This window comes from Streptomyces lydicamycinicus, from assembly GCF_000829715.2.
In the GTDB taxonomy this organism is placed as follows: Bacteria; Actinomycetota; Actinomycetes; order Streptomycetales; family Streptomycetaceae; genus Streptomyces; species Streptomyces lydicamycinicus.
The window spans coordinates 57,672-172,282 of the sequence record NZ_BBNO01000007.1; the positions used below are offsets into that span (position 1 = coordinate 57,672).

General features: G+C 71.0%; 101 protein-coding genes and 1 pseudogene (2 of these 102 cut by a window edge). 44 read left to right on the forward strand and 58 right to left on the reverse strand.

The window, feature by feature from the left end:
- A protein-coding gene (locus TU31_RS22785) for a DUF6193 family natural product biosynthesis protein (protein ID WP_245698640.1) crosses the window boundary here: on the forward strand, window positions 1-292 show its 3' portion. Its footprint begins 86 nt before the window's first position; the window shows 292 of its 378 coding nt (coding positions 87-378); its start codon lies beyond the left edge, outside the window; the stop codon is at window positions 290-292.
- A gap of 497 nt (window positions 293-789) precedes the next feature.
- On the opposite strand, the gene TU31_RS22790 is transcribed toward TU31_RS22785, so the two are convergent.
- Window positions 790-1,530 carry a dienelactone hydrolase family protein gene (locus TU31_RS22790; protein WP_042157772.1) on the reverse strand — a complete coding sequence of 247 codons (741 nt, stop codon included), beginning with the start codon at window positions 1,528-1,530 and terminating at the stop codon, window positions 790-792.
- Between the two features lie 431 nt (window positions 1,531-1,961).
- Between TU31_RS22790 and TU31_RS22795 the strand changes: the two genes are divergently transcribed.
- Window positions 1,962-3,275, forward strand: coding sequence for a cytochrome P450 (locus tag TU31_RS22795; RefSeq protein WP_042157774.1), 1,314 nt, complete (start codon window positions 1,962-1,964; stop codon window positions 3,273-3,275).
- Between the two features lie 214 nt (window positions 3,276-3,489).
- Here the strand turns inward: TU31_RS22795 and TU31_RS22800 are convergent, their stop codons facing one another.
- Together TU31_RS22800 and TU31_RS22805 are read right to left on the reverse strand one after the other, a co-directional pair.
- Window positions 3,490-4,470: a DNA-3-methyladenine glycosylase family protein gene (locus tag TU31_RS22800; RefSeq protein ID WP_042157776.1), complete on the reverse strand. Its 981-nt coding sequence runs from the start codon at window positions 4,468-4,470 to the stop codon at window positions 3,490-3,492.
- A 2-nt stretch (window positions 4,471-4,472) separates the two neighbouring features.
- Complete coding sequence (locus tag TU31_RS22805) at window positions 4,473-4,844, reverse strand: VOC family protein (RefSeq protein WP_042157778.1); 372 nt, start codon at window positions 4,842-4,844, stop codon at window positions 4,473-4,475.
- Window positions 4,845-4,923: 79 nt separating this feature from the next.
- Here TU31_RS22805 and TU31_RS22810 point away from each other — a divergent pair, with 79 nt between their 5' ends.
- The 4 genes from TU31_RS22810 to TU31_RS40300 all read left to right on the forward strand — a co-directional run bounded on the left by TU31_RS22810 (window position 4,924) and on the right by TU31_RS40300 (window position 6,638).
- Window positions 4,924-5,385: a MarR family winged helix-turn-helix transcriptional regulator gene (locus TU31_RS22810; RefSeq protein ID WP_042157779.1), complete on the forward strand. Its 462-nt coding sequence runs from the start codon at window positions 4,924-4,926 to the stop codon at window positions 5,383-5,385.
- A 128-nt stretch (window positions 5,386-5,513) separates the two neighbouring features.
- A complete protein-coding gene (locus tag TU31_RS22815; protein ID WP_107070733.1) occupies window positions 5,514-6,128 on the forward strand; it encodes a nucleotide-binding protein in 615 nt (204 codons plus the stop codon).
- Complete coding sequence (locus tag TU31_RS38745; RefSeq protein WP_158894602.1) at window positions 6,125-6,415, forward strand: hypothetical protein; 291 nt, start codon at window positions 6,125-6,127, stop codon at window positions 6,413-6,415. The genes TU31_RS22815 and TU31_RS38745 overlap by 4 nt, the downstream gene beginning before the upstream one ends.
- A gap of 94 nt (window positions 6,416-6,509) precedes the next feature.
- On the forward strand, window positions 6,510-6,638 hold the full coding sequence (locus TU31_RS40300; protein WP_275451850.1) for a hypothetical protein: 129 nt from the start codon (window positions 6,510-6,512) through the stop codon (window positions 6,636-6,638).
- Here the strand turns inward: TU31_RS40300 and TU31_RS37035 are convergent.
- From TU31_RS37035 to TU31_RS22825, 3 genes and pseudogenes are all read right to left on the reverse strand, one after another.
- A pseudogene (locus TU31_RS37035) lies at window positions 6,628-6,798 on the reverse strand (IS5/IS1182 family transposase); the annotation flags it as partial. The gene TU31_RS40300 and the pseudogene TU31_RS37035 sit on opposite strands and share 11 nt — an antisense overlap.
- A 136-nt stretch (window positions 6,799-6,934) precedes the next feature.
- On the reverse strand, window positions 6,935-7,690 hold the full coding sequence (locus TU31_RS22820; protein ID WP_042157783.1) for an AfsR/SARP family transcriptional regulator: 756 nt from the start codon (window positions 7,688-7,690) through the stop codon (window positions 6,935-6,937).
- Between the two features lie 263 nt (window positions 7,691-7,953).
- Entirely contained in the window at window positions 7,954-9,579 is a 1,626-nt protein-coding gene (locus TU31_RS22825; protein ID WP_078885908.1) for an MDR family MFS transporter, read from the reverse strand.
- Window positions 9,580-9,783: 204 nt separating this feature from the next.
- Between TU31_RS22825 and TU31_RS22830 the strand changes: the two genes are divergently transcribed.
- The 6 genes from TU31_RS22830 (at window position 9,784) to TU31_RS22855 (ending at window position 16,625) form a co-directional block, all read left to right on the forward strand.
- Complete coding sequence (locus TU31_RS22830) at window positions 9,784-10,233, forward strand: MarR family winged helix-turn-helix transcriptional regulator (RefSeq protein WP_042157787.1); 450 nt, start codon at window positions 9,784-9,786, stop codon at window positions 10,231-10,233.
- 274 nt (window positions 10,234-10,507) lie between these two features.
- The gene (locus TU31_RS22835; protein WP_042157789.1) at window positions 10,508-11,785 is read left to right on the forward strand and encodes a beta-ketoacyl-[acyl-carrier-protein] synthase family protein; all 1,278 of its coding nucleotides are present in this window, start codon (window positions 10,508-10,510) and stop codon (window positions 11,783-11,785) included.
- Window positions 11,782-13,062, forward strand: coding sequence for a ketosynthase chain-length factor (locus tag TU31_RS22840; RefSeq protein WP_078885909.1), 1,281 nt, complete (start codon window positions 11,782-11,784; stop codon window positions 13,060-13,062). Before TU31_RS22835 ends, TU31_RS22840 begins: the two co-directional genes overlap by 4 nt.
- Before the next feature lie 124 nt (window positions 13,063-13,186).
- Window positions 13,187-13,474: an acyl carrier protein gene (locus TU31_RS22845; RefSeq protein ID WP_042157791.1), complete on the forward strand. Its 288-nt coding sequence runs from the start codon at window positions 13,187-13,189 to the stop codon at window positions 13,472-13,474.
- Window positions 13,475-13,485: 11 nt separating this feature from the next.
- Window positions 13,486-15,336, forward strand: a complete 1,851-nt coding sequence (asnB, locus tag TU31_RS22850; RefSeq protein ID WP_042157794.1) for an asparagine synthase (glutamine-hydrolyzing) — start codon at window positions 13,486-13,488, stop codon at window positions 15,334-15,336.
- Window positions 15,333-16,625: an FAD-dependent monooxygenase gene (locus TU31_RS22855; RefSeq protein ID WP_245698641.1), complete on the forward strand. Its 1,293-nt coding sequence runs from the start codon at window positions 15,333-15,335 to the stop codon at window positions 16,623-16,625. The genes asnB and TU31_RS22855 overlap by 4 nt, the downstream gene beginning before the upstream one ends.
- Before the next feature lie 116 nt (window positions 16,626-16,741).
- Here the strand turns inward: TU31_RS22855 and TU31_RS22860 are convergent, their stop codons facing one another.
- The 4 genes from TU31_RS22860 to TU31_RS22875 all read right to left on the reverse strand — a co-directional run bounded on the left by TU31_RS22860 (window position 16,742) and on the right by TU31_RS22875 (window position 20,322).
- Window positions 16,742-17,797 (reverse strand): methyltransferase, encoded by a 1,056-nt coding sequence (locus TU31_RS22860; protein WP_042157797.1) that lies wholly within the window; start codon window positions 17,795-17,797, stop codon window positions 16,742-16,744.
- A 70-nt stretch (window positions 17,798-17,867) separates the two neighbouring features.
- A complete protein-coding gene (locus tag TU31_RS22865) occupies window positions 17,868-18,152 on the reverse strand; it encodes an antibiotic biosynthesis monooxygenase family protein (protein ID WP_042157798.1) in 285 nt (94 codons plus the stop codon).
- Window positions 18,153-18,202: 50 nt separating this feature from the next.
- Window positions 18,203-19,861 (reverse strand): class I adenylate-forming enzyme family protein, encoded by a 1,659-nt coding sequence (locus tag TU31_RS22870; protein WP_245698643.1) that lies wholly within the window; start codon window positions 19,859-19,861, stop codon window positions 18,203-18,205.
- Complete coding sequence (locus tag TU31_RS22875; protein WP_042157799.1) at window positions 19,858-20,322, reverse strand: nuclear transport factor 2 family protein; 465 nt, start codon at window positions 20,320-20,322, stop codon at window positions 19,858-19,860. The genes TU31_RS22870 and TU31_RS22875 overlap by 4 nt, the downstream gene beginning before the upstream one ends.
- A gap of 214 nt (window positions 20,323-20,536) precedes the next feature.
- Here TU31_RS22875 and fabG point away from each other — a divergent pair, with 214 nt between their 5' ends.
- From fabG to TU31_RS22900, 5 genes are all read left to right on the forward strand, one after another.
- Window positions 20,537-21,328, forward strand: a complete 792-nt coding sequence (fabG, locus tag TU31_RS22880) for a 3-oxoacyl-ACP reductase FabG (RefSeq protein WP_042157801.1) — start codon at window positions 20,537-20,539, stop codon at window positions 21,326-21,328.
- 59 nt (window positions 21,329-21,387) lie between these two features.
- A complete protein-coding gene (locus TU31_RS22885; RefSeq protein WP_042157803.1) occupies window positions 21,388-22,341 on the forward strand; it encodes an aromatase/cyclase in 954 nt (317 codons plus the stop codon).
- Window positions 22,331-24,154 carry an FAD-dependent monooxygenase gene (locus TU31_RS22890; protein WP_078885910.1) on the forward strand — a complete coding sequence of 608 codons (1,824 nt, stop codon included), beginning with the start codon at window positions 22,331-22,333 and terminating at the stop codon, window positions 24,152-24,154. The genes TU31_RS22885 and TU31_RS22890 overlap by 11 nt, the downstream gene beginning before the upstream one ends.
- Window positions 24,155-24,195: 41 nt before the next feature.
- Window positions 24,196-25,002 carry an SDR family oxidoreductase gene (locus TU31_RS22895; protein WP_078885961.1) on the forward strand — a complete coding sequence of 269 codons (807 nt, stop codon included), beginning with the start codon at window positions 24,196-24,198 and terminating at the stop codon, window positions 25,000-25,002.
- Between the two features lie 87 nt (window positions 25,003-25,089).
- Window positions 25,090-25,872: a cyclase family protein gene (locus TU31_RS22900; protein WP_042157812.1), complete on the forward strand. Its 783-nt coding sequence runs from the start codon at window positions 25,090-25,092 to the stop codon at window positions 25,870-25,872.
- A gap of 95 nt (window positions 25,873-25,967) precedes the next feature.
- Here TU31_RS22900 and TU31_RS22905 read toward each other — a convergent pair whose 3' ends face one another.
- The 3 genes from TU31_RS22905 to TU31_RS22915 are packed head-to-tail and all read right to left on the reverse strand — an operon-like array spanning window position 25,968 to window position 28,533.
- On the reverse strand, window positions 25,968-27,029 hold the full coding sequence (locus tag TU31_RS22905) for an acyltransferase domain-containing protein (RefSeq protein ID WP_042157814.1): 1,062 nt from the start codon (window positions 27,027-27,029) through the stop codon (window positions 25,968-25,970).
- Entirely contained in the window at window positions 27,026-28,108 is a 1,083-nt protein-coding gene (dapC, locus tag TU31_RS22910) for a succinyldiaminopimelate transaminase (RefSeq protein ID WP_042157816.1), read from the reverse strand. The genes TU31_RS22905 and dapC overlap by 4 nt, the downstream gene beginning before the upstream one ends.
- Window positions 28,105-28,533: a PPOX class F420-dependent oxidoreductase gene (locus tag TU31_RS22915; protein ID WP_042157818.1), complete on the reverse strand. Its 429-nt coding sequence runs from the start codon at window positions 28,531-28,533 to the stop codon at window positions 28,105-28,107. The genes dapC and TU31_RS22915 overlap by 4 nt, the downstream gene beginning before the upstream one ends.
- Before the next feature lie 186 nt (window positions 28,534-28,719).
- Between TU31_RS22915 and TU31_RS22920 the strand changes: the two genes are divergently transcribed.
- The 3 genes from TU31_RS22920 (at window position 28,720) to otr(A) (ending at window position 33,575) form a co-directional block, all read left to right on the forward strand.
- Window positions 28,720-30,234: an FAD-dependent monooxygenase gene (locus tag TU31_RS22920; RefSeq protein ID WP_052719013.1), complete on the forward strand. Its 1,515-nt coding sequence runs from the start codon at window positions 28,720-28,722 to the stop codon at window positions 30,232-30,234.
- A gap of 61 nt (window positions 30,235-30,295) precedes the next feature.
- Window positions 30,296-31,339 (forward strand): methyltransferase, encoded by a 1,044-nt coding sequence (locus tag TU31_RS22925; RefSeq protein WP_042157822.1) that lies wholly within the window; start codon window positions 30,296-30,298, stop codon window positions 31,337-31,339.
- Window positions 31,340-31,580: 241 nt separating this feature from the next.
- Window positions 31,581-33,575, forward strand: a complete 1,995-nt coding sequence (otr(A), locus tag TU31_RS22930; protein WP_042157825.1) for a tetracycline resistance ribosomal protection protein Otr(A) — start codon at window positions 31,581-31,583, stop codon at window positions 33,573-33,575.
- Window positions 33,576-33,667: 92 nt separating this feature from the next.
- On the opposite strand, the gene TU31_RS22935 is transcribed toward otr(A), so the two are convergent.
- Window positions 33,668-34,441, reverse strand: coding sequence for a LuxR C-terminal-related transcriptional regulator (locus TU31_RS22935; RefSeq protein ID WP_158894605.1), 774 nt, complete (start codon window positions 34,439-34,441; stop codon window positions 33,668-33,670).
- A gap of 1,051 nt (window positions 34,442-35,492) precedes the next feature.
- On the opposite strand from TU31_RS22935, the gene katG reads away from it, so the two are divergent.
- Complete coding sequence (gene katG, locus TU31_RS22940) at window positions 35,493-37,682, forward strand: catalase/peroxidase HPI (protein WP_042157827.1); 2,190 nt, start codon at window positions 35,493-35,495, stop codon at window positions 37,680-37,682.
- 830 nt (window positions 37,683-38,512) lie between these two features.
- Here the strand turns inward: katG and TU31_RS22950 are convergent.
- Window positions 38,513-38,965 carry a winged helix-turn-helix transcriptional regulator gene (locus TU31_RS22950; protein ID WP_042157831.1) on the reverse strand — a complete coding sequence of 151 codons (453 nt, stop codon included), beginning with the start codon at window positions 38,963-38,965 and terminating at the stop codon, window positions 38,513-38,515.
- Window positions 38,966-39,059: 94 nt separating this feature from the next.
- On the opposite strand from TU31_RS22950, the gene TU31_RS22955 reads away from it, so the two are divergent.
- A complete protein-coding gene (locus tag TU31_RS22955; protein ID WP_181018646.1) occupies window positions 39,060-40,328 on the forward strand; it encodes an MFS transporter in 1,269 nt (422 codons plus the stop codon).
- Window positions 40,329-40,426: 98 nt separating this feature from the next.
- Here the strand turns inward: TU31_RS22955 and TU31_RS22960 are convergent, their stop codons facing one another.
- Entirely contained in the window at window positions 40,427-41,059 is a 633-nt protein-coding gene (locus TU31_RS22960; protein WP_042157833.1) for an SRPBCC family protein, read from the reverse strand.
- A 240-nt stretch (window positions 41,060-41,299) separates the two neighbouring features.
- Entirely contained in the window at window positions 41,300-41,665 is a 366-nt protein-coding gene (locus tag TU31_RS22965; RefSeq protein WP_042157836.1) for a hypothetical protein, read from the reverse strand.
- A 183-nt stretch (window positions 41,666-41,848) separates the two neighbouring features.
- On the opposite strand from TU31_RS22965, the gene TU31_RS22970 reads away from it, so the two are divergent.
- Window positions 41,849-42,520, forward strand: a complete 672-nt coding sequence (locus TU31_RS22970) for a TetR/AcrR family transcriptional regulator (protein ID WP_245698645.1) — start codon at window positions 41,849-41,851, stop codon at window positions 42,518-42,520.
- A 78-nt stretch (window positions 42,521-42,598) separates the two neighbouring features.
- On the opposite strand, the gene TU31_RS22975 is transcribed toward TU31_RS22970, so the two are convergent.
- Together TU31_RS22975 and TU31_RS22980 are read right to left on the reverse strand one after the other, a co-directional pair.
- Entirely contained in the window at window positions 42,599-43,948 is a 1,350-nt protein-coding gene (locus TU31_RS22975) for a M20 metallopeptidase family protein (protein WP_045867332.1), read from the reverse strand.
- Between the two features lie 288 nt (window positions 43,949-44,236).
- Complete coding sequence (locus TU31_RS22980) at window positions 44,237-44,617, reverse strand: VOC family protein (RefSeq protein WP_042157838.1); 381 nt, start codon at window positions 44,615-44,617, stop codon at window positions 44,237-44,239.
- Between the two features lie 224 nt (window positions 44,618-44,841).
- Here TU31_RS22980 and TU31_RS38095 point away from each other — a divergent pair, with 224 nt between their 5' ends.
- Complete coding sequence (locus tag TU31_RS38095; protein ID WP_158894608.1) at window positions 44,842-45,819, forward strand: hypothetical protein; 978 nt, start codon at window positions 44,842-44,844, stop codon at window positions 45,817-45,819.
- Window positions 45,816-46,508, forward strand: coding sequence for a tetratricopeptide repeat protein (locus tag TU31_RS40305; RefSeq protein WP_042157843.1), 693 nt, complete (start codon window positions 45,816-45,818; stop codon window positions 46,506-46,508). Before TU31_RS38095 ends, TU31_RS40305 begins: the two co-directional genes overlap by 4 nt.
- Window positions 46,509-46,667: 159 nt before the next feature.
- Here TU31_RS40305 and TU31_RS22995 read toward each other — a convergent pair whose 3' ends face one another.
- The 7 genes from TU31_RS22995 to TU31_RS23025 all read right to left on the reverse strand — a co-directional run bounded on the left by TU31_RS22995 (window position 46,668) and on the right by TU31_RS23025 (window position 56,060).
- The gene (locus tag TU31_RS22995; protein WP_042157845.1) at window positions 46,668-48,662 is read right to left on the reverse strand and encodes a collagenase; all 1,995 of its coding nucleotides are present in this window, start codon (window positions 48,660-48,662) and stop codon (window positions 46,668-46,670) included.
- 208 nt (window positions 48,663-48,870) lie between these two features.
- Window positions 48,871-49,833: a LysR family transcriptional regulator gene (locus tag TU31_RS23000; protein ID WP_042157846.1), complete on the reverse strand. Its 963-nt coding sequence runs from the start codon at window positions 49,831-49,833 to the stop codon at window positions 48,871-48,873.
- 277 nt (window positions 49,834-50,110) lie between these two features.
- On the reverse strand, window positions 50,111-51,775 hold the full coding sequence (locus tag TU31_RS23005; protein ID WP_042157848.1) for a PKD domain-containing protein: 1,665 nt from the start codon (window positions 51,773-51,775) through the stop codon (window positions 50,111-50,113).
- A 313-nt stretch (window positions 51,776-52,088) separates the two neighbouring features.
- On the reverse strand, window positions 52,089-52,703 hold the full coding sequence (locus TU31_RS23010) for a GTP-binding protein (protein ID WP_042157853.1): 615 nt from the start codon (window positions 52,701-52,703) through the stop codon (window positions 52,089-52,091).
- Entirely contained in the window at window positions 52,651-53,136 is a 486-nt protein-coding gene (locus TU31_RS23015) for a DUF742 domain-containing protein (RefSeq protein ID WP_078885913.1), read from the reverse strand. The genes TU31_RS23010 and TU31_RS23015 overlap by 53 nt, the downstream gene beginning before the upstream one ends.
- Window positions 53,137-53,182: 46 nt before the next feature.
- Window positions 53,183-53,614 (reverse strand): roadblock/LC7 domain-containing protein, encoded by a 432-nt coding sequence (locus TU31_RS23020; RefSeq protein WP_006601854.1) that lies wholly within the window; start codon window positions 53,612-53,614, stop codon window positions 53,183-53,185.
- A 25-nt stretch (window positions 53,615-53,639) separates the two neighbouring features.
- Window positions 53,640-56,060 (reverse strand): sensor histidine kinase, encoded by a 2,421-nt coding sequence (locus TU31_RS23025; protein WP_181018665.1) that lies wholly within the window; start codon window positions 56,058-56,060, stop codon window positions 53,640-53,642.
- A 495-nt stretch (window positions 56,061-56,555) separates the two neighbouring features.
- Here TU31_RS23025 and TU31_RS23030 point away from each other — a divergent pair, with 495 nt between their 5' ends.
- Entirely contained in the window at window positions 56,556-57,698 is a 1,143-nt protein-coding gene (locus TU31_RS23030; RefSeq protein WP_042157856.1) for a substrate-binding domain-containing protein, read from the forward strand.
- A gap of 57 nt (window positions 57,699-57,755) precedes the next feature.
- Here the strand turns inward: TU31_RS23030 and TU31_RS23035 are convergent, their stop codons facing one another.
- The gene (locus TU31_RS23035) at window positions 57,756-58,427 is read right to left on the reverse strand and encodes a DUF4142 domain-containing protein (protein WP_078885914.1); all 672 of its coding nucleotides are present in this window, start codon (window positions 58,425-58,427) and stop codon (window positions 57,756-57,758) included.
- Between the two features lie 262 nt (window positions 58,428-58,689).
- Between TU31_RS23035 and TU31_RS23040 the strand changes: the two genes are divergently transcribed.
- The 7 genes from TU31_RS23040 (at window position 58,690) to TU31_RS23070 (ending at window position 63,910) form a co-directional block, all read left to right on the forward strand.
- Window positions 58,690-59,184, forward strand: a complete 495-nt coding sequence (locus TU31_RS23040) for a MarR family winged helix-turn-helix transcriptional regulator (RefSeq protein ID WP_042157859.1) — start codon at window positions 58,690-58,692, stop codon at window positions 59,182-59,184.
- A gap of 215 nt (window positions 59,185-59,399) precedes the next feature.
- Complete coding sequence (locus TU31_RS23045) at window positions 59,400-59,744, forward strand: effector-associated constant component EACC1 (protein WP_042157862.1); 345 nt, start codon at window positions 59,400-59,402, stop codon at window positions 59,742-59,744.
- Window positions 59,745-59,748: 4 nt separating this feature from the next.
- On the forward strand, window positions 59,749-60,759 hold the full coding sequence (locus TU31_RS23050; protein ID WP_158894609.1) for a caspase family protein: 1,011 nt from the start codon (window positions 59,749-59,751) through the stop codon (window positions 60,757-60,759).
- On the forward strand, window positions 60,743-61,882 hold the full coding sequence (locus tag TU31_RS37045; protein ID WP_107070734.1) for a trypco2 family protein: 1,140 nt from the start codon (window positions 60,743-60,745) through the stop codon (window positions 61,880-61,882). Before TU31_RS23050 ends, TU31_RS37045 begins: the two co-directional genes overlap by 17 nt.
- Window positions 61,883-61,992: 110 nt before the next feature.
- Entirely contained in the window at window positions 61,993-62,610 is a 618-nt protein-coding gene (locus tag TU31_RS23060) for an MBL fold metallo-hydrolase (RefSeq protein WP_042157867.1), read from the forward strand.
- Between the two features lie 171 nt (window positions 62,611-62,781).
- Window positions 62,782-63,555: a DUF72 domain-containing protein gene (locus TU31_RS23065; protein ID WP_042157870.1), complete on the forward strand. Its 774-nt coding sequence runs from the start codon at window positions 62,782-62,784 to the stop codon at window positions 63,553-63,555.
- A gap of 70 nt (window positions 63,556-63,625) precedes the next feature.
- On the forward strand, window positions 63,626-63,910 hold the full coding sequence (locus TU31_RS23070) for an acylphosphatase (protein ID WP_181018647.1): 285 nt from the start codon (window positions 63,626-63,628) through the stop codon (window positions 63,908-63,910).
- A 70-nt stretch (window positions 63,911-63,980) separates the two neighbouring features.
- Here the strand turns inward: TU31_RS23070 and TU31_RS23075 are convergent, their stop codons facing one another.
- The 9 genes from TU31_RS23075 to TU31_RS23110 all read right to left on the reverse strand — a co-directional run bounded on the left by TU31_RS23075 (window position 63,981) and on the right by TU31_RS23110 (window position 76,028).
- Complete coding sequence (locus TU31_RS23075) at window positions 63,981-65,384, reverse strand: lanthionine synthetase C family protein (protein ID WP_052719017.1); 1,404 nt, start codon at window positions 65,382-65,384, stop codon at window positions 63,981-63,983.
- Entirely contained in the window at window positions 65,381-68,491 is a 3,111-nt protein-coding gene (locus TU31_RS23080; RefSeq protein ID WP_158894612.1) for a lantibiotic dehydratase, read from the reverse strand. Before TU31_RS23080 ends, TU31_RS23075 begins: the two co-directional genes overlap by 4 nt.
- A gap of 130 nt (window positions 68,492-68,621) precedes the next feature.
- Window positions 68,622-68,765 carry a hypothetical protein gene (locus TU31_RS38750; protein WP_158894616.1) on the reverse strand — a complete coding sequence of 48 codons (144 nt, stop codon included), beginning with the start codon at window positions 68,763-68,765 and terminating at the stop codon, window positions 68,622-68,624.
- 196 nt (window positions 68,766-68,961) lie between these two features.
- Window positions 68,962-70,110 carry a UDP-N-acetylmuramate dehydrogenase gene (locus TU31_RS23085; RefSeq protein WP_275451852.1) on the reverse strand — a complete coding sequence of 383 codons (1,149 nt, stop codon included), beginning with the start codon at window positions 70,108-70,110 and terminating at the stop codon, window positions 68,962-68,964.
- Window positions 70,111-70,182: 72 nt separating this feature from the next.
- Window positions 70,183-71,490, reverse strand: coding sequence for an NsdA family TPR-like regulatory protein (locus TU31_RS23090; protein WP_042157875.1), 1,308 nt, complete (start codon window positions 71,488-71,490; stop codon window positions 70,183-70,185).
- Between the two features lie 276 nt (window positions 71,491-71,766).
- Window positions 71,767-73,053, reverse strand: coding sequence for an MFS transporter (locus TU31_RS23095; RefSeq protein WP_042157877.1), 1,287 nt, complete (start codon window positions 73,051-73,053; stop codon window positions 71,767-71,769).
- Between the two features lie 214 nt (window positions 73,054-73,267).
- The gene (locus TU31_RS23100; protein WP_042157878.1) at window positions 73,268-74,266 is read right to left on the reverse strand and encodes a 2-hydroxyacid dehydrogenase; all 999 of its coding nucleotides are present in this window, start codon (window positions 74,264-74,266) and stop codon (window positions 73,268-73,270) included.
- A complete protein-coding gene (locus TU31_RS23105; RefSeq protein WP_042157880.1) occupies window positions 74,263-75,432 on the reverse strand; it encodes a lactate 2-monooxygenase in 1,170 nt (389 codons plus the stop codon). The genes TU31_RS23100 and TU31_RS23105 overlap by 4 nt, the downstream gene beginning before the upstream one ends.
- A gap of 134 nt (window positions 75,433-75,566) precedes the next feature.
- Entirely contained in the window at window positions 75,567-76,028 is a 462-nt protein-coding gene (locus TU31_RS23110) for a MarR family winged helix-turn-helix transcriptional regulator (protein ID WP_042157882.1), read from the reverse strand.
- 94 nt (window positions 76,029-76,122) lie between these two features.
- Here TU31_RS23110 and TU31_RS23115 point away from each other — a divergent pair, with 94 nt between their 5' ends.
- Window positions 76,123-76,971 carry an SDR family oxidoreductase gene (locus TU31_RS23115; RefSeq protein ID WP_042157884.1) on the forward strand — a complete coding sequence of 283 codons (849 nt, stop codon included), beginning with the start codon at window positions 76,123-76,125 and terminating at the stop codon, window positions 76,969-76,971.
- Window positions 76,972-77,098: 127 nt separating this feature from the next.
- Here TU31_RS23115 and TU31_RS23120 read toward each other — a convergent pair whose 3' ends face one another.
- A complete protein-coding gene (locus TU31_RS23120; RefSeq protein ID WP_042157885.1) occupies window positions 77,099-77,986 on the reverse strand; it encodes a phenylalanine 4-monooxygenase in 888 nt (295 codons plus the stop codon).
- A gap of 799 nt (window positions 77,987-78,785) precedes the next feature.
- On the opposite strand from TU31_RS23120, the gene TU31_RS23125 reads away from it, so the two are divergent.
- The gene (locus TU31_RS23125) at window positions 78,786-79,865 is read left to right on the forward strand and encodes a sugar ABC transporter substrate-binding protein (protein ID WP_042157888.1); all 1,080 of its coding nucleotides are present in this window, start codon (window positions 78,786-78,788) and stop codon (window positions 79,863-79,865) included.
- A gap of 268 nt (window positions 79,866-80,133) precedes the next feature.
- On the opposite strand, the gene TU31_RS23130 is transcribed toward TU31_RS23125, so the two are convergent.
- The gene (locus tag TU31_RS23130) at window positions 80,134-80,610 is read right to left on the reverse strand and encodes an Lrp/AsnC family transcriptional regulator (protein ID WP_042157892.1); all 477 of its coding nucleotides are present in this window, start codon (window positions 80,608-80,610) and stop codon (window positions 80,134-80,136) included.
- 229 nt (window positions 80,611-80,839) lie between these two features.
- Here TU31_RS23130 and TU31_RS23135 point away from each other — a divergent pair, with 229 nt between their 5' ends.
- Window positions 80,840-82,348, forward strand: a complete 1,509-nt coding sequence (locus tag TU31_RS23135) for an FUSC family protein (RefSeq protein WP_042157895.1) — start codon at window positions 80,840-80,842, stop codon at window positions 82,346-82,348.
- 177 nt (window positions 82,349-82,525) lie between these two features.
- Entirely contained in the window at window positions 82,526-83,575 is a 1,050-nt protein-coding gene (locus tag TU31_RS23140) for a lactonase family protein (RefSeq protein WP_042157897.1), read from the forward strand.
- Window positions 83,576-83,591: 16 nt separating this feature from the next.
- On the opposite strand, the gene TU31_RS23145 is transcribed toward TU31_RS23140, so the two are convergent.
- The 7 genes from TU31_RS23145 to TU31_RS23175 form a co-directional block, all read right to left on the reverse strand.
- Entirely contained in the window at window positions 83,592-83,933 is a 342-nt protein-coding gene (locus TU31_RS23145) for a nuclear transport factor 2 family protein (protein ID WP_042157900.1), read from the reverse strand.
- 325 nt (window positions 83,934-84,258) lie between these two features.
- Window positions 84,259-85,215 carry a sirohydrochlorin chelatase gene (locus TU31_RS23150; RefSeq protein ID WP_370682754.1) on the reverse strand — a complete coding sequence of 319 codons (957 nt, stop codon included), beginning with the start codon at window positions 85,213-85,215 and terminating at the stop codon, window positions 84,259-84,261.
- Window positions 85,216-85,299: 84 nt separating this feature from the next.
- Window positions 85,300-86,328, reverse strand: a complete 1,029-nt coding sequence (locus tag TU31_RS23155; protein ID WP_042157906.1) for an N-acetylglucosamine kinase — start codon at window positions 86,326-86,328, stop codon at window positions 85,300-85,302.
- On the reverse strand, window positions 86,321-87,406 hold the full coding sequence (locus TU31_RS23160; protein WP_042157911.1) for an LURP-one-related family protein: 1,086 nt from the start codon (window positions 87,404-87,406) through the stop codon (window positions 86,321-86,323). The genes TU31_RS23155 and TU31_RS23160 overlap by 8 nt, the downstream gene beginning before the upstream one ends.
- Before the next feature lie 23 nt (window positions 87,407-87,429).
- Entirely contained in the window at window positions 87,430-88,107 is a 678-nt protein-coding gene (locus tag TU31_RS23165) for a uracil-DNA glycosylase (RefSeq protein ID WP_042157913.1), read from the reverse strand.
- 146 nt (window positions 88,108-88,253) lie between these two features.
- On the reverse strand, window positions 88,254-89,339 hold the full coding sequence (locus TU31_RS23170; RefSeq protein ID WP_042157915.1) for a WD40/YVTN/BNR-like repeat-containing protein: 1,086 nt from the start codon (window positions 89,337-89,339) through the stop codon (window positions 88,254-88,256).
- Window positions 89,340-89,485: 146 nt separating this feature from the next.
- Window positions 89,486-90,592, reverse strand: a complete 1,107-nt coding sequence (locus TU31_RS23175; RefSeq protein WP_042157917.1) for an NADH:flavin oxidoreductase/NADH oxidase — start codon at window positions 90,590-90,592, stop codon at window positions 89,486-89,488.
- A 165-nt stretch (window positions 90,593-90,757) separates the two neighbouring features.
- On the opposite strand from TU31_RS23175, the gene TU31_RS23180 reads away from it, so the two are divergent.
- Entirely contained in the window at window positions 90,758-91,129 is a 372-nt protein-coding gene (locus TU31_RS23180) for an ArsR/SmtB family transcription factor (protein ID WP_042157918.1), read from the forward strand.
- Window positions 91,130-91,223: 94 nt separating this feature from the next.
- Here TU31_RS23180 and TU31_RS23185 read toward each other — a convergent pair whose 3' ends face one another.
- Window positions 91,224-92,621 carry an FAD-dependent oxidoreductase gene (locus tag TU31_RS23185; protein WP_181018648.1) on the reverse strand — a complete coding sequence of 466 codons (1,398 nt, stop codon included), beginning with the start codon at window positions 92,619-92,621 and terminating at the stop codon, window positions 91,224-91,226.
- A 193-nt stretch (window positions 92,622-92,814) separates the two neighbouring features.
- Here TU31_RS23185 and TU31_RS39400 point away from each other — a divergent pair, with 193 nt between their 5' ends.
- The gene (locus tag TU31_RS39400; protein ID WP_042157922.1) at window positions 92,815-93,930 is read left to right on the forward strand and encodes a DUF6214 family protein; all 1,116 of its coding nucleotides are present in this window, start codon (window positions 92,815-92,817) and stop codon (window positions 93,928-93,930) included.
- Window positions 93,931-94,118: 188 nt separating this feature from the next.
- On the opposite strand, the gene TU31_RS23195 is transcribed toward TU31_RS39400, so the two are convergent.
- Both TU31_RS23195 and TU31_RS23200 read right to left on the reverse strand, forming a co-directional pair.
- Window positions 94,119-94,775, reverse strand: coding sequence for a TetR/AcrR family transcriptional regulator (locus TU31_RS23195; RefSeq protein ID WP_042157925.1), 657 nt, complete (start codon window positions 94,773-94,775; stop codon window positions 94,119-94,121).
- Between the two features lie 443 nt (window positions 94,776-95,218).
- Complete coding sequence (locus TU31_RS23200; RefSeq protein WP_042157928.1) at window positions 95,219-95,824, reverse strand: TetR/AcrR family transcriptional regulator; 606 nt, start codon at window positions 95,822-95,824, stop codon at window positions 95,219-95,221.
- A 139-nt stretch (window positions 95,825-95,963) separates the two neighbouring features.
- Here TU31_RS23200 and TU31_RS23205 point away from each other — a divergent pair, with 139 nt between their 5' ends.
- Both TU31_RS23205 and TU31_RS23210 read left to right on the forward strand, forming a co-directional pair.
- A complete protein-coding gene (locus TU31_RS23205) occupies window positions 95,964-96,872 on the forward strand; it encodes an NADP-dependent oxidoreductase (protein WP_042157930.1) in 909 nt (302 codons plus the stop codon).
- 65 nt (window positions 96,873-96,937) lie between these two features.
- Window positions 96,938-97,891 carry an NAD(P)-dependent alcohol dehydrogenase gene (locus TU31_RS23210; RefSeq protein WP_042157933.1) on the forward strand — a complete coding sequence of 318 codons (954 nt, stop codon included), beginning with the start codon at window positions 96,938-96,940 and terminating at the stop codon, window positions 97,889-97,891.
- Window positions 97,892-98,083: 192 nt separating this feature from the next.
- Here the strand turns inward: TU31_RS23210 and TU31_RS23215 are convergent, their stop codons facing one another.
- Window positions 98,084-98,947, reverse strand: coding sequence for a DUF4190 domain-containing protein (locus TU31_RS23215; protein ID WP_042157935.1), 864 nt, complete (start codon window positions 98,945-98,947; stop codon window positions 98,084-98,086).
- 183 nt (window positions 98,948-99,130) lie between these two features.
- Here TU31_RS23215 and TU31_RS23220 point away from each other — a divergent pair, with 183 nt between their 5' ends.
- Entirely contained in the window at window positions 99,131-99,739 is a 609-nt protein-coding gene (locus TU31_RS23220) for a GOLPH3/VPS74 family protein (protein ID WP_042157937.1), read from the forward strand.
- 45 nt (window positions 99,740-99,784) lie between these two features.
- Here the strand turns inward: TU31_RS23220 and TU31_RS23225 are convergent, their stop codons facing one another.
- A complete protein-coding gene (locus TU31_RS23225) occupies window positions 99,785-101,197 on the reverse strand; it encodes an amino acid permease (RefSeq protein WP_042157939.1) in 1,413 nt (470 codons plus the stop codon).
- Window positions 101,198-101,532: 335 nt separating this feature from the next.
- Here TU31_RS23225 and TU31_RS23230 point away from each other — a divergent pair, with 335 nt between their 5' ends.
- Window positions 101,533-104,250, forward strand: coding sequence for a type 1 periplasmic-binding domain-containing protein (locus tag TU31_RS23230; protein ID WP_245698647.1), 2,718 nt, complete (start codon window positions 101,533-101,535; stop codon window positions 104,248-104,250).
- Between the two features lie 2 nt (window positions 104,251-104,252).
- Here TU31_RS23230 and putP read toward each other — a convergent pair whose 3' ends face one another.
- Complete coding sequence (gene putP / locus TU31_RS23235; protein ID WP_245698649.1) at window positions 104,253-105,755, reverse strand: sodium/proline symporter PutP; 1,503 nt, start codon at window positions 105,753-105,755, stop codon at window positions 104,253-104,255.
- Between the two features lie 342 nt (window positions 105,756-106,097).
- On the reverse strand, window positions 106,098-106,733 hold the full coding sequence (locus TU31_RS23240) for a class I SAM-dependent methyltransferase (RefSeq protein WP_042157944.1): 636 nt from the start codon (window positions 106,731-106,733) through the stop codon (window positions 106,098-106,100).
- Between the two features lie 255 nt (window positions 106,734-106,988).
- On the opposite strand from TU31_RS23240, the gene TU31_RS23245 reads away from it, so the two are divergent.
- Window positions 106,989-107,405, forward strand: coding sequence for an Asp23/Gls24 family envelope stress response protein (locus TU31_RS23245; RefSeq protein WP_042157947.1), 417 nt, complete (start codon window positions 106,989-106,991; stop codon window positions 107,403-107,405).
- Window positions 107,406-107,445: 40 nt separating this feature from the next.
- Here the strand turns inward: TU31_RS23245 and TU31_RS23250 are convergent, their stop codons facing one another.
- The 6 genes from TU31_RS23250 to fdh form a co-directional block, all read right to left on the reverse strand.
- Window positions 107,446-108,456, reverse strand: a complete 1,011-nt coding sequence (locus TU31_RS23250; RefSeq protein WP_370682755.1) for an SMP-30/gluconolactonase/LRE family protein — start codon at window positions 108,454-108,456, stop codon at window positions 107,446-107,448.
- A 2-nt stretch (window positions 108,457-108,458) separates the two neighbouring features.
- Window positions 108,459-109,103, reverse strand: coding sequence for a hypothetical protein (locus TU31_RS23255; protein ID WP_042157950.1), 645 nt, complete (start codon window positions 109,101-109,103; stop codon window positions 108,459-108,461).
- A gap of 130 nt (window positions 109,104-109,233) precedes the next feature.
- A complete protein-coding gene (locus TU31_RS23260; RefSeq protein ID WP_042157953.1) occupies window positions 109,234-110,529 on the reverse strand; it encodes an NAD(P)/FAD-dependent oxidoreductase in 1,296 nt (431 codons plus the stop codon).
- 165 nt (window positions 110,530-110,694) lie between these two features.
- Window positions 110,695-111,660, reverse strand: a complete 966-nt coding sequence (gene nrfD, locus TU31_RS23265) for an NrfD/PsrC family molybdoenzyme membrane anchor subunit (protein WP_181018649.1) — start codon at window positions 111,658-111,660, stop codon at window positions 110,695-110,697.
- Window positions 111,657-112,574, reverse strand: coding sequence for a 4Fe-4S dicluster domain-containing protein (locus tag TU31_RS23270; RefSeq protein ID WP_042157957.1), 918 nt, complete (start codon window positions 112,572-112,574; stop codon window positions 111,657-111,659). Before TU31_RS23270 ends, nrfD begins: the two co-directional genes overlap by 4 nt.
- On the reverse strand, window positions 112,571-114,611 hold the 3' portion of the coding sequence (fdh, locus tag TU31_RS23275; protein ID WP_042157959.1) for a formate dehydrogenase. Its footprint extends 1,229 nt past the window's final position; only the last 2,041 of its 3,270 coding nucleotides appear in the window; the start codon falls outside the window, past its right edge; the stop codon is at window positions 112,571-112,573. Before fdh ends, TU31_RS23270 begins: the two co-directional genes overlap by 4 nt.

The window sequence follows — 114,611 nt, forward strand, 5'->3', positions numbered from 1 at the left end:
ACGCGCCGCCTACGCCGAGCCCCGACTACGGCAGCTGTTCCCCTGGGTCGGCATGGGCGAGCTGCACTTCAGCCGGTGCACAGAGCTGCGTTGGACCTGGGACGTGCCGTTCATCGCCCCGATGATGGGCGGAGGCTTCTTCGTCGGCGGGCCCTCGCGGTCCCAGAGCGTCGGCCCCGCCCCGACCGCGGAGGCTGCCATCGCGATGGTGGTCGAACGACTCCCGCCGGGCTGCGGTCGAGCCTTCGTCGGCACGCCAGAAGAACTGGCGGAAAAGGAACAGGCGGAGTAGTGAGAGCGGATGCTCCTGTAGACGTCAAGCCGTAGGAGCTAGGTGTGCTGTTTCGACAGTGGTGACGCGGCTGGCTGGGTGTGGCCGCTGATTCCGGTGTGGGTCGGTGGTAGTTGTACCAGTCCAGCCAGTCAGGAAATGCGGCTTGGCGGTCGACGTTTGCTCGACCATGCGGGCCTCCTCGATCTCTCCCGAGCGGTCCTCGACTCCGCCCAAGTCCGCGCTGAAGAGGGGGCGAACTCACAGGTCCGAGGTCCGAGGTCCGAGGTCCGAGGATCGGGGGTAAGCCAGGCATCCAAGATGCATGTCCTGTCGGACACGAACGGGCCGAACGCCGCCCCGACCGGCCGGTACCGCCGACGGCCGGTACCGCCGCGATCGGGGCGGTTGTGCATCTGCCGGCCACGGCCATCGAGGAGGGCCAGGGCCTGTCCTTGATGAGTGGCGTGCCGGCCGGCACCGCCTACGTCTACTGGCCTGGCGGCGCCGGCCGGCGGCTAGCGCAGATGCCGGGCGAAGAACCGGGCCGCGGCGTCCCCCGCGAACTGCGGGACGCCGCTGTGCCCGCCCATGTTGGCGTGCAGCGTCTTTTCCTTGGAGCCGAAGGCATCGAACAGGTCCAGGGCCGCCTGCCGGTCGTTCCCTTCGTCGTCCCACTGCAGCAGGACGTGCAGCGGGATGGTGACCCGTCGGGCCTCCTCGAACATGGCGGCGGGCACGAGACTCCCGGCGAACAGAACGGCGGCCGAGATGCGCGGCTCGACCACCGCGAGCCGGATGCCGATGGAGATCACTCCCCCCGAGTACCCGACCGGGCCGCCGATCTCGGGCAGTGACAGGAGGGCGTCCAGGGCGGCCTGCCATTCCGGGACCGACTTTTCGACGAGCGGGAGGACGAGGGCGTCGATGATCTCGTCGTCGACCGGCTCGCCGGCCTCCATGGCCCGGCGCAGGTTGGCGCGGGCCTGCTCGGCGGCGACCCAACGGGGCCGGTCACCGCTCCCGGGGAGCTCGATGGTGGCCGCGGCGAAGCCGTCCGCCGCGGCGTGCCGGGCCCGCCCCGCCAGCCGGGGGTACATCGTGCGCAGTCCGAGCGGAGGGTGGCCGAGCAGGATCAGCGGCGCCGGTGCGGATGCGGATGCAGATGCGGGCGTCCACAGGGTGCCAGGGATCTCGCCGAGGGTGAATTCGCGTTCGAGGACGCCGTCGTCGAGGTGCTGTTCAGAAGTGAAGTGCATGGTCGTGCCTTTCGGGAGTGCGCTTGAACGGCGCTCCCGGACGACCTATCGCCCGACCGTGACCCCGGAGGGGAGCACCCATGTCGATACTGCGTTCACGGGTACCACCTCCTCGTTCTCTCGCACGGCTTTCCGGAAGGTAGCAGTGGTCGCCGTGGGCCCGCCAACGGGTTTTTGCAGCGGTTCTGTGGCCGGATACCGCCTCACCACATAGGCCACGGCCTTCATCAGGAACTCCTTAGGAACTCCTTTTGGTGGGCTTCTGAACGCTGAAAGAACCCTGATTGCGGAGGGCAGTGCGGGCATGAACCCGCCGTGGGGTAGGGAAGCGGGGACGGGGGGAAAAACTGGCTGATGCAAGGGCGAGTTGAGGCCCCTCGGAACAGACGCGATCGAGGGCAGGACTTGGACTTGGGACAGGAGCCACTGTTATGCGTATCCCCGGACCCGAGCACCAGGAGGACGGCGGGCTGAGCGCCATTGCGGCCGCGGGCGGGCTGCATCGGTACCAGTTACGTCTGCACGAGGCGCACGGACCCGTCGTGCGCTTCCAACTGCCGGGCGCGGACACGGCCGTGTCGGTCGCCGATCCCGTGCTTCTGGAGGCCACGGCGCACCTCGACACGCGGCCCGAGGAGCTGTTCGCGTTCCTGGACCCGCTGTGCGAGGCCGGCAACCTGCAAGTGCTACCCGCCGACGAGCACACCCCCTGGCGCCGACTACTGCTCTCGGTGCTCGCCGGACGGCCGGCTCACGAGCGCCACTTCGCGCGCTTCACCGAGCTGGCGCGGGAGCTCGCGGACCGCTGGGCGGGGCAGGCCGACGGTGAACCCGTCGAGCTGCAACAGGAGTTGACCGCGCTGTCGCTCCGTATGATCTGCGGGTTCGCGCTCGGCGGCGCGGAAACCGACACGGACCGTGTCGTCGCCGCGTTCGAGGACGTGCTCACCGAGCACCTCGGGCGGCTCTACCAGGTGCCGCGGGCCGACCCGCGCTCGGCCGAGCGAGCGGAGGTGGCCCTTGCATATCTGCGGGAGACGGTCGACCGCGTAGTGGCGGCGCACCGCCCGGACGGCCGCACCGACCGCAGCGACCTGATCGGGGCGCTCGTCGAAGCCGGTCAGAGTCCGGCGAGGATCCGGGACACCGTGATGGTGACGCTGCTCGCCGCCCACCACACCACCGGCGTCGCCGTCTCGTGGACGCTGCACCTGCTGGGCCGCCATCCCGAAGCGGCCGATCGCGTCGCGGCCGAACTGGACCAGGTGTTGGGCGAGCGCGCCACGCCCGATTACGGTGATCTGCGGCGGCTCACGTATCTGGACATGGTGCTCAAGGAGTCGATGCGCCTGTTCCCGCCCGGCCCGTACGGCGCACGCGAGACGACCGAGGACCTGGTTCTGGGCCCGTACGAGATCCCGGCCGGGACGACGGTGTTCTATCCGTTCTGGGCGGTGCACCTGAACCCTGAGCACTGGCCCGAGCCGGAGCGGTTCGACCCCGAGCGGTTCACGCCGCAGGAGGTGGCCAAGCGGCCGCGGCTCGCGTACGTCCCCTTCGGGATCGGGCCACGCAGCTGTGAGGGCGCCGCTTTGGCCACGGTCGAGGCCCAGCTCGTCCTGGCCGTCCTCCTCAAGCGCCTGCGCTTTCGGCCCGCGCCGGGGCACGAAGTGACGCCGGTGGAACGGTTCGTGCTGTGGGCGCGGGACGGGATCCGGATGAGGGTGCGGCCACGGGGTCTCTAGAGCCCGTCCGATGGGTGTCCAGGTCGGAAAGGTCGCGGGGTCCGGTGCACTGCGTTCTCTCCTACGTCTTAGGGGCGCGGGGGCACCCCATCGCTCTCTCCGTCTCGGCTCTTCCTTCGTTCCACGGATGCCGAGCTACCTCGCAAGGCGCCGGAGTGGGCGCGGTAGCGGAGAGGTGCCCAAGTGTGTTGTCCCGGCACATTGGTGACGGGTGTCATGACGATGGCGGGGAGCCGTGGCACACGGGGCCCGGCGGGGACGTGTCCTGGGCGCGGGCGCGGAGCAGGAAGGCGACCCAGCTGCGGTAGGGCTTCCACCGATCGGCGATCTTGGCCAATTGGGTGACGTCGTCGTCGGTGGTCGGGGCACCGAGTCCGTATGCGGTGGCGACGGCCTTGTGGACGCGTGGTTCGTGGCGGGGAAAGACGTCGGGGTGTCCTGCTCCCCGGATGAGGATGAGTTCGGCGGAGAAGGGGCCGATGCCGGGCAGGGTGCGCAGTTCGGCGAGGGCGTGGTCGGCGGGCAGGGCGCGCAGGTGGGGTGCGTCGAGTGTCCCGTCGAGGGCTGCTTCGGCCAGCGCGTGCAGTCGCTGGATCTTGATGTCGGTGAGGCCGGGCACGTGGGTGAGGGTGCGCAGGGCCGCGGGGGTGGGGAATGCGTGCAGGGTCTGGCCTGCGATGTGGACGCGGTGTCCGTGCTGGTGGGCGATGCGGGCCTTGATGGCGGCTGCCTGGGTCATGCGGATGCGGTTGCCGATGATTGCCCAGGTGGCGGCTTCGTAGGGGGAGTGGAAGCACACCGGGCGCAGCCCAGGGTGGTCCGCCGCGAGCCCGGCCACCACGGGGTCCGTGGCAAGGCCGGGGAATCCGGTGGCGTCGACGTCGAGCGAGAGGATGCGGGCGAGTTGGGCCCGCACGGCCTGTTTGGCCGCTGCCTCTGCGGTCACCGCCGTCGCCGGGTACGGGGTGCCGGGATGCACGGTGAACTCGGCCCGGACCGTTCCCGTGCCGCCGTCTGCCCTCACCTCCTGCCGGACGGCGGCCGCGACGACCGAGACGCCGTCGTCGGCGGGGAAGGCCAGGCGGAGGATTCCGTCCGCCGCGTGGTGGTAGCTCGCGGGGCCGAAGCCCTCCAGGAACCGGATGCCGGAGGCGAGCGAGAAGGGCCCGGCCGGGGTGAGGGTGACGGCGGGCACGGTCAGCCTCCGTGCGCGGTGAGGGTGTAGCCCTCGGGGCCCTCGAAGGAGAACATCGGCCCGAAGGGGCTGTCCGCGATCGGGGTGAGGATCTTGATCCCGGCAGCGGTGAGCTGGTCGTGGAGCTGATGGGCGTCGGAGGTCTGGAACCAGAGCACCGCGCCGAGTCCGGGCCGTGCGGTGTCGGCGAGGTCGACGCCCGGCAGGAGCTCGCGGACGGCGAAGGGGGTCGGCTTGGTGTCGAAGACGACCGCGTGGGGTGGCGAGACCTCGGCCCGACGCAGGCCGAGGTGCTGCTCGCAGAAGTCCGCTGCCGCGTTCAGGTCGCGCACTTGCAGGGCGACGAAGTCGGGGCCGTCGATGGTGACAGTCATGGGTCTCCTCGAACTCAATGTCAGGACTTTGACATAGCTGAGGCTAAGGCGATCGTGTCGCGTATGTCAAAATGCTGACATGCTGGAGAACGTGTCGGCCGAACCGTCCCACCCCACGAAAGACGTCACTCAACACGTGGGGTACGTGCTCAAACGCACCCAGGCCGCCCTTCGTGGGGCCATGGACAAGGTCCTGCGCGAGCACGGCCTGACCGTGCCGCAGTACGCCACCCTCGAACTCCTGGCCCTGCATCCCGGCATGTCCAACGCCGACCTCGCCCGCGCGACCTTCGTCACCCGGCAATCCGGAAACGTCGTCCTGCGGGGCCTGCAGGAAGAGGGGCTGATCACCCGCCCCGCCACCGCCGACCACGGCCGCGCCCGGCCCGCCCATCTCACCGAGGAAGGCAACGCGCGCCTGGCCGCCGTCCAGGCCGCCGTCTACGCCATCGAACAGCGCATGGTCGAAGCGATCCCGGCGCAGCGCCTGGCAGTGCTCCTCGCCGACCTCGACCGCATGGCGGCAGCACTGGAGGAATGACCCCACTCCCGGGTGTCCGACGTTTCTCGCTGCTTGCGGGTGAACCACGGAACCACGCCGCCGTGCCGACCGAAACTGGGCGATCGCGCCCGTTATTGTCCTTTCTTGTGCCTCTGAGTTGTGCGTTTGTGAACCTCAAGCCCGGCGTCGGAAAGACGACGAGTGCCGTGTGGCTGGCCCATGCGCTTTACGAGTTGGGTATGTCGCCGCTGCTGGTCGACGGTGACCCAGCCGCTTCCGCGCTGCGCTGGAGCGAGCTGGCCGGTGGCTTTCCGTTTCCGGTGATCGCCCTGCCGGTGGGGGACGTCCACCGGCGCGTGAACGACTTCCTCGGCGACCGGCAGGCCGTCGTGCTCGATGCGCCCCAGCTGGAGGACCATCCCCGCATTACCCGCAGCATCATGAGGTACGCCGGCGAGTGGATCGTGCCCGTGACCCCCGCCCCCATCGAACTGGACCGGATGGCACCCATTCTCGGTGAGATGGCGGACGTGCAGTCCCTGCGTGCCGAGCCGGCCCGCACCGCGGTCCTGCTCAATCGCACCAACCGTCCCGATGCCACGCGCACCGGGCCCGATGCGGACGCTCGCGAGGCACTCACCGAGCGGGGTTTCGAGGTGCTGGACACCCATATCGCGCGGCTCGACCTGTACGCCCAGTCATTTGGGAACCCGGTGCAGGCCAAGGGGTCGGCGTACATGGACTTCGCGGAGGAACTGATCAAGCGTCAGGATGAGGCATGAGTCAGCGCAAGGAGAGCTACCGCGCGGCATTGCGGCGCGGGCCGGATGTCTCGGCACCTCGGTCCACCAAGGTCACCAGGTTGCAGAGCAGATACATCCGGGTGACCGTCGAGGTCGATCCCGACCTGCGAGGCGATCTGACGCGATGGGTGGGATGGCCGGTCTCCTCGGTGGTGTTCGTCGGCGCTACCGTCCTGCGTACTCTGGCCGCCACCGCCGGCTGGGTCTCTCGGCCCGGAGATCAGGCTTCGTCCGCCCCGCGCGAGGTACCGGATTCGGGTCGCTGACCTGCCGGCTCGCACGGCAGGGGCTGCCTGGAGCTGCCGGAGCGCAGCCTGGTTCAATCCGGCGAATGGCCTGGTGGAGGTCACCGTTGCCTGCGTGGTTGCCGAAGGCCACGGCCTGCCGGAGGACGACGAGGCCGTCGCGGTCTCCACCTCGCCGCACGGCGTCGCCGCGTCCGATGGCCGCGAGGAGTTCACGGTGAGGCGCGACCAACTCATCCACTGAGCGCGAGGTTGTGGAGCCGTGCGACGCCGAGCAGCGCGTGGTGCACGCCGGTTCCGTGCAGACGGCAGTCACGCAGGATCTTCCGGTTCTCCATCCATGAGAAGGTGTGCTCCACTCCGGCCCGGGCCCTGCGGCGGACGGCGTTGTCGGCTTCCTGCTCGGGTGCGCGGGGCTCTTGTCATATCCGGCTCCCGGTGGGCGTGCCTCAGTGGTCTCGCCCGCTGCGCCCCGTGTCAGCCGCTTCGCCGGGAGTGGGATCAGGGGCTGGTGTGGCCTGTGAGTCCATGTGCGTCCGATCAGGGCGAGGACCTGAGCACCTCCTGCTGTGCATGCTGGAGATCGTGCGAGGGGTCCAGACCGAGTTCGTCGCGCAGCAGGGTGCGGACCTTTTGGTAGGCGTGCAGGGCATCGACCCGGCGCCCGGCCTTGTTCAGGGCGAGGACGAGCTGGGCGTGGAGCCACTCGTTGAACGGGTATTCCATCACCAGCGATCGCAGATCGGTGATCAGATCGCGGTAGCGCTCCAGGTTCATGGCGGCCCGTACGTACAGCTCCTGGGTGGAGACGCGTTTCTCCTCCAGGTTGCTGACATAGTCCTGGAGCACGCGCCCGCAGGGGACGTCGGCGAGCGGGGCGCCGCGCCATACCTGGAGCGCCGCCTTCGCCCAGCGCGCCGTGCCCTCGGCGTCGCCGACCGCGGTGCAGGCGTGGGCGCGGTCAGCCAACTGCTCGAAGACGCGGATGTCCAGGGAATCCTCGGGGACGCTGAGCACATAGCCGGGCGGGGTGGTGACGATGAAGCGTTCGCCGAGTTCCTCGCCGAGCTCGACGACGAAATCCTTGCGCAGTTGGTAGATATACGTCTGGGCCGTGGTGACGGCGGTGCGTGGGGCGTGGTCGCCCCACAGTTCGTCGATGATGGACTCCAGCCTGACGATCTGGTTCGTCCGCATCACCAGCAGCGCGAGAACCTGCTTTACCTTGGGAGCACTTGGTGTGTAAACGAGTCGGTCGTTGACTACTTCGATGGGGCCGAGCGCCTTGAATTCCATCGCCTCTCATACCTCCGGTGAACTGCCGTGGCCATACGGTCGGCCAAACCAGTCAGACGCTAACCGGGGGCGGGAGAGGGGCCAAGGAAAGGGCACGGAAGTGATTTACCACGTGCGGAAGGCGGAAGGCACACTGATCCCTTGGAGGCAGTTTCCGCTACTCCTCGTGCCCTCCCACCGTCGTTGCTCCCGCTCTCATCTCCGTAATGAAGGTGACGAGAGCGGGAGTTGAGGGCCGGCGGACTTGATGCGGAATCCCGTTCTCACACGTCCTGGCCCTGCGGGCTGCCGCCATCCGCCGCTGTCGCACCCTGGTCACTCACCTGCGCGGCGGACGCGTCCTGCGTCCCGTCCTCCAGCTCCCGCAGGAACCACGTCAGGACGAACCCGGCCAGCAGCACCGCGCCGCTGACGAGGTACATGGCGTGGAAGCCGTGCGCGAAGGACTCCATGACGGGGTGCGCCAGCCGGGAGTCAATTCCTTGCAGGAACGAGGTGTCGTTCAGATCGATCTTCGAGGTGCTGTTCGCCCCGACCACCTGGAGGAAGTGGTGATTCGTGGGGTTGTCGGCCACCGCCGGGTCGGAGGCCAGCCGCGAGAAGCCGGGGCTGTGCCACAGTTCGGTCAGGCGCGCGATGGCCACCCCGAACATCACCGAGAACAGGACCGCGATTCCGGTCGATCCGCCGATCTGGCGGCACAGACCTGAGGCGGCGTTGGCCACGCCCAGCTCGCTCTTGGGCGCCGAGTTCTGCATGGCGAGGGTGATGACGGTCTGGGACAGCCCGATGCCCATGCCCAGCCACAAGACGATCAGGGTGATGCCCCACATCGGGGTGGAGACGCCGGACGTGGACAGCGTCAGCAACGCGCCCGCCATGGAGCCCAGGCCCACGATCGCCTGCTTCTTGAACTTGCCTGACGCGGAGATGAGTTTCCCGGAGACGACCTGGGAGGCGATGGTGCCCACCATGAACGGGATCACGACGAGCCCCGCCTCGGTGGGGGTGCGGCCCTGCGCCATCTGCAGGAAGAGCGGCAGGGTCGTGACCGTACCGAAAATGCCCACGCCGATGGTGAAGTTGATCGTCGAGCACAGGGCGATGCCGCCGCGCCTGAAGAGCCGCAGCGGCAGTACGGCCTCCGCGCCCCGGCGCAGCTCGACCGGGATGAACAGCGCGAGACCGGCCACCCCCAGTGCGAACATCACCAGCGAGACGGGGGAGGTCCAGCCCCAGGCCCGGCCCTGTTCGGCCACGATCAGCAGCGGTACCAGGAACAGCGCCAGCGCCACTGCGCCCAGTGCGTCGATGCGGTGTTCGCGCCGTTCGTGCGGCAGGTCGAGCGCGCGGCGCACCGTGATCAAGGCCAGCGCGCCCAGCGGCACATTGAGCAGGAAGACCCAGCGCCAGCCGTCGAGGCCGAGCACGTCCCCGGCCTCCGCGAAGGCGCCGCCGGCCAGCGGGCCGACGATGCTCGCCGCGACCCAGGCCATCTGTAGATACGCGAAGTAGCGCCCGCGCTCGCGCACCGGGGCGAGGTCGGCCACCACGGCGGTCGGCAGCGACATCAGCCCGCCGCCGCCCAGTCCCTGCACCGCACGGAATAGTGCCAGCGTCACCATCGAGTCGGCCATGCCGCACAGCAGCGAGCCCACGACGAAGACGACGATGGCGATGAGGTACATGGGCTTGCGCCCGTAGATGTCGGAGAGCTTTCCGTAGAAGGGCATCGCCAGCACCGAGGCGATCAGATACGCCGTGGTGGCCCATGCCTGCTCGGTCTGGCCGTGCAGCTGGTCCGCGATGGTGCGCATCGCGGTGGCGATGACGGTCTGGTCCAGCGCCGCGAGAAACACCGCCAGCAGCAGCCCCGACATGGCCGTCATGATCTGCCGGTGTGTAAACCCACCGCCGTCGGTGCCCGTCGCGACGGGAGTGGCGCGCGGATTCGTGGATGGCACGGTTCCTCACTTTCCGGGGCGGTGAGCTTCGGGGCCGACGGGCTCGTGTGGCGTGCCGAGAGTAGCCAGGAACCGAGCTTTTCGACAAGCTCTTGTCGTTCTCTGGTTGCCGGGACATACGCTGAGGCCATGGATGCGTCAACGCCGGAAGCGGACACCCTGGTCGAGGTGACCGCCGAGGTCTTCGCGGTCAACGGTCGGCTGCTGCGTGCGGGAGACCAGCTCTCCGCCCACGCCGGACTCACATCGGCCCGCTGGCAGGTGGCCGGTCTGCTGCTGGACGGCCCCTCCACCGTCGCCCGGCTCGCCCGCGAGCGCGGGCTGCGCCGCCAGGCAGTCCAGCAGACCGTCGACCGGCTGCGGGCCGAAGGCGTCGTGACGACCTGCCCCAACCCCCAGGACCAACGCAGCCCCCTGGTCGAGCTGACCGATCGGGGCCGAAGGGCGCTGGACGACCTGCGGCCCCTGGAGCGGCAGTGGCTCCAGGACCTCACCTCGGGCATCACCCACGACGATCTGCGCACCACGGTGCTTGTCCTGCGCCGGCTGCGCGAGAAGCTGGACGCCCAGTTGGATTAGGGCGCTTCTTCCGCCTCGCCGGCCTCGGAGCAACAGGCAAGCCCACCCGCGCCCACACGGCGCCCCGTGAACAACCCTGCGCGTCCCTACGCACCGGCGCCGCACCGGCGCTCCTGGTCCCGTGGCCGACGCCCGCGATTGCGAGAGCACGCCTCCCGGCCCCGCACGCTGCCCCAACCCGCCTCCACCCCGGCTTGAACACCGCGGGTCACGCTGGCATCGACGCGCCCTCGCCGCCCCGCGGCCCGGGCGCGACGACGGCTAAGGAGACGCAGTGTCCAACACGCATGACGCCAGACGCGTCGTGATCACGGGTATCGGCGTGGTGGCCCCGGGCGACGTGGGCACCAAGCCGTTCTGGGAACTACTCACGGCGGGGCGGACCGCCACCCGCACCATCTCGTCCTTTGACGCCTCACCGTTCCGCTCCCAGGTGGCGGCCGAGTGCAACTTCGATCCGGTGGCGGAGGGGCTGAGCCGGCGCCAGATCCGGGCCTGGGACCGCACCACCCAGTTCGCGTACGTGGCCGCCCGGGAGGCACTGGCGGACAGCGGGGTTTCCGATGAGACGGACCCGCTGCGCACCGGCGTGATGGTGGGCACCGCCTGCGGGATGACCATGAGCCTGGACCGCGAGTACGCAGTGGTCAGCGATGAGGGGAAGCTGTGGGAGGTGGACCCCGCCCACGGGGTCCCGTACTTGTACGACTACTTCCTGCCTTCCTCCATGACCAGGGAGATCGCCTGGCTGGCCGAGGCCGAGGGCCCGGCGGGGGTGGTCTCCGCGGGCTGCACTTCGGGGATCGATGTGGTCACCCACGCCGCGGACCTGATCCGCGACGGGGCGGCGGAGGTGATGGTCGCCGGGGCCTCGGACGCGGCGATCTCCCCGATCACCGTGGCCTGCTTCGACGCGATCAAGGCCACCACTCCACGCAACGACGAGCCGGAGACGGCCTCCCGCCCTTTCGACCGCACCCGTGACGGGTTCGTCCTCGGCGAGGGGGCCGCCTTCTTCGTCCTGGAGGAGCTCGGCCATGCACGCCGCCGTGGGGCCCGGGCCTACGCGGAGATCGCTGGGTACGCCGCGCGCTGTAACGCGTACAGCATGACGGGCCTGCGCCCGGACGGTAAGGAGATGGCCGACGCCATCCGCGCGGCCCTGGACCGGGCGCGGAGGGACCCGAAGGACATCGACTACATCAACGCGCATGGCTCGGCGACGAAACAGAACGACCTCCACGAGACCGCGGCGTTCAAGCGGAGCTTGGGCGAGCACGCCTATGCCACCCCGGTCAGCTCGATCAAGTCGATGATCGGGCACTCGCTGGGGGCGATCTGTGCGCTGGAGGTCGCAGCCAGCGCGCTGACCATCGAGCACGCGGTGATTCCGCCCACCGCCAACCTCCACGAGCCCGATCCCGATCTGGACCTGGACTATGTGCCGCTGGTGGCCAGGCAGGCGCAGGTGAACACGGTGCTGTCGGTGGCCAGCGGCTTCGGCGGGTTCCAGAGCGCGATCGTGCTCACCGACCCGGGGAGCGCGCAGTGAACGGCCGCACCGCACCCGCCCCGGCGGTGTCCCCTACGTCGGCCGCCCGTACGACCGCGACACCTCGGGTCGTGGTCACGGGGCTCGGCGTCATCGCTCCCAACGGCACGGGCACCGAGGAATATTGGCGCGCGACGCTGCGCGGCGAGAGCGGGATCGGTCGGGTCACCCGGTTCGACCCGTCCCGGTACGCCGCCACGCTCGCCGGTGAGGTCAAGGGCTTTGTGCCCAGGGAGCGGCTGCCCAACAGGCTGCTGCCCCAGACCGACCCCATGACCCGGCTGGCGCTGGTGGCTGCCGAGGAGGCGTTGGCCGACTCGGGCGTGGATGCGGGGCAGCTGTCCACGTACGCGGCCGGGGTGGTCACCGCCGCGTCCGGAGGCGGCTTCGAATTCGGCCAGCGGGAGCTCCAGGCGCTGTGGAGCAAAGGCGGTGACCACGTCAGCGCCTACCAGTCGTTCGCGTGGTTCTACCCCGTCAACTCCGGCCAGATATCGATCCGTCACGGGATGCGCGGTCCCGGTGGCGCGCTCGTGGCCGAGCAGGCCGGTGGCCTGGACGCGGTGGCCAAGGCCCGCCGGCATGTACGCGACGGCACGGCGTTGATGGTCGCCGGGGGAGTGGACGGGGCGCTGTGCCCCTGGGGCTGGCTGTGTCAGACCCGCTCGGGAGGACTGTCCCCGCAGACCGATCCGCAACGCGCCTACCTGCCCTTCTCCACCGAGGCCAGTGGCTATGTGCCCGGCGAGGGCGGGGCACTGCTGGTTCTGGAGGACGCCCGCTCCGCCGCTGAGCGCGGTGCGGTCCACGTCTACGGGCAGATCGCCGGGTACGCCGCCACCTTCGACCCCCGCCCCGACTCCGGGCGCCCACCCGGACTGCGCCGCGCCATCCAACTGGCGCTCGCCGACGCCGAGGTGACCGCGGACGCCATCGACGTGGTCTTCGCCGACGCCATGGGGCTGCCCGGGCCGGACGCGGTGGAGGCCGAGGTGCTGGCCGCGGAGTTCGGACCGCGGGGCGTACCGGTGACCGCGCCCAAGACCATGACCGGGCGGCTGCTGGCGGGCGGCGCGTCGCTGGATCTGGCAAGCGCGCTGCTGTCGCTGCGCGACCAGGTGATCCCGCCCACGGTGAACGTGCCCGACCAGGCGGCACCGGAGGCGCTGGACCTGGTGACCGAGGGACCGCGTGCGGCGGGGCTGGACTGTGCCCTGGTGCTGGCCCGCGGATACGGCGGGTTCAACTCGGCCATGGTGGTCCGCCGCGCGGCGTGACCGCACGGCCGCTCCCACCCCTCGCCCCGGTAGGACCGGAGCCTTCGTCACCACAAGCATGACCACGCCTGACGGCACGACCACGCCTGACGGCATGACCACGACCGACGGAAGGAACAAATCCATGACCCTCCTGACCCTTGACGCCCTGTTGGTCCTGCTGCGCGAGTGCGCGGGCGAGGACGAGTCCGTCGACCTGGACGGCGATGTCCTCGATACCCCTTTCGACAGCCTCGGCTATGACTCACTGGCCCTGCTGAACACCGTCGGCCGCATCGAGCGCGAATACGGCGTCAGCCTCGGCGACGACGCGGTGGGCAGCGCCGGAACCCCGCACGCGCTGATCGAGTTGACCAACGCGGCGCTCGCCGATGCCCGGCGGCACGTGCCCGGCGCCGCTCGGGACAAGTGAGGGGCCGTCCCATGTGTGGAGTCACGGGCTGGGTCGATTTCGAACGGGACCTGTCGTCCGAGCACGCCACGGCCGGGGCCATGACCCGGACCCTGGCCTGCCGCGGCCCGGACGACGAGGGGGTGTGGCTGGGCGGGCACGCGGCGCTCGGCCACCGCAGGTTGGCGGTGATCGATCCGGAGCACGGCCGACAGCCGATGCACACCACCGCGGGCGACGGTTCGGGGGTGGTCATCACCTTCAGCGGAGAGATCTACAATTTCCGTGAGCTGCGGGCCGAGTTGATCGCGTACGGACATCGGTTCCGCACCCGCTGCGACACCGAGGTGGTGTTGCGGGGCTATGTCCAGTGGGGCCGGGGCCTGGCCGAACGGCTCAACGGCATGTACGCCTTCGCCGTCTGGGACCAAGCGCGCGAGGAACTGCTGCTGGTGCGCGACCGGATGGGCGTCAAACCGCTCTACTACTACCCCACCGCGCACGGTGTGCTCTTCGGCTCCGAGCCCAAGGCCGTCCTCGCCCATCCGTCGGTGCCCCGCCGGGTGACGGCGGAGGGCCTGTGCGAGGTGCTGGACATGGTCAAGACACCGGGGCGGACGGTCTTCTCCGGGATGTACGAGGTGCGGCCCGGCGAGCTGGTCGTCGTCGGGCGCAGCGGCCTCACCCGGCGGACGTACTGGCGGCTCCAGGCCCACGAGCACACCGACGACCTGGACACCACCATCGCCACGGTTCGCGATCTGCTGTCGGACACGGTCACCCGCCAACTGGTCTCCGACGTCCCGCTGTGCACGCTGCTGTCGGGCGGCCTGGACTCCTCGGCGGTGACCGCACTCGCTGCGAGCGAGCTCGGCGCGGCGGGGAGGGGGCCGGTACGGACCTTCTCGGTCGACTTCACCGGCGCCGGCACCGGCTTCGAGCCGGACGCCGTACGCCGGGCCACGGACGCGCCCTTCGTACGGGAGATGGTGCGGCACGTGGGCGCCGACCACACGGAAGTCCTCCTGGAAAGCGGCGGGTTGTCCGCCCCCGCGGTACGCGATGCGGTGCTGACGGCCACCGATGCGCCACCCGCCTACTGGGGTGACATGTGGCCCTCGCTCTACCTCTTCTTCCAGCAGGTGCGCCGGCACTGCACGGTGGCGCTGTCCGGGGAGGCGGCGGACGAACTCTTCGGGGGCTACCAGTGGTTCCACCGCAGAGCCGCGGTCCAGGCCGAGACCTTCCCCTGGCTGACCCCCGGTTCGGCCCGCTACTTCGGCGGCCGGGGCCTGTTCGACCGGAAGCTGCTGGACAAGCTGGACCTGCCGGGCTACCAGCGGGACCGGTACGCGCAGGCCCGCGCGGAGGTCCCGGTGCTGCCCGGAGAGAGCGAGCCGGAGCGCGCGCTGCGCCGGGTGTCGTACCTGAACCTGACCCGCTTCGTGCAGACCCTCCTGGACCGCAAGGACCGGATGAGCATGGCCACCGGACTGGAGGTGCGGGTGCCGTTCTGCGACCACCGCCTGGTGGAATACGTCTTCAACGTGCCGTGGGAGATGAAGACTTTCGACGGCAGGGAGAAGAGCCTGCTGCGGGCGGCGGTGACCGATCTGCTGCCGCAGTCCGTCCTCACCCGGGTCAAGACGCCCTACCCCGCCACCCAGGACCCGGCGTACGAGCGGGTGCTGCGGCGGGAGCTGTCCGCCGTGCTGGCGGACGGGGACGCCCCGGTGCGGGAGCTGATGGATCTGGAAAAGGCCCGGGAGGTGCTGCGGCGTCCGGTGGGCGGCGTCAGCCGCCCCTACGATCGCGGCAGTCTGGAGATGGCGCTGTGGATGAACACCTGGTTGACCGCGCACGACATCCGGCTGGAGTTGTGAGCGCTGACGCGGTGGGTCCCGATGCCGCGGCCCTCCGCGCCGGGTGCTCCGCCGAGGTGGAAGTGGACGTGTGCGTCGTCGGCGGCGGCCCGGCCGGGCTGACCCTGGCGCTGCTGATGTTGCGCTCGGGCGCGCGCGTCGCGCTCGTCGAGCGCAGCAACACGCTGGAGCGTGCCTACCGCGGGGAGATCCTCCAACCCGGCGGTCAGCAGCTGCTGGCCGCGCTCGGCGTCCTCGACGGGGCCCGTGCACGCGGGTGCCACGAACATGACGGTTTCCGGCTGGAGGAGCACGGCAGGATCCTGATCGAGGGGGACTACCGCCGGCTGCCGGGGCCGTTCAACTGCCTGCTCAGCCTCCCCCAGCGGCATCTGCTGGCCGAACTGCTGCTCCGCTGCCGGGCCCATCCGGCTTTCGTCTGTCTGACCGGCAGCAAGGTGAACGGGCTGGTGGAGGAGGCGGGCGTGGTCCGCGGGGTGGTCTGCTCCGGTGCGGGGGGCGAGCCGGGCGGGCGGGTGGTACGGGCACAGTGCGTGGTGGGGGCGGACGGGCGGTACTCCACCGTCCGCCGCCTCGCCGGGATCCCCTACGACCGGGTGGACCTCTTCGACCAGGACGTGCTCTGGTTCAAGCTCACCGCCGGCGCCACCCGTACGGTGCGGATCCTCCGCGCCGGGGGCAGCCCCGTCCTCGCGTACACCTCCTTCCCCGACCGGGTGCAGCTGGGCTGGACCCTGCCGCACCGCGGCTACCGGAAGCTGGCGTCGCGCGGTTTTGAGTACGTCAAGGACCGCATCCGCGCCTCGGTGCCGCAGTACGCGGAAGCCGTGGAGGAGCAGATCGGCGGCTTCAAGGACCTGTCCCTGCTCGATGTGTTCGCCGGCAGCGCCCGGCAGTGGGCGCGCGACGGGCTGCTGCTGATCGGGGACAGCGCGCATACCCACAGCCCGATCGGCGCCCAGGGCATCAACCTGGCCATCCAGGACGCGGTAGCGGCCCACCCCGTGCTCTGCGAGGGGTTGCGTCGGCGCGATCTGAGCGCTCGTTTCCTGACCCCGCTGGTCGTCCGGCGGCAGCGGGAGACCGGAAAAATGACGAAGCTTCAGCTGATGCAGAGCCGGATGATGCTTTCCACCGGCCGTCTCTCCGGCATCGTACGGCCCAAGGCCGCGATGCTGGTCTCGCGTACGCCCCCCTACCGCTCGGTGCTGCGGCGCATCGCCTACGGCGACCGCGGCGTGGAGGTTCGGCACGACCTCTTCCGCGACACCGAAACCGCTCCCGCCTGATCCCGTCCGTCCCTCGTGTCTCCGCGGGGAGGCGAGGCACCGGGGAAGCCCCCGGCCGCAGGTTCTGCGGCCGGGGGCTTCTGGTGTGTGAGGCGGTGGGCGGTGGGCAGGCGGCGTTACGCCGGGACCCTGCTCTCGAACAGGTGCAGGTACGAGTTGACCGGCCGGACGGACTCCAGCCGCAGGCCCGCCTCCTTGATCAGGGAGCTGAGCCCGTCCTTGGTGTGCTTGCGGCCGCCCACGTTGAGCAGCAACATCAGGTCCATGGCGGTGGTGAAACGGGCCTCGGGGCTGCCGTCGACAAGGTTCTCCATGACCACGACCCGGGCCCCGGCCGGGGCCGCCGCGGCGACGTTCCGCAGCGTGCGCACCGTGCTCTCGTCGTCCCACTCCAGGATGTTCTTCAACAGGTACAGATCGGCGCCCTCGGGGGCCGTACTACGACAGTCGCCCGGCACCAGCCGCGCCCGGCCGGCGAGCGAACCGCCCTCGCGCAGCCGGGGGTCGGCGTCGGCGACCACGGCGGGTAGGTCGAAGAGGGTGCCGCGGAGGCCGGGGTGCTTCTCCAGCAACGTGGCCAGCACCATGCCCTGGCCGCCCGCGATGTCCACGATCTCGCGCGCGTCGCCGATGGTGAGCACCTCGGTGATGGCCCGTGCGGACAAGACGCTGGACTGGGTCATGGCCTTGTCGAAGACCACCGCGGACTCCCGGGCCTCCGCGGTGTGCAGCCAGGCGAAGAACTCGCTGTCGTACAGCCCGGCGAAGACTTCCTTCCCGGTGCGCACCGCCTCCTCCAGGTGCGGCCACAGCTCCCAGGACCATGGTTCGGTGGCCCACAGGGCGGAGTAGCGCAGGCTGCGCGGCGCGTCCTCGCGCAGCAGCCGCGAGGTGTCGGTGTGCTGGAACCGCCCGTCGGGCAGCTCGGCGAAGATGCCGTGCGCGGCCAGGGCGCGCAGCAGCCGGGCCAAGGCTTGGGCATCGGCGCCGACGGCGTCGGCGAGGGCCGGCGCGCCGGTGGGCTCGTCGCCGAGGGCGTCGGCCACGCCCAGGCGGGCCGCGGCGCGGACGGCCGCGGCACAGGCGGCGCTCAGGGCGAGCTCGCGCAGGTGCCTCACGGCCGGGGGGAGCACCGTGCCGGGAGTGCCGGACGTACGGGCTGTGCTGGTCACGGATGAATCCCTTTCGTTGGTACGGGAGCGGGCGTGGGTCCGGTCTGCGGGCCAGTGGCTCGCGGGCCGACTAGTGGACGGTGAGCAGCGTGTACGGAGCCGGGTCGGCGGTCGCGAGCTGCTGCACGTGTCGTACGGCGGCGAGGAACTCCTCGGTGCGGGCGGCGCGCTGGTGAGCGGCGGCGTCCTCCCACTCGGCCAGCTCCACGTACACCTTGGGGTCCTTGCCGGAGCGGTAGAGGCGATGGGAGTGGAAGCCCGGCTGGCGGGTCATATGAGCCGTGATGTCCGCCAGTCGCTTCTCGAACTCCGCGGTGTCGCCGTCGACGGTGAACCGGTTGATGAAGGTGAACACGCGTCTTCCTCTCGTGCGGTGGGGTGTGGGGCTGCGGTGGGGCGCCGCGGTCAGTCCGGGGCATGCCGGGTGAGGGTGGCGTCCCGCAGTTCACGACGCTGGATCTTGCCGGTGGGTGAGCGTGGGATGCGTTCGACCACGTCGAGGTACCGGATGTGCTGGTAGTAGGGGAGCTGGTCGTTGACGAAGCGGGTGACGGCGGTGGGGTCGGCACCGGAGCCCTTGAGGACCACCAGCGCGTGCGCCACGGCCCCGCTGTACTCGTCCGGGTGGTCGAAGACCGCGCAATCGGCGACGTCCGGGCTGCGGAGCAGGACGTGCTCGATCTCCAGCGGCGACACCAGCCAGTTGTCGCACTTGAAGACGTCCTTGACGCGGTCGACGACGAACAGCCGCCCGTCCGCGTCCGCGTAGCCGATATCCCCGGTGGAGAACCAGCCGCCGGGCTCCACGGCCTCCTCCGGAGGGCGGGACAGGTATCCCTTCATCAACTGCGGTCCCGTGACCTGGATTTCACCGCGTTCCCCGACCGGAAGCACGGCTCGGGTGTCCAGGTCGACGATCCGGCACCAGGTACCGGGGACGGGCGGCCCCGAGGAGCCGGTGACCGGGTGGTCCAGGCTGTCGAAGTGCGTGGACGGTGAGGTCTCAGCGAGCCCGTACCCCTGAACGACCGGCACCCGGAAGTGCCCGCCCAGGAGGTCGGCAGTACGGGCGGGCAATGCGGAGCCTCCGGAAAGCACCGCCTTCAGCGTGGGCACGGACAGGCCGGCCAGGCGCGGGTGCGCGGCCAGGCGGGAGAGCCGGACCGGCAGGCTGTAGAAGTGCGTTGCCCCGTGCCGGGCCGCCGTCCGCACCGCCTGCTCACCGTCGTCCCCAGGGCACAGGACGTGGGTCGCCGCGACGGTGACCGCGATGTTGAGGTGCATCAGGTGGAAGGACGGGAGGTTGTTCAGCAGGATCGAGTGTTCGGTCAGCCGGTGGGCGTGGGCCGTCTGGGCCGCGTTCACCGTCAGATTCCGGTGCGTGAGCTGCACGGTCTTCGGGGCGCCCGTGGTGCCGCTGGTGAACTGGAGATTGGCCACCGCCCCGGCGTCGGACGCGGCCGGCGGTGCCACGGGCGCGGCCCGGTCGACCAGTTCGTCGAGCGCGGGAATCCGCCGCGTCGTCTCCTCGTACTCCGCCTCCCGATGGGTGAGCACCACGGTGCGCAGGGCGGGCAGTGCGGGACGGACCGCCTGGATGCGCGCGTACATGGCGGGCGGCACGATCACTGCCCGGGCGCCTGAGGACGTCAGGACGTGCGCCAGGCGCTCCTCGCGCAGCAGCGGATTGAACATGGCGCTGACCAGCCCCGCCCGGGCGGCTCCGAAGTACGCCAGCGCAAAGGGCAGGTCGAGCGCCGCGGCGATCCCGACCACTGCGCCGGGGCCGGGCTCGCCGATCAGAGTCCGCAGCGCGGCGGCGCACCGGGTCACCCGCTCGTCCAGAGCGGCGTAGGTCAGCGCTCCCGACGGGCCGCTCAGTGCGAGCCGGCCGGGGGCACGTCGGGCGGCCCGTCGCAGCAGATCGTCGATCCGTGGGCCGCCCACGAGGTGGTCGATGGTCTCCAGAGGGGCGCCGGTCGCGGTGCTGTCGCCCTCGCCGGCCGGCCGCGGATTCCCCGCCCGGCCGTGCTCCGGGTCGGTCTCCTCCATGGCGTACGTCACCGCAGGTCGTCCCGGCGGACCTCGCGGCGGCGGACGCGCAGCCGGCCCTCCTCCCGCACCAGCACGTCGTCACAGGTGGTGCTCAGGTGCACGGAAGCCTGACCGTCGCGCGGGGTGCTGAGGATCAGGGCGTACGTACGGGCGTGAATAGTGCCGTCGGCCTGTTTGTCGGCCTCCAGCATGCCCAGCCAGTGGCGGCGCTGGAGCCCCTGCTCGGCCAGCTGTGCGGCGGCCTTGCGGGCGCCGCCGGCGATGGCGGCGCGGCCGACGGACGGCTCCGGGTGGGCGTTGGCCGTGAACACCCCGTCCTCGGTGAAGGTCGCTGCCCACTCCTCCATCATGCCTTGGTCCAGGAACCGCATCTGGCGGCCGTAGAAGTGCTGGATCTCCTGATAGAGCGCGTCGTCGACGGGGAGGACGGGCGATGCGGAGCCCGACGGGGGCCGCTTCGACGGTGACATGGGATCTCCTCTCCGGCGGCCGCGCGGTGGGCGGCCACCCGCCGTGAGCGTGACAGCACCGCTTCGACCCGTCTTAGAGCGGCGAACCGGCGAGCCGACGACCGTGGTCGGCCCGGCCACGGCCCCAACCGCGGTCGGTTCCGCCTCGAACCCTCGCTTGCACGCTGGTGGTGCGCCGTACCCCGGACACACCTCACACCACCGGAGGAGCCCCATGAGCAGCACCGCCACACCCCCCGCCACGGCCCTGGTCACCGGCGGCACCAGCGGCATCGGCCTGGCCGTGGCCGAGACCCTTGCCGCCCGCGGGCTGCGGGTGTTCCTCTGCGCCCGCAGTCGCGACACCGTGGAGACGGTGGTCAAGGACCTGCGGGCCCGGGGGTACGAGGTGGACGGCTGCGAGGGGGACGTCCGCTCGCGCGAGTCGGTGAGCCGGGTGGTTCGCGCGGCCGTCGACAGCTTCGGCCCGGTGGGCGTCCTGGTGAACAACGTGGGCCGCAACGGCGGCGGAACCACCTCCCGGATCACCGACGAGCTGTGGTACGACGTGATCGACACGAACCTCAACAGCACCTTCCTGGTCACCCGCGAGGTCCTGACCACAGGAGGCATGGAGGAGGCCGGGTGGGGGCGGATCATCAACATCGCCTCCACCGGCGGCAAGCAGGGTGTGCCGCTGGGCGCGCCCTACTCGGCGTCCAAGGGCGGGATGATCGGCTTCACCAAAGCCCTGGCCAAGGAACTGGCAACCTGCGGGATCACCGTCAACGCGGTGTGCCCGGGATATGTGGAGACCCCGATGGCCGCCCGCGTCCGGCAGGCGTATGCCACCACCTGGCAGACCACTGAGGACGAGGTCCTCGCCCGCTTCAACGCCAAGATCCCGCTGGGCCGCTACTCCACCCCCGGGGAAGTGGCCGGGCTGGTGGGCTATCTGGTGGGTGACGAGGCCGCCTCCATCACCGCGCAGGCCCTCAACGTCTGTGGCGGACTGGGCAGTTACTGAACCCCACCGCACGCCTTCCGCCGTGCCATGAGCCCTCACAGTCATGAGAAGGGAAGCCCATGCCCGCGCCCCGCATCCACCACACCGTCCATGAAACGGCCGTCGAGGCCCCGGCCGACCGGGTGTACGCGCTCGTCCGCGACGCCGCGTCCTGGCCGCAGCGCTTCACCCCCACCGTCCACGTCCGGCGCGAGGAACTCGGCCCCCGCGATGAGCGGCTGCACCTCTGGGCCACCGCCAACGACGAGGTCAAACACTGGACGTCGCATCGCACCCTGGACCCGGTCCGGCGGCGGGTGATCTTCCGCCAGGAGGTCTGCTCCCCTCCCGTCGCCGCGATGGGCGGGGAGTGGGTCATCGAGGACCGGCCCGGCGGCACCAGCACACTGACGCTGCACCATGACTTCGCCGCGGTGGACGACCTTCCCGGGAACGTGGAGTGGATTACCTCAGCCACCGACCGCAACAGCACCACCGAGCTCCAGAACATCAAGGCCCTGGCGGAGGGGTGGCGGGAGCCGGACGAGCTGCTGTTCTCCTTCGAGGACCACGAGACGGTGCACGCCCCGGCTGACACGGTGTACGGCTTCCTGCGTGACGCCGACCAGTGGCCCCACCGCCTCCCCCATGTCGCGCGTATGGAACTGGCCGAACCCTCGGACGGCATCCAGCAGATGACCATGGTGACCCGCGCGGGCAACGGCTCGGAGCACACCACCGCATCGGTACGGGTCTGCTTCCCCGCCGAGCGGACCATCGTCTACAAGCAGGTGACCACCCCGCCGCTGATGACCCTGCACACCGGCCGGTGGACGGTGGCGGACACCGGTGACGGGCTGCGGGTCACGTCGCAGCACACCATCCGGCTCAACGCGGCGGCCATCCCCGCCGTCGTCGGCGAGGGCGCGACGCCGGCCGAGGCACGGACGTACGTCCGCGAGGCGGTCGGCGGAAACAGCGCCGCCACGCTCGCCCTCGCCAAGGAATTCGCGGAGGCGCGGCATGCCGACTGAGCCGCGGCGGCCTGCCCGCCGGGCACCGCGCCGGTCCACGGCGGGCGGCCGCAGCGAGGTGCTGATCGCCGGTGCCGGCCCGGTCGGCCTCACCCTCGCCCATGAACTGGCCCGCAGACGGGTGCGGGTGCGGGTGGTGGACCGGGCGTCGGGCCCGGCGACGACCAGCCGTGCACTGGCCGTCCATCCGCGCACACTGGAGATCGCCCACCAGATGGGGCTGGCCGATGCGCTGCTGGCGCGCGGGCAGCGTGTCACACACTTCACGCTGCATCTGCGCGGCCGCGAGCTGATCTGCTTCGACACCAACTACACGCGCCTGCACACCTGCTATCCCTTCTCCCTGATGCTGGATCAGGTGCGTACGGAGGAGGTCCTCAGGAGCCGACTGGCAGAACTGGGGGTGACCATCGAGTGGGGGGTGGAGCTGGCGGACTGCCGGCCGGACGGGGAGCGGGTGATCGCCCGGCTGCGGCGTGGCAGCACCGCCCCCGGTCGGGCGGCAGCGGGCGAGGAGGGTACCCGGACGACCGTCGAAGAAGAGGTCGAGGTGCCTTGGCTGGTGGGCGCGGACGGCTCGCGCAGCACCGTGCGCGACCGGCTTGGGCTGCGCCTGGTCGGCGATGCCACCCGGACCTGGCTGAACGCGGACGTGGTGCTGGACGCGGACCTGCCGCGCGACAGCAACCATCTGCTGCATACCGGCTCCGGCACCGTCCTGCTCGTCCCCTTCCCGGACCCGGGCAAATGGCGGGTGGTGGACACCGAGGAGACGGACGCGGCGGGCGACACGGAGGCGGTGCGCCGGCGACTGGGGGAGAAGATCTCCGCTGCGCTCGGCCGCCCGGTCACGGTCGGGGAGCCGACCTGGATCTCGGTCTTCCGAGTACAGCAGCGCATGATCACCGCCATGCGCTCGGGCCGCTGCTTCGTGGCCGGGGATGCGGCGCATGTCCACAGCCCTGCCTCTGGCCAGGGCATGAACACCGGGATGCAGGACGCCTACAACCTGGCGTGGAAGCTGGCCGACGTCGTCCGTGGCCATGCCCACGAGACCCTGCTCGATTCCTACGCCGCCGAGCGCCTCCCGGTGGGCGGCAGGCTGCTCTCGTCGACCCGGAAGGCGACCGCGCTCGTGGCGCTGCGCAACGCGGCCGCTCCCGTGCTCATGCCGGTGGGGCTCACCGCCCTCAAAGCGCTGCGACCGGTCAAGCGGCGGGTCGAGCACCGGATCATGGCGGGCCTCTCCGGTCTCGCGCTGCACTACGGGGACGGACCGCTCAGCCCCGCCCCGGCCCCGGGCGCGGACCGTGGTGTGCAGCCGGGGCACCGCGTGGGGTGTACGGCGCGGGACGAAGCGGACCATCCGGGGTGGCGGGCGCTCCGCGCGGCGCTGACCGATCCCCGCTGGACCCTGCTGCTGTTCCCGACGGCCCCGGATGCCTCCGGCCGCGCCCCCGCCCGGCACAAGGCCCCCGACCAGCACACCGTCGACCGGGCTGCAGGGGAGCGTCTGGAGCGGCATTTCGGCCGGGCCGTATCCGTGCACCGCGTCCGTCCGGGCACCGGGGGACAGGACGAGCCGGACGTCCTGCCCGATCCGGACGGCGCTCTGCGGCGCGGCCTCGGCGTTCCCCCCGGCGGCTGGGCACTGATCCGGCCGGACGGCTACCTCGCGGCAAAGGCGCCGTTCGCCACCGCCGAGGCCATGGAGGAGATGTTGCGCGGCCTCCATCTGATCCCCGAGCAGACAGCAGCGCAGTCACCACGGCACGAGGACGGCGGCGTACGACAGGACGCGCGGGCCGAATGAGGCCGTGCGACGTGGACAAAACCGATGACGGAGGCACTTCCATGACAGTGGATACGACAGCAGAGGCGACAGCACACCCGGCGGACCACTCCGGTGGACCGTGCCGCACCCTCAGCGACTCCGTGGCCCTGGTCACCGGGGCCACCGGTGGCCTCGGCCGCGCCATCGCCGACAAGCTCGTCGCCGCGGGCTGCGAGGTATTGCTCAATTACGCCCACGACAGCCGCGCCGCACTCGACGTGGAGCGGCGACTCGTCAAGGCGGGGGGCACGGTGCGCCTGGTGCGGGCGGACATCGGCACGCCCGCCGGCGTGGTGCGGCTCCTCGACGACATCCGCCGCACCCACGGGCGGCTGGACGTCCTGGTGCACAGCGCCGCCTCCTTCCACCCGGCCCCCACCGCCGCCCCGCACGTCGGACGGTCGCTGCGCGACGGTGCCGTGGCACTCGGACCGCTGCTGTACGGCGCCAGTCGCCTCGGGGAGTTGATGACACCGGGTAAGGGCCGGATAGTGGCGGTCTCCAGTACGGGGGCACATCGTGTGGTGCCCGGTTACGCGGGTGCGGGCATGGCCAAGGCCGCGCTGGAGACCCTGGTGCGCTATCTCGCGGTGGAGCTGGCCGAGCGGGGCGTCGCCGTCAACGCGGTGGCGGCAGACAAGCTGGCTGACCCCGGCGCGGACGCCCTGCCCGCCGACGTGCGGGAGCGGTTGGAGCGACGGACCGCGACCGGGCGCCTGGCATTCCCTGAAGAGGTGGCCGACGTGGTGGCGCTGCTGTGCCGCCCGGAGGCGGGCGGACTGCACGGGCAGGTCCTCACCGTGGACGGTGGAGCGGCTCTGCGCTGACCGGCTTGCGCCCGTATCCGTCACCACCCCCGCTGGTGAACGACCGGCGGATGACGTCGTGTTGACACGAGAGAACAGAGGCCAGTGATGCGCATTGTCGATCTGTCGTCGACCGTGGACGCGAACCAGTGGGAGATCGACCCGGTGGAACACCAGGTCCTCTCTCCCGCCGAGGGCGGCCGCCACATGGCCGAGGGAATGCGGCGCGACTACGGCATCGAGTTCGACCCGGCCGAGCTGCCCGACGGCGAACTGCTCTCCCTGGACACCCTGAAGCTGACCACCCACACCGGGACCCACGTCGACGCCCCGTCGCACTACGGGTCCAAGGCCCGCTACGGCGTTCCCCGCCACATCGACCGGATGCCGCTGGACTGGTTTCTGCGGCCCGGCCTCAAGCTGGACCTCACCGACGCACCGACCGGGGTCATCGGCGCCGGCCGACTGCGGCGCGCGCTCGACGAGGCCGGCCGCGACCCGCGCCCCCTGGACATCGTGCTGCTGCACACCGGAGCCGACCAACGTGCGGGCACGCCCGCGTACTTCAGCGAGTTCGCGGGGCTCGACGCCCAGGCCACCCATCTGCTGCTGGACTTCGGGGTGAAGGTCATCGGCACCGACGCCTTCAGCCTGGACGCCCCCTTCGGGCACATGCTCACCGAGTACCGGCGCACCGGCGACGGCGGGGTGCTGTGGCCGGCCCACTTCGTGGGCAGGGAGCGCGAATACTGCCAGATCGAACGGCTGAGCAATCTCGGCGCGCTGCCCGGCCCGACCGGGTTCCTGGTCTCGTGCTTCCCGGTGAAGATCGCGGGCGCGGGTGCGGGCTGGACCCGCGCGGCGGCGCTCATCGATGACGAGGACGGGTGACGACCGCGCCGCAGGACGAAGTGCTGAGGGGCGCCCGCGATCGTGCGGGGCGCCCCTCATTTCCGTACCTCACGTCGGTACCGGTGCGTGCACACCTACAACGGCACCGGGTACCCCTCGTCCCGCAGTTCCTCCCGCGCGGCCTCGAGGCAGGCTCGTTCGTCCTCCGGCACGCCCTGGCCCTTCGGCGCCAAGGCGATCACCCGGCTGCGTCCGCGCCGTACGGCGGGGTGGCGCCGGGCCACACTCGACAGCCCCCGGCCGGGCCCGGCCTCGACCACCACGTGGTCCCCTGAGGTCAGCAGCGCGTCCAGGGCCGGCCAGAACCGCACCGTATCGACGGGCTGTGCGGCCCAGAACGCGGGATTCGCGCACTGGGCCGCCGTCAGCGGTGCCGCTGTGTAACACGAGTACACCGGTACCTTGGGCTCGCGCCGCGCCACCGACGCCAGCAGGCGCTCGGCGCCCTGGGCGTACGGGGCGATCACCGGGCTGTGGAAGGGACTCAGCGCGGGGACGCGCCGGGCTGCCAGGCCGTCGGCGCACAGCCGTTGGCCCACCGCCCGCAGCGCGTTCTCCGGCCCGGCAAGCACCGTCTGCTGCGGCGCGTTGACGGCACCGACCACCACACCGTCGCCCAGATAGGGCTCCAGCCTGTCGGGGGCCGCCGCCACCGCGAGGAGTCCGCCCGGTGGTGCCTGCGCCAGCCGTACCACCCGGTCCAGCACCACTCGGGCGGCGTCCCGCACCGTGAACACCTCCGCGAGGGAGGCCGCGGCCAGCTCGCCGATGCTGTGGCCGAGCAGCGCGGCAGGCCGGATGCCCCAGCTCTCGACCAGGCGTCCGAACGCGAAGTCCAGTGCGAACAGCAGGGGTTGGGAGCGCAGGACGTGGTCCATCGGCAGTCCGTGGCCCAGCGCGCGCCGGCCGCCCGGTGCGGTGCCGGTCCCGGTGAGCCAGTCGTCCCGTATGCGTCCGCCCTCCCCGCCCATCGCGTCCAGCACCTCGTCAACCGCGTCCGCGAAGGCCGGTTCCGCCGCGTACAGACCGGCGGCCATGCCGGGGTGCTGCGAGCCCTGGCCGGGCAGCAGCAGCGCCACTGGCCGCGGACCGGCAGCGGGGTACGCGGCGGGGCGTGCCGCAGCGGGGGTGCTCATCGCAGGCGGGCGGCGGCAGCGGTGATCCGCTCGTCGCTCGCCGTGATCGCGATGCGGACATGGCGCTCCCCGGCCTGACCGTAGAAGACGCCGGGGGCGACGAGGATGCCGTGCTCGGAGAGTTCCTTCACCGTCGCCCAGCACGACTCTCCACGGGTCGCCCACAGGAAGAGACCCGCCGCCGAGTGCTCAATGGTGAAACCGGCCGCGAGCAGCGCCGCGCGCAGGGTCTGCCGACGGCGCGCGTACCGCGCCCGCTGCTCCTCGACGTGTGCGTCGTCCGCGAACGCGGCGCGCATGGCGCCCTGTACGGGAGCGGGGACGACATGCCCGGCGTGCTTGCGGATCCCGAGCAGCCGCCGTATGAGGGCCGGGTCCCCGGAGCAGATCCCGGCCCGGTAGCCGGCGAGGTTGGAGCGCTTGGACAGCGAGTGCACCGTCAGCAGCCCCTCGTGGCTGCCCCCGCACACCCGCGGGTCCAGGAGAGAGCAGGGCCGGCCGTCCCAGCCGTACTCGATGTAACACTCGTCGTTGACGAGCACGGTGCCGTGTTCCCTGGCCCAGGCGACCAGCGCGCGCAGCTCGTCGGGAGAGTGCACCCTTCCCTCCGGATTGGAGGGTGAGTTGAGCCAGACCACCGCCGGGCGCTCCGTCGCGGGCAGGTCCGGCGGCCAGGCCACGGGGCGGGAGGTGGCTCCGGCGAGCCGGGCGCTCACATCGAAGGTGGGGAAGGCCAGTTCGGGGAAGGCCACCGTGTCGCCGGGGGTGACGCCGAGCATGGTGGGCAGCCAGGCGATCAGTTCCTTGGTGCCGACCGCGGGCAGCACGGCCGTGGGGTCCACGCTGACCCCCAGACGGCGGCGCAGCCAGCCGGCGGCTGCCTCGCGCAGGGCGTCGGTGCCCTCGGTCGGGGGGTAACCCGGGGCGTCGGAGGCCACGGCGAGGGCGTCCCGTACCGGGCGTGGCGTGGGGTCGACGGGCTCGCCCAGGGCGAGATTGACGATGCCGCCGGGGTGTTCGGCCGCCCGGCGCTTGTGCGGCAGGATGACGTCCCACGGGAATTCGGGCATGTCCCTCATCGCTGTGCCTCCTCTTCGATGGTGACCCGGCGGGAGTGCACACCGGTGGCGAGGCTGCCCTCGATGCCCCAACTGATGATCCGCATCGGGCGGATCACGATCATCTCCTCGTCGCACTGCGCACGGCGGGCCTTTCCTCCGGTGGCCAGCGCCCGTGCTCGCCCGTGGATGATCACGGCCCGTACGACTTCCGGATCGCGGCAGGGAATGTCGTCCACGACGAAGGAAACCTTGTCGTTGGCCAGCACGTTGCGGTACTTCCGGCTGCGGCCCATGTTTCTTCCGGTGATCTCGATAACACCGTCGTCCTCATCGAAGAGGAACGAAACGGGGACATTGTGCGGTTCTCCGTACGCGCCGACCGTGGCGAGCCGACCGTAACCCTGTGACCGCAAATAGGCGATTTCCTTCGGGGTGAACGGCATATCGCATCCTTCGATGTTCGTAGGGTCGCGGACACGCTACGAAGTCACCTTCGAGAGCCCTTCGAGTACGAGGGGCAGGCGGGAGTCCGACGACATGGCCAAGGCCCCGGATTACGGCTGGACGGCGGCTCTAAGCCACGGGGCCAGCATGCATCGCGGAAAGCAAATCCCTGCATGAGGAGGGCCGTGGTGGACTACGACGTGGTGGTGGCAGGCGCCGGACCGACCGGTCTGATGCTCGCCTGTGAGCTGCAACTGGCCGGGGTGCGAACCCTGGTGCTGGAACGCCTCGCACAACCGGTGGATTTCTCCAAGGCGTTGGGCGTCCACGCGCGCACCGTGGAACTGCTGGAGATGCGCGGGCTGGCCGCGGAGTTTCTGCGGGACGCCCCGAAGCTGCGCGGCGGCAACTTCGCCAGCCTCGGTGTACCGCTGCGGTTCGAGTCCTTCGACACCCTGCATCCCTACGCCCTGTTCGTTCCCCAGGTCCGTACCGAGCAGCTGCTGACCGAGCGCGCCCTGCACCTGGGCGCACAGCTGCGCCGGGGCCACGCCCTGACCGGCCTGACGCAGGACGAGCACGGCGTGACCGTCACTGTCGAGGGGCCCGACGGGCCGTACGAGGTCAGTGCCGCGTACTTGGTGGGGTGTGACGGGGGCGGAAGCACCGTCCGCAAGCTGCTGGGTATCGACTTCCCCGGCCAGGAGCCCCATATGTTCGCGGTGATTGCGGACGCCCGGTTCCGCGATGAGCTGCCGCATGGCGAGGGCATGGGGCCCATGCGGCCATACGGCGTGATGCGGCACGATATCCGCGCCTGGTTCGCGGCCTTCCCGCTGGAGCCCGGCATCTTCCGGGCAACGGTCGCCTTCTTCGACCGCCCCTACGCCGACCGGCGCGCCGCCGTGACCGAGGACGACGTACGAGCCGCGCTGACCGAGGTGGCCGGCAGCGACTTCGGGATGCACGACGTGCGATGGCTCTCCCGGCTCACCGACACCTCGCGGCAGGCCACCCGCTACCGGGACGGACGGGTGCTGCTGGCCGGTGACGCCGGCCACATCCACCTCCCCGCCGGGGGGCAGGGTCTCAACCTCGGTTTCCAGGACGCCGTCAACCTCGGCTGGAAGCTGGGCGCGACCCTCGCCGGCACGGCCCCGGAGGGGCTGTTGGACACCTACGAGTCCGAGCGGCGCCCCGTCGCGGCGGGCGTGCTGCGCAACACCCGCGCCCAAGCCGTCCTCATCGATCCCGACCCGCGGTTCGAGGGGCTGCGGGAGCTGATGATCGAGTTGTTGCACGTACCGGAGACCAACCGCTATCTGGCCGGCCTGATTTCGGCGCTGGACGTGCGCTACGACCTCCCCGGCGAGCATCCGCTGACCGGTCGACGGGTTCCGGACCTGCTGTTGGACACCGGCGAGGGCAGCCGCAGGCTCAGCTCCTTCTTCCATGAGGCCCGGGGGGTGCTGCTCACCCTGCCGCCGGACCGCGGCCAGGCCGACGCGGCCGCCGGCTGGAAGGACCGGGTCGCTCTCGTCCCGGTGAACGCCGTCAGGGCGCCCGGCGCCCCGTCCGCCGAATTCACCGCGCTGCTCATCCGTCCCGACGGGTACGTCTGCTGGGCCGGTACGCCCGGTGGCGGAGTCGACGGCCTGACCGAGGCGTTGCACGCCTGGTTCGGCGCACCGACGCCGTAACGCCGCCGTATCCCTCGCAGCACGCTCGTCCCCCAGTGATCACCTCAGGCCAAGGAGCCCCATGCCCCTCCCACCGCTTGCCTCGGTCGAGCAGGCCCGCTCGCTTCTCCAGCTCAACACCGCCTACCACCAAGCCAAGCTCCTGCACACGGCAGTGGAGCTGGGCCTGTTCGAGATGCTCGCCGGCGGCCCGTCGACCGTGGACGAGGTCCGCCGGAAGCTGTCCCTGGCCCACCCGCTGGCGACGGATTTCCTCGATGCCCTGGTCGCCGTGGGGCTGCTGGAGGCGGACGACGGCCCCCCACGCAGTTACCGTAATTCCGCGACGGCGACCGCGTTCCTGGTGCCCGGTGCCCCCGAGTACCTCGGCGGAAGCGTCCTTCAGCACGCCCGCAAGCACTACCACGTGTGGGCCGGGCTCACCACGGCGCTGCGCGAGGGCGAGGCGGGCTCGGGGGCGGAGGCACATGGCCCGGAGGCGTATCCCGAGCACTACGCGGACCTCGAACGCGCCCGTCAGATCATGGCGCATTTCGACACCTTCACCACCTTCACCGCCGACGAGCTCGCGCGCCGCGTCGACTGGGGCCCGTACCACTCCTTCGTCGACATCGGCGGCGCGCGCGGAAACCTGGCGACCCGCCTGGCACTGGCCCACCCGCACCTGTCGGGCACGGTCTTCGACCTACCGGCGCTGGCGCCGCTGTGTGAGGAGTTGACGGCCGACCGCGGCCTGGACGGGCGGGTCCGCTTCCAGGGAGGCGACTTCCGCACCGATCCGCTGCCCGCGGCCGACGCGGTGGTCATCGGGCACGTGTTGCCCGATTGGCCCTTCCCGCAGCGGCGTGCGCTGCTGCGTCGGATCCACGGCGCGTTGCGCCCGGGTGGCGCCCTGGTGATCTACGACCTGATGACCGACCCCGCGTCCGAGAGCGCCCACGACATCCTCCAGCGCCTCAACCACGGGCTGATCCGTGGGGACAGCTCCTCCTCCAGCGTGGCGCAGTACCGGGCGTCCGTGGAGGAGGCCGGATTCACGATCCGGCAGGCGGAGCGCATCGACAATCTCCTCGGCGACTGGCTGATTGTCGCCGTCAAGCCCTGACCTGCGACAAGGCATTTGTTACCGTGACCGCGCCTGCCGGGACGCACGTCCCGGCGGGCGCGGTCACGGGGCCCGCCAAGCGGCGCTCGGGGCCCGTACGACGGCTGGGGGCATCGACTGCACCAGCCGGACCAGCAGCTACAGCGGCGAACGGAGAAGGTCGAAGCGATGCGGCAGGCAACCACCCACCCCACCAAGGAAGAGGACCGCATGACGACATTCAGGACATCAAAGAGTCTCTATGAACAAGAAGCTGAACCTGGGAATCCTCGCGCACGTTGACGCGGGAAAGACTTCCCTCACCGAGCGGCTGCTGCACCACACCGGCGCGATCGAGGAGTTCGGGAGTGTGGACGCCGGGACCACACAGACCGACTCCATGGAGCTGGAGCGGCGCCGTGGCATCACCATCCGGTCCGCCGTGGCTACCTTCGTCACCGACGGACTGAAGGTCAACCTCATCGATACTCCCGGCCACTCCGACTTCATCGCGGAGGTGGAGCGGGCACTCGGCGTGCTCGACGGCGTCGTGCTGGTCGTCTCGGCCGTGGAGGGAGTGCAGCCGCAGACCCGCATCCTGATGCGGACGCTGCGGCGGCTGCGGATTCCCACCCTGGTCTTCGTCAACAAGATCGACCGTCGCGGCGCGCGCTACGGCGGCGTTCTGGAGGAGATCGCGAAGCGGCTCACGCCGTCCGCGGTGGCGGTGTCCGCCGTAACGGACATCGGGACCCCCGCCGCGCGGGCGATCCCGCGCCGTCCCGACGACCCGGCGTTCGCCACCGAACTCGGCGAGTTGCTGTCCCTTCACAATGACGCGTTCCTCACCTCTTATCTGGACCTGGACGGCGGAGCGCGGCTGACCGACAAGGAGTACGCCGAGGAACTGGCCCGGCAGACCGCGGACGGCCAGGTGTACCCGGTGTTCTTCGGCTCGGCACTGAAGGGCGAGGGGCTGGTCGAACTGCTGAGCGGCATCCGGGAGTTCCTGCCCGCGGTGCACGACGGCGAGGACGAGGCCCCCCTGCTCGGCACTGTCTTCAAGGTCGAGCGCGGCCCACGGGGGGAGTCCATCGCCTACCTACGGCTGCGATCGGGCTCGCTGGCCACCCGCGACCATGTCACGCTGCACCGCACCGACCACGCGGGTCAGGTGACCGAGCACCCCGGCAAGATCACCTCGCTGCGGGTCTACGAGCACGGCTCCGCCACCGTCGAGGCCCGGGCGGCGGCCGGGGACATCGCCAAGGTCTGGGGGCTGAAGGACGTCCGGATCGGCGACCAGGCCGGCTACCGCGAAGAGCCGCCGCCGCGGAACTTCTTCGCCCCGCCCAACCTTGAGACGGTGGTCGGGCCCGAGTGCCCGGAGGATTCGGGCCGGCTGCACGCCGCCCTGCGGATGCTGAGCGAGCAAGACCCGTCCATCGAGCTGCGGCAGGACGAGGAGAGCGCGCACGGGACGGTGCTCCGCCTGTACGGGGAGGTGCAGAAGGACATCATCCACACCACGCTCGCCGAGTCCTTCGGCGTCCGGGCCGTCTTCAAGGAGTCCCGGACCGTCTGCATCGAAAAGCCTGTCGGAGTCGGTGAGGCGCTGGAGGAGTGGGATCTGCGCAAGCTCAACTACTTCTGGGCGACGGTGGGACTGCGGGTGGAGCCCGGCAAGGAGGGCAGCGGCATCGACTTCCGCCTTGCGGTCGAACGAGGCTCGCTGCCGGGAGCGTTCCACAAGGCGATCGAGGAGACGGTGCACACCACCCTGCGGCACGGGCTGCACGGCTGGCAGGTCACCGACGTCGTCGTCACCTTGAACCGCTCCGGCTTCGCCAGTCCGGTCAGCGCGGCGGACGACTTCCGCAAGGTGACGCCCCTGGTCCTGATGAGCGCGCTCAAGCAGGCGGGGACGCAGGTGTATGAGCCGGTCAGCGCCTTCGAGCTGGAGATCCCGGCCGCCGTGCTGAGCACTGTCCTGGCGAATCTGGCGGCGCTGGGTGCCACTCCTGAAGTCCCCCTGGCCCGGGGGGACGCGTTCCTGCTGGAGGGCACCCTGCCCGCCGGCCGCGTCCATGAGCTCGGTCGGCGTATCCCCTCACTCACCAACGGGGAAGGCGTTTTCCTGTCCCAGCTGCACGGTCACAGGCCGGTCAGCGGCAGTTTCCCCGTACGGCCCCGGCCTGCGGGACCCGATCCGCTGGACCGGGACGAGTACATCCTGCACGCAGTCAAGCGCCTGTGAGCGCCTGTCGTACCTGCTGATGTGCGGCGGGCCGTTCTTCCCTGAGCCCCGGGAGAGGGACAGGGAAGAAACGGCCCGCTACCTTCCCTGCGTCAGGAACCCACTGTCACCCGCAGTGCTGCTCGGTGCGGGACCACGTACTCGTGCCCGTTCGCGCGCATCCTTCCGCGTACGTTCCCCTGCCCGGCGCCATCGCCCTTCCCCTTCATCCGCCCCATGCCGTTCCGGCTCGCGGAGAATCCGAGAACGAGCATCGACTTCGCCTTGTTGACCGCATCGATACGGGAAACGGCCCCCAGCTTGTCGAAGATATTCCGTAGATGGCGTTTCACGGTGGCCTCAGTGATGTCCAGCCGACTGGCTATCTGGCCATTACTGAGCCCCTGCGCCACATTCTCCATGATCTGCAGCTCTCGCGAGGAAAGGTGCACCTCAACGTCCTGCCGCGCAGCCGCGAGACTTTCCTTCGGAACGGATAACAATATCTGGTCGGGATGACTGCTGACGCTGCGGATAGCGGATATTACTTCTTCCCGGGTGAGGCTTTTGGTTAAGAATCCGCTCACATGCAGCCGCAGGGCGTGCTTGATGAGTTCGGGGTGATGGAAAGACGTCAGGACGATGCAGTGCGACTCCGGTGACACCCTCCGCAATGCGGCGACCCGAGTGATGATCTCGTGCGGCTCGGCACCGTCCAGCAGGACGACTTCGGGGCGCGTCTCGGCTGCCACGTGTACGGCGCCTTCGTCATTGGGAACGCCGCCGATGATCTCGATGTCGGGCTGGGCCGCCAGCACGTCGCAGAGTGCCTCCCTGAGCAGGGTCTGGTTCTCGACCACAAGGACAGTAATGACGTTGTTGCCCATATTTATCGCTCCCATGTGTACCGTGTAGTCCCGCGCCGGCATCCCGGCTCATTGTTCCCCCGCCGCGAATTCCCCTCGGGATTTACCCGGAATGCGAGAGTGAGGGGGTAGGTGGCTGAATTGTCGACGTGCGATCAGGGTTGGAAGCAATGTAAATGAAAAGAGATAAATTAATCGACGGAAAACTCACTGGGGCCTCTCTCTGGGAGGGAGGTTGCGCATGGGTTATCCTCACCAGTAAAACCCGGGCCACAATGGAGATCAAGCGCGCCTGATTAAACAATTGGTCAATCAACATTAAAGATTTCGCAAATATCGACACTTTTATTATGGGCGGGAAAGGTTGCCTTGTGCGTCCATTGCTTTCGGTCCGACTGGTGTGCTCGGCTCGAATTCTCTGCGACCCGGACACCGAGGCGCCTTGAGTGCGCCTGGAGTCCAACCCGAGGCGACGGCTCTGGCTGCATTTCGGTACCGCGGCGCGTCGACCCGCGCAGTATGAGCAAGGTGTCCGGGTAAGGGGACGGGACGAGATTCCCACCGGTGTGGGCCCCGCCCCCGCCTCGAACCCGTTGCTGATCTGACGGAGTGTCTGCAACACCATCGCCTCGCCCGGAAAGCGCTGACGCCCAGAGCGGCGAACACCCCGCGGACGTCTCGTTCGATCTCATCGCGGATGCCCGACGGCGCCGGGCCCTTGGCCATCCGGGTCGTCCATGGCCTGGTATTCACCGGAGCGCGACGGCGTCCCCTCCGGACTTTGAGTGCGTGTTACGCAGAGTGCTCAGCGTGTTCTCGTAACGGTGCGGCCTGTGGTGCGCGACCATACGGACGCCGACACAGGATCGGTCATCGGCGCCGTGCATGAGAGTGGGTTCTCGCCGGCCGCGGTAGCCCCCGTTGACTGCCGCGGGTCTGGTCAGGCGATGCCGGCCGGCGGGCGCCGTGGCGCGCTGTGAGCGCGGTCGCAGTGTTCGACACCACGAGACAAACCAACGTCAAGAGCAAGCAGCCAGCAGAAGGAAACACCGAGACAGGAAGAAGGACGGACGTGTCCGGCAGCGAAAGCGAGAACCCAGTAATCCCCTCCCCGGCCCCCACGCCGACCCGGCCCAGGACGAACCGGGACTGGTGGCCGAATCAGCTGGACCTTCAGATTCTCCATCAGCACTCGTCCCGGTCCAATCCGATGGACGAGGACTTCACCTACGCAGAGGAGTTCTCGACCCTCGACGTCGACGCGCTGAAGCGCGACGTATTCGAGGTGATGAAGACGTCGCAGGACTGGTGGCCTGCCGACTACGGCCACTACGGGCCGCTCTTCATCCGGATGAGTTGGCATGCCGCGGGAACGTATCGCATCGCGGACGGCCGGGGCGGTGGCGGCGCCGGCGCTCAGCGCTTCGCCCCCCTCAACAGCTGGCCGGACAACGCGAGCCTCGACAAGGCACGCCGTTTGCTCTGGCCGGTCAAGCAGAAGTACGGCCGCAAAATCTCCTGGGCCGACCTTCTGGTCTTCGCCGGCAACTGTGCCATGGAATCGATGGGGTTCAAGACGTTCGGGTTCGGCTTCGGACGAGAGGACATCTGGGAACCCGAGGAAATCTTCTGGGGGCCCGAGGACACCTGGCTCGGAGACGAGCGCTACACCGGCGACAGGGAACTCACCGGCCCCTTCGGTGCCGTGCAGATGGGTCTGATCTACGTCAATCCGGAGGGGCCCAACGGCAACCCGGACCCGATGGCTGCCGCCAGGGACATCCGCGAGACATTCGGGCGCATGGCGATGAACGACGAGGAGACGGTGGCGCTCATCGTCGGCGGACACACGTTCGGCAAGTGCCATGGTGCGGTCGATCCCTCGTACATCGGCCCGGAGCCCGAGGCGTGTCCCCTTGAGCAGCAGGGCCTCGGCTGGAGGAACACGTACGGCAGCGGCAAGGGCGCCGACGCGCTCACCAGTGGGCTCGAGGGCGCATGGACCTCCGAGCCGACGAAGTGGGACAACGAGTACCTGGACAACCTGTTCCGGTACGACTGGGAGCTGACGACGAGCCCCGCCGGTGCGAACCAGTGGACTCCCAAGGATGCCGCGGCCCAGAACACGGTGCCGGATGCTCATGACCCGTCGAAGCGGCACGCTCCCATGATGCTGACGACGGACCTCGGGCTGAAGGTGGACCCGGTCTACGGACCGATCGCGAAGAGCTTCCACGAGAACCCGGACAAGCTCGCGGTGGCGTTCGCCAAGGCGTGGTACAAGCTGCTGCACCGCGACATGGGACCCATCTCGCGCTACCTCGGCCCGTGGATTCCCGAGCCGCAGCTCTGGCAGGACCCCGTCCCCGAGGTCGATCACGAACTGGTCGCGGCCGACGACATCGCTGCCCTCAAGGACAGGATCCTCGCCTCGGGACTGTCCGTCTCCCAGCTGGTCACCACCGCTTGGGCGTCGGCGTCGAGCTTCCGCGGCACCGACAAGCGTGGCGGGGCCAACGGGGCACGGATCCGCCTCGCACCGCAAAAGGGCTGGGAGGTCAACGACCTGCCCGAGGTGGCCGAGGTGTTGCAGACCCTCGAAGGGATCCGGCAGGACTTCAACGGCTCACAGGCCGGCGGAAGGAAAGTGTCCCTCGCGGACCTGATCGTCCTGGGCGGATGCGCGGCCGTCGAGAAGGCTGCGAAGAACGCCGGGTACGACATCACCGTCCCGTTCGCACCTGGACGCACGGACGCCTCGCAGGAGCAGACCGACGTGGAGGCGTTCGCCGTGCTCGAACCCAAGGCGGACGGGTTCCGCAACTACCTCCGGGCGGGAGAGAAGCTGTCACCGGAGACGCTCCTGCTGGACCGCGCCAGCCTGTTGACGCTGACGGCTCCCGAGATGACGGTGCTGATGGGCGGTATGCGGGCCCTGAACGCCGGCTTCGCGGGATGCCCCCATGGCGTCTTCACACAGCGTCCGGAGACATTGACCAATGACTTCTTCGCCAACCTGCTCGACATGGGCACGGAGTGGAAGGCGTCAACATCGTCTGAGGACGTATTCGAAGGCCGGGATCGCGTCACGGGCGAGGTCAAGTGGACCGCCACCGCCGTAGACCTCATCTTCGGTTCACACTCGCAGCTCCGAGCCGTCTCGGAGGTCTACGCGTCCCGGGACGCGGGAGAGAAGTTCGTGCGTGACTTCGTGGCGGCCTGGGACAAGGTAATGAACCTCGACCGGTTCGACCTCGCCTGAGCCCGACGTCCCGGTCGGCCACTCACCGGCCGGCCGGGATATCCCGGGCCCGGCCAGGGCGGACCGGACCGGCGCGCTGCGGCAACGTCCCTGACCAGCCTTGTATCCCTTGCTCGTCAGGTGAGGCGAAGGAAGGCTGGGGACGATGTTCGGGCGAAGGAAATTCCTCATGGCCGGTGCCATGGGGGGCGCGGCCATGCTTCCACTGGGTGTTCTGGGAGCGCACAGGTATGCGTCGTCGTCTCACGGGACAGGGTCTGCGGACGATGCCCCAGTGACGTCAACTCCTCCGCTGGAGAAGTACGTTGACCGCTGCCCACGCCGTTGACGGCCGTCCCGGATCCTTCCGTCTATCCGGGTGCCGACTACTACGAGATCACGATGCGGCAGGGCTCGTGGCGCTTCCACCGGGATCTCAAGCCGGCAACCGTATGGGGTTAGTGGGCCAAGAACCCGCACGATCCTCGCAAGGCGATCGGCATGGGCCTTCTCGGGCCGACCATCAGCGTGACCGCGGACCACCCGAAGCGATCTGCGCCTACACCAACCACGAGCGTTCGTCCATGCTCTCGATGACCTGATGCGGCCGTGGACGATCGTCGGCAGTGGGGGCCAGAGCGGCGGCCTCGGCGCTGGCAGCCAGACCGGCGGCCAAGGCCACGGCGACCACGGGGGCGCCAACCACGGCGGCGGCCAGGGCCACTGACGGGATCGAGCCTTCTTGGCGACCCCCCTCTACGTCACGGCTCTCGTCAGTCGACCTCATGGCCCAAGACGATGCCAAGCGGCTACAGCGAGCGTCGTTCGCGCTCTGCGCGTGAACGCCCGGATCACTGGCCGGCGACCTTGTGGACGGTGGTGTCGTCGGGGTTGAGCCGTCGCCCGTCCGCGGACAGTACTTCCAGTGGGCGGAGGCGGTGTCCCTGTTGGCGGTCGACCAGCTGTGAGTGCGGTTCGCCGGGGGTGAAGAAGTTCTCTTCGCCCCACTGCCGCAGTGCCACGATGACGGGGAAGAGTGCCTTGCCCTTCGGAGTCAGTACGTACTCGCGGTAGGCGCTGCCGTCCGAGGCGGGGACGGATTCGAGGACGCCGCCGGCGACCAGGGTGCGCAGGCGCGCGGTGAGGATGTTCTTCGCTACGCCGAGGCTGCGCTGGAACTCCCCGAAGCGCCGGCTTCCGTCGAAGGCGTCCCGCACGATCAGCAGGGACCACCAGTCGCCGATCGCGTCCACCGACCGGGCGACGGGACATTCGCTGTCGTCGAAGCGCGTCCTGGTCACCATGGCGTCCCTCACTCTCTCGACGGTTGCAACATGCTACCAAAATGCTTACCGTCGCCATTGGTAGCAAGATGAAACCAGATATGGGGGAGTGCTGATGCCCGGCAACGGTCAGGCTGTGACGCGACGGACCGAGGCCCGCAGTGGGGAGGGTCCCGCGCCCGTCCTGTCCCGTGGCGTCGTCATGCTGTTCGCCGTCGCCTGCGGGGCCGCGGTGGCCAACGTCTACTTCTCCCAGCCGCTCCTGGTGACGATGGGTCACGACCTCGCCATGAGCCCGGCACTGGTCGGCAGCGTGGTCACCCTCACGCATGTCGGATACGGGCTGGGACTCTTCTTCCTCGTGCCGCTGGGCGACGTGGCCGACCGCAGACGGCTCGTCGTGGCCCAGTTGCTGCTCCTGGTGGTGGCGCTGGCCGTGGTAGCCGCGGCCCACACGGCGGCGATCCTGCTCATGGGCATGGCCGCGACGGGGCTTCTCGCGGTCGTGACGCAGACGCTGGTGGCCTTCGCGGCAGCACTGGCCCCTCCCGCCGGGCGCGGACGGGTCGTCGGTCTGGTCACCAGCGGCGTGGTCGTCGGAATCCTGCTCGCCCGCACCGCATCCGGCCTCATGGCCGATCTCGCGGGCTGGCGCTCCGTCTACCTCGCCTCGGCGTCGCTCACCGCTCTGCTCGCCCTGGTCCTGTACCGAGCGCTGCCGCGCCGGTGTGACGCTCCGCCGACAACCCTGCGCTACGGACAGCTCCTGCGCTCCACGATCACCCTGTTCGCCCGGGAACGACTGCTGCGGCTCCGGGCCCTGTTCGGTCTGCTGATCTTCGCTGCCTTCAGCACTCTGTGGAGCAGCGTCGCGTTGCCGCTCAGCGAGGCCCCGTACTTCCTGCCCCACAGTGCGATCGGGGCGCTGGGGCTGATCGGTGTCGCGGGCGCCCTGGCCGCGACGGTGGCCGGCCGCCTGAGCGACCGCGGACTCTCCCGGCGGACCACCGGCATCGCTCTGGCACTGCTCGCCGCCTCATGGCTGCCCTTGGCCTTCACCCGCAGCTCGCTCTGGGCCCTGGTGGTCGGGGTGATCCTGCTCGACCTCGCCGTGCAGGCGGTCCATGTCACCAACCAGACCCTGATCTACGCGCTGTACCCGGACGCGGGCAGTCGGCTGATCGGTGGATACATGGTCTTCTACTCGATCGGCAGCGCCACCGGCGCCCTCGCCGCCACCTCCCTCTACACGGTGGCCGGCTGGGGCGCCGTATGCGCTCTGGGTGCCGGGTTCAGTGGCGTCGGGCTCGTGCTGTGGGTGTTCACACGACACCGCACCCCGGGCCCCGCTACCACCAAGGTGCCTTCTTCCGGCGAGGGTTGAGGGTTCTCGCTGAACGTGAGTGACGGGTGCGCGCCGCTGGGTGGAGGACTGTGCGTCTCTTCGGGGGTGGCGCCGCGGAACCGGTCCTGGTGCGTGGTTCAGTGCGGCCGATGGGGGGCTTCGGCGGCGGTTTTGAGGTCGCGGAGCCAGGCTTCGAGGCCCTGGCGGAGGAGCTTGGTCGCGGTGGGGACGTCGGCTTCGACCTCGGCGCCGGTGTGGGTCTCTTCGGTGCTCACGCGGATGCCGCCCTTGACCCTGGTGAAGTTCCACACGTGCACGCCGTCGATGCGCAGACCTTCGCCGACCGCGGGGCCGGTCCAGCGGATGCAGGAGTGGTGTTTGAGCTGTTGGACGGTCGAGGTGATGTCGAGGCCGGTGGCGGGAGTCGCGGGGTTGGGAGGTATCGGAGTGGTCCACCGGAACGCCGAACCCTTGCGGAACGGGCCGTGGTCGAGGCGTTTCATGGTGGTGATGGCGTCCTGCCAGTACGGCCAGCGCTCCACGTCGGTCTGAAGTTTCCAAATGGTGCGCAGCGGGGCGTGGATCACGGTCTCGGTCCGGTGGCGGACGCGGGCCTGGGGGTCGACGCCTTCGCCGCGGCAGGTGAGGGGCCTGTTGGGATGAGAGGTGGTGGCTTCGGCCGGGGCGGTGGCGGAGCCGAGGACGCCGATGGCCACGAGCGGCACGGTGAACAGGGCAGTGCGGATACGGGTGTTGGGGATGTCGGACATGGGGTCTCTCCCTTGTCAGTCGGTGGGTGGCGTTTTTGTCGGTTGGTGGGCGGGCGTTGTTGTCGGTGGCGAAGCGCGTGTGAGGTCGGTGGGCGTCGGTCGTCGGGTGGGTGGGGTGCGCCGGGCGGGCGCGTCATAGTTGCGGACGTTGCTTGTGGCGTTGGTGCCCGGCGGGTTCGGCGTGGTCCGTGGCGTCGGTGACGGGGGCGAGCGGGAGTGGGGCGCCCGCCCGGAGGTGTGTCAGTGCGCGGGAAGGAACCGCGTCCGCGACCGGTGGAGGGTGGCGATGACTGCGGCGGACGTGGCGACGATCAGCGCGGCGAACACGGGGTGCATGTCTTTGGGCAGGCTCTGCGCTCCGTCGGGCCGGGCCAGCCATACGACGAGTGGGACGGCGTATGCGACGGCGAGCAGGGTGGTGGCCCAGCGCACCGCCCGGTCGCGAACGGAACGGTGAGCGCCGACCAACACGATCATGACCGGGAGGCCGGCGATCAAGGCGAACTGCCCGATCACCATGACGAGGACGGCCCAGGAGGCGACGGTCACCGGCAGCGGAGCATGCCGGCCTGTGTGGGGCTGAGGTGACTCGGCTGTGGTGGCCATGGGGTTCCCCTCGTTCGGTGGCGTGCACGTGGCGCAGCGGTACTGTGCATCCCGCACGCAGCTAGGGCTTCTTGGGTTCGTTAGAAGTTATAACCCAAGTTGATGTGAGGGGGCAATAGATGCGTGATAGCCTCTAACTCAATCTGGAGGGTTTAGTCAGCCGGTTGGGGAAGGTGACAGGTCGTGGCGAAGGCGGATGCGGACGTGGAGACGGACACGAGGACCCCGCGGGAGCGCTACCGCGCCCAGGTGCGCGCAGAGATCAAGGAACGCGCCTGGGAGCAGATCGCCACGGCCGGCGCGTCAGCCCTCTCCCTCAACGCCATCGCCAAACAGCTGGGCATGAGCGGACCCGCGCTCTACCGCTACTTCGCCAGCCGCGACGAGCTGATCACCGAACTCATCCGCGAGGCGTACCGGAGCCTCGCCGAGTCCCTCCGCGCGTCCTCCACCACCGGCGCCGACCTGGCCGGACTCGCCCACGCCCTGCGCGGCTGGGCGCTGGAGGACCCCCAGCGGTATTTCCTCATCTACGGCACTCCCGTCCCCGGCTACCACGCGCCCGAGGACATCACCGGCATCGCCTCCGAGATCATGAGGACTCTGCTCGACGCGTGCACGGCGCTCGCTCCGGACGCCCCCGCGGCTCCGTTCAGTGCCCACCTCGAAGACCACCGGGACTGGGCCGGCGACCACCCCGCCCCGGCCGCGGCCCTCCACCGTGCCCTGGCCTTCTGGACCCGGCTCCACGGCGTTCTGTCCCTGGAACTCGCCGGCCACTTCACCGACATGGGCTTCGACCCCGCCCTGTTCTTCGCAGCCGAACTGGACGACCTGTTGGCCGGCCGAGTGTGACGTCGCGGTGCAACGGCTGCTCCGAGCTCAGCCATCCTGCCCCACGCCTCCGGCTCGGCCCGTAACCGCCGGGCAGACCTAACCGCCGGACCCGCCGGACCCGCCGGACCCGCCGGACCCGCCGGACCCGCCGGACTCGCTAGACCCGCTGGACGCGCCATGCGCCCGATGGGCCCGCTCCGCGATCCAGCCTGCCATCGCCCGTACGCCGACGCTGATGGCGCGCTCGTCCGGGGCGAAGTCGGGGTAGTGCGGGTAGCTGGTGGTGAGGGGGGCGCCGGGGGCGCGGACGCCGAGGAAGGTGAACGTGCCGGGGACGCGGTCCAGGTAGAGGGCGAAGTCCTCGCCGCTGAAGGGAGGGAAGGCGGCATGGAGCTCGGTAACCGCGTCCCGGCCGAGTGTGCGCCGCAGGTGGTGGGCGAGCACGCGGGCGTCGCGTTCCGGGCAGACCATGGCCGGGAACGGCTCGGTGGGGAAGCTCAGCCCGGCCCCCGGGTATGACGTGGCCAGGCGGTGGATGTCCTGGCGTACCTCCAGGTACCGCTCCGGAGGCCAACAGCGGTAGGACACCGTCACCTTGGCCTCCTGCGCTCGGGCCCGAACCGCCACGAACTCGGCCAGCGGCCCGTGGGGAGTCTGGGCGTCGGCGACGATCCGCTCAAGGTCCGCGGGAGTCTGCGGCAGCGCCACCGTTGCGAGCGCGCCGATCTCGGCGGCCATTCGCCGCGCGGCATCGGGCGCGTCCGGCCCGGAGACGGTCACCTCCGCCTTGTCCTGCCCCGGCATCCCGAAGCCCGGGGTCACCGCGAACCGGCCGACGGGGAACGGCCCGCAGTGCAGCGCGTGGATCTCCGCCACGCGGGTGCGCTCCAGCACGCCTGTGCCGATCAGCGCACGGGCCCCCGACAGGCTCTCCTCGGCAGGCTGGAAGAGGAACACCACTGTTCCCGCCAGGTGCCGGCGCAGCCGTGCCAGGACCTGTGCGACGCCGAGGGCAACCGTGGTGTGGACGTCATGCCCGCAGAGATGGGCCGGAGCCGGACCGCCCCCCACGATGTCCTTGGGCGGCACCGCATCCATGTCCGCCCGATACGCGACGGTCCGGCCCGGACGTGCGCCCCGCAGGACGGCGACGACGCCGTGGCCGCCCACCCCCGTGGTGACGGCCAGCCCGGCCGCCCGCAGCTTCCGGGCCACCACACCGGCGGTGCGCTGCTCCTGCCCCGGCCCCTCCGGATGCCGGTGGAGGTCCCGCCGCAGTTCGATCAGCCCCCGCTTCAGGCGCGCCACCTCGGCGTCCACCGCCCCTTGCGCCACCGGCTGCCCCCGCCCGACGGCGACGGCCCTCCCCGACGCTCCCCACATGGCTCCCGCACCGGTACCCGCCGCGCCGGCCAGTAACGTACGGCGCGCGAGAGCGCGCTCCATGGAACGGTCCACTGTTCCCCCTTCGTGACCCTTCGTGATCCTTCGGGTGGCCTTCCGGAGTGCCTGACGGGCTGTCGGTTCTCGGCGCTGTGTGCCGGGGCCATCGCCGCCGGGCAAGCGGAAAACCCGAAGGCGACACGATCGCCGCACGCACCTGCGGTTGCCCATCCGGCGGTCCACCGCTCGGGGGTGGGGGTAACCCCAGCTCGGTGGCGCCCATGCAGATCCGTCGGACGCCCCGTCGGGCGACCCGCCAGACCACCCGCCAGACGACCCGTCGGACAGGCTCTAGGCGTCGTGTGGGTACCAGCGGAGTTCGACGGTGTTGCCGTCCGGGTCGCTGACGTACAGGGACTGGCCCTCACCACGGGCGCCGAAGCGCGGGCCGGGGCCGTCGACCACGGTGAACTCGCCCGAGTCGATGACCTCCTGCCAGTCGAGGGGCTCGACGACCAGGCAGAGGTGGTCGACATTGGAACCCTCGCGGGGCCCCTGGACGAGGTCGATGATGGTCTCCGGGCTCACGCGCACAGAGGGGAAGGACACCGCGCCCGCGCGCCAGTCGTCCACCCGAACGGGCTCCAGACCGAGCGGCCCGCAGTAGAAGGCGAGCGATCGCTCGATGTCGGCGACGTTCAGAACGAGGTGGTCGAAGCCCGTGACGCGCATGGCAGTTCCTCTGGAGACGCGCGGGCCCCTGGCAGGGCCCGTCGGATGCTGGTGCAAGGAACGTATAACCCGCGTCAGCGGGCGCGCGATCGGCCGTTGGTCCTGGTCCGCCGGTCCTGGTCCGCTTGGCGGAGGGGCAGGAGGCGCAGTGGTCCTTGGCGGGCGGTTCAGGGGGCTGGCTGTCCGTCCGCCGGGTGGAGAAGATGGCAGTCCGACAGACAGCTGTGCTGCGCCATCTCCAGCCATCGGAGGCGGAATTGCTGTGGCGATCGATGCGTCCGTGGGTGGTGTTGGTCGGTGCGTCCGGAGGGGGCACCGCGGCAGCCGTGATGGGTGCCGCGTGGCTACCGTCCTGGGGTGCGGCGATGCTGGCGGCATCCGGTGCCGCACTGGCGGGAGTGTTCACCGCCGATGCGCAGAGGGCCATTTCGGAGCGGCGGCTGGCAAGGCGGCGAGTCGACGGCGTCGGCCCTGCCCTCCCGGGACGGGCTGAACGGTGCGTGGTCGGGGAACTGAACGACCCGATGGCGCTCGGCATCCACCCGGCGGCCCCACACGGTGCGTCGTCCCCGTCCGACAGACTGCCGCAGTTCGTGCGGCGGGACTGCTTCCCTGCCTTGCTCGACAGGCTACGACTCGGTGGGCTGGTGCTGATCGTCGGTGAGTCGACCGCGGGAAAATCCCGGTTGGCCTACGAGGCGATGCGCGCGGCACTGCCCGATCACGAGGCGTTCGTCGTGAAGCCGGGCCATGACCTCCGAGCCGTGGCGGCCGGGGCTGCGAAGGTTCGTCGGTGTGTGCTGTGGTTCGACGAATTCGACCAGTTCCTCGGTGTGGGCGGGCTGACGACCGACCTGGTGGGGGCCATGCTCGACGGCGCGAACCGGCACGTTGTCCTGCTCGCCTCCATGCGCAGCAAGGAGTACGACCGGTACGGGGCCCGGCAGCGCGAGGTCACCGATGCGGCGACCTGGCGCTCGGGTCGCGAGGTGCTCCTCATGGCTGCTGAGCCCCTTCGGCTGGAGCGGTTGTGGACGCCGGCCGAGGTGGCACGCGCCAGGTCGGCGGCGGCCGACCCGCGGGTGGCCCGGGCGGCTCGCGGCACCGGCAACCGTTTCGGTGTGGCCGAGTTGCTGGCCGCGGGGCCGGAGCTCGTGAACGACTGGCGGCATGCGTGGCAGCCGGGAACGCACTCACCTTGAACACGTGGCATGACATCGCCCGCTATGTGGCGGAGGCGGGCCATCCCCAGGAGGCGGTCGACGTGCTGTTACGGGTGGTCGGCGACCGGACGCGGTTGCTGGGGCCCCGGCATGAACAGACCCTCGCCGCCCGGAGTGGGCGGGCCCGGTTCGCGAGCGAAGCCGGTGACCACGAGGCCGCGGTCCACCAGTTTCACGAGGTGCTGCCGGTCATGGAGGAGGCGCTCGGCCCCCAGCACCTGGAGGTGTGGCTCACCCGGCAGGATCTCGCCCGGGCTCTGGGGCGCGCGGGTCGCCCCGCGGAAGCCCTCGCGCTGACCCGCCGGGTACACACCGCCCTCGTCGAGGCATTGGGCACCGCCCACCCCTGGGCCCTGAGCAGCCGTTACGAGGAGGCCGTGCTGACCGGCCGGACCGGCCGTGCTGCGGATGCCGTTGAGCTGCTCCGTGCCGTCTTGGTGGATCAGCAACGGGTCCTCGGACTGCACTCACGTACGCTGAGCACCCGTCACCAGCTCGGCAGATTCCTGGCGTTGGACGGCCATCTTGAGGAGGGACTCCGCGTCCTGGACGAGGTGATCGCCGACCAGAGCAGGTTCCACGGCCCCGACCACCCCCGGACCCTCGCCTCCTGCCGCGAGCGTGCCGGCGTCCGTGAGGCACTCGCAGAGCGGACCAATGGGGCGTGACCGCGGTGCAAGGACAGGCTGGTCGGGTCAGTCGGCAGGCCGGGTGGCAGTAGGGACGCCGGGCTGCACGGGCGGCGTGCGGGCGCGAGCCGGATTCGCTCGCGCCTCGGCCCCGGGGTCAGTAACCACCGGGGCCGAAGCTCTCGCTCACAGGGACGGTCAGGCCCGAGGCCTGGGTGCTGAAGGTGTGGACTTCGTGGTCGGCTTGATGGTGCAGGCGCCCGAGGCGCAGGTGGTGAGCCAGGAGTCGAAGTCGGCGTCGTAGCGGGTGCCGATGTCGGTGTTGTAGACGGCGTAGCCGCCGGCGTAGTCGCCGGTGCGGAAGTGTTCGAGCATGGTGGCGATGTCCTGGGGGTGCTTCTCGAACATGTAGCGGACCGCGAGGTAGCCCCAGGGGTAGGTGCGGGTCACGTCGCTGTTGTCGTAGGTGCTCTGGAAGAGCGTGCTGAGCTTGTAGGTGTGTTTGCCGGCCTCGGAGACCGCTTCGGTGTTGGTGATCTTGCGGTAGCTGTACGAGATGTACTCGCCGAGGCCCTCGATCCACCAGATGTCCGGGACGGACGTCTGCTGGCCGAAGTCGCCCTTCATGTCGTCACGGGCGTCGAGGTAGTGCGTGTACTCGTGGTTGAGGTTCCAGATCCGGGCCGGGAAGCCGTTGTCGTCGCTCCTCTGGTACATGATCGACATGGGCTTGTTGTCGGGTTTGGTGGGGTCCCCGATCATGGTGATGCCGCCGTTGTTGGTGTCGACGCCGAAGATGGCCCCGGCATAGGTCTGGTAGTCCTTGCGGCTGCCGAATACGACGAGGTCGATGGTCGATTCGTACTGGCCGGGGATCGGGCCGTTGTTCTTCACCAGGTTCTGGACGTACGGGCCCTGGGCCAGGACGCTGGCGCAGGTGGCGTCGAGTTCCTCGGGGGTGAGGGACTGCGCTTTGACGGTGTGGGTCGCGTCGCAGCTGTGGGTGGTCGGCAGGGCCGCCTTGGTCAGCTGGCCGGACAGGTCGCAGACGCCGAAGTACGAGCAGTTGGCCTGGTCGTAGGCGTCGGCCTGGGAAGCGACGGTGACCCACAGGGGCGCGGTCGGACCGGAGATCTTCGAGGCGTCCAGCAGGCCCTTCATGAGCGGCCGGACCTTCTCCTGGAGGGCCGCGTGCTCGACGTACCGGGCGACGTTCATCCCGGCGTTGGAGTCGAGGTAGGAGTTGTCGGTGCCCAGCATGTCCAGGTGGTCGAGCGCGAAGGCGCTGAGGGTGTCGATGATGCTCGGATCGGCCGTGACCGCCTTGACGTACTCGGGGTTCCAGTTCCCGCGCCAGAGCGGGGTGTAGACGTCGTTGACGGCGGCCAGCATGCTGGGGATGTCGTCGTAGGAGCTGTTGTACCCGCTCAGCACCTGCTTGTAGGTGGTCAGGTAGCGGGCCTGCTCATTGGCGCTGTCCGAAAGGATGATGACCTCGCCCAGGACGTCGCCGTTGTCCGAAGTGACCTCCTTGGTGTGCGAGTTGGCGAAGAACGCGTCCAGGCCGCCCCGGGAGGCCGTCGCCAGGGTCGGGCCGTAGTCGCCGACGTCGTCCGCGTGGTTGGACTGCACGTAGTAGCCCGCGCGCAGAAACAGCACGAGCTGCCACACATGCTCCGAGTTGTTACCGGGATACGTCGTCGCCCCGCCCTGGAAGGCGTTGGCCACGGTGACCATCTGGTCCTCGCGGAAGACGTTGTACGCGTCCTTGCCGGTGACGCTGAACAGGGTGTTGACGCAGTCCGTGGTCGAGGACTCGATGAAGGTGACCAGTTCGGGGCCGGTCCGGCTGCCGAAGTCGGACGGGCTGCACGCCGCCGCGGCGCCGTGGTCCGTGCCCTTCCGGTCACCCGCCGCAGTCGAAGAAGTGGGGGGATTCTTCGCGCTGAGCGGGGGCAGTTGGGCGACGCCGCGCGGCCGTTCCTGAAGCGCGGACCTCTCGTTCGCGCCAACCCTCGGGCCGGTCGGTGGTACGGGGTGGGACGCGGACCGGGACGCGGGGACGGGGCGGTCGGCAGCCGGAGAGTGTGGCGGTGGCGCGGCCAGTGCCGGTGAGACCAGCAGACCGGCCGTGGCGAGGCAGGCGGCCAGGCCGCCGGCCGCACATCTGGGCAGGGGGAAGCGGTAGCGCATCCATGCTCCTTCGTGGACAGATGCGCCTCGGGATCGAGCTGAGGCGTGAGTGGCACTGTCTCAGCGCGCACGGGCCGCGACAATAAGGTGTGACATAGCACCTGGGATGGGTCCGTCATAACATCCGGAGGGGAGGGCTTGATGGCCGTGCACTTCCAACTCCCGTACTTTTACGGTCCGTTGACCGTTCGTCCGGGGGAACCAAGCCCTACGGCCTGGTCACGCTCCAGGTTCGGGAGGCCCAGGTCCGGAAGTGGGGGGACTGGGCGATGAGTGCCCGGTAGGCCGCGGCGGCGGAGCCGAAGAGGGTGTCGGCCACCTCGTCGGCAACGCTCTCGCGGCGCCATGCCAGCACATAGCGGCACCACAGGGGAGTGCCGGCCAGCGGTTTGACGAGGACATCGGGGATCGGCCGGAGCGTGGCCTGCACGATGGAGACGCCGATGCCTTCGGCGATCATGTTCTGCAACTGCTGTTGGTCGCCCAGGAATTCGTGGACGGCCGCCGGGGTGAATCCGGCCGCCCGGCATGCCGCGTAGAACACTCCCGGCCAGCCGGCCCCGTCGTCCGGGGTCAGAAACCACGCGTCGTCGGCCAGGTCGGCGAGCGTCACCTCGGGAGCGTGCCGGAGCCGGTGGCCGGCCGGCAGGGCGACGAAGGACGGTTCGGTGACGATCCCGCGGTGTGTCACGGTCGCCGAGTGCCGTAGTTCCCGTCCGGGGTAGTCCGCGGCGATCGCGGCGTCCACCTCGCCGTGTTCCAGGAGTTCGACGATCTCCGAGGAGGGATAGACGCTGCTCACGGTGAGAGTCAGATCGGGCAGTTGGTTGCGGAGCCGGATGAGCATGCCGGCCAGGACCGGCGAGTTGGTCGCGGCCAGGCGGAGCGGGCGGCGGCCGGTTGTCGCACCGTCCGGGGCGGGCCGGCGGCCGATCGCCGCCGCGCGGGCCAGCACGTCACGGGCCTGTGCCAGGACCTCCGTGCCATACCGTGTCAGTTCCACACCCGAGGTGTTCCGCACGAACAGCGGATGGCCGAAGTGCTGCTCGATCCGCCGGAGTTGGGTACTCATGGCCGGTTGCGAGTACCCCAGGTCCGAGGCGGCCCGGCCCACGCTCCCGGCGTCGGCGATCGCACACAGCACTCTCAGGTGCCGAAGCTCCAACTCCATGCCCGCACTCCTCCCGTCCGCGCGCTGCTGTCCGGACCCGCGCCACCACGGGGCGGCACCGGGCGCGCGGCCTCGTCCGACTGTTCGACGTGGAAGTCCACCTCATCGTTCTCCGGCCGCTCGCGCCAGAGCCGGGAGCGTCTTCGCGACGACGGAGACCTGAAAGCGGACCTGGTGCGGGCGCGCCAAGGGGCGGCCCGCGTCTGCGAGCCGCCCCTTGGACGGTGTCTTCCCTTTGTGGTGCGTCCGTTCGTGAGGTGTCGGACCCCGGGGTGCGTCAGTCGGTGGTGAGCGCCCGTGGGGTCTCGACCAGGACCTTTTTCCCGTCCCGGTCGGTGATCACGAGCCGTGGCAGCCAGGGCCCCTGGTGGTCGTAGGAGTGGGTGACGGTGGCCTCGTCCGTCTCCCGCTGGGTGCCGTCGCCGAAGTACCAGTGGTAGCGGTATCCGGTGGCGGGCGTCTTGCCGTCCACCGTCACCGACAGGGGCACCTCACTGCCGACGCGCGCGTGCTCAGGGGCCTTCAGCTCGGCCCGGGGGCCCTGCCGCGGGAGGTGGAACCACTCGCGCAGGTTCGGGTTGAGGAGGAAGGATTCGGCGTACTGCCGGGCGCCCTCGATGTCGGGGTGGCCGACGGCCGCGCTCAGGCACTGCACCGGAGTGGCGCTGAGCTCGGGGCAGGCCCGCGTGCGCAGCGGGAACGCCGGGTCGGTCACCGGGGTGCTCCAGACCTTGGAGTCCGGGGTGAGTACGGCATTGTCCACGGTGAAGAGTCCGTCGGCCGCCGTCGCGTACGGGCCGTCCGAGGACGCCTTGTTGGCGGCCGTCGCGGCCTGACGGTAGGCGGCATTGGCCAGTTGGGTGTACTGCTCGTAGCGCTCGGACACACGGCCGAGGGCACCCTTGCAGGAGATCAGCCGCGACGCGGTGATGCCCGGTGCCGAGCAGCGCTTCAGCGGGATCGGGGAACTGCTGCGGCTCAGCGCGTAGTAGAAGTCGGCCACGAGCACCTTCGGGTGCCCCGGCAGCGAGTGGGCCTTCTCGATGGCCGCCTGCATACCGCGTCCGCCGTAGCCGACCTTCGCGCCGCTGAAGTAGGGCACGTCCTTCGCCGGGTTCTCCGGGGCCGCGCCGACGCCGGAGCACTCGCGCTTCACCGCCTCGGGCAGGTTCTCCGAGCCGGGGGTGATACCGACGCCGATGCCGAAGAAGGGGTCGAGGTCGTTGATGCACCCGTTGATCACGACCAGATCGAGGCCGTAGCCGCCTGCCCGTGCCTGTGCGCCCGCCTTCTCCAACTGGCAGAACACATCTGGCATTTGCTGGGTGACCTCGCCGAACTCCATCTCCCCGTCGCCGTCCGGGTCCTGCTTCTCCGTGCTGCGCAGACAGGCCGCGTCCTTGTTGCCCGCGGGCAGCTCGGGTGCGTCGAGCACCGCGCCGGAGATCGAGTAGTCCAGCTGCTGATGGCCCCGGCCGGTCTCCCGGCCGAGCAGCTGACCGGTCAGATAGGGGAACTTCTGGTCGTGGTCCAGGCCCTGCCCCCAGACCACGGAGTCACCGACGGAGGCCACCCGCACCGGGTCGCATCCGCGGCGTATGGTGTCCCGCCAGACCTTGCCGTAGCGGCCGGGCTTCTCGTCCTCGGAGGAGGCGGCGGTACGGGCGTCGATCTGCAACGCGGTCTCGGTTGCGGGCACCTGGTCGAAGGGGATGTCGAACTTCGCCGTGCCGACGTTGGCGGTCATGGCGAGACGCCCGCCGGCCAGCTGCTTCGCACCCGCGCGTACCCGCCACTCCACGGTCGCTCCGGCCTTCGCCGCGGCGGGGTCGTAGACCTGTACCCGGCCGTGCACGGCGCCGCTGCACACCGGATTCGGCGTCAGGTCCACGTCGAGGACGAGGGGGAACGCCGATCCCGGCAGGGCACCGGCCTGTGCCACGGCGGGGTGTCCGCCGAGGAGCTGGCCGAGGAGCGCGGCGACCGCGCCGACCGCTGCGAAACGCCTTGCCGCCCGTGAGCGAGGGGCCCGAGGGTCCACCCCCGGCCCGCTCGGGCCCGCGCCGGTGCCCGTCCGCTGTCGCACAGCCCGCCACGACCACCCTAATGTCACGCCAACACCCCTGTTTTCGCTGTCATTTCGGTGCGTGCGGAATCAGCAGGATTCCGCATCGCTAGGGATCATGACAGTCGGGAGGGCGGCATGGTCTGCGGGCGGGGTCCCGTACCGAGTGAAACTGATCACTTACCGGTAGTTACGGGGCCACGGTGTTTTCCGCGCGGGACAGGGCGACTTGGAGCACGACCAGCAGGGCGTCCCGGACCGAGCCCGTGTTGCGGGCGTCGAAGACGACCAGCGGGACGTGGTCGGAGACGTCCAGCGCCCAGCGCACCTCATCGAGGTCGTGGTGGACTTCGCCGTCGAACGCGTTGACGGCGACGGCGAAGGGGATGCCCTTGTGCTCGAAGTAGTCGACCGCGGCGTAACAGTCGTCCAGGCGGCGGGTGTCCACGATCACCAGACCGCCGAGCGCGCCCTCGACCACGTCGTCCCACATGAACCCGAAGCGGTCCTGGCCCGGCGTGCCGAACAGATAGAGCTTCAGCGTCGGGTCGATGGTGATGCAGCCGAAGTCCATGGCGACCGTGGTGGTGGTCTTGCCGGGGGTGTGGGTGAGATCGTCCACGCCGGCCGCGACCTCGGTGATGGCGGCCTCCGTGGTCAGCGGCCGGATCTCGGAGATCGCGCCGACGGCCGTGGTCTTGCCGACGCCGAAGCCGCCGGCGATGACCAGCTTGACCGGTACCGGCGGCTGTTCAACCGCTGTCACGGAGTGTGTCCCGTGAGTCGGGGACGGCACGGAGACCATCAATCACCCTTCGCAGTACGGAAATGTCCTGGGTTGTGCCGGCGTCCGGGACGTGGACCGCCAGATGTCCGGCGGCGCGCAGGTCCTCCGCCAGCACTCGGACCACGTTCAGGTGGAGGTGCAGCCGCGCGGCCAGTTCCGCCACCGACTGCGGCCGTCGGCAGGCGGCCACGATGTCGTGTTGTTCGAAGGCGAGCGACCCCAGGGCGGAGAGCCCGGACGAGGTCGCCACGACCTGCGTCTCGACCGGGAGCGGTGGGCCGGTGCCGCCCCCCGCCACCCGGCCGGCGGTCAGCAGGAACGGCCGGATCGCGGGAGCCCGGCCGGCCGGCTCCGACGGGCCCGGGGCGTTGCCGTCCCCCGAGCCCTCGGCAGCGCTTGAGAAGGGGGCACCCCCGTCCTCGTCCGGTCCTGGTTCACCGGCGGCCATCATGATCCTCTTCTCGGCACCTGTATCCCGCCTCCGCGGAGTGGAACGGTCAGCGGGCTGGTGTGGCGCCGGCGTTCTTCTTGAGCTCCAGCACCAGCTGGGGGGTGAGCGCGCTCCCGGCCCGGTTGGCGAAGAGGGTCATCTCGTAGGCGATGTTGCCCAGCTTCGCCTCCTTCGAGGTCACCACGCCGAGGACGGCACCGCAGCCGATGGCCGACACCAGGACATGGCCACCCTCCAAGTCGATGATGACCTTGTTGAGGCCGCCCAGGCCGTAGTTGCCGGACGCGCCGGCGGCCAGACTCGTGACACCCGACACGATGGCCGCGAGCCGCTCGGAGTCGGCCTGCTCACGCAGTTGGGAGACCGCGATCAGCAGTCCGTCGGAGGACACCGCGATGGCGTCGACCACACCGGCGGTCTGAGTGGCGAACCGGTCGAGCAGCCAGGTGAAGTCGGCCGCCGCAGCGGTCAGATCCATGGGTTCCGCACGCTCGGAACCGCTCTTACCTGTCGGCGTGTTCACTGCCCGACTCCTTCCGGGTTTGCTGGTGTGGCGAGGGGGATGAATCCCCCGGGGGCGGAGCGCTCTCCTGCTCCGCCCGTCGTACGGCGGCTTCGAATTCGTCGAGTTCCGATCGGACCGCGTCGGCGTCGACCGGTGTGCGCACGTCCTGGGCCGCTCGGTCGGGCGGCGGGGCGGTCATGGTGAGCGTCGCGCCCCGTACCCGCCGTCGCAGCGGGCGGGGGGAGTCCGCCGGCCGTGGCCCGGACGCGGAGCCGGACCGGTCCTCGTCCGTACGCCGCGGGAGGCGCCGGGGGAGCTCGCCGTGCTGCGACCGGGCGGTGGAACCAGGTTCGGGCAGGACGGCGAGGGGAGTGGCCGGGGCCGGCTCGGGCTCGGGGGCGGTGGACTCGGGCTCGGGGTCCGCCGGGGGCGCCGATGCGGCCCGGTCCCCGGTCACCTCCGCTGCCGGGGACGGGGCGCCGGCGGGCTGGACGGTCAGCAGCAGCGCGGCAGGCAGCCAGACGGTGCTGGTGACGCCGCCGCCCGGGGTACGGCTCAGGGTGACCCGGATGCCCGAGCGGCGGGCGAGGCTGCCGACCACGAACAGGCCGAGGACCTTGGTCGGTACGAGGTCGAGCCGCTCCCGGCGGATCAGCCGGGAGTTCTCCTCGTCGAGCCGTTCCGCGCTCATGCCGAGGCCGTGGTCGATGATCTCGATCAGGGCACCGCCGTCCGCGGTGATGTCGGTGCCGGGCCGGACGACCACCTCGACGGGGGTGGCGGACGGGGAGAACGAGACCGCGTTCTCCAGAAGTTCGGCGAGCAGCAGCGTGAGGTCGTCGACGATGTCGGGTCCGACGGTGACCTCGGTCTCGGACCGCAGGGACACCCGCTGGTAGCCCTCGATCTGGCCGAGCCCCGCCCGGATGACGTTGACCAGAGTGGTCGGCCGGGCCTCCACCTCGGTGTCCCGGATTCCGGCGAGCAGCATCAGACTGTCGGCGTTGCGCTGGAGGCGTACGGCGATGTGGTCGATGCGGTACATCCGCTCCAGGACGTCCGGGTCGGTCTCCTCGCGTTCCACGGCGTCGATCAGCATCAGCTGGCGTGAGGTGAGGTTGCTGACCCGGCGTCCGACGTTGCCGAACATCTCGGCGACGTTGCGGCGGCTGAGCACCTGCCGCTCCAGCAGCGCCGCGGCGGTGACCTGCACCTGGTTGAACGCCTCGGCCAGGTGGCCGATCTCGTCACGGACCGGGACGGGGATCGGCCGCGGCCGCAGCGGGGCGCGCTCCGTCGAATCGTCGTCCTCGACCCTGGCGAGTTCCTCGCCGGCCACGTCGACGACCTGCTCGGCGGCGCCGGTCAGGGCCGTCAGGGGACGTACCACCGAGCGTCGGACCAGCACGGAGAAGGTGAGCCAGGAGGTGAAGCCGAGCAGCGCGAGGCCGAGCATCGCCAGTGCGTTGCGCAGGGCGCTCACGGAGAGGCTGTCGGCCTCGTCGGCGATCTGCTCGATCAGCGACCGGGTGATGTCGAGACGGGCCCCGGCCTGCCGGGTGCCGGCGGCCATCGCCTTGCGCAGCTGCTGCGGGCTCTGGCCCTGCAGGGAGCCGGGGTCGATCTGGAGCTCCGCGAACTGGGCCTCGATGCCGTTCTCCTCGGCATCGCGCTCGATCCCGCCCAGGCGCAGCATCTGGTCCGGGGTGGCGATCCGGCCGAAGCGTTCCGTCTGTTCGTCGAAGAGCTTGTGGGCGCCGACCGCGCGGGTGTACTCGGTGAGCGCGTTGGCGTCCCGGGTCTGGGCGGAGAACACCCCGCTCTCGAAGGCCGCATGGGCGGCGTCGGCGCGCAGCACCGTGTCGAGAAGGTGGGTGACCGAGGACGACGAGGAGCCGATGAAGCGGTCCAGGCCGATGCCGTCGATCAGGTAGCCGACCGCGGCGGCGTACGCGGGGTCGATGCCGGCCGCCGGGACCGAGCCCCGCTCGGCCTTGTCGCGCAGCACCGCGAGGCCCCGGATGTAGGTGAGGGCCCGCGCCTCGTCCTTGGGCAGGTCCGGTCCGAACGCGGACTGGACGGCGGTGACCTGTTCATCGGTCGCCTGCTGCGCCCGGCGGTAGGCGGCGGTGGACGGCAGGGCGGCACCGGGCCGGACCGACTCCTGTTCCACGGACAGCAGCAGCGCCTGCCGGTGTTCGGCCTGGATGTCGTTGATCAGCCTGGCGACCTGCTCGCTGTCCCGCACCAGCTCCGCGGTCCGGTCGGCGTCCAGGGCCTTGTCCGTCTGCGTGGTGACGCCGATGCCCAGCAGCACGCCGACGACCGCGACCGGGGCGATCACCAGCACATTGAGCTTCCGCCGGAACGGCCATCGGTCCAGGAGCGCGCTCGTCTGCGGACGGAACCACGGCCTCATCGGTGAACGCCGGGACCGGTCCGGTTCGTGTGACGGGTCCACTGTGTCCACAGACACCCAGGCCTCCTTACGACGTTCTCCTGAGCGGTGACCGAGGTGTTGTTGTTGCCGACCGCCGACGACGGGGGACAGCGACGCTTGCGGATTTCGTTCCGAACGCGAACGAAAAGATTGCGCCACATGCCCGACCGGCCGTGAACACTACCGCTTGTGCACGGGCATGCAACACATGACGACCAATGGCCAGGTGGTATTCAATTCTTTGTCATGTTTGGCCCGTTGCCTCCTCTGCGGAGCGCAGTGCCGTTGGATGGGCCGATTGGCCGGATTTCGCGGGAAGCGGGGCGCGCGGAGCGGCTCGTTCCGCACCGGGGACTTGTGGCGGACGGGCGCGCCGTACGTTCCCGAAGGCGGCTGCTGTGCCGAGCACCGCCACCCGTAACCTGTCTCCCCCCACCCGAACCCGTATCCTCATTCCGCCCTGCGAGGAGACCCGTGCACCCCACCCGCAAGGCGGCCGTGACCGCCGCCGCACTCCTGGTCATGGCCACCTCCGCCGGCTGTGAACCCGGCGCCGGCGCCACCGCGTCCCACCGGGACTCCGCCGCCGAGCCCGGATGCCCCACCGTCCTGTCGAAGGCCAAGCAGGCGGTCAAGAAGGCCGAAGAGGTCAACGCCCCCTGGCGGGGCCCCACCACCGGGCCCAAGGCCGTCCACGGCAAGTCCGTCGTCTACATAGCCCAGACCCTGACCAACCCCGGCGTCGCCGGCGTCGCCCAAGGTGTCCAGGAAGCCGCCAAGATCGTCGGATGGCACGCCCGCACCCTCAACGGCCAGGGCACGCCGGACGGCCTGCGGGCCGCCTTCAAGCAGGCACTCCGCCTCAAGCCGGATGGCATCGTCATCAGTGGTTTTGACCCCGGGATCGCCCCGGCAGAGGTCAAGAAGGCGAATTCTGCGGGAATTCCGTTGATCGGCTGGCACGCCGCCCCGGCCCCCGGCCCCAGCAAGGACCCGAAGCTCTTCAGCAACGTCACCTCCCGGGTCGAGGATGTCGCGAAGATCAGCGCTGACTGGATCATCGCCCGGTCCAACGGGCGCGCGGGCGTCGTCCTGTTCACCGACGCCTCGGTGCCGTTCGCGAAGCGCAAGTCCGATCTGATCAAGAAGGAACTCGCCACCTGCTCCGGCACCAAGCTGCTGAGCTACACCAACATGCCCATTCCCGAGGTCAACCGCCGGTCCATCAAGGAAGTCCGCTCCCTGCTGTCCCGTTTCGGCCGCAAGTGGACCTACTCCGCCGCCATCAACGACCTGTACTTCCAGCATGCCGCGCCCGCGCTGCGCGCCGCGGGCAAGGACGGCGCCGGCGCCCCGTTCAACATCGGTGCCGGTGACGGCGATCCGTCGGCGTTCCAGCGCGTCAACGGCAAGCAGTTCCAGGCCGCCACCGTGCCCGAGCCGCTCTCCGAACAGGGCTGGCAGATCGTCGACGAGTTCAACCGCGCCTTCACCGGCGCCCCGGACAGCGGGTACGTCGCCCCCGTCCACATCGCCACGGCTACCAACAGCGGCGGCGCACTGTCCTGGGACTCCGAGGGCTACCGCCAGGCCTACCGCAAGATCTGGGGCGACTGACCCTCCCCGGCAGGCCCGCGGCCTCCCGGACCGCGCCCATGTCCCGTCGGCGGATGGTCACTTGGGAATGGTCGAGGCGACATCGTCGAGGGTCGCCTCGGTGACCAGGCCGGTGTCCTCCAGCACGTCCATGTGGTCCTGGACGGTGTTGTTGGTCTGGGTGGCCAGCCGCCGGATCAGTGTGTTCTTGGTGGTGGCGCGCACCTCGCCGATGGTGATGAAGATCTTGCCGTGCGAAGCGCGCAGCAGGTCCACGAAGAGCTGGTCGAACGCCTTGCCCCGGGCGTCCTTCAACTGGTCCACCCAGCCCTGTTGTTCGGCGCTGGCCTCGTCGGGGATGGGCACGCTCAGCGCCTCGGAGTCCTCACGGGCCAGCTGGTCGAGTTTGCTGTGTCCCTCCAGCAGGTGCATTCCGGCGCGCTTGATGGCCTCGCTCGATGCGTGCGTCTGGGCGAGCCGGCCCGCCGGCATCTCCCACAGCCCGGCTTGCCGGACCTTGGTGAGGAAGGTCTTGTCCAGGGCGCTGAGGGGGCCCGCATTGCCGCCCTGCGGCCCGGCCGGGGCCGCGTTCGCGGCGGGCAGATGGGCCGAGTGTGACTCGTCGGCGGAGCTGTTTCTCTGCGCGAGCCACACGGATACGCTCGCGACGACCGCGAGAAGAGCGACCGCGGCGGCTATCAGGCGGCCACGGCTCGCGGTGGGCTGGGATTTCCGTGCATGAGATTTCATGGTGCCTCCTGATTGCGCGCGAGGGTCGCCGGAGCGCTGTCGCCCATGGGGCTGTTGGGGCACGGCCACGCTAACGTTTGCATTGAGCAAAGAAGTCGATTCAGCGACGATGCGCAAAACCCCGGGGCGGCCGGTGACGATGAGCTAGCATGCCGCCCCTCGTGCGCGCGGGGCCCAGGCCCGGGCCTCGCGACGTCGAAGCCCATGAAGGAACACAGCCGGCGTGCCGACGCCGAGAGATGCCGGGCGGTAGAAAGGGGAGATGGCGGAGCGCATGGCCCCCACGAGGGGCAGGGATGATGTGGATGCGGTGACCCAGGCGGTACTCACGGCGTCGAGGCTGCTGGTCGCGGTGTCCGCGCGGTCACTCGGCGAGGTGGAGGAGCGGGTGACGCTGCCGCAGTTGCGGATGCTGGTGGTGCTCTCCACACGAGGTGCCACCAAGCTCGTGACCCTCGCCGAGCTCCTCCAGGTCGCCCCGTCGACCGCGATGCGCATGGTGGACCGGCTCATCACGGCGGGGCTGGCGCTCCGTCAGGCCAACCCCGACAACCGGCGCGAGACCCTGCTCCGGCTCACCGACGAGGGGCGGCGCACGGTCGAGGAGGTCACCGCCCGTCGTCGCGCCGAGATCAGCGCCATCGTCGAACGCCTCGCCCCCGCGCAGCGGGCCTCGCTCATCGAGGCACTCACGGCTTTCAACGAAGCGGGGGGCGAGCCACCCGTGGACGCGGCGGAGGCACACCCGCTGGGATGAGGTGCTGTCACGGTCAGGACGGCAGTTGTCCCTCTGCGGGACGGCAGTCGCGGCGGGGCCGCTGTGGCGACACCGAGGACGGCAACGGGTGGTCCGTGCGGGGGTGTTGGGAGCGGCGCGCCTGAGGGGCGGTCGCGGTGTGGGCAAAGTGCCGTCCGGGCGCACCGCCGGGCTCTATGCTCGGACCACATTCGCTCGCGGACCGGAGGCTCGCTGTGCAGATCACGATTCGGTGTGAAGGTGCGGACTCCGCAGGGGAGTTGGCCGCGAGCCTCCACCAATGGCTGCTCGACGAACCGGATGCCCGTCGGCACGCCGAGGTGCGGCTGGTCGGTGCCGCGCCGGTCGAGGGTGAACTGGGATTCGTGCTCGATCTGGTGCAGCTGGTCGTCAGCTCCGGCTTCAGCGCGGGGTCCCTGGGCTACACCGTCGCCCAGTGGAAGAAGATGAACGCCCCGCAGCTGGCGATGAGTTTCGAGCGGAACGGCCGGACCGTGACGGTGAGCGGCACGGACGCCGAGGAGATCGCCCGCGCCATCCGGCAGCTTGACGAAGAGTGAAGCATTGGCCCGATTGCCGCGGTTCGACGCTTCGTATGCCTTGCTGATCGGGGTGTCGGAGTACCAGGACCACGAGTTTCCCGAGGTGCCGGCCGCGATCCACAATCTGGCGGGGCTGCGCAGTGTGCTCGCACCGTCCGACGGCGGAGGCTTTCCCCGCGAGAAGTGCCGCATGGTCTCCAACCCGCGGACGGGTGAGGGGATGCGGGTCGCCATCAAGCGGGCGGCCGAGTCCGCCACCGACGTACTGCTGCTCTACTACGTCGGCCATGGCTGGAAAGTCGACGGCGACCTCTATCTGGCCTCCCAGTCGTCGAGTCCTGATTCGATCGAAACCACGGGGCTCGCGTACAAGACGGTCCGCCGGCTGGTCCGGAGCTCCCCGGCCGCGATCCGGATCATCGTCCTGGACTGCTGCTTCAGCGGGGTCGCCACGGGACTGCTGAGCGGTACGGGCGACCTTCGCCTCAGGGAGCCCGAGGTCGAGATCCTCCTCGACGAGGAGCTGCCCGACGACCATGCCGACGGTGTTTGCGTCATCGCCTCCAGCGGCCCCAACCAGCCGTCCCAGGACTCGGACGGGGCGGATCACACGGCCTTCACGGGGCATTTCCTCGCCACCCTGAAGGCCGCCACACAGGCCGGTGAAGTGCGTGATCTGGAGACGGTGTTCGACGGGACAAAGGCGGCGATGGTGTCCGCGGAGCTGCGGCATGCGCCGTTGATCGCTTCGATGGGAGGGGCCCGCCGGCTGGCGCTGGTGAAGAGCCTGACGGCCGTCGATCCCGTGCCCGTTCCCGTTCCCGTCGTGGTGCCGGAGGCCGCGGTCGTCCGCCCTCCGACGGCGGCGGACGAGGCCGTGGCCGCGGCGGCGGTCGCGCCGGGCGACGGGCCGGCCAAACTCATGAGCTGGCACACCCCGGTGGGCAGCGCGGACATCTTCGATTCCGCGCTGGCACTGACGCTGCTGCAACAAGCCATGGCAATGGGGGGTGACGATGAGCACGCCGGATAGGAAGCGGAGCGGGGAGCTCGACCGGCTCCGCGTCCAGGCGGAGGAAGACTTCCGGACCTATGGCCCACAGCTTGCGGACCGGCTCCTGACCGCTTGTCAGCGGCTTCGGGCCACCGGTGAAGGAGAGGAAGCCCTCCTCATCGCGCAGGAAGCGGTGGGGATTCACCGGGAACTCCTCGACCGCTACCACTGCGTCGGCACCGGGCTGGCGCACGCGCTGCTTCAGCTGGGGCTCTGCCTGGCCGAGCTCGGGGCGGCCGAGGAGGCGGTCGATGTGCTCCAGGAGTGCATCGCGCTCAGCGACGTCCTGCCGGCACCTCTGCGGCCGCCCGCGCTGCGGCTGCGCTGCAACGCGCTCGAATGCCTCGCGCTGATCCTCGGTTCGTCGGACCGCACGGCGGAGGCCGTCGCCGCCTCGCACCTGGCCATCACCGGCTACCGGGAGCTGTACGAGGAAGACCCGAGCGTCGCGCCGGAGCTGGCTCGTGGTCTGCACAACCTCGCCACCCTGCTGGCCTCCGGCGCCGAGTGGGAGCAGGCCCTGGTCCCCCTGGAAGAGTCCCTCGCGATGTATGAGCAGCTCTCCGCAGGGGGCAAGACGGCGCTGGCGGCGGAGCGGAGCCGGGCCCAGCAGTTGCACGCCGTATTGGCGGGAGGAGAGGGGGACGCCGGGGAGGTCGCGGGCGAAGCGCTGTCCGCCTATCACCTGGCGGCGGAGGCCGATGCGTACTCGGCCACCTCGGGACTGGCCGGCATCCCGGCGCATGTAGAGATCAGTCGTGTTGAACCCGCCGACCACGTCGCACAGCCACACAGAGAGCAGCGGAGCATGGACTTGAACCGGATTGACCTCACCGAAGCGGTGCAGGCCGTACGCGATGATCTGCGTGCGGCCACCGAATCGTTCGACGGCGGTGACCTCCAGTTCGACATGGGACCGATCGAGCTGGAATTCACCGTCGAGCTGGAGCGCGACCCCCGGGCACGATCGGGTGTCCGCACCTGGGTGGTGACGGACGCCGGCACGGGGAGGGTGTCGGCCCCCGCCAGGCACCGGCTCACGCTCACCCTGACACCGCGACAGGTCGCCTACCGGAGCGTCGATGTCGCGAACAGGATGTAAAAGGAGGCCGATCCGGGCCAACTTCGGCCGCTCGGCGACTCCTTGGAGCCCTGCCGCACGGCCGCTGCGGTGGGTCGACGCCCGTACCCCGGACGCGTACTCTCCCCAGGATGCGCCTCACCAAGTACACCCACTCCTGTGTCCGGTTGGAGCGTCCGGGCGGCGGGGCACTGGTCATCGACCCCGGTGTCTGGAGCGAGGCGCGGGCGCTGCACGGTGCCGACGCGATCCTGGTGACGCACGAACATGCCGACCATGTCGATGTGCTGCGGCTCAAGGGGATCGGCGCACCGGTCTACGCACCCAGGGGCGCGGACTTCGGCGGCCTCCTGGACGTCATCGAGGTGGAGCCGGACGAGGAGTTCAGCGCGGCGGGCTTCCACATCACGGCGCACGGCGGCCGGCATGCCCGGATCTACGGTGACCTCCCCGACTGCGCCAACCTCGGCTATCTGATCGACGAGCGCCTCTACCACCCCGGCGACTCGCTCCATGTGCCCGAAAAGCCGGTGGAGACGCTGTTCGTGCCCGTGCAGGCGTCGTGGCTGCGTACGTCCGAGGCCATCGACTTCGTCCGGGCGGTCAAGCCGGAGCGGGCCTACGGCATCCATGACGCGCAGATCAACGAACGGGGGCTGCACAGCGTCAACGGCTGGCTCGACGAGGAGGCGGGCGGGTGTTACCGCTGGGTGCCGCCGGGCGCCTCGTTACCTTGCTCGGAGCGGTGAGCGCCCGCTCGGGACGCCGCGAGCCCCGCCCGCCGGGCCCGGCTCCGGGCGGGTGACGGGCGGACGACGGGACTGTGCGGACCCGCCTGAGGGCAGGACGCCCGCGAGATGCCCGGTGACTGATGTCCGCCGACTGATATGCCGTGCCCCTGACCGGGCAGGCATGCGGATATGACCGTCCTCGTCGGAACCTCCGGCTGGCAGTACAAGGACTGGCGCGAGGTCCTCTACCCGCGGGAGCGGCCGCAGCGACTGTGGCTGGAGGAGTACGCCCGGCACTTCGCCACCGTCGAGAGCAACGCCGCCTTCTACCGGCTGCCGGAGGAGAAGACCTTCGCGGACTGGCGGGACCGGACCCCCGACGGGTTCGTGATGGCCGTGAAGGCAAGCCGCTATCTGACCCACATCAAGCGGCTGCGCGAGCCGCAGGAACCGGTCGGGCGGCTGATGTCGCGGGCCGCCGCCCTCGGCCCCCGGCTCGGGCCCGTGCTGCTCCAGTTGCCGCCCACACTGAAGGCGGACGCCGGCCTGCTGGACGACTGTCTCAGCTGCTTTCCTGCCGGTACCCGGGTCGCCGTCGAGCCCCGCCACCCGTCGTGGTGGACCGCGGAGGTCCGTACGGTGCTGGAGCGGCGGGGTGCCGCGCTGTGCTGGGCGGACCGCGGTTCCCGGCCCGTGACGCCCCTGTGGCGGACCACCGACTGGGGGTATCTGCGCTTCCACGAGGGCCGCGCGGAACCCTGGCCGCGCTACGGCAGGCAGGCGCTCACCACCTGGGCACGGCGGATCGCCGACACCTGGCCGGACCGGGCCGACGTCTACACCTACTTCAACAACGATCCGGGCGGGGCGGCCGTCCGCGACGCCACCACCTTCGCCCGTGCCGTCACGGCCCGCGGTCGCACCGTGAGCCGTGCGCCGTCCGGGCGTGGCGCCGCCCGGTGACCGTGGGGCCGGGATATATCTGCGCTCGGACGGCCGGGCCGGGCGAACGAGGTGACGAGGTGAGACACGGATGATCCGCAGACGGGTGGTGGTCTCCGGAGATGTGCACGGCGTGTTCTTCCGCGACAGCTGCCGGCGCACGGCTGACGGGCTGGGGGTGGCCGGCTGGGTGCGCAACCTCCCGGACGGGACGGTGGAGGCCGTGTGCGAGGGCGAGCCCGAGCGCGTGCGGCGGCTCGTGGACTGGGCGCACGAGGGTCCGCCCCTGGCCACCGTCGACGCGGTCTCCGTACGGGAAGAGGAACCGGAGGGGCTGACGGGCTTCGAGATCCGGCCGACACCCGCAGGATTCTGACCGGCCGGGGCACCCGGGCCCGCTTGTCACGGGCCGACGCCCCAGCCCCTCCGCACGACGGGCGGCCGGGTCACCCCATCAGGAACGCCGCGTCCCAGCCGTTCACCTCAGCTACGACGACTCCACGGCGGGCGTCGGCGTACTCGGCCAGGACGAGTGCGATCCCGGCGGCGCCGTCCAGCAGCCCGGGGTGGTGCACCCGGTACGGTGCGGACCCCGACGCGGGGGAGGGCGGCACCACCTGGCGGTAGCCGAAGGGGGTTCGGGGATCGCACTCCGCCACGAGCTCCCGGGCCAGACCGTCCGCCCTCGCCCACCACTCCGTGCGTCCTGTGGCGACGGCCATCCGGCTGACGGTGTGCAGGACGCCCGCCCGGCCATGACAGAAGCCCGGGTCGGTGGACACCGCGGCATCGAGCGGGCGGCGCACCAGGCCACTGACCGCGTCCTCCGCCAAGGCCGTCAGCCGGCGGTCACCGAGTGCCCGCCCGGCCAGATACAGCGACCAGGCGATCCCGGCTGTCCCGTAACACCACCCCGGCCGGCTCCTCGCCCCCACCTCCCGGGGCGGTCGGCGCTCCTGGGACGGGTGGGCAGGCTCTCCGGCGTCCTCCGCAGGGGCGACGCGACCGGGCCACCGCATGCCCAGGTCGTCGGTGTGCCCCACGCTGACCACCCAGTCGGCCATACGGCGGAGGGCGTCCGCCATCCCCGGCACCCGGTGTCCGGACCGGTGAGCCAGCGACATCAGGGCCAGGGGCCCGCAAATCCCGTGCGCGACACCGACGTTGAAGTCACCCCTCGGGTACTCCTCGCGGTCACGGGGGAGGAGATAGCGGTCGGGGGCGCACCACCACCCCGGCACGTGGCTTCCGTCGGCCGCCGGGGGCCGCACCGGATGCGTCATCTGGACCAGGTAGGCGAGGACGTCGTGGAGTACCTGCGCGCACCGCTCGTCGCCGTGGTCGGCCGCCAGCAGGAGGCCGCGGCCCTCGCCCGCCAGGCCCGAGATCACGTCGTAGTCGTCGGCCGCCAGCCCCGGACCGTCTGCCTGCCGCCGGGCCTCCAACCGGGCGACATGGGCCTGGACATATGCGGCGTGCACCTCGGCGCAGCGCGCCAGCAGCCGGGTGTAGCCGCCGTGCGCGTCGGCGTGCAGCCGTGCCGGCAGCAGCAGATCGCCGACCGTGGCCGGACCGGCGCCGGTGGTTGCCGCGACGGCCGCCGCGAGATGGGCGTGCCCGATCGCCGCGTACCGGGCGTCGTTCCGGGCGCACCTGGTGTGCAGCAGTGCGATGCCCGGGTGCCCCATCAGCAGCGACGCGGGCTGCCAGGCGGGCTGCGACAGTTCCGGCGGCAGCGCGGCGAGCGCCTGGTGCGCCGTACGGGCCACCTGCTCCGGCGAGCTCAGCAGATCGGCGACGCGGTACGCGAGGTCCGACGCGGCATCGCACAGCGCGTGGGGTGCGGTCATCGGTTGTTCCGCCGCCGTCCGAGCCACAGCGCCAGCGCCTCACGGGCCGTCACCTGCGCCGTCCGCTCCAGCTCGGGACGGGGGCCGAGCAGCCGGTTGCAGTGCATATGGGCCAGGCTCAGCGCGATCCGTGCCGTCCGGTCGCGGTCCGTCGCACCGGCGGACAGCACCTCGCGCAGACCGGCCAGCGCCGGGCCGCGGGTGCTCCACCCCACGCCCCAGCCGTCCGCCGCGGCCGGCGGCCCGGGCCGGGCGTGCGCGTCCAGCAGCGCGGCGACCTGCTGCTTCCGGGACCGCGGGACCTCTCCCCGGCGCTCCAGCACCGACGGGCCGCTGAGCCAGTCGAGCGCCTCGTCCGGGGTCCCGAGGCGGGTGAGGATGTCGAGGATGCCCAGCGCGGCCGGCAGCGTGGGATCGCCCAACTGGTCGGGGGCCATGGCCAGCAGCGTGACGACGGACTCGCTGTCGGCGTGGAAGACGCGCTCGGCGTGCCCGAGGGCGGCCGGTCCGCCGTACCGCTCGACTTCGGGCTCGTAGGTGTCCAGGCCCACCGTCCCGAGGAGCCCCGCCGCCGCCCGCTCCCGCGCCCAGGAGTGCAGCGCGGGCAGCAGCACCGGCCACAGCGACTCTGGCGTGCCGTGGAAGCGCAGCCGGATGTGCGGTGCCGGGTCCTCGTAACGGAGGAAGAACCAGTGGTCGGCGCCCGCGCTGCGCAGCAGTTCGGGGTCGGTGAGCGCGCCGAGATGACGGGCCAGCACCTCCGGCTGGCGGGCCGGGGGCACATAGAGCTTCGCGTAGAGCCACTCGCCGCCGGGCAGATGGGTGCGCGCGCCACGGCCGCCGTCCGGGCCGTCCAACAGGAGCGGGACCGGCGCCGTGGCAGGGCGGGCCTGCCGGGTACCGGGCGCGGCTCCCCGGCCGTCGGGCCGGGCAAAGACGGGAAAGACGAACTCGGCGGCATGGGGGCCCTCAGCGCTCCGGAACCACTGCCGCTCCGCCCGGCCTCCGCACTGCTCCACCAGCGTCAGACCGGCCGCCCGCCGCACCTCGTCCCGCAAGACCGGGAGATGCAGCGGGTCGTCGAGGTCGACCGCGACGCGGTGATCGCCCCTGGCGAGCAGCACCCGCCGAGGCACATCCCAGCGCCGCCGCCACCGCCCGACCTGCTCTCCCCACTCCTCATCCCCTTGGTCGGCTGCCGCGCGCAGGGCCCGGTCCGGCAGCCAGCGCGCCGGGGAGAGCACGGTCCGGCCGTGGCGCACCCGCGGCAGCGCGGGAGCCGAGGCCCAGCGTCCCCAGCTCCACGGTGCGCAGAAGGACCGGCCCTCCTGCCCGAGCTCCAGCAGGAACCGTGCCACGTACGGAAGATGGCCGTTGGCCGGGTTGAGCATCGAGTACGAGAGCGGGCGCACCCTGCGGCCGGTCGTGCCGTCGACGAGCCGGAGGCCGTCCCTGTCCGCGTGGACCGCGAGGTTCTCCAGGCGCAGATCGTGCGCCGTCTCCGCCGCGGCGGGGCCGGCACCCAGGGGGATGCGATGGGAGAGCCACTGCGGAACGGCGGAGACATTGGCGGAACGCGCCACCCTGGGCCGGTAGGCGAGACAGGCCGGGATCTCGTCGTCCGGTGCGCTCCGCTCCGCGTGCAGCGCCAGGTCCTGAATCAGAGTGCCCGAGGGGCCGAATAGCGGCGCGAATCGGCTGAACATCGCCCCCGCCAGCGGCGACACCGCCTGCGGCGCGAGCACCAGACGGAAGTCCCCGGCGCACAGGGCCTCCCAGTCCGGTGCCACCAGCTCGGCGCCCACCTCCATGCTCAGCGGGGCCGGCCCGCGCTCCGCCGGTTCCAGGGCGCGCACGGTCTCCTCGTCCAGCACCACTTCCCGTACGCCACTCCGCGCCGCGTCCATCAGCAGCTCGCCGAGGACCCGGTCGCGCTCCCCGGACTCGGGGGAGGGCACGGCCCCGGGCTGGCGGTAGGCGCGGGGCAGCCCCAACCCGCGGGCTTCGTCGAGCAGTTCCAGGACCGGCACCGCACGGTCGGTGCCGTACTTTTCGAGGAAGGCCAGGTGGTAGTCGCGCAGATGCGGAGTGCCGCGGTGCACGGGGGAGGTCCGCCACAGCACCGTCGCGGCCTGTGCCGCTTCCCGGGCCACCTCGGACGGCAGGGTCAGCCGTAGGTCCAGGGACAGGTCGGTCTGGAGGACATCGGGAGCAGGATCCAGCGCCCGCATCCGTGCGGAGACCGCGGTCAGCCGGGCCCGCCGGCTGCCCGGAGACGTGGCGTCGAGGGTGCTCAACTCCGCCTGAATTGCGCACAGTTCGCGAGCCGTGGGGTGGTCGACACCGTGCAACCGGTCGCGTACGTGGTCGAGGGGGGCGGTGCAGTCGGGCGGCGGCGTCAGGTCGGTCAGCAGGAAGTGGCCGCGTACGAGCTGGGTGATGCTGCCCTCGACCGCGCCTTCGGGCGCATGCGGGAAGACGCGCCGGCCCTCTTCCACCAGCCGGGGAAACGGCGTGGTCCGCGCCGCGGCCGCCAGCAGGACCTGGACCACCCGGGTGTGGCGCACTGAACCCGCCAACTGCCGCTCACCAGTGGGGTCGTGGTGGTCGACGAGCACCAGCCGGCCGTCCCGTACGGTGTGCAGGTTGTTGGCCGTGAGTCGCGAGCGCTCCAGTACGGCGGGGACATCGCGCAGCGTCTCCAGTACGCCGTCCAGCCAGGCCGCGTCCGGCCGGGTCACGGTGCGTCCGGCCCCGAGCGGTTCCCGGGCGGGTGCCGGTCCGAATCCGGCGAGACCGACCCCGGCGAACAAGCCGAACGGGGTGGGGCGATGGGACATCCGTGAGCGGTATTTCGTCAGCGACAGCGCGATGCGGCGCAGTGACTTGAGTCGGAGCGGTTCCCCGGCGACGGCGCGGTCCACCTCCTCCGCGAGGCTCGCGCTGGCCAGGCTCAGGGCCGTCATGAGCCGTGGTTCGGCGGCGAGTTCCGCTATCCGACGGTGCAGCCGGGCTTCTTCGTCCGTGACTTCACCGGACGGCAGGGACGCGGAGGCCGGGGGGTCGTCCGAGGGCAGTGGGAGGGCCGCGGCCCGTACCAGAGCCACCTTCCCGCACTCGAATCTCACATCACCCGTACCACTCACGCCTGTCCCCGCCCTGTTCCCTGACACCGCTTGACCCGACGACGGTGTGGGTGCCGCGGGAGCGATGTCCCGCGGCACCCACACCGGTGTGTCAGCCGCAGTGCCAGGTGGTGGGCCGGCAGACCTGCGTCATGAGCTTCGAGTCCTGCGCCTTCACGGCGGTCGTGGCCGACTCCATGATCTCCATGTCCAGGTCGAGGTCGAATTCGTCCAGGTTGATGGTGACGTTCTCCATGGTCCCCTCCAAAGAAAGATAATTTAATTCCGGAGTAATCCCGGTTGTTGCGGAAATACTTCGCAACCGCCGGGGTATTTCATCCGAGGCCGCGATCTTCGTCAAGAGCGTTTAGAACCCGCGATAGGGGGCAATTCCCCTGCTCCGGGCCGGTGTTCACGGTGTCGTCTGCCTCCGCGACGCCCCTCGGTCCCCGTCAGAGGAAGTCGAGTTCGGAGGTGAGCCGGACCCCCGTGCGGCGCAGCACTTCCTGTTGTACGAGCTCGATCGCCCGGGTGAAACCGGCGGCGGTCGCCCCCTCGTCGGCGACGAGTGTGTAATGCAGCGAGGAAATGCGGACGCCCGTGACGATCGGGGTGCTCAGTTCGAAACCGGCCTGCCGGATGAGCCAGCTCGCACTCACCCGCGTCGAGCCGTCGGGGAAGTGGTTCACCGGGGCGTTGCGTGCCCGCAGGCCGTCGGCCTGGGCGGGGGTGATCTCGGGGCTGAGGAACACACTGCCGACCGATCTGTCGTCGGTGCCACTACAGCCCAGCACCATGCCCTTGCTCCGCCGGACCGCGAGCACCGCCTGGGTCACCTCGTTCAGGGGCACCCGGCTCCCGAGCGGGACATCGAGTGCGGCGGCCACCGTCCGATACGTCACCGGCGCGCTCAGCTCGGACGGGCGCAGCGCGAAGACCAGATTCAGCAGGGTCCACCGGCGGGAGTGTTTGAAGACACTGGTGCGGTGGCCCAGCCCGCAGGCCGCGGCGTCCAGTGTGACCATGCGGCCCAACTCCCAGTCCCACGCGGTCACTTCCACCAGGCAGTCGGCGGTCTCCTGACCGTAGGCGCCGACGTTCTGGACCGGGGTGGCGCCGGTGGTCCCGGGGATCCCCACCAGCATCTCCATGCCCGTGAGGCCCTCGGCGACGGTGGTGTCGACCAGGTCACCGAGCAGGTGTCCGGCCTGCACCTCGACCAGCACCCGCCCCTCGTCGGTACGGCCGGTCATCCGGACGCCCTTGGTACTCATCCGCAGCACCGCGCCCTCACAGCCGGCGTCGCTGACCACCACATTGCTTCCTTCGCCGAGACAGACCGGCCGGCCGGGGGAAGCGTCGGCCAGCGCGACGAACTCGGGGAAGTCCGCGGGGTCGAACAGCTCGAAGAGGACCGCCGCCGGTCCTCCGAGCCCCAGCGTCGTCATCGGGGCAAGCGGTACCTCGTGCGTGACTCGCATATGTTCCTGTTTCTCCTGGATGCCGTTCCGTGTCGAGGGGTCGTGCCGTGGGAGGGGGCGCGGGGGTGAGGACCGGCCCTCAGTGGGTGACGAGCAGGACGCCGTCCCGCGCCGTCGCACGACGAGCGGGGGCCGGGGCCCTGCTGACGGTCCCGGAACGGCACGGCAGCCGACGGGAGCTCGTGGCCATTCTCAGCACACCGCCCGCGCCCGGCCCGCCGCCAGCAGATCGTCGGCCCGTTGCACGATGTCGCGCGCCACCGCACTGTCGTACCGCACGAACCGCCTCCGCAGCGCCATCAGCCGCGCGTGGGCGCGCTGCGAGCTGACGTGCTCGGCCAGGGCCAGCGCGTCGGTGGCGGCCGCCACCGCGCCGTCGAGCTCGCAGCGCGCCAGTCGCGCCTCGGCCAGCGAGGCACTGTGCAGCAGCAGATTGCGGGGCTGGCTGCCCTGGAGCATGTCGATCCCGCGCGTGAGATACGACTCCGCCCGCTTGGGGCGCCCCAACTCCAGCCAGGCCCGGCCGGCATCGGCCACCATGACCGCGGGGGTGAGCCAGTACGCCCAGAGCGGCTCGGCCGAGGGCCGGCCCGCCCGGCTGAGCTCGGCCGCGTCGTCCAGGGCCCGTTGACAGGCCGCCTCGTCGCCGAGACTGGCATGGGCCCGTGCCTCGCGGGTGGCCAGCAGCGCGTGGCCGATGCCCATGTCCTCCTGTGCCGACCCCTTGCGGGCGATACGGATCAGCCGCAGCGCCTCCTCCGCCCGGCCGGCCCATCCGGCCCGGTAGCTCATACAGGAGATGATGTACGCGGCGAGCGGCCGGTCACCGGCGGCCCGTGCGGCGCCCAGGGCGGCCAGGAAGCGGGAGTTGCTCAGCTCGTCCTGGCCCTGGTCCGCCGTCAGCCAGGCGGTGAGCTGGCCGAGTTCGGCGATGATGCGGTGCAGTTGCCGTCCGGTCGACGCGTCGTAGGAGTACTTGGCGGCCAGCCTTTCCGCCCACTGGAGGTCCTGGAGCGCCCAGTCCAGCACGAGCCCGCTGCTGCCGCTGTCGTCCAGCTGGCGCAGCTGCTGGATTCTGGCGGTCAGCATCTCGATCGCGACCCCGGGAATCTCCTCGCCGCGCAGCCGCGACGGGGGCGGCAGCGCATCGTCGTCCACCAGCCAGTCCACCGACGCGGTGAGCGGATCGAGGGCGGCAGGCCGCTGCACGGGCGCGGCGGGGCGCGGCTGAGCGGCGCTCCGCCGTTGCGGCGGGACCGCGGAGGCGAAGTGCCCGGGCCACAGCGCCTCGACCGTGATCGGCTCACCGAGGTGGTCGGACAGGATCGTCGCGATGATGTACGGCAGCCGGCGCCGGGGGCAGGCGCCCTTCAGCCAGTTGTACGGAGCTTTGCTGCTGATGGTGCCGTTGCCGCACCGCCGGTTGATCTCACGGGCCAGCCGCTCCGGTGGCCAGGACAAGCGGGCCAGGCAGGTCGCTAATACAGAGGTGTCGTTCATCGGCGGAGCACCTCGGCCGCGGTGGCGCTCGATGCCGCGGGAGGGGTGGCCGGGACCGTCGGCTCCGGCGACCGCCGGGGGTGTTCCGGAGTCAGGCCGGACCGGACCGGAATCGGGCCGACGATGTGCATAGCCGCTTTCCACGCCCCCCTGCCGACAATTGCCCAGCCATAGTAGGGATTCCCTGGGGTGGGAGGCCGAATCTGTGATGACCGACACAGCTACTGCACACAGTATGCAAGTACAGGATTAAAGCATGAGGTGCCCACCCGGGCCTCAGACCCGGTGCAGCTCCCGGACCGGGCCCGTGTCCCGTACCGATGCCGGGCGCAGCGCCCTCCAGTAGAGCGTGACCCCGACCGCCAGCACGCCGACCGCGAACAGGAAGGGCGTGTCGAACGACCCGCTCACCTGCGCCAGCCAGCCGGTGAGCAGCACACCGCCCGCGGTGGCCGCCGTATTGAGAAAGTTCATCAGCCCGCTGACCGCACCGACCGCGCCCGGCGGTGCGAGCAGTCCGGGCAGCCCCCAGGCGACCGGCGCGGCGATGGCCAGCCCCGCCAGGGAGACGGACATCCAGCAGACCGCGAGGGCGGGTGATCCGGCGCCGCCCGCGGCGCCGATCGTGCCACCGAGCGCGAGCCCGCAGGTCAGCACGGTTCTGCGGACCACCCACGGGTCGCGGCCCCGGCGGATCAGCCGGTCCACCAGCCAGCCGCCCACGGCGAGTTCGGCCACCGTCGCCACCGCCCACGGAACCATCGAATAGAAGCCGGACTGCAACAGCCGCACATGGAACTCCCGCTGAAGGAACTCCGGCATCCAGGTCAGCACGATATTGATGGTGTAGCCGTAGCAGGCGAAACCGCAGGCGACGACCCAGACCCTGCCGGAACGCAGGGCCGCGCGGAACTGCCGCAGCCCGCCCCGGTCGGTGTCCCGCGCCCCGCCCCGGAGGATGAACTCCCGCTCGGCCGGCCCCAGGGAGCGGTACTCGGACGGGTCCCGGTAGCCCCACCACCACACGGCGGTGAACAGCACACTGACCGCGGCGCTGAACAGGAACCCGGCCCGCCAGCCCCACTCGCTCATCACGAACGCCAGCACCGGGAAAGCCACCATGTTGGCCAGCTTGGTGGCCCCGTCGAACAGGGCCGTCGCCATCCCGCGCTCACTGACCGGGAACCACGCCGCGGTCGCCTTGGAGGCGCCGACCATCGACGGACCCTCGGCCACCCCGAGCAGCAGCCGCGCCAGGATGATCGGCCCGACCCCGCCGGCCACCGCGGTCAGCAGGCCCGCGACGGCCCACAGCGCGGACGCGATCCGGGTGAGCCGCGAGACCCCCAGGAGGTCCACGAGCATGCCGGCGGGTAACTGCACCAGGCAGTACGACCACGTGAACGCCGAGAGCACCACCCCGAGTTGCTGAAGGTCCAGCCCGAACTCGTCGGCGATCGAGGAGCTAGCCACCGATATCGCCGTACGGTCAAGGAAGTTGACGACGATACCGCCGGCGAGCAGTCCGCCGATCGCCCAACGGGTACGTCCACGGGGTTCCACGAGCGTGCGCCAGCCTTTCCTGGTGGGGCCTCGGAGCCGATGCCGGGCGGACGCTACTCCAGTCGCCGGGGCGGCAGCCGTCGGGCGTGTCGAGAAATGGCGGTGGCACGCCAGGAACGCGCCACCGCACCGCCCGCTCAGGTGTGCGAGCCCGCTGACCGGCACCCCGAACAATGGCTGAAATTCAGGACGGAGCGCACCCGGCGCCCCGCCGTCACGACACGACGTCCCGCAGCGGCTTGCCCTCCAGATGGCCGACGACGTTCTGCACCGCGGCCAGGGCGATGCGGACCAGGGTCTCCCGGGTGACGCCCGCGACGTGCGGGGAGAGCACCACATTCGGGGCCTTGAGCAGGCGCAGCGCCGCCGTGGGCGGTTCCGGGTCGAAGACGTCGAGCCCGGCCCCGGCGAGGGTGCCCGCCTCCAGGGCGTCGGCGAGGGCGTCCTGGTCGATGAGGGCGCCGCGTGCGGTGTTGATGACGAAGGCGGTGGGCTTGAGCAGGGCGAGGCGTTCGGCGTCGAGGAGGTGGTGGGTCCGGTCGGTGAGCGGGGCGTGCAGGGTGACGTAGTCGGAGGTGCGGAGCAGTGTGTCGAGGTCCATGTGACGGGCGCCGCCGAGCCGGGCCTCGGTCTCCGGTCCGGCAGGCCGCGGTCCCGTGTAGACGATGGTCATGTCGAACGCGACGGCGCGGCGGGCCACTTCCTCGCCGATGTGGCCGAGGCCGATGATGCCGAGGGTCTTGCCGGAGAGTTCGGTCAGTGACTGCTGAAGGCGCGGCAGCGCCCAGTCGGCCTCGACCAGGGCCGTGTGGGCCGGGACCAGCTGCTTGGCGAGGGCGAGCATCAGGGCGAAGGTCTGCTCCGCCACATTCTGCTTCTCCGCGCCGCTGGAGCCGATGTTGCAGACCGGGACGCCCCGCTCGCGGGCCGCGTCCAGGTCGACGTAGTCGAAGCCGTGGCTGGCGCACTGGACGAGCTCCAGATGCGGTGCGGCGGCGAGATGGCCCGCGGTGACCGGACTCAGCCCGGTGATCAGCAGGTGTGCTGCGCGCAGCGCCGCCGGATCCTCGTCGGCCGACTCGACGACGGTGACCCGGGCCCGGCCGGGGAACAGGCCGGCCAGCGCGGCCCCGGTGGCCCGGCCGCCGACATGCGGCGAGACGACGGCGAGAACGTTCTTCACGGGCTGCGGGTCCGAGTGCGGCGCGGTCATACGGATTCCTCGATGAGGTCGTCGGCGGTCAGGGTGGCGGGGCTGGCGTGCCCGGACAGTGCGAGGGTGAGATCGAACTCGGCGAGCAGACAGCGCAGGACGTGCTCCACGCCCGCCTGGCCGTCGAGGCCGAGACCGTAGGCGTAAGGCCGCCCCACCAGCACCGACTTCGCGCCCAGGGCGAGCGCCTTGACGATGTCGTCGCCGGTGCGGATACCGCTGTCGAAGAGGACGGTGAGCCGCCCGGCGGCCGCCTCGACGACCCGGGGCAGCGCGTCGGCGGCGGCGACGGAGCCCGCCACCTGGCGGCCGCCGTGGTTGGAGACGACCACTCCGTCCACCCCGGCCTCGGCGGCCCGCAGCGCGTCATCCGGGTGCAGGATGCCCTTCAGCACGATCGGGCCGTCCCAGTTCTCCCGCAGGAACGCCAGGTCCGGCCAGGTTTTGGCGGGGTCGGCGAACATCCCCACGAAGTGCCGGACCGCCGCGTCGGGGTCCTCGTGGACCGACTTGGCGAGCCCCGCCCGGAACGCGGGGTCGCTGAAGTAGTTGGCGGTGCCCACGCCGTGCAGGAACGGCAGATACGCCTGGTCGAGATCGCGCGGCCGCCACGCGAGGAGCGGGGTGTCGAGCGTGACGAACAGTGCGGTGTAGCCGGCCGCCTTCGCCCGGTGCAGAAAGCTCCTGGTGACCTCGCGGTCCTTCGCCCAGTACAGCTGGAACCACCGCTCCCCGTCACCCATCGCCTCGGCGACCTGCTCCATGGGCGTGCTGGAGGCGGAGGAGAGGATGTACGGCAGGCCCTGCGCCGCGGCGGCCCGCGCGGCGGCGGACTCCGCGTCCGGGTGCATGATCGACAGCACCCCGACCGGCGCGAGCGCGAGCGGCGCGGGCAGCGCGCGGCCGCACACCTCCACGGACAGATCACGTTCCTGCACATCGCGGAGCATCCGCGGGACGATCCGCCGGCGGTCCAGTGCGGCCCGGTTGGCGACGGCGGTGCTGCCGGTGCCCGCGCTGCCCGCCACATAACCGACCGGGCCGGGTCCGAGCCGCTGCTCGGCGAGCCGCTCCAGCCGGGTCAGATCGGTCGGCAGCCGCGGGACGACGCCCGTCATGCCCTGAAGGTAGATCTCGTACTGGAAGTCCGCCCAGTGCTTCGCCATCCGTACGTCCCGCCTCTCGTCGCCGATCGTTGCGTGCTCCCCGGAGATCCTGGCGACAGTGACAGGTCCCGTCCACCGCGCAGCGCACAACACGCGGGACCGGGAACTGCCGGCCGGCCCACGAATTCCCCGTATCAGCCCTCCTTGTTGGCCTTGAGCTTCCGCCACACCGTGCTCAGTGCTTCGAGGTCCTGCTGGTCGAGGAGGTCGGTGAAGACCGGGGTCAGGCAGGCGCGCCGGGTGGCGTCGGCCGCCTCGAAGAGCTGGTGGCCTTCGGGGGTGAGGGAGACCTCGACGGAGCGGGCGTCGCGGGCCGACGGGGTGCGGGTGACCAGGCCGCGGCTCTGGAGGGCGTCGACGACGCGGGAGACCTGGCTGCGGCTGAGCATGGTGCTGTTGCCGAGCACCGAGGCCGGGACCGGATCCGGGCTGGAGGCGAGCCAGAGCATCACCTCGAACCAGGAGACCGGCAGGTCATGAGCCTTGCTCAGGGCGCGGTCCACGCGTTCGGTGAGCACGGTTCCGGCCCAGACCAGCCCGTAGAAGGCGTGATCGGCCACGGGCATCTCGGCCTGGGTGAGCTTCCTTTTCGCCATGCGGCCAGGCTACCGGTTGCGTGTGTGCACACATAATGCTTAAGGTGTGTGTACACGCACCTAATCAAGCCTCGTACGGCCCGAAAGGTTCCCCATGTCTTCCCCCTCGTCCAAGGTTGTTCTGATCACCGGCACGTCCTCCGGCATCGGGCTGGCCGCCGCGGTGGCCGCGGCGCAGGCCGGCTGGCGGGTGGTGGCGACGCTGCGCGACACCGGCCGCTCCGGTGCGCTGCGCAAGGCGGCCGAGGAAGCGGGCGTGGAGCTCGATGTCCGGCAGCTGGACGTCACCGACGAGCGCTCCGTCGCCGCCGCGGTCGACGGGGTGATCGCCGATCACGGCCGCCTCGACGCCGTGATCAACAACGCGGGTGCCGGGCACCTCGGCACCCTCGAAAACGAGAGCGTCGCCGAGGTGCGCGCCGTGATGGAGGTGAACTTCTTCGGCGTGCTCCATGTCTCGAAGGCGGCACTGCCGCACCTGCGGGCCACCGGCGGCCGTCTGATCACCGTCACCAGCGTCGGCGGGGTCATCGGACAGCCCTTCAACGAGGCGTACTGCGCGGCCAAGTTCGCCGTCGAGGGCTACATGGAGAGCCTGGCGCCGGTGGCGGCCCGGCTCGGTGTGGCCGTGTCCGTGGTCGAGCCCGGGGCCGTGGCGACCGAGTTCGTGAACAACATCGGGGTCGACCTGGCGGCCGAGGTCGCCGCCGCGGGCCCGTACGCGGACGCGTTGCAGGCGTACCTTGACCGCACCGTCGCGCAGTTCCTCAACGGCGCGCAGACTCCCGCCGAGGCCGCCGGGGCCGTGCTGGAGGCGCTCACCGCGGACCGGCCCGCGTTCCGCCTCCAGACGTCGGACTGGGCGCGGGAGTTCACCGGCACCAAGCTCACCGACCTGGACGGCTCGGCGGTGCTCGGCCTCACGGGTGGCTGGGTCGGCTGATCCGGCAGGCGGGACCCGCGTGCACGCCAGGTGCCGGGCGGGGGCGGGGGCGTGCGTCTGACGTATGCGGCATCCGGCCCGGCCGGGCCGCTCATGCGCGGTGGCGACGGCCGGTGGTACCCGGTGGCTACGCCCGGTCGCGGGAGAGCGCCGGGACGCCCAGCCGGCTCGCGCTCTCGTCGTCGAAGTCCGCGCAGAAGGCGCCGAGGACGTCTTCGAGATGTTCCAGGGAGCGGGCGGTGTAGAGGACGGGCTGGTAGCCGGAGATGCGGTACGGGGTCGCGGCCGCGGCGCGCAGGTCCAGGGGGCGGACCGTCCGCCCGTCGTGAGCGCCGATCTCGCCGTAGGACGACAGGAGGGCGGCGCCGAGGGCCTTGGGGGTGCCCGCCTCGGTGATCAGCCCGTATTCGAGGGTGAACCAGTAGACCCGGCTGAGGATGTCGAGGGCCTCAGCGGTTTCGGTCCGGTTGGCGGCCTGGCCGATGAGCCGGTACAGCCGGGCGAGGCGCGCGCACGACAGATGGACGCCATGCCCGAAGACGTCGTGCAGCACGTCCGGTTCGGGCGCGTACAGCGGAACGGCGGGGTGGCGGACGAACTGCACGGCATGGAAGTAGCCGTGCTCCATCGCCCCCAGGAACCGCTCATTGGGCACCACCCCGCCGGCCAGTGTGAAGGCGAATCCGGTGCGGGCGGTGAGGGCGGCGCTGACCTCCGTGTGCTGGGGGATCCGGTCGGCGCGGATGCCCGCGTCCTCACCCGCGTCCAGAACCGCACGGCAGGCGTGGGCGTGGTGTGCCGGGCCGAGCGCCTGGTGAACCGCCCGCCAGGTGCGGTGCTCGTCCTCGGTGTAGTCGACGGCCGGGTAGGGCGCCCCCACCCGATGGCCTTCGGCCCGTGCGGCCAGCGCATCACGACGGCGCCGGTAGGCCGGGTCGCTGCGGCCGGGGTGCTGGTTCGCGAGCCCCAGCCGGCCGTCGGCGGAGATGGGGGTGTACTGCCACGCCGTGCTCATGTCCGTCACCTTGCTCTGCCCCCAGGTGCATCCGGCGCCGTCCGCCGCCCACCGGCGTCTGCGGGGATCGGCGGTCGCCCTCACTTTCCTCAGGATCTCATCGAACGGGCCGGATGGCCGGGTGGCGGGCGGCCGGCGAGGGGCAGGGGGTGGGCCGCTCGATAACCGTCGCCGCTGGCGCTTGCGCTCGCCCGCGAAGGGGTAATCCATCGCAGAAATCAGCCTGACGGGGTTCCCGGGGAATTCCCTTTATTGCCGCTGTATTTGATGGTGGCGCGGGAGCGGTGATAATGCGGCGAGGTTTCTCGCCACCGGGGCGGCGGTGGCCGGCGCGGCGGCTGTCCTGGTCCGGGCGACCGGTGCCGCAGCGGCTCTGTGACCCGCCGGAAAGCTGTGTCCCGCATCTATTTTCCCGCTCTCCGGGTGGCCCGGTGGGCGGGGCGAATGGTGGCGGTCGTGGCACCCGTGCGCTCGCGGTCCGGCGTGGTCGTGCAACTCCGTGCGGATATGCCCTGGTTGACGGGCCGGCCGGCGGGGGAGTGAGTGGTGTTACCGCGCGTTACACTTCTGGATTCGCGGCCGAGTGACCGGCCGGTAAAGGGAACGTTCCGGAGTGATACGGAACGAATTGAACTTTTCGGTACTGTCCGGAACGCCCGCCGGGTGACGGCGGTTCAGAGAGTCAACTCACAACTCGCTTTCATATCGTTGTGACTTTGATTCTTGACGGTAGGGCCGGAGGTGGCGTTCACTTCAGCCGTTCTGGGCCGGTCAGGCGGCCCCTTTGGAGGTACCGGAAATGAATGCAATAATGCGGCGTGCCCTCACGGGCGCAGTGGCGATTTCGCTGGCAGCACCCTTGGCGGCCTGCGGAAGCGACCAACAGGATGCCGGTGCCGGCAAGGACTCCATAGGGTTGCTGCTCCCGGAGAACAAAGCGGCCCGCTATGAGAAGTTCGACCGCCGTATCATTTCATCGCGCGTTGCCTCTCTTTGCCTCGAATGCGAGGTCGATTACCACAATGCCGAGCAGCAGGTCGACACCCAGAAGAGACAGTTCGACGCGCTGGTGAAGAAGGGCGTCAAGGTCATCATTCTCGACCCGGTCGACGCCGCGGCGGCCAAGAACTGGGTGGACTCGGCCGCCAAGAAGGGCGTCAAGGTCATCGCATACGACCGGCTCGCCGAGGGCGATGTCGCGGCCTATGTCTCCTACGACAACGAGAAGATCGGCCGGCTCCAGGGGCAGGGGATCCTTGCCGCCCTCGGTTCCCAGGCGGCCGCTTCCGATGTCGTCATGATGAACGGATCGCCGACCGACCCGAATGCGCCGGCCTACAAGAAGGGCGCCCACGAGGTCCTCGACGACAAGGTGAATAAGATCGTCTTCGAGAAGGACATCCCCGACTGGTCCGCGGCGGCGGCCAAGAAGGAGATGACCGATGTCATCAACGCCCAGGGCGCGGAGGGCTTCGACGCGGTCTACTCGGCCAATGACGGTATGGCGGGCGGCATCGCCGCGGCGCTCAAGTCGGCCGGTATCAAGAATGTGCCGGTCGGCGGCCAGGACGCCGAACTCCCCGCGCTACAGCGGGTGGTAGCCGGAACCCAGTACTTCACCATTTACAAGGAAGTCCGGCCGGAGGCCGAAACCGCCGCCGAAATCGCCTTCCGTCTGCTGCGCGGCAAGAGCATCAAGTCCCTGACGACGACCACCGCCGACAGCAAGAGCAAGTCCGGTATCCCCGCCCGGCTGTTCAAGGCGCAGATCGTCACCAAGAAGAATATGAAGAACACCGTGGTGCGCGACGGCGCCGTGCGGACCGACCTGCTCTGCGAGGGCTTCACCACCGCCTGCAAGTCCGTCGGCCTGGAGTGACGGCTCCTCACTGAGCGCCCCTTCGGGCAAGAAGTGCCTGACGGTGGCCGGGTGTTGATGCGCCGGCCACCGTCAGGGGCGCGGCGCTCATCCCCCACCCGGCGGGCGCGGGCGCGCCGCCGCGACGGCCGCCACCGGCCCGCCGCCCCGTCATCCCTCAACCGCCGCCGCTCCTCATCGCCGGAGCCGGCCGTACGCGGCCTGTGCCGTGCACCCCTGTCGGCCGCCCCTGAGCAGCAGCCCGGCCCCCGCGAACGTCCGGGTCGGCTCAGCGCGGCCCGGCGCCGCCCACCGCCTCGACCAGCGGCAGCATCCGGTGCGGCACCCGCTCCCGCAGCGCCATCTCCGTACGGGTGCGGACCACGCCCGGCAGGCTGATCAGCCGCTGGATCACATCCTCCAGATGCGCCGCGTCCCGTGCCACCACCCGGGTCAGCAGATCCCCGCCGCCGGTCGTCGAGAACGCCTCGATGATCTGCGGCACCTCAGCCAGCGCGTCGGCCACCTCCTCCAGATGCCCCTGCGTGACCTCGATGTGGACGAAGGCGAGGACGGGGTGCCCGAGTGCGGCGGGGGACAGCCGGGGGGTGTAGGCGGTGATCACCCCGTCCCGTTCGAGGCGGTCGAGACGCGCCTGCACGGTGCCCCGGGCGATGCCCAGGAGCCGTGCGTACTCCCGGACGCTGGTGCGCGGCTGCTCCAGCAGCAGCCGCAGGATCTTGGCGTCCAGGGCGTCCACGGCCATGTCAACGATCTCCTCACGAGTGGCTGAAAAGGAGTCGTCACCCTCGGTCACGCTCCTGCCCATTGGCCCGCTTCTGGTGGCCAGAGAGGCCCTGAGACTGTACCAATGGCCCAGCATTCACGGCCTCTGTTGAGCAACCTGCCGACTTGATGCTGTGATGGCCCTGTCGATGGCGCTGCGGACTTCCGCGGCGCCTTTTTCATGCGGGCTTGTCGAAGGGGCGAAAGCTGTGCTGAAGAGGGTGTTCGTGGCTCCGGATCCGGGCCTGCTGCGGCTGCGCAGCGCCACCCGGGCCGTCCTCGGCATCGGCCTGGCGGTCACGGTGTGCGCGCTTACCGGCCACTCGCTCGTCGCGACCATCACCGGCGGGCTGGCCGCACTGCTCGCCCTCTTCACGGTCACCGACGCCACGGTCCGCGGCCAGCTGATCACCACCGCGCTGCTGCCCGCGGTCGGCTTCCCGGTGCTCGCCGTCGCGGCGCTGCTGCACGATCACCCGGTGGGCCGGGACGCGGTCTTCGTCGCCGTCGTGGGCGCCGGGGTCTACGCCCGCCGCTGGGGGCCGCGCGGCCATGCCCTGGGCGTGTTCGCGTTCATGACCTTCTTCGCGACGCAGTTCCTGCACACGGTGCCGGACCAGCTGCCCGAGCTGTACACCGCGGTCACCCTCGCGCTGCTCGCCGCCGCCACCGTCCGCTTCGCCGTGTGGTGCTACGAGCTCCGGCTGCCCCCGGTGGCCGTGCCCGCCCCGCCGAGCGCCCGGGGGCTGGCCCGGACGACCACCCGCCAGGCGATCCAGGCGACCGCCGGCAGCGCCTTCGCCCTCCTCGTCGGCCAGCTGCTCTCCGAGCAGCGGTGGTACTGGGCCGTCGGCGCCACCTGGTGGATCTTCGTGAACACCACCTCGCGCGGCGAGACCCTGGTCCGCGGCTTCCGCCGGGCCCTCGGCACGGTGCTCGGCATCGCTCTCGGTCTCGTCGTCGCCGTCCCATTGCACGGCGCGCTCGTCCCCACGGTCGCCCTCGTCGCGGTCAGCGTCTTCGGCATCTTCTACACGGCCGCGGTCTCCTACACCTGGATGATGCTCGCGGTGACGCTGATGGCCGGGCTGCTGTACGGGCTCCTGGGGGTGCTGGACCCCGCGCTGCTCACGCTGCGCCTCGCCGAGACCGGCGTGGGGGCGCTCGGCGCGGCGCTGGCCGTGCTCTTCGTGCTGCCCGTCACCACCCACGCCACCACCGACGCCTGGATCCAGCGCGCCCTGCGCTGCGTCCACCGGTGCACCGCCGAGGCCGCCGCCCGCCTCGCCGGCTCCACGACGGCCGACCCCGCCCCGCACGTCGCCGAGCTCGCGCCGCTGCTGAGCCGGGTACGGCTCTCGCTCGCCCCGCTGGTGCACCCCCTCAGCCCGCTGCGCGCCCGTAAGGAACGGGCCCGTCAGGTGCTCGCACTGCTCGACGACTGCGCCCGTGAGGTCCGCGGGCTGGCCTCCATCGCCGCCGACCCGGAGGCCTCCCACGACGCCCGGCTCACCGCCGCCTGCCAGCGCGTGGAAGCCGCCGTCGAGGCCCTCACCGCACCGCGCAGCACCCGCCACCCGGTGGCCGCCGTCGTCGCGCTGTCGCAGCCGCCCGCGGCGGAACCCGCGCTCGTCCATCTGCACGGTCTGGAGCGGGCGCTGGCCGAACTCTCCGCGCCGCTGCGCAGCTCCCCGCGCTCCGAGCTGGTCGACGCCTGACCCGCGGCCCGGCCCCGCGCCCGGACGGTCCGCGCCCTTCGCGGCGTCCTGAGCGCCCTCCGGAGTGCGCACGGTCCGGGGCCGGCGGCGGGAACCGGCCATCGCCCGGGACGCCGCGCCCGTGCCTGTTAGCGTCGTCGCAGCACCTCAACGGGCAGGCGGACGAGAGGCGGACCAGTGGGGACGAGCGTCAACGGCCGGCGGGCGTACATCGGATCGTTCACCACGGCCGGCGGTCTCGGCATCACCACCGCGGCCGTCGACCCGGAGTCCGGCGCCCTCACTCCGCTGCACTCCACCGACGTCGTCCCCAACCCCTCCTACCTGGCGCCGAGCCCCGACGGCCGGTACCTCTACGCGGTCAGCGAGACCCCGGACGGCGCCGCGGCCGCCTTCGCCCTCACCCCACGGGGGCCCGAGCTGCTCGCCCCCGCCGTCCCCGTGGACGGCGCCGACCCCACCCACCTCACCCTGGCCGACGGCCGGCTCGTCACCGCCAACTACAGCTCCGGCAGCGTCAGTACGCTCCGCGTACGGGCCGATGGCACCCTCACCGGCCCCGCCACCGTGCTCACCCACCAGGGCAGCGGCCCGCGGACCGACCGCCAGGAGGGCCCGCACGCCCATGCCGTGCTCCCCGACCCCGGCGGCCGTTGGCTGCTCAGCGTCGACCTGGGTACCGACTCGGTGCGCAGCTGCGCCCTCGGCTCCGGCGACGGGGCGCTGACCGTACACACCGAGGCGGGCCTGCGGCCCGGCAGCGGCCCGCGGCATCTCGCCTTCCACCCGCGCGGCGACCGTGCCTATGTCGTCAATGAACTCGATCCCACGGTGACGGTCTGCCGCTGGGACGCCGACGGGGGCGTGCTGACGCCGCTGGGGGAGACCGGCCTCCTCCCGGACGGGGCCGCCACGGAGGGCACCTTCCCCTCCGAACTGGTCATCTCCGGGGACGGCCGGTTCGCCTGGACCGCCAACCGGGGCCATGACAGCCTCTCGGTCCTCTCCCTCGGTCCGTCCGGCGACACCGCGACGCTCGTCACCACCGTCCCCTGCGGCGGCCATTGGCCCCGTGACCTGGCACTGCACCCCGACGGACGGCACCTCTACGCCGCCAACGAGCGCTCCGGCGACGTCACCTGGTTCACCGTCGACCCGGCGACCGGCATCCCGGCCAGGGGCGGATCCATGGCGGCACCGGCCGCCTCCTGCGTGGTCTTCGTCTGACCCGCCCGGGGCCGCCTCACCCCTGCGGGAAGTTCCCGCCGAAGTACACCTGGGTCTCCGTGACCCGGCCGTCCCGCACCGTCATCACCTCGACATTGCGATGCCGCTCGCCCGTCGTCAGCTCGTACGCGTACCGGACGAAGACCTGCTCATCATCGATCGCGACGGCATCGAGGATCTCCTGCCGCCGGAGCCGGTCCGCCGTGGGGAAGCAGATTTCGAGGAACGCGGCCTTGCCGATGTGATCGTCCTGCGGGCTGGTGAAGACGAAATCCTCGGCGAGCAACCGGTCCATGGCCGCGCGGTCCTGGGCGAGATAGGCCGCGAAGGCGGCGCGGACGACATCGATGTGCGACATGAACTTCCCTCCTGGGCGGCCCGCTCGCCCACGAGAGAGGAGCGGTCGGCGCATGGTCCTTACAGGACGTTAGACCTGGTGGGATGCCCGGACTCATCGGTCGGCGCGTCAGAGGGACGGCAGGCGCCCTGTGAGCTTCTCTCACGGACGTACAGCCGTCCGCCCGCCCGCACCGCGCCCGTAACCCTGCGGCGTCGTCTGGCGGGCTTCTGCGCCGCTCGGAGCGGAATCGGACCTCTCGCCTCCGCCCGGACGAGGCGAAGGGCCGTCCCCGCGCACTGCGCGCGAGGACGGCCCTTCGGAGAACGGCGTCCGGTCCCTTCGACTAGCGGACCGGAACCCCCTGCGTCTGCGTTGGAAGGGTGATCCCCACCGCCGCCGCGTAGTTCGAGAGCACCAGCCGGCCCACCGTGCCGTAGGCGCCCAGCGCCTCGGCCGACGCGCAGCCGGCTTCCGCGGCGGCCGCACCCAGCAGGCCGTCGCTGATCTCCGGGCCGATCAGGTACGGGGCCAGCGCCAGCTGCTGCGAACCGGATTCCCGCAGCTGCTCGGCGGTACGGGAGATGGCGCCCTCCTGGTCCAGGGCGGCGGCCAGCACCGGCACCGCGAGCCGCGCGGAGAGCAGCATGCCGGTGATCCCGGCGGCCTGTACGGCCTCCTCGCCGCCCACGGTGGCGAGGATGATGCCGTCCGCGGCCGTGGCGACCGTGAACAGCCGGGCGCGGTCCGCCCGCGCCAGACCGGCCTCGGACAGCCGGACGTGCAGCGCCTCGGCGAGCAGCGGGTGCGGGCCGAGGACATCGGTCAGCTCGGCGCCGGAGCCGCTGTTCATCATCGCCTGGCGTATCCGGCGCAGCAGGGCGCTGTCCGGCCCGGCCAGCAGCGGCACCACCACGGCGGCGGGGCCGGGGTCGGGCTGTCCGTCGGCGCCCACCCGGTCCTTGTGCTCGGCGGCGGCGTGCGCCAGTACGGCCTCCAGGGACGGGAACTCGTCGTCGCCACCATCGACATAGCCGATCCGGGCGTCGAGGCCCGGGAGTTCGGAGCGGGCGATGCTGGAAACCTCCTCCGCCAGGCTGCGCGAGGCACCGGACGGAGTGCCGGGTACGGCAAGCACCAGGGCGGGTGCGCCCTCGGGTGCGGCGAGCGGTTCCGGCTTGCGGTGGCGGCCGGACTGCCGCGCACGCGGCATACGTACCGGCAGACCGGGTGCGGCTCCCGGGCTCGGGGAGGCGGCGTCAAAATCGGGCGAGCCAGGTGCGGGCCCAGTGGGGGAACTCATGGCGTCGCATGCTAACGCCTCGGACCACCCCCGCGCGGAGGGAGGGTTCGGTGGAGCGGTATCCGTCCCGATTTATCCCGCGCGTCACTCCGGCGCAGGCCATGTGATCTGCAACAACTTCCGATCCGTGGGCAGCGTCAGACGGTCGCCGGCCAGTGCCGCGGCGATGGTCAGCGCCCCGTCCAGCGGGCTCCCCGCGGCGGCTGTCATACGGGCCTGCGGCAGCCGCTCGGCGAGCGCCGTACGCAGCGGAGCCAGCAGCGGTTCACCCATGCCGAACAGCCCGCCGGTGCAGGCCACCGTGCTGCCGGCGCCCGGCGGGCAGACCGCGGCCGCGGCATCGGCGATATGGCCCGCCGCGGCCCGCAGGATGCCGAGGGCCACCGCGTCGTCCCCGGTGGCGCAGCGGGCGACCTCCGGGGCGAACGAGGCCAGCACGGCGGGCCGGTCGGGGCGCGGGTAGAGCGCGCCGGGCAGCCCCGCGACCGGCCCGAACACCGCTTCCGCGCGCGCCAGCAGGGCGGCCGAGCCGCCCGGCCGCCCGTCGTACGCGCGCAGTGCGGCCTCCAGCCCGGCGCGGCCGATCCAGGCGCCGCCGCCGCAGTCGCCCAGCAGATGGCCCCAGCCGTCCGCGCGGCGCCAACCGCCTTCCGGGGTCAGGTCGGTGCCCAGGGCGATCATGCCGGTACCCGCGGCGACCACCGCACCGGGCCGCTGGCCCAGCGCCCCGGCGTACGCGGTGACCGCGTCCGCGGCGAGGGCGACCTGCCGCACCCCGAACGCGGTCGCCAGCGCGCCCGGCAGCCGGGCGCGGAGCTCCTCGCCCAGCGTGGCCATACCGGCCGCCCCCACGCACACCGCGGCGAACCCGTCCGCACCCGCTTCCCGCGCCAACTCCGCTGCGGTGGGCAGTAGTTGGGACAGTAGATGCTCCGCATCGATGCCCGCGGGGCCGGTGCGCACCGGCTCGTCCGAGACCCGGACGGCCAGCGGCCGGGCCTCGGCGTCGTCGGCGCGGGCGACGGCGATCCGCAGCCCCGAGCCGCCCGAGTCGACGCCGAGGACATGGCCGGCCCGGAGGGTGTCCGGGCGGCGGCCGGCCGGCTCACCCAAAGCCGCGGGCGTCCTGCTTGAGCGCGGTGTCGACGGTCAGGGCCGTGGCGACCACCAGGCTCAGCAGCGGGTCGGGCAGCTGCTGGTGGATCTGGAGGACGTAGTTGTCCGCGCTCGTGAACATCGTCTTGGCGAGGCCTTCCCAGGTCTTGGTGATCCGGGCGATCTCGGTGTCGGTGTGGTCCACGATGGCGAAGTTCCAGGCGCGCCAGTTCTCCGCCTTGATGGCGCCGATCTGCTGGCCGTTGACCATCATCGCGAAGTTGATCTTCCCGATGGCGTTCTGCTGCACGATCTCGCCGACCGGCGAACCGTCCGGACGCTGCACGATCACCTTGGACTTGATGATCTTCGCGGGCCGGGTCAGCACCAGCTGCGGCTGCCCGTACGCGTCCCGGATCTCCAGCTTGTGGGTCATGTACTGATCGAGGCTGGAAACCACCCGGAGCACCTTCTTGGCCGTGCTCTGGCCGACCTGGACGACCGCGCCCAGGGTGTTGCCGTGCTGGTCGAAGACGCTGTACTCGTTCGTGACCTCGATGAGCTTGGCCTTCTGGTTGACCACCAGCACCGGTTCGGTGAACAGGGTGCCACCGCCCGGCCCGCCGGGCGCCACGCCCGCCTTCTGCTGCACCTGCTGCTGCACGGCGGCCGGGTTCCCGCCCGGCTGCCCCGCCATCGGCTGCTGTCCGTACGGCTGCTGCATCGGCTGACCGGGCATTGGCTGGCCGGACATCGGCTGGCCGGGCGCCTGCTGCGGGTGGCCGTAGCCCTGGCCGTGCGGCGCACCGCCCTGCTGCGGACCCGGATACGGCGCCTGGCCCGGTGCCTGCGCGGGCTGCTGCGGAGCGAACTGCTGCGGCATCTGCTGCTGCGGGGGCTGCTGGGTGGCCTGCTGCGCGGGCGCCTGCTGAGCCTGTTGGGGGCCGGGCTGGGGGGCCTGGCTCTGGGCGGGCGCCGCGGCCTGTTGTCCCGGGTGGGTGTGCTCCGTCCACTGGGACCCGTCCCACCAGCGAAGTTGGTGGGGGGTGCCCTGCGGGTCGGCGTACCAACCCGCAGGGATGTTCGCATTCGTCATGCGGGGCACACTATCGCCCGGGGTCAGGGCAGCCTCCAGTCGACGGGCTGGGCGCCCTGTCGCACCAAGAGCTCGTTCACCCGACTGAAGGGCCGCGAGCCGAAGAAGCCCCGGTCGGCGGACATGGGGGAGGGGTGGGCGGACTCGACGGCCGGCAGCTCGCCGAGCAGTGGCCGCAGATTGCGGGCGTCGCGCCCCCACAGCACCGACACCAGCGGGCGTCCACGCGCCACCAGCGCCCGGATGGCCTGCTCGGTGACCTCCTCCCAGCCCTTGCCACGATGCGCAGCGGGCTTGCGGGGAGCCGTGGTCAGCGCCCTGTTCAGCAGCAGTACGCCCTGGCGGGTCCACGGCGTCAGATCGCCGTTCGAAGGGCGGGGGAGTCCGAGGTCGGAGTGCAGCTCGCGGAAGATGTTCTCCAGGCTGCCGGGCAACGGGCGGACGTCCGGCGCCACGGAGAAGCTGAGCCCGACCGCATGGCCCGGGGTGGGGTAGGGGTCCTGTCCCACGATGAGGACCCGGACCTCGTCGAAGGGCTGTTGGAAGGCGCGCAGCACATTGTTGCCGGCCGGGAGATAGGTGCGTCCCGCGGCGATCTCCGCCCGTAGGAAGTCACCCATCGCGGCGATCCGTCCGGCGACCGGCTCAAGTGCCTTGGCCCAGCCCGGTTCGACAATGTCTTGGAGAGGTTGTGCAGCCACGGGATCACCCTACTGGCCGCGGCCCCCTCCTCTTCAACCGATGGCCCGAGCCCGGCCGCCCGGAGCGGCGGGACACCCCAACTGCCCTGCCCCACCGCTCCGTTACCCGGTGATCCGGCCCTCTCCCCGCCCTCCATGCTCCCCCCTCAGGCAACGGCGGCCGCCCGTACGCACAGCACATCCGGCAGATGGGAGGCGAGCTGCTGCCAGCTGTCGCCGTCGTCCGCGCTGGCGTACACCTCGCCGTTGCGGTTGCCGAAATACACCCCCGCGGGGTCGCTGTCGTCGACGGACAGCGCGTCCCTGAGCACCGTGCCGTAGTGGTCCTCGCGCGGCAGGCCCGTGCTGAGCGGCTCCCAGCTCCCGCCGGCGTCGGCGGTGCGGTAGACCCGGCAGCGGTGCTCGGCCGGCACCCGGTCGATATCGGCGGTGATCGGGAAGAGGTAGGCGACATCCCCCGTGCGCGGATGCGCGGCCACCGCGAAACCGAAGTCCGAGGGGAGGCCGCTGCCGATATCCGTCCATGTCGCGCCCGCGTCATCGCTGCGGTAGACGCCCCAGTGGTTCTGTAGATACAGCCGGTCGCGGTTGACCGGGTCCTGCGCGATCTTGTGGACGCACTGGCCGAACTCCGGATGCTGATCCGGCAGGAAGACCGCCTTGACGCCCTTGTTGGACGGTGCCCAGCTGGCGCCCCCGTCACGGGTACGGAAGACCCCGGCCGCCGAGACGGCGACGGTGACCGCGTCGGCGTTCCGCGGGTCGGTGATCACGGTGTGGACGGCCAGTCCGCCGCCGCCCGGCACCCACTGCTCCCGGCTCGGGTGGTCCCACAGCGCCCGCACCAGCTCGAAGGTCTCGCCGCCGTCCTCGGAGCGGAACAGGCCCCCGGGCTCGGTGCCCGCGTAGACCACGTCGGGGGCGGCGGGCCCGGCCGGATGCAGCTGCCACACCCGCTCCAGAGAAGTCCCGGTGTCCGGTGGGTACTTGACCGCGGGGCGGGCGGGCTCGTGCCAGGTCTCGCCCAGGTCGTCGGAGTGGAACACCGAAGGGCCCCAGTGGGCGCTGTCGGCGCCGGCCAGCAGCCGGGGGGTCGCGCGGCGGGTGTCGATCCCGAGGGAGTACACCGCCTGGGCGGGGAAATGGGGACCGCTCAATTCCCAGTCACCGTGCCGTCGACGGCCGATGAAGAGCCCTTTGCGCGTGCCCACCGCGAGTAGTACGTCAGTCATGCCGGAACACCTCCGGGACGCCGTTGTCTCAGATAGTGGCAAGTCTGCACCCGACCACTGACAATGGCGTCCCGGCCGGCATCCGCGCAGGTCGGACGGTGCGGCACCCGCTCTCGCCCGCGGCTGCCGCACGGCCTTCGGAGGACTCAGACGGCCGCCCGGTGGTACTGCTGCGGCAACGTGATCTCCGCACCCAGTTCCCGCGCCGCGTGCTGCGCGAAGCTGGGGGAGCGCAGCAGCTCACGGCCGAGCAGCACGGCGTCGGCCTGACCGTCCGCGATGATTTTTTCGGCCTGCCGTGCCTCGGTGATCAGACCGACCGCGCCCACCGCCAGGCCGCTCTCCTTCCTGACCCGCTCCGCGAACGGCACTTGGTAGCCGGGCCCCGTGGTGATCTTGGCGTCCGGGACGTTGCCGCCCGTGGAGGTGTCCAGCAGATCGACGCCGTGCTCCCGCAGCTCGCGGGCGAAGCGCACGGTGTCGTCGGCCGTCCAGCCCTCGCGCGCATCGCTCTCGTCCTCGGTGAGCCAGTCGGTCGCCGAGATTCGGAAGAAGACCGGCAGTTCGTCGGGCCAGACCGCCCGTACGGCGTCCACGACCTCCAGCGCGAACCGGGTCCGGTTCTCGTACGAGCCGCCGTACTCGTCGGTGCGCCGGTTGGTGAACGGGGAGAGGAACTCATTGATCAGATAGCCGTGCGCGCCATGGATCTCGGCCACCTGGAAGCCCGCCGCGAGCGCCCGCCGCGCCGCCGCTCCGAACTGCGCGACGCGCTCACGGATCTGCGCCACGGACAGCTCCGCCGGAGTCGCGAACCCGTCGTCGAACGGCACCGGGCTCGGCGCGACCGGCTCCCATCCATGCCGCTGACCAGGGAGGATCGGGGCGCCGCGGTCGACCCAGGTGCGCTCGGTGGACGCCTTCCGGCCGGCGTGGGCGAGCTGGATTCCCGGCACGGTGCCCTGGGTCTTGAGGAAGTCGGTGATGCGCCGGAACGCCTCGGTCTGGGTGTCGTTCCACAGCCCGAGGTCGTACGGGGTGATGCGCCCCTCGGGGCTCACCGCGGTCGCCTCCGCGAGGATGAGGCCGGTTCCGCCCGTCGCCCGCGCGGCCAGGTGCTGGAAGTGCCAGTCGCCGGGCGCCCCCTCCGCCGGGCCCTCGGGGGCCGCGGAGTACTGGCACATCGGGGCCATCCAGAGGCGGTTCGGGACGGTCAGCGAGCGAAGGGTGATGGGCTCGAACAGTGCGCTCACAGCAGGCTCCTGTACCTGAAGATGAACGGGTACCGGCCGGAACCCGCAGTCATACGATAGCCGTCGTACTACGGTGGATGTCAAACTACGACGCTTCTCGTACAATGAACGGGCGGGTCGGTGCGCCAGGCCCTACCGCGCCCCGCAGAAGAGTCAGGAGCCGTCATGCCGACCGATACCACCTCCCCGCGCGCCCCGTCGGGCTCCCGTTCGCTGGAGCACCCGGCCCGTGAGGACATCCGGATCGCCGAGGTGCTGCATGCGCTCGCCGACCCGATGCGCCTGCGGATCGTCCGCGCCCTGGCGGCCGCCGAGGGCGAGCTGAACTGCGCGGACATCGAACTCCCGGTCAGCAAGTCGACCTGCACCCACCACTTCAGGGTGCTGCGCGAGCACGGCGTCATCCAGCAGCTCTACCGGGGCACGGCCAAGATGAACGGACTGCGCCGGGCCGACCTGGACGAGCTCTTCCCCGGCCTGATCGACGGAGTCCTCCGGGGGGCGGAGCTTCAGGCGCGCCGCCTCGGGGAGGAGTGAGCGGGCGGCGGCTGGTGCGGCATCTCAGCGGCGGACGTGCCCGGCCCGCCCGCGTGCCCGGCCCACCCGCGTAGTCGGCCGACCGGCCCGCCGATCAGCTGATCCGTTCCGCCGCACGCGCCGCGTCCAACAGCCCTGACCAGTCCGGCAGCTTGACGGTGCCCCGCCCCAGACCACGCCCCCACTCCGCCTCGGCGGCCTCGATGGCCAGCCAGCCCGGCCAGGTGACCGGCCGCTGCCCCGCCCGGGTCAGCGCCGCCACCGGATCGCCGGCCGTGGCGTGCCCCGCGAGCGCGGGTGCGTCCGCCAACAGGGACAGCGCGGTCTCCTTCGCGCACGGCCGGTTCGTGCCGATCACCCCCGTGGGGCCCCGCTTGATCCAGCCCGCCACATACACACCGGGGAGCGGCGCCCCGTCCCGCAGCACCCGCCCCGCCTCGTGCGGCACCGTCCCCGTCATCTCATCGAACGGCAGACCGGGCTGCGGCGTCCCCCGGTAGCCGACCGAACGCAGCACCAACTGGCCCTCGATCTCCTCGAATTCACCGGTACCCGACACCCCGCCGTGCCCGTCCGGAGCCGTCCGCTCGAACCGGACCGCACGCACGCCGGTGGCATCCCCCAGGATCTCGACCGGCCGCAGGTAGAACCGCAGATGAATACGGCGGCGACGGTGCGCGGGCGACGACTCCGGCGCGGCGTCCGGGCGCTCCGGTCCGGCCGCCGGCCGCTCCGCCCAGCCGCGCAGCACCTCGACATTCCGCCGCGCCACCGCGGGAAGTGCGCCCGGGTCCTGGTAGGCCGGGTCCAGGGCCAGCTCATCGGGCCGTACCCGTACGTCCGTATCCGGAAGGGAGCCCAGCTCCCGTAGCTCCTTGGTGGTGAACTTGGCCTGGGAGGGGCCGCGTCTGCCGACCATCCAGACGTCCTCGACGCGGCTGTCCGCGAGCGCGCTGAGCGGCCCCTGCGGCATGTCGGTCGCGGCGAGTTCGGCGGCGCCACGGGACAGCATCCGCGCGACGTCCACCGCCACGTTCCCCACCCCGATCACCAGGGCGGACCTGGCCGCGAGGGTGAAGCGGAGCGCGGCGGCGTCCGGATGCGCGCTGTACCAGGCGACGAACTCGGTCGCCGGATGGCTGCCGGGCAGCTCCTCGCCGGGGATGCCCAGATGCCGGTCGGTGGCGGCGCCCACACAGAACACCACCGCATCGAAGATCTCCCGCAACTCCGCGACGCCCAGACCCGGTGCCCCCACCTCGATGTTCCCCACGAAGTGCGTCCGGGGGTGCTCCAGCACCGTGCGCAGATTGTTCTGCAACGACTTGATCTTCTCGTGGTCCGGTGCCACGCCGTAGCGCACCAGACCGTACGGGCAGGGCAGGCGGTCCAGGACGTACACCTCGATGTCCGGTACGGCCTGCTGCTCGATCAGGGACTGGGCGGTGTAGACGCCGCTGGGCCCGGAACCGATCACTGCGACACGAAGCACGAGTGGCCCCTTTCGCGGAATACCCCCAGGATCGCACCGGCGGGCGCGCGACGGGAGATGCGCTATCGGGGTTGCTCCCCGTGGGATGAGCGTGCCGCGCTACTGGGCCGGGTGAGCGGGGGGCTAGGTTTTCAATGTGTCGGAAAGTGACTTTTATACCGTTAATCACCGATATGAAGCCCAGGGCGCGCCCTTGGAGTGGCCCACGTGGGAGCTTCAGGCGCACGGCTCCGCCGCGCCCGCCCCCGACCCCGCCGCCCCCGACGATCCGGCCGGCTCCGCCGGTCCCGGGTGTCCGCTGCCCCGGCTCGACCCGCTGGGCCCCTGGTGCAGCGCCCGGCTGACCTTCGCCGACGGCGCCCGGGTCGATGTCCTCGTGACGGTCTCCGACGACCACATCACCGTCGAGGACGTACGGGCCGACCCACCGCTGACGCTCGACGGCTTGGCCGACCTCGCCCGCTGGATCGAGGGCCCCCTCGACGACGCCTTCCGGGCGGCCACCGGGCAGCCACGGAAGACCCGTCCCACACCACGGCAGGCCGGCCCGGCGGACGCCGCACCGGAACAGGACGGGGGGCCGCAGGCCGGGCCGCCACCGGAGCCGGGGCGCGGTGCGGCGGCCGACCCGCTGCGGGGCTCGCGGCCGGCGTCGCCGCACGGACCGACACGGCACCCCCGCCCCACGGGCGGACCGGCGCCGGCGGGCGAGCCGGATTCGGCACCGACGGCGGCCGGGGCGGAGGCGGAGGCGGCCGGGGCGGCGGAGCGCGCGACGTGTACGACGGGCGAGGCGGCCGGGGCGGGCGCGACGGGAGCGGGGGCGCGGGAAACGGGGCCGACGGGCGCGACGGGGCTCGGCCAGGGCGAGGGCGTACTGCACCGGACCGCGCCGGAGACCGGCTTCGGCCACCCCGCCGACCCTCGTACGGCCGCGTCCGGCTCACCCGCTGAGCCGAGCTGCGAGCAGGCCGGTGAGCAGCCCTGTGAGCAGAGCTCCGGGCGGCCCGCCCCCGCCGAGGCGTCCGTGCCCGCCGCGTCCCCGACACCCCCCGACGCCGCGGAGCCGTCTCCCTCGTCGCCCTCCGCCCCACCGGTCGAGCGTGCCCGCTCCGCCGTTCTCGCCCGGACGCGGACCGGTGAGCGCCGGAAGATCGCCGCGGACGCGTACCGGCAGGCGCAGCGGGAGGGGCGCGATCCGGTGCTGGCCGTCATGCACGCCACCGGCCGTAACCGCCGCAGGTCGCTACGGTTGATCGCCGGCGCCCGCGACGAGGGCCTGCTGACCCCCCGTCACAACAAGCGTTAAGGCCTGTCGCCCCGATCTCCGTGGGCCGGCCTGCGGTACGGAATGCCGGACCGCAGGCCCACGGGGGCCGGGGATACAGGCCCTGGCGGCGCGGCGTCCGGGCGCCAACTCGGGCCGGCACCCGGCCACCTTCAACGGACCAGGAAACAAGGCGGTGTCCGGGGACTCAACGCCCCGACCCGGCCCGACTACCGCTGACCGCCCCGCACCGGTCCCGGTGCCCGCGTCCCACCGGGCGCCCCCTCGTCCGGCGGGACCCCCAACTCCCATGCCAGCCCGTACCGCTGGAACAGTTCGGTACGCAACCGCGCCCGTGGCATGGCCGCTCCCGGCAGCAGCATCGCCACCACCGCCCCCATCAACAGCGCCCGCAGCAACGGATAGTCGGCATCGGGATCGGACGAGCCGTACGCCACGACCGTCTCCCGCAGCAACTGCGCAAGCCGTTGCTGCTCGGGGCACTGGATGAACCCCTCGGCCGTCAGAATCCCCGCCATATGCGTCCGCATCAGCAGCGGATGATCATGCGCCAGCCCCTGAATCGCGTCGATGGCCCGCGCCATCAGCTCCTGCCCCGCGTCCGGTCCGCTCGGCCGTGGGGCACGCTCCAGCGCCGCCTGTAGCGTGCGATGCATCAGCCGGTGCACGGCGGACTGGAGCAACTGCCGCTTGCCGGGGAAGTAGTAGGAGACCAGCCCCCGCGCGACCCCCGCCTCCCGGGCGATGTCCGCGAGCCGCGTCGCCTCATAGCCGTGCTCGCCCACCAGCTCGACCGTCGCCTGGAGCAGCCGCTCACGGGAGCGCCGCCGCAATTCTTCATTGACCGATGCGCTGCGGGGGGACATCCTGTAACTCCTGCGTTGACTGGTTGGAGGCCAACGAACTCAGTATGACTCCGGATCCCCGCACCTGGAACGGATCCGGTCAAGCTGCCCGATTCGGGAGACGCGGGGGATCGCCCGAACCGGGTGAACGTGAGGCCGGGGACGGCCTCTTGGCCTGCGACTACCCAGGTCGAGGGGCCGTCCCCGACTCATGTGGCGAGGGGCCGGGCTCCCGTATCCGCCGGTGCCTCTGAGGGCACCTCGTCGAGCCTTGGCCGGACCTTGGTCGGTCTTCTCTTTGGAGCTTGCTGAAATTCCTGACGGTGCATCAGGATCATGCGACGGCGGGCGGTTTCGGCGGCTCGGAAATCCTCGGAACGGCCGGTGGGCGCCACGCCCGGTGCGAATCGACGAGCCTTCGGCGAAGCCCTGGAGCGCTGAACTGCCCCTGAGTACCGGCCCGTTCAGCGACCTCCCCGACCGCCCGACCGCTGAGAGCTGTCGAGCGTGGTGAGCCACTGGGCGACGGTGGCGTCGATGAACTCGTCGGTGACCTGGCCGCGGTCGAGGAAGAGCCGGGCCAGGACCGGCCCGTAGAGCAGGGTGAACTCGGTGTCGTCGATCTGGACGCCGGAGGGCTCCAGCAGGGTGTTGAGCGACGCGTGCCGGTCCTGGCCGATACGGACCAGGGCCTGGGCGCTGTCGGGATCGTGGTCGGCCTGGGCGGTGACGGCCAGCACCGCGGTGCGGATGGCGGGTTGGCTGATGCCATCGCGCAGGCTCTTCAGCCAGTTGGTGGCCACGGTGCGTACATCGCTGCCCGGCTCGGGGTAGTTGCCGAGGTCGGGGCCTTCCAGGATCAGGTCGAAGAGCAGCGCGGCCCGGTTGGGCCAGTGCCGGTAGAGGGTCTGGCGGGTGACATCGGCGCGCTCGGCCAGCAGTGCGTATGTCAGCCCGGCGGGTCCGGTCCGGGGCAGCAGTTCTCGCGCGACGGTCAGTACGCGGCTGCGGGTGCGTTGGACGCGCGGGTTGCCCGGCGTCGGCCGGCGGCGGTGGAGGGGCTGCTGCATGGAGCCACCCTAACCGCCAATCATACGTGCCGCGTGATTCAAGCCCCACCTTGAATCATACGTCGCGTGTGATACAACGGAATCACACGCGCTGGATGATTCAAGGTCCGTGCGATTACCCCTCTCCAGGAAGTGCCTGATGTCCACTGCCATCACCTTCACCGAGTACGGCGGGCCCGAGGTCCTCACGCTGTCCCGGGTCGCCACCCCCGAACCGGGGCCCGGCCAGGTCCGCATCCGCGTGCGGGCGGCCGCCGTCAACCCGATCGACCTGCGCATTCGCGCCGGGATCATGCGGGGCGTCTTCCCGGTCGTTTTCCCGATGGTTCCGGGCTGGGACGTGGCCGGCGTCGTCGACAAGGCCGGCGAGGGCGCCACCGCCTCGGTCGGCGATGAGGTCTTCGGTGTCGCCTCGGCCGGCGGCTACTGCCGGTACGCCGTGCTCGACCGGCCCTTCACCAAGCCCGCAGAGGTCTCGTTCGAGACCGCGGCCGCGATGGTCACGGTCGGCGAGGCCGCCTGCCGGGCGATCGGGCACCTCGGCGTGCGACCGGGGCAGACACTGCTCATCCACGGCGCCGGCGGCAGCGTGGGCAGTATCGCGGTGCAGGTGGCCGCCGCCCGCGGAATCACCGTGCTCGGTACCACCGCCGAGCGGGACATCGCCCGCGTCAACGGCCTCGGCGCCATCGCCGTGCCCTACGGCGAGGGCTGGGTGGAGCGGGTCAGGGCCGCCGCCCCGGGCGGTGTGGACGCCGTCTTCGACACCTCGGGGGCGGGCGTGCTCGCCGACTCCGTCGCCCTGGCCGGCGATGCGGGCCGGGTCATCACCATCGCCGACCCGTCCTTCGAGGAGCACGGCGTGCGGTTCACCGGCATGGATCCGGCCGACCGCCTCCCTGAGGCGCTGCCGGAGCTGGCCGATCTGATCGCCGCCGGCAAGCTCGACGTCCCCGTCTGGCGCGCCTACCCGCTCGCCGAGGCCGCCCGAGCCCACGCCGACATCGAAGCCCACCGCAACCAGGGCAAGGTCGTCCTCCTCCCCTGAGCGGTTGCCCGCCGCCCCCACAACCTCTACCGCACAGCTCAGCAAACCACCGATAGGAACGTGACATGAAGGCCGCTCAGTTCGCCGGTTACGGCGCACCGGATGTTCTGCACATCAACGAGGTGGACCGCCCCGCCCCCGGCAGGGGTGACGTCCTGATATCCGTCGAGGCATCAAGCGTGAACGGACTCGACACGATCGTGCGCGCGGGAGGGCTGCGGATCGTGACCGGGCGCCGGTTCCCGCTCGGCGTGGGGCTGGACTTCGCCGGTGTCGTCTCCGCGACCGGCGCCGACATCCAGCAGTACCAGGTCGGAGACCGCGTGTGGGGCACCGTGCAGCCGCTCAAGCGGCACAGTGTCGGCGCGGCCGCCGAATACGTCGTGGTCCCCGCGGACCGCATCGGGCCCGCACCGTCAGACATCTCGCCGGTGGAGACCGCGTCCCTGGTCGTCGCGGGAACGACGGCACTGCTCGCGCTGCGGGACACGCTGCACCTCACGAAGGGTGAACGCCTCCTGGTGCGCGGCGCCGCCGGCGGCGTCGGCACGGCCGCCGTGCAACTCGCCCACGCGATGGGCGGACACGTCACCGCGCTGTGCCGCGACCGCCATGCCGAGGCGCTGAGTGAGCTGGGAGCCGACGAGGTTCTCGACTACGGCACCACCACCCCGGACCAGCTCGGCCCCTTCGACGCCATCCTGGACACGGTCGGTTCGGACCTGAACTCCTACCGGCGCCGGCTGACGCGCGAGGGCAGGATGGCCACCATCGCCCTCTCGGCCTCCTCCATGGCCGCGATCGCCGCCTCCAGCGTCCACGGCCCCCGCCGCATCCGCACCCTGAGCTCCAACCCTGACACCGCACTGCTCCGCGACCTGGCCGCCTACGTGGCCTCCGGCGAACTGCGCCCGGTCATCGACAGCGTCCATCCACTGACGGACATCGCCTCGGCGCACCAGGCATTCGAGCGCGGCGGAGTGGTGGGCAAGCAGGTGGTGAGGGTGTCCGGGGAGTAGGCGGACGGGTTCGCGATCCCGGTCGTCTCCGGTCGTGCTCTCGCCGGCGCCCCCTGGTCAACGTTGCTGACGGGGCATCAATTGCCTTACCTGCCAGTGAGGTTACTCAGGGAGGTGGGGCGTCGGTCAGGCGTATCCGAGCGCGGGGCGGCCGGCTGCACAGGACACCCCGCGGTGGCTTCGAGGCACCCCTCAGCCGGTGGGCCCGCTCCAGTAAGCGTCCTTCCACTCCATGGCGTCGGGGCTGAACTCGACCTCGATTGTGTCGGCGGCGTCGGGCGGCAGGGAGAAGGCGTACTTGCCGATGGCCTCCTTGCCGGGGAGGACGTAGCCGGTGATGACCTTCTGGCGGCCGCTGCCGTCGATGAGCAGCTCAGCGGACGCCCCGTCGGCGTCGCTGACTTCGGGGAGGCCGGTGTCGACCTTGACCCGCTCGGTGCCGGTGTTGAGCACCTTCACGATGACCTGGACGGCCTTGTTGCCCTTGGCGTGACCGAGGACGTAGTCGTCCGGGGTGTACGGCTTCGGCTTGGCGACCGTGACCTTGAGCCCGTTCTCGAAGGTGTAGGACTCGCCGAAGGACAGGTGGCGGGCCTTCTCCGACGCCGAGGCGGAGGCCTTCACCTCCTTGACCTTGGCGCGCGCGTCGTCGGTGACCTTCTTCACCGCGGTGATGGTGAGAACGGCGCCGCCGGCCGCGGCCAGCAGGCCGACCCCGCCCAGGATCACACCGGCCAGTGCCATGCCCTTGTTCGTCGCCCGGCCGCGTCGTGCGTGGCTCAGTCCGACGGAGCCGAAGACCACGGCGAGCAGGGCCGGCAGCCAGGACATCCAGAACAGGATGATGAGCAGGCCGAGGACGAGGCCGACGATGCCGAGCACCAGGGCCGTGATGCCCATGCCGTTGCGGGCCTGCGGTGCCGCCAGGGGAGCCATCGGGTACGGCTCCCAGCGGGGAGGGGGCGTCGTTCCCGGCGGCGGCGGTCTCCACGGGTCGTGGTCGTCCGGTATCCGGTCACCGGGCTGCCGGCCGTCGGACGGAGGGGGCACGGTCATGCACAGTCCTCGAAGTAGATGAACTGGCGAGATTAGCAGTCGCTTTGGCCATTCATTACTGGATTTCGGACAGGTCCGGACAAGCCGTCGTGGGCGTGACCGGTGACCGGCCGGGGCGGTCGGCGGGCGAGCAGCCGTCCGACGCGCGACCATGGGACCGGAGACCGATCCAGGGAGCCCTCCATGACCACACCGCGGGACCTGCTGATCGTTGCCATGGACGCGGAGTCCGGTCGCGCTCTGGAGCGGGGTGACCTGTCACTCGCGCTCGCGGGAGCCGAACTGATCGATCTGCTGAGTGCTCAGGCCGTCCGGCTGGACGGTGAGCGGATCGTGCCGGGTTACCGGCCGACGCTCCCGGACCGCCTGTTGGACCAGGCCGCGTCGCTCGTCCAGCAGTCGCCGTACGAGTCGGTCGACGACTGGCTGTGGCGCCGGGGTCACGGCCTGGCGGCGGCCTATCTGAGCGCCCTGGAGGACGACGGGGAGGCCACCCGGGAACACCGTCGCTGGCGGCCCTTCGAGGCCGGGCAGACGGTGCTGGCCGATTCGCCCGCGCGCCGCCGGGCGATGGACCGCTGGACCTCGCGGGAGGCCGTCCTCACCGCCCTCGCGACAGCCGCCAGGATCAACGGCGCAGAGACCGGAGGCGAGCCGGCCGAGGTCGACGACGCGGTGTCCACCGTGCTCGCCGCCGTCCATGACGCGGTCACGGAGCTGGAGGCGGAGCGACAGCGCCGCGCCGTCGAGAAGGCCGCCTTCGACAACATCTGGCGGGGCGACGGCAGCTGATCGCCCCGCGTCGATGTGCCGCGCTCAGCTATCGACGCGACGCTCTCAGCTGCCGGCGGCGGCCCGTCGGTCGCGGCGCTGCTTGAGGTGTCCGGCGCCGGCCAGCGCCGCCACCACGACGGCCGTGCCGATGAGCTGCTGACGGCCGTCCGCACTGGCGGCCATGACGGCGAAGACACCGAGGATGGCGGCGAAGGTGAGCCAGGTCAGATAGGGGAACGCCCACATCCGCACCGAGAGCTGCTCGGGCGCCTCGCGCTCCAGGCGGCGGCGCATCTTCAGCTGGGTGAGGCAGACGATGGACCAGACGACCAGCACCGAGCAGCCGGCGATGTTCAGCAGCCAGGCGAACACGGTGGTCGGCCAGACGATCCCGGCGATCACGGCCGCGAAGCCGAACACACAGGACGCCAGGACCGCGGCCGCCGGCACGCCCCGGGTGACCTTGCCCAGGAAACGCGGGCCCTGGCCCCGGCTGACGAGCGAGTACGCCATGCGCGACGAGCCGTAGATATTGGCGTTCATCGCGGAGAGCAGGGCCACCAGCACCACGATCTGCATGATCGTGCCGGCCGCCGGGATGCCGAGCGTGTCGAGCACGGTGACGTACGGGCCGTCCTTGGCGACCTTCGGGTTGTTCCACGGCACCAGGGTGACGACCACGGCCATGGAGCCGATGTAGAAGACGGCGATGCGCCAGACGGCGGTGCGGACGGCGCGGGTCACGTTCCGGCTCGGGTTGTCGGACTCGGCCGCCGCGATGGTGACGGTCTCCAGACCGGCGAACCCGGAAATGGTGGTCAGCAGCCCGGCCGCGAGTCCGGCGACACCGGTCGGGAAGAAGCCGCCGTGGCCGGTGAGATGGCTGGTGCCGGGGGCGTCGCCGAACACCCCGAGAATGCCGAGCACGCCCAGCACCAGAAACGCGACGATCGTGGTGACCTTGATCGCGGAGAACCAGAACTCGAACTCGCCGAAGTTCTTGACCGCGGTCAGATTGCTGGCGCAGAAGAACACCATGAAGATCGCCACCCAGCCGTAGGCGGGGATGAACGACACCCAGGTGTGCATGATCGTGCCCGCCGCGGTGGCCTCGGCGGCCACACCGGCGCAGAGCATCAGCCAGTACATCCAGCCCGAGGTGGTCCCCGCCCAGGAGCCGACCTCCTCCTCGGCATGCACCGAGAACGAGCCGGTGGAGGGCCGGGCCGCGGACATCTCGCCGAGCATTCGCATGATCAGCATGACCAGCGCGCCGGTACCCATGAAGAGGAGGACGATGGCCGGCCCGGCCGCGGCGATGCCGACCCCGGAGCCTACGAAGAGCCCCGCGCCGATGACCCCGCCGAGGGCGATCATCGACAGATGGCGCTGCTTGAGGCCGTGCGACAACACGGACTCGGAGTTCTGCCCGGCCTCCGGGGAGTACTGGGGCGACCGGGTGTTTGTCCGACTCATGGTCGTGCCTGTTCATTGGTGGTGACGTTCGGTGAGCCTGACGAGTGTGGGGGGACGTGTTGCGCGTACGGCGTGAACGCCCGCTATGCGGACAGTTCACTTACCTGTGGTGAAGGGGTCGACACGGATTGAAGTGGGTCTGCTCTGCGGGAGGGGCCCTGGTGGCGGGGGAAGGGGGCAAGGGGACGAATTCCGCGAGGGGCTCATGTGATCGAATTCTTCGCGTGTGGAGATGAAGCGTTCCGGGGTTTGCCGCAGGGGCATTCGGATATGGTTCAAATCACTTGTGGGTGGGGTGACTTGAATTCGGGGGAATCATGACCGTGCCTTTGGGTGTGCCTGCGCAATTTCCTGACGACACCGGTGCCGACACGTTCGTCGCGCAGCTCCCCACGGCGGTGGCTCCCGCGGACCGCGCGTATCTGTCGACCAAGCCGCCGCTGTTCCTGCTACGGGTGCCGGGGCACGGCGAGGAGTACGACAGAAGGGTGCGCCGGGTCTTCGAGGCGTTACGGCAGCCGCTCGATGACAAGGGGAAACTCGTACAGCACGCCGCCCTGGAAGCCGGGGCCGCGGGTACCGGCCTGCTGGCCGCGGCGGCGGGGGAGCGGCTCGGATACGGGATTCCCCGGCACATGACCCCCGACTGCTTTCCGCAATTCTCGCTGCTCCGCGATGTGATCGCGGACGTGATGGGACACGGAGCCCGGGGCGGAGCGGCCGCCGGTGCCAAGGCGCTGCGTGACCGGGCCTATGCGCAGCGGGTGCAGCGGGGCGGGCTGCCGGCCGTTCTCTGGAGGCTCGGCGGCGGTGCGAACCCTCCGGCCGAAGGTCTCCACGGCTGGCTGCTCGGCATCCTCTGGACACCGCTCACCCAGACGTTCCCACGCTGGTGGTGGGCGCTCCGCAAGACCCGGGAGCTCGTCCGGCCGATGCGTCTTTCGCCGTTCCGACGCGCGCGGTGGCTCGGGGCCGAACTCCACGCCGAGCGCGGCAAGGAGAACCTCTTCCGGGTGCTGGACGACATGGCCCAGCGGCAGGTGCTGAGACTGGCGCTCGGCGATGCGCACCCCCAGCGGGAGGAGTCGCTCCAGCGGCTGGAGGATCTGCTGGTGCGGGCGCTGTTGGAGGACCTTCGGGTGCCGCAGCCCGGCAGGCTGCTGCCCAGGCGCAGGCGCCGCACCGCCCGGCCCGTGCTGCTGGTGGAGGTGCCCCCGGAGGGAACGCCGGGGGCGGAGCAGGCCGAGCGGTTCCTGCGCGCGTTCCACCGCGCGCGTGCCGCGGTGCAGCCGCCGGGGCCGCTGGTCATCGCGGTGGGCCGGCCCTCGGACGCGCTGCTGGCGGAGCTGGGCGGCCCGGCGGAGAGCAACCTCACGCAGGCCGGAATCCAGCTGACCCAGAAAGACGGCAGCCCGGTCCTGGTGACGTTCCGAGATGAGCCCCTGACGCGGCACGGCCTGCCCATTCCGCAGGTGAACCCGAAGACTTTCAGCACCAGTTGGCAGACCATGACCTCGCTGGTGACGGCCGGCGCGGTGGTATCCGCAGCCGTGCTCGGCGTATGGGTCGTCGGGGTGGTCCAGGGGCCGCCGGCCCATCCCTGCGTCGGCGGGGACGACTCCGTCGCCGCCTCCGCGCAGGCGGAGCCGGTCGGCGTCCGGCCCAAGGAGTGGTACGACGCCGCCACCGGTGCGATCCGCAAGGAGAACAAGCGGGCCGAGGCCCTCGCCGCGGCCGGCAGCACGGTCCGCACCGTGGTGGCCTTCGAGTCGAACCGGCCGACCACCGAGATCAACACCCGGTTCGACGGCAGCATCCCGGAACTGCGCGGTATCGCACTGTGGCAGCGGAGGCTGAACGACGAAGCCATTTCCGACGACACCCGGGTGCCGCTGCGAGTGGAAGTGCGCAGCGCCGGAGAGGAATTCCGGGACGCCGAGCAGGAAGCGCGCAAGCTGGTGGCGGAGCAGAACGCCGGCAGCCGTCGCAAGCCCTACGAGCAGGTCATCGGAGTCCTCGGGTACTCCCAGAGCAGGGACGAGACCCGGGCCGCCCTGAAGGTGCTCAGCGCGGCAGGCATCCCCACCGTGGGGACCACGGCCACCGCCGACGAGATGCTGGACGGGGACAACCAGAGCTACTGGCCCTTCGCACCGGCCAACAGCACGGAGTCCCGGATCGAGGCGGACTTCGCGAGCAAATCCGACATCGTGGCGCGGCGGAACGGGGAGGGCGGCTGCACGACGGCCGCACAGGCCGTCATCGTGCAGAGTCCGGCGGACCTGTACAGCAGAAGCCTGACCGGAAAGTTCAGCCACGACTTCCCGGGAAGTTCGCAGGTGATCAATTTCGCGCAGAACGGCGACTTCCGGCGGGCGCCCGCCGGCACCCCCCGGGTCTCCAGCGCCCATGACCTCGCGGAAACGGTGTGCCGCGCGCTGAAAGCACAGCCGGATTCCATGGTGTTCTGGTCCGCGCGAGCCCGTGACTTCATCGCCTTCATCAATGCGCTGAACGCCCAGGGGACCTGTATCGAGGACGACATCACGGTGTTGGGCGGCAATGAGCTGACGATGGTGGCGCAGACCGGCTCCTTCAGCGACAAACGCTGGCTGCGGCTCTACTACTCGTCACATCGGATGCCGGTCACGGACACCCGGGCCAGTGAGAAGACCCGGGAGTTCGTCGAGGTCTATGACCGTTTCGTGCGCGACACGACGCACGGCGCCGACCCCTGGCGCCAGGACGGCCATGCGGCGGTGGCGTACGACGCCTTCCATGTCCTCTCCCGGGCGGCCGATGTGACGTACCGCGACAAGCACGCCGACCGCCGGTCCATGCTGACCGCGCTCACCAGCGGGATGAGCTTCGACGGAGCGACCGGCTACGTCTCCTACCAGGCGGGCGCCAACGCGGCGCCGGCCGACAAGACGTTTGTGCTCCTGCGGCAGGGCGCCGAGGGGGCGGTCTCCGTGGTCGCCTGCGGTGCCTACCGGCAAGGTCTGACGACCCAGGGGCAGGCCCCGCCGTGCGCCGCCGAGGGGAAACACTGACCTCAGCCGACCGGAACCGTCGTGGCGTGCCTCCGCTCCATGGAGCCCGACCAGGTGCGCCGCGGCGGGCGGCCGACGAACTTGCCGAAGAGCAGCGCCGCCGCGGTGGCCGCGAGGACCCCTGGCACCATCTCGTAGATACCGGACTGGAGCGGCCCGAGGAGCGGGTCGATGTGCTTCCACAGGACGACGGTGGCCGCCCCCGTCAGGATCCCGGCCATCGCCCCGGCTCGTGTCATCCGCGGCCAGTAGAGCGACAGCAGGATCACCGGGCCGAAGGCCGCGCCGAAGCCCGCCCAGGCGTACGCGACGATGTCCAGCACGGCACCGCCGCTGAGTGCGATGACGTAGGCCACCAGGGCGACCACGACCACCGTCGCGCGCGCCGCCAGCACCATGGACGCGTCCGAGGCCTGGCGTTTGACGAACGCCCGGTAGAAGTCCTCGGTGAGCGCCATCGCGGAGACCAGCAGCTGGCTGTCCGCGGTGGACTTGATCGCGGCCAGCACACCGACCAGCAGGATGCCGGCGACCCAGGGATTGACCAACTGGGCGCACAGCGCGATGAAGACGGTCTCCGGGTTGTCCGGCGCCCGGTCGAGCGCGGCGATGCCCACCAGTCCCACGAGCGAGGCGCCCGCCAGACAGACGACCACCCAGCCCACGCCGATCCGGCGGGCCCGGGGTATCTCGCGGGTGCTGCGGATGCTCATGAAGCGGGCCAGGATGTGCGGCTGTCCGAAGTAGCCCAGGCCCCAGGCCAGTAGGGAGATCACCGCCACCGCGCCGAGCGGCCCACCGGACGTCCACCGGCTGCCGTCGAAGCCGGCCTCCGCCCCCATGTCCAGCAGGGCGGGGCTCTTGCGGGTGAGCGCTCCGTGCAGCGCGCCGAAGCCGCCCAGCGTCGCGATGGCGATCGCGGGGAGTGCCACTGCCGCGCAGAACATCACCGTGGCCTGGATCGAGTGCGTCACACTCACCGCACGGAAGCCGCCCAGGACGGTGTAGACGACGATCACCACGGCGAAGACGGTGAGTGCGAACTCGAAGCCGCCGCCGAAGATGCCCTCGAACAGCACGCCCCCGGCCAGGAGTCCGCTCGCCACGTACACGGTGAAGAACACCACGGTGACGGTCGCCGAGACCAGGCGCAGCATTCTGCTGCCGTCCTCGAACCGTTCCTCCAGATACGCCGAGAGCGTCTTGGCGTCGCCGGCCAGCTCGGTGTACGTACGCAGCCGCGGCGCGACCAGAAGCCAGTTGAGATAGGTGCCGATGGCCAGGCCGACGGCGATCCACGAGGCGCCGATCCCCGCCGCGTACACCGCGCCCGGCAGTCCCAGGAACAGCCAGCCGGACATATCACTGGCGCCCGCGGACAGCGCCGCCAGCGGTGCACTCAGCCGGCGCCCGCCCAGTGCGAAGTCGGAGAACGTCACGGTGTCCTGATACGTCCAGATGCCCACGGTCACCATGGCGAGCAGGAAGATCCCGAATGTGATCATGACGGGTACGATCAGGGGTGTCACCATTGCTCCCTAGCTGCTGGCACTGCCATCGATGGCACGGGCGCCCGGGGGAGATCTCGTGCGGAGATCCCGGGGCGAGAAGGCTCCGGCGCGAGCAGACGATACGGATCTGCCACCGGGAGCGGCACCCTTTTGACAGATGTCCTTGGCGACCGCAAGCCCCCGCCGCCCCCGGTCCCGGCAGGCCCGGGGCGGAACCGGGGCCAGGACCTTATCGCGGGGACCGGACCCGGGCGGTGGTCAACACCCCTACATCGCATGGGACTTGGCGCATTCCGATGGGGTGCGGATCACTCGCCGGGGTCGGTGCGGCAGGTGTCAGGCGGTCCGGCGGCGGAGCTTCACGGTGTTGTCGGTGCGGGGGTCGGGCTTTCCGTCGTGGCCGGTCCGGAAGCTCGGGTGTTCCTCGCAGCGCAGCAGGTCCCACTCCCCGTCCGGGAGGCCGAGGTCCGCGACGACTTCCTCCGGAGTGGGCAGAGGTACAGCGGAGTCGGGCTCCCAGGCGGGCAGTCCCGCATGGCCGACGATGAGCAGCACACCGCCGGGGGCGACCGCGGCGGCGGCCTTCCGCAGGATGTCCTCGCGCGGCATGGCGTCGCTGGGGGAATGCAGGAATTGGGCCGTGACGAGATCGAAGGTGCCCGCCGGGAACGTCGCACTGAGATCGTGTCGCTGCCAGGTGATGCGGTCGGCGACCGCGGTCGCCGCCGCGTGCCCGGCCGCCCGGCCGAGGGCGACCCCGGAGATGTCGACGGCGGTGACCTCCCAGCCCCGCTCGGCGAGCCAGATCGCGTCCGCCCCTTCCCCGCATCCCAGGTCCAGTGCGCTGCCCGGGGCGAGGTCGCCGGCCTCCCGGACCAGGGCGGAGTTGGGGCGGCCGCTCCACATCCGGTCGCTCTGGGCGTAGCGGGTGTCCCAGTACTCCTCGTCCGGGACGGTGACGTCATGGGTCATGAGAGTCCTCCTCGGTCCGTGCTCCTCGGTGAGGTGCGGCAGCGCCGTTTCCGTGGCCTGCCCCCCTTGCCGGGATGCTCCGCCCGGATCGGCGAAAATGACAAGCTTCCTTGCCGTCTCGGCAAACGAAGGGAAAGGTGCCACCTGGGGCTCTGGCCGTCGCGGCCGTTTTCGGGAGGCAGCGTCACCCGTACGGCCATAGCGTGAAGAGAGGGCCGAAGACTTCCCCTCGATGGAGCACTGGGGTGATGCGCAATGACCGAGTTCGCAGAGCGCGGGTCGCGGAACACCGGGAGCCTGGGGCGGACGACCATCGCCGATGGTGTGGTCGCGAAGATCGCCTTCCTGGCGGCCGGTGATGTGGCAGGAGTCCATGCCCTGGGCAGCGGGCTCTCGCGGTCGGTGGGAGCCCTACGCAAACGCGTACCCGGGGGCGGCACGACCACCCCGCACGGTGTCAAGGTCGAAGTCGGCGAGAAACAGGCGGCGGTGGACCTGGACATCGTCGTCGAGTACGGCGAGGTCATCCCCGATGTGGGGCAGGCGGTGCGGGAGAACGTGATCTCCGCGGTGGAGCGGATGGCCGGCCTCGAAGTCGTGGAGGTCAATATCGCGGTCAGCGATGTGCGGCTCCCCGAGGAGGAGGAAGCCGAAACGGAACGGGTGGTGTAGCGGCACGGTCCGCGCAGGCGGGCACGGTGCGTCCGGCGGGTCAGCGCCCGGGGGACGAGCCGTCCGCGCCGGGGAACGCGCAGACGGCGATGCCCCGTTCCGCGACGCTGCCCAGGGCCAGGAAATGGTCCGTCCGGCAGACACTGGTGACCATCCGGTACGGAGACCGCACGGCGCGCAGATCCCCGGCCGCGCCGCCGTCGGGTCGGACCGCCAGCACCCGCGCCGTCGGGTGCGGCGGCATCGAGAGCCGCAGCCGCTTCAGCACCTCCCAGACCGACCGACGGACCCCGCGCGGCATACCGTGCAGCAACTCCACACCGGCTGACCGCGGTCGCGCCAGGGCCACCCAGAACGCGCCGTCGGGACCGAGGGAGATGTTGTCGGGGTAGCCGGGAAGCCCGTCGGCCAGGGTGTCGGCGGTGCCGGCCCGGGGGCCGGTGAGCCGGTAGCGGCTCAGGCGGCGGGCCCCGCTCTCGGCCACGACCAGAAAGGACTCGTCCGGGGCCAGGGCCACGCCATTGGCGAACTGAAGCCCGTCCAGCAGGACTTCGGGGGAGCCGCCGGGCCGCAGGCGCAGCAGCTGACCGGTTCCGGTGTGCTCCAGGAAGTCGCCCAGCCACTCGTCGAGACCGTAGCGACGGCTGGAGACGGTGAAGTAGACCGTGCCGTCCGCCGCGGCGGTGACATTGCTGGCGAACCGCAGGGGCCGGCCGGCCACCTCGTCGGCGAGCACCCGGACGGTCCCGGGCCGCGGGTCGACGCACAGCAGACCGCGCCGGGCGTCACAGACCAGCAGCTCACCGCCGGGCAGGGGGTGCAGGCCGAGCGGTCTGCCACCCGTGTGTGCCACCGCCGTTGCCTCGTCCGCCGCACCCGACGCCGAGAGGCGCAGCCGCCAGATCGCACCGTCCGCGGCCCCCGCGAAGAGGGTGCCGTCGGCATCGGCCACCACGTCCTCGGGGCCGTCGATCCCGGGCGCGACGATACGCAGCGCCGGCAGTGTCCGCGGGCCGCCCCGTCCGGCGCCGTCCGTGAGCTGCACGTTCACCGTCACAGCGTCCCGCGACGCCGGGCGGCCTTGAGACACCGGGTCATCTCCTCGGCGTACGGCAGCGCCACGCACACGGTGAGACCGACTCCGATGCCGGCCAAATAGCGGGCGGGCAACGGGGATTCCTTGGGCAGCAGCTTCCAGTCCCCGGCGCCGCGGCCGCCGCGCAGCGTGCCGCGGACCTGGTCGGCGTGCAGACAGGCGAGGAACGCCAGCGCCGTGAGTGGCAGGACCTCCAGAAAGCTGTGGATGTGCTGCTCCATGGGACGGACCTCCCGCTCGGTCGTCGCCAGGCTCACATCCCACAGCGCGGTGGCGCCGTGCGCCAGGGCCGCACCGCCCATCACCGTCAGGACCAGCGGATTGACCTTGGCCAGCAGCCCCAGGGTGACCGGCACCCCGGCTTCCGCCATCATCAGCGCGTGCACCGCCGATTCCCGGACGCCGCTGGTCTCCTCGATCCGGGTCCGCCGGTGCATGATCCAGTCCGCCACCGAGGGGACGAACCAGAGCGGCATGACGCCGTACATCAGAAAGCGCCGGCTGGTGTCCTCGGCATCCAGGGAGCGGCGGGGGACGGAGCGGTCGGCGGGCCGGCGCCAATGGCGCCATGCGCGGGCGACCGGGCTACGGTGCAGGTCCATCTCTTGCCTCCGGAATCGTGTGGTCGACGGCTCGCGGACACCGCCCGTACACGCCGCACGGATCATCACCGGCCAGCCAAGCAGAACCCTCCGCATCCGGCATCCGGGGAACGCCCGGCCGGCCCGGCTCTTACGAGGCGCCGCCCACCCGGGCCACCTCGGGGGTTTCGGTGTCCAGCGGCACCGACCAGGAGCGGACCAGACCCAGCTGGACGGCCTGCCGCGGCAGCACCGCGTCCAGGAGCCAGTCGGTGGCCACCCGGACGCGGTTGCCCGGCATCGCCAGGAGGTGGTAGCCGCGGGTGACCACCCCGGCGAGCGGGCCGGACAGCGGGATGTGCAGCGGGTTCGCGGCGGCCTGGATGCCGCCCAGGTCCACCATGAAGCCCAGGTCATGGTGCTCGTAGGCCCGTGGGGTGCCCTGTCCGCAGGACGCCGCCACATTGTGCGCCGCGACCTTGCCCTGCCGCTGGGCGTGCTGGGCGGTCATCGGCGTCGTCTCACCGGGGCGGGTCAGGTCGGGCACGGCCGCGGCGTCACCGCAGGCGAACACCCCCGGCCGGCCGGGCACGCCCAGGAACTTGTCGACGCACAGCCGTCCCTTGTCGGTGGGCAGCCCCAAGGACTCGACCAGCGGGTCCGGCCGTACGCCCACACACCAGATCAGGGAGTGGCTGCTGACGAACTCGCCGTCGTCGAGCAGGACCCCGTCCGGGGTGGCCTCCTTGACGGAGGTGCGGGTGCGGACATCGACGCCGCGGGCGCGCAGGACCCGGTCGGCGGTGCGCGACAGCCGCTCGTCGAGCTCGGGCAGCACCCGGTCGGCGAGGTCCAGCAGCAGCCAGCGGGGGCGTGGGCCGTCCCGCAGGCCGGTGTTCTGCCGGGCCAGGGAGTCGGTGAACCGCACACCGTGGGCGGTGACTTCGGTCCCGGTGTAGCCGGCGCCCACGACGACGAAGGTGGTCCTGGCGGCCCGCTCGGCCGGGTCCTCGGCCGCGGCGGCCAGCTCGACCTGACGGGTGATGTGGTCGCGGAGGTACAGCGCCTCGGGCATCCCGCGGAAGCCGTGGGCATGCTCGGCGACTCCAGGGACGGGCAGCAGTTTGTTGACGCTGCCGACGGTCAGCACCAGCCGGTCGTAGGACAGCGAGCCGTCCCGGTCCTCGGGGTCGGTGTAGGCCACCCGGCGGGCATCGAAGTCCACGTCATGGACCTCACCGAGGACGAGCCGGACGCCCGGCAGGGTCCCGGTGAGCGAGACCGAGATCCGGCGGGGTTCCAGGATTCCGGCCGCCACCTCCGGCAGCAGCGGCACATACAGAAAGTAGTCATGGGGGTTGATGAGCACGATCTCGGCGGCTCCCTTGGCCTGCCGGGAGAGCGTGCGGGCACATTCGTAACCGGCGAAGCCGGCTCCGACGATCACGATCCGAGGACGACGTCGCTTCACGTGGACTCCTGCGGTCGAGGAAGGTGCTGGAGCGCCGGGCCGGACAGGGCCACCGTCCGGTGCGGGCCGACGGCCGGCGCGGGCACACCGTGGTGTCCTGTCGGCTAACCGGTGTGCGGCCGGGTACACATGGGTCCCCTGTCATTCTGCGGGCGGCCGGCCCTGGGTGGCACGTTGGGGGAGGACCGTGTAGGCAGGGTCCCGCGCGGACGCCAGGCCGGCCGCGAAGACACCGAAGCGGGTGCAGGCCGAGCCGGCGAGCAGCGCCAGACCGGCTGCGACGGCCGCGCCGCGGGAGCGGTGGCCGGCGAGCGCCGCGGCCGCCGCGCCACCGCCGAGAAGCAGTTCGGCGGCGCGCAGCAGCCGCCCCGCCCGCCCTTCCCGGTAGGTCTCCGCCACCATCCCCAGGCGCCGTTCGGCCGCCCGGGTGGCCGCCGCGTCCGCCACGGCCGCCAGCACGGCGGCGCAGCGGGCCGGGGCGCTCTCCCGGGGCGGTGCGACCACCAGCGCCATACCGGCGGCCGCGGCGGTCGCGGAGGCGGCGAAGAGATAGGGCAGCTCGCGGTGCGCGCCATGCCATGCCGGTACGGCGGTGTCCGCGGCGAGCACGGCGGTATAGGTGGCCACGGCCGGTCCCAGGGCCGCGGCGGCCGCGGTGGCGGCGGCACCGGCCCGGGGCAGCCGCCCGGCCACCGCGCACAGGGCCGCCGCGCCGGCCATCGGCCCGTAGCCGCCGAGCAGCCAGGAGCCGACGCTCATCGGTGAGGTCGGCTTCAGCACGCGCAGCATGTGGGTGAAGCGTGCCGGGCGGCCGAGGTCGTTGATCAGCGCGGCCGCGGACAGCGACACCGCCGCCAGGGAGGACACCTTCAGCGAGGTCGCCAGGGTGGTGCGGCCGGTCAGCTGGGCACCGGCGGCGAGCACCGAGCCGGCCCCCGCGAGCCCGCCGAGGAAGAAGTAGCCGGCGATGTCGCGGGCGGACCAGGACGGGGCCTTGATGACCGGTCGGCCGTAGTAGGAGCGGAACTCCGCCCGGGGGACCATGAGTTCCTCGCCCCTACGGCGGCGGGTGCGTCCGCCCGCGGTGCGCGGTGCCGGGCGCGTCATCGCCGTACCGTCCTTCGCAGCATCGCGGGCAGCGCGAAGGACAGCGCCAGGCCGCCCGCCAACGACAGTGCCGCCGCCCCCGCATGCCGCCACATGGCGGGCAGGTCACGGGTGGTGACCACCGGGTCGGGTGGCAGCCCGTAGACCTCCGGTTCGTCGAGCAGCAGGAAGAAGGCCGCGTCGCCGCCGACGCCGTCCCCGGGGTCGTGGCCGTAGAGCCGGGCCCCGGCCACGCCCGCCGCCTGTAGTTGGCCGACCCGCAGCGCCGCGCGCGCACGCAGTTCGTCCAGCGGACCGAACTGGATCGACTCCGTCGGGCACGCCTTGGCGCAGGCGGGCTCCTGCCCGGCGCCGAGCCGATCGTAGCACAGGGTGCACTTGAAGGCGCGGCCGTCGGAGGGGCGTTGGTCGATGACGCCATAGGGACAGGCGGGGACGCAGTAGCCGCAGCCGTTGCAGATGTCCTCCTGGACCACGACGGTCCCGAACTCGGTGCGGAAGATCGAGCCGGTCGGGCAGACATCGAGGCAGGCCGCATGGGTGCAGTGTTTGCAGACGTCGGAGGACATCAGCCAGCGGAGGTCGCCGCCGGCCGGTGCCTCCCCCGCCAGCGGGAGTTCCGTACGGCCCTCGGGCGCGGGCACCGGGGGAGCGGACGGCGGCACCGACTGCTCGATGAAGGCCACATGGCGCCAGGTGGAGGCGCCGAGGCTCACGGTGTTGTCGTACGACATGCCGGTGAGCGACAGCCCGTCCTCCGGGATCGCGTTCCACTCCTTGCACGCCACCTCGCACGCCTTGCAGCCGATGCAGACCGAGGTGTCGGTGAAGAACCCCACCCGGGGCGGGGCACCGGCATGACCGGCGTCCCCGGCCGGGTCGGGTTCCGGGCCGCTGAGCAGGCTGTCGGTCATGGCCGCTGGTCCTCTCCGGTGTGCTCGGTGATGCCCGCGCGCCGCCGGTAATCGGCCACCAGGCGGGGGAGTGCGGGGCCGCGCGGCCGGCGTCCCGGCCGGATGTCGGCCGTGAGGGCCTTGTCCTCCTGGATATGGGAGTTGGGGTCCAGCGCGATGGCGACCAGCTCGTTCGGCGCGTCGCCGGTGACGACCCCGTTGGGCCCCCAGTGGAACGGCAGCCCGATCTGATGCACCGGACGGCCGTGCACGGTCAGGGTCCGCATGCGGTCGGTGACCGCCACCCGCGCCTCGATGGCGTTGCGGGCGGTGATGATGGTGGCCCATCCGGAGTGCTCCAGACCGCGCTCGGCGGCGAGCCGCGGCGACACCTCACAGAACAACTCGGGTTGCAGCTCGGCCAGATAGGGCGACCAGCGGCTCATCCCGCCCGCCGTGAAGTGCTCGGTGAGCCGGTACGTGGTCAGCACGTACGGATAGACCCCGGCCCCCGGTTCGTCGCCGCTGGGGTGGTAGCGGTTGCCCTCGCGGACGTAGAGCTGCCGGGTGGGGGAGCGCGACCGGCCGGGGTGGAGGGCGCTGGTGAACGGCGAGTCCTGCGGCTCGTAATGGGTGGGCAGCGGCCCGTCGTGGAGCCCGGATGGGGCGTAGAGCCAGCCCTTGCCGTCCGCCTGCATGATGAAGGGATCGTCGCCGCGCAGGGCGTCGGGTCCGGTCGCCCCGGGCGGCGGCACATGGTCCGGTGCCCGGTCGGGGATGAAGTCCGGGACGTCACGGCCGGTCCAGCGTCCGTGGTCGGCGTCCCACCACACATACGCCTTGCGCGCGCTCCAGGGAGTGCCGTCGGGAGCGGCCGAGGCGCGGTTGTAGAGGATCCGCCGGTTCGCGGGCCAGGACCAGGCCCAGCGTGCGGCGACCCAGTCCTGCTCGGTGTGCGGGGTGCGGCGGGCGGCCTGGTTGACGCCGTCCGCGAAGACCCCGCAGTAGATCCAGCAGCCGCACCGGGTCGAGCCGTCGTCTTTGAGCTCGGTGTACGTGCTCAGCGGCGCCCCGTCGGGGCCGTGCCCGTTGATCTCGGCGAGCACGGCAGCGGCGACCGGCTCCTGGAGCGGCCCCGCCACCGGGTAATCCCATGTGAGGTCCTGCACCATCCGGTCCATCGGGTCGGTGGACGCCGCCAGTTTCTCCTTGATGCGCCGGCCCAGGTGGTACATGAACCACAGATCACTGCGGGCGTCGCCCTGCGGCTCGACGGCGGCATGGTGCCACTGGAGCCAGCGGTTGGTGTTGGTGAAGGAGCCGGACTTCTCGGTGTGCGAGGCCGCCGGGAGGAAGAACACCTCCGTCCCGATGTCCTCGGTGCGCAGTTCGCCCGTCTCGATCTCGGGACCGTCCTGCCACCACGTCGCCGATTCGATGAGCGAGAAGTCGCGGACGACCAGCCAGTCGAGCCGGGCCATGCCCAGCCGCTGGAGACGGGTGTTGGCGGAGCCGACCGCGGGATTCTCGCCCATCAGGAAGTAGCCCTTGCACACCCCGTCCAGCTGGGCGAGGACGGTGTCATAGGTGCTGTGCGAACCGGTGAGCCGCGGCAGATGACCGAAGCAGAAGTCATTGGCGGGCGTGGCCGCGTCGCCGTAATACGCCTTCAGCAGACTGACGGTGTACGCCCGCATCTCACCCCAGAAGCCCTTGTCGGTACGGCTCGCCGCGACAAAGGTGTCCAGGTCCTCGTGGGTGTGCGCATGCGGCATCGGCAGATAGCCGGGCAGCAGGTTGAACAGCGTGGGGATGTCACTGGACCCCTGGATGGAGGCGTGACCGCGCAGTGCCTGGATGCCGCCTCCGGGGCGGCCGATGTTCCCCAGCAGGAGCTGGAGCACACTGGCCGCCCGGATGTACTGCGAGCCGGTCGAGTGCTGGGTCCAGCCCACCGCGTAGACGAAGGCGCTGGTGCGCTCGCGCCCGGAGTTCTCGGTCAGGGCCCGGCACACCTCCGCGAAGGTCTCCCGCGGCACCCCGCAGGTCCGCTCGACC

Coding starts and splice junctions, on each gene's coding strand:
- TU31_RS22795 (WP_042157774.1), top strand. CDS start 1,962: ATGCGTATCCCCGGACCCGAGCACCAGGAGGACGGCGGGCTGAGCGCC.
- asnB (WP_042157794.1), top strand. CDS start 13,486: ATGTGTGGAGTCACGGGCTGGGTCGATTTCGAACGGGACCTGTCGTCC.
- TU31_RS22900 (WP_042157812.1), top strand. CDS start 25,090: ATGCGCATTGTCGATCTGTCGTCGACCGTGGACGCGAACCAGTGGGAG.
- TU31_RS23125 (WP_042157888.1), top strand. CDS start 78,786: ATGAATGCAATAATGCGGCGTGCCCTCACGGGCGCAGTGGCGATTTCG.
- TU31_RS37045 (WP_107070734.1), top strand. CDS start 60,743: ATGAGCACGCCGGATAGGAAGCGGAGCGGGGAGCTCGACCGGCTCCGC.
- TU31_RS23130 (WP_042157892.1), bottom strand. CDS start 80,610: ATGGCCGTGGACGCCCTGGACGCCAAGATCCTGCGGCTGCTGCTGGAG.
- TU31_RS23065 (WP_042157870.1), top strand. CDS start 62,782: ATGACCGTCCTCGTCGGAACCTCCGGCTGGCAGTACAAGGACTGGCGC.
- TU31_RS23010 (WP_042157853.1), bottom strand. CDS start 52,703: ATGGTCTCCGTGCCGTCCCCGACTCACGGGACACACTCCGTGACAGCG.
- TU31_RS23270 (WP_042157957.1), bottom strand. CDS start 112,574: ATGACCGACAGCCTGCTCAGCGGCCCGGAACCCGACCCGGCCGGGGAC.
- TU31_RS22830 (WP_042157787.1), top strand. CDS start 9,784: ATGGATGCGTCAACGCCGGAAGCGGACACCCTGGTCGAGGTGACCGCC.
- TU31_RS23120 (WP_042157885.1), bottom strand. CDS start 77,986: ATGAGCACGGCGTGGCAGTACACCCCCATCTCCGCCGACGGCCGGCTG.
- fabG (WP_042157801.1), top strand. CDS start 20,537: ATGAGCAGCACCGCCACACCCCCCGCCACGGCCCTGGTCACCGGCGGC.
- TU31_RS23105 (WP_042157880.1), bottom strand. CDS start 75,432: ATGGCGAAGCACTGGGCGGACTTCCAGTACGAGATCTACCTTCAGGGC.
- TU31_RS23015 (WP_078885913.1), bottom strand. CDS start 53,136: ATGATGGCCGCCGGTGAACCAGGACCGGACGAGGACGGGGGTGCCCCC.
- TU31_RS23195 (WP_042157925.1), bottom strand. CDS start 94,775: ATGTCCCCCCGCAGCGCATCGGTCAATGAAGAATTGCGGCGGCGCTCC.
- TU31_RS22975 (WP_045867332.1), bottom strand. CDS start 43,948: ATGGAGCGCGCTCTCGCGCGCCGTACGTTACTGGCCGGCGCGGCGGGT.
- TU31_RS22995 (WP_042157845.1), bottom strand. CDS start 48,662: ATGCGCTACCGCTTCCCCCTGCCCAGATGTGCGGCCGGCGGCCTGGCC.
- TU31_RS22790 (WP_042157772.1), bottom strand. CDS start 1,530: ATGCACTTCACTTCTGAACAGCACCTCGACGACGGCGTCCTCGAACGC.
- TU31_RS22895 (WP_078885961.1), top strand. CDS start 24,196: ATGACAGTGGATACGACAGCAGAGGCGACAGCACACCCGGCGGACCAC.
- TU31_RS22885 (WP_042157803.1), top strand. CDS start 21,388: ATGCCCGCGCCCCGCATCCACCACACCGTCCATGAAACGGCCGTCGAG.
- TU31_RS22890 (WP_078885910.1), top strand. CDS start 22,331: ATGCCGACTGAGCCGCGGCGGCCTGCCCGCCGGGCACCGCGCCGGTCC.
- TU31_RS22915 (WP_042157818.1), bottom strand. CDS start 28,533: ATGCCGTTCACCCCGAAGGAAATCGCCTATTTGCGGTCACAGGGTTAC.
- TU31_RS23100 (WP_042157878.1), bottom strand. CDS start 74,266: ATGACCGCGCCGCACTCGGACCCGCAGCCCGTGAAGAACGTTCTCGCC.
- TU31_RS23225 (WP_042157939.1), bottom strand. CDS start 101,197: ATGAGTCGGACAAACACCCGGTCGCCCCAGTACTCCCCGGAGGCCGGG.
- TU31_RS23220 (WP_042157937.1), top strand. CDS start 99,131: ATGACCACACCGCGGGACCTGCTGATCGTTGCCATGGACGCGGAGTCC.
- TU31_RS22820 (WP_042157783.1), bottom strand. CDS start 7,690: ATGGAATTCAAGGCGCTCGGCCCCATCGAAGTAGTCAACGACCGACTC.
- TU31_RS22875 (WP_042157799.1), bottom strand. CDS start 20,322: ATGTCACCGTCGAAGCGGCCCCCGTCGGGCTCCGCATCGCCCGTCCTC.
- TU31_RS23020 (WP_006601854.1), bottom strand. CDS start 53,614: ATGGATCTGACCGCTGCGGCGGCCGACTTCACCTGGCTGCTCGACCGG.
- TU31_RS22925 (WP_042157822.1), top strand. CDS start 30,296: ATGCCCCTCCCACCGCTTGCCTCGGTCGAGCAGGCCCGCTCGCTTCTC.
- TU31_RS23090 (WP_042157875.1), bottom strand. CDS start 71,490: ATGAACGACACCTCTGTATTAGCGACCTGCCTGGCCCGCTTGTCCTGG.
- TU31_RS23060 (WP_042157867.1), top strand. CDS start 61,993: ATGCGCCTCACCAAGTACACCCACTCCTGTGTCCGGTTGGAGCGTCCG.
- TU31_RS23000 (WP_042157846.1), bottom strand. CDS start 49,833: ATGGAGTTGGAGCTTCGGCACCTGAGAGTGCTGTGTGCGATCGCCGAC.
- TU31_RS23115 (WP_042157884.1), top strand. CDS start 76,123: ATGTCTTCCCCCTCGTCCAAGGTTGTTCTGATCACCGGCACGTCCTCC.
- dapC (WP_042157816.1), bottom strand. CDS start 28,108: ATGAGGGACATGCCCGAATTCCCGTGGGACGTCATCCTGCCGCACAAG.
- TU31_RS23150 (WP_370682754.1), bottom strand. CDS start 85,215: ATGAGTTCCCCCACTGGGCCCGCACCTGGCTCGCCCGATTTTGACGCC.
- TU31_RS23255 (WP_042157950.1), bottom strand. CDS start 109,103: ATGGACCTGCACCGTAGCCCGGTCGCCCGCGCATGGCGCCATTGGCGC.
- TU31_RS23035 (WP_078885914.1), bottom strand. CDS start 58,427: ATGAAATCTCATGCACGGAAATCCCAGCCCACCGCGAGCCGTGGCCGC.
- TU31_RS22805 (WP_042157778.1), bottom strand. CDS start 4,844: ATGACTGTCACCATCGACGGCCCCGACTTCGTCGCCCTGCAAGTGCGC.
- TU31_RS23160 (WP_042157911.1), bottom strand. CDS start 87,406: ATGACGAATGCGAACATCCCTGCGGGTTGGTACGCCGACCCGCAGGGC.
- TU31_RS23245 (WP_042157947.1), top strand. CDS start 106,989: ATGACCGAGTTCGCAGAGCGCGGGTCGCGGAACACCGGGAGCCTGGGG.
- TU31_RS22980 (WP_042157838.1), bottom strand. CDS start 44,617: ATGCGCGTCACGGGCTTCGACCACCTCGTTCTGAACGTCGCCGACATC.
- TU31_RS23070 (WP_181018647.1), top strand. CDS start 63,626: ATGATCCGCAGACGGGTGGTGGTCTCCGGAGATGTGCACGGCGTGTTC.
- TU31_RS22965 (WP_042157836.1), bottom strand. CDS start 41,665: ATGGCCACCACAGCCGAGTCACCTCAGCCCCACACAGGCCGGCATGCT.
- TU31_RS22810 (WP_042157779.1), top strand. CDS start 4,924: ATGCTGGAGAACGTGTCGGCCGAACCGTCCCACCCCACGAAAGACGTC.
- TU31_RS23200 (WP_042157928.1), bottom strand. CDS start 95,824: ATGCAGCAGCCCCTCCACCGCCGCCGGCCGACGCCGGGCAACCCGCGC.
- TU31_RS22950 (WP_042157831.1), bottom strand. CDS start 38,965: ATGGTGACCAGGACGCGCTTCGACGACAGCGAATGTCCCGTCGCCCGG.
- TU31_RS22825 (WP_078885908.1), bottom strand. CDS start 9,579: ATGACGGCCATGTCGGGGCTGCTGCTGGCGGTGTTTCTCGCGGCGCTG.
- TU31_RS22845 (WP_042157791.1), top strand. CDS start 13,187: ATGACCCTCCTGACCCTTGACGCCCTGTTGGTCCTGCTGCGCGAGTGC.
- TU31_RS23170 (WP_042157915.1), bottom strand. CDS start 89,339: ATGACTGACGTACTACTCGCGGTGGGCACGCGCAAAGGGCTCTTCATC.
- TU31_RS23025 (WP_181018665.1), bottom strand. CDS start 56,060: ATGAGGCCGTGGTTCCGTCCGCAGACGAGCGCGCTCCTGGACCGATGG.
- nrfD (WP_181018649.1), bottom strand. CDS start 111,660: ATGACGCGCCCGGCACCGCGCACCGCGGGCGGACGCACCCGCCGCCGT.
- TU31_RS22960 (WP_042157833.1), bottom strand. CDS start 41,059: ATGTCCGACATCCCCAACACCCGTATCCGCACTGCCCTGTTCACCGTG.
- TU31_RS22955 (WP_181018646.1), top strand. CDS start 39,060: ATGCCCGGCAACGGTCAGGCTGTGACGCGACGGACCGAGGCCCGCAGT.
- putP (WP_245698649.1), bottom strand. CDS start 105,755: ATGATCACATTCGGGATCTTCCTGCTCGCCATGGTGACCGTGGGCATC.
- TU31_RS23110 (WP_042157882.1), bottom strand. CDS start 76,028: ATGGCGAAAAGGAAGCTCACCCAGGCCGAGATGCCCGTGGCCGATCAC.
- TU31_RS22935 (WP_158894605.1), bottom strand. CDS start 34,441: ATGGGCAACAACGTCATTACTGTCCTTGTGGTCGAGAACCAGACCCTG.
- TU31_RS23240 (WP_042157944.1), bottom strand. CDS start 106,733: ATGACCCATGACGTCACCGTCCCGGACGAGGAGTACTGGGACACCCGC.
- TU31_RS23040 (WP_042157859.1), top strand. CDS start 58,690: ATGGCGGAGCGCATGGCCCCCACGAGGGGCAGGGATGATGTGGATGCG.
- TU31_RS22905 (WP_042157814.1), bottom strand. CDS start 27,029: ATGAGCACCCCCGCTGCGGCACGCCCCGCCGCGTACCCCGCTGCCGGT.
- TU31_RS38750 (WP_158894616.1), bottom strand. CDS start 68,765: ATGGAGAACGTCACCATCAACCTGGACGAATTCGACCTCGACCTGGAC.
- TU31_RS23215 (WP_042157935.1), bottom strand. CDS start 98,947: ATGACCGTGCCCCCTCCGTCCGACGGCCGGCAGCCCGGTGACCGGATA.
- TU31_RS23145 (WP_042157900.1), bottom strand. CDS start 83,933: ATGTCGCACATCGATGTCGTCCGCGCCGCCTTCGCGGCCTATCTCGCC.
- TU31_RS38745 (WP_158894602.1), top strand. CDS start 6,125: ATGAGTCAGCGCAAGGAGAGCTACCGCGCGGCATTGCGGCGCGGGCCG.
- TU31_RS23075 (WP_052719017.1), bottom strand. CDS start 65,384: ATGACCGCACCCCACGCGCTGTGCGATGCCGCGTCGGACCTCGCGTAC.
- TU31_RS23180 (WP_042157918.1), top strand. CDS start 90,758: ATGCCGACCGATACCACCTCCCCGCGCGCCCCGTCGGGCTCCCGTTCG.
- TU31_RS23205 (WP_042157930.1), top strand. CDS start 95,964: ATGTCCACTGCCATCACCTTCACCGAGTACGGCGGGCCCGAGGTCCTC.
- TU31_RS23210 (WP_042157933.1), top strand. CDS start 96,938: ATGAAGGCCGCTCAGTTCGCCGGTTACGGCGCACCGGATGTTCTGCAC.